This is a genomic window from Luteimonas padinae, from assembly GCF_014652935.1.
Classification (GTDB): domain Bacteria; phylum Pseudomonadota; class Gammaproteobacteria; order Xanthomonadales; family Xanthomonadaceae; genus Luteimonas; species Luteimonas padinae.
This window is the reverse complement of record NZ_BMZT01000002.1, coordinates 1-110,643: the sequence shown is the minus strand read 5'-3', so window position 1 is coordinate 110,643 and position 110,643 is coordinate 1. Positions and strand designations below refer to the sequence as shown.

At 71.5% G+C, this 110,643-nt stretch carries 111 protein-coding genes, 1 tRNA gene and 3 pseudogenes (1 of these 115 only partly in view); 52 read left to right on the top strand and 63 right to left on the bottom strand.

The window, feature by feature from the left end; genetic code table 11:
• The 5 genes and pseudogenes from IE168_RS02375 to prmB all read right to left on the bottom strand — a co-directional run.
• Positions 1-473, bottom strand: the beginning of a protein-coding gene (locus IE168_RS02375) for an aspartate-semialdehyde dehydrogenase (RefSeq protein WP_189494856.1). Its footprint begins 544 nt before the window's first position; only the first 473 of its 1,017 coding nucleotides appear in the window; its start codon is at positions 471-473; the stop codon falls past the left edge of the window.
• Between the two features lie 46 nt (positions 474-519).
• Entirely contained in the window at positions 520-1,263 is a 744-nt protein-coding gene (locus tag IE168_RS02370; protein WP_189494853.1) for a sulfurtransferase, read from the bottom strand.
• A gap of 76 nt (positions 1,264-1,339) precedes the next feature.
• A complete protein-coding gene (locus tag IE168_RS02365) occupies positions 1,340-2,335 on the bottom strand; it encodes a 2-hydroxyacid dehydrogenase (RefSeq protein WP_189495278.1) in 996 nt (331 codons plus the stop codon).
• Positions 2,328-3,437 (bottom strand): chorismate synthase, encoded by a 1,110-nt coding sequence (gene aroC / locus IE168_RS02360; protein ID WP_189494851.1) that lies wholly within the window; start codon positions 3,435-3,437, stop codon positions 2,328-2,330. Before aroC ends, IE168_RS02365 begins: the two co-directional genes overlap by 8 nt.
• A 109-nt stretch (positions 3,438-3,546) precedes the next feature.
• Positions 3,547-4,461, bottom strand: a pseudogene (gene prmB, locus IE168_RS02355) (50S ribosomal protein L3 N(5)-glutamine methyltransferase); the annotation flags it as partial.
• A 108-nt stretch (positions 4,462-4,569) separates the two neighbouring features.
• Between prmB and IE168_RS02350 the strand changes: the two are divergent.
• The 3 genes from IE168_RS02350 to IE168_RS02340 all read left to right on the top strand — a co-directional run bounded on the left by IE168_RS02350 (position 4,570) and on the right by IE168_RS02340 (position 7,944).
• Positions 4,570-5,217, top strand: a complete 648-nt coding sequence (locus IE168_RS02350) for an SCO family protein (RefSeq protein ID WP_189494847.1) — start codon at positions 4,570-4,572, stop codon at positions 5,215-5,217.
• Positions 5,214-6,062, top strand: coding sequence for an archaetidylserine decarboxylase (asd, locus tag IE168_RS02345; protein ID WP_189494845.1), 849 nt, complete (start codon positions 5,214-5,216; stop codon positions 6,060-6,062). Before IE168_RS02350 ends, asd begins: the two co-directional genes overlap by 4 nt.
• A 73-nt stretch (positions 6,063-6,135) precedes the next feature.
• Complete coding sequence (locus IE168_RS02340) at positions 6,136-7,944, top strand: DEAD/DEAH box helicase (RefSeq protein WP_189494843.1); 1,809 nt, start codon at positions 6,136-6,138, stop codon at positions 7,942-7,944.
• A 121-nt stretch (positions 7,945-8,065) separates the two neighbouring features.
• On the opposite strand, the gene IE168_RS02335 is transcribed toward IE168_RS02340, so the two are convergent.
• On the bottom strand, positions 8,066-8,242 hold the full coding sequence (locus tag IE168_RS02335) for a hypothetical protein (protein ID WP_189494841.1): 177 nt from the start codon (positions 8,240-8,242) through the stop codon (positions 8,066-8,068).
• Positions 8,243-9,032: 790 nt separating this feature from the next.
• Here IE168_RS02335 and IE168_RS02330 point away from each other — a divergent pair.
• Positions 9,033-10,214, top strand: a complete 1,182-nt coding sequence (locus IE168_RS02330; protein ID WP_189494839.1) for a BaiN/RdsA family NAD(P)/FAD-dependent oxidoreductase — start codon at positions 9,033-9,035, stop codon at positions 10,212-10,214.
• 1 nt (position 10,215) lies between these two features.
• On the opposite strand, the gene IE168_RS02325 is transcribed toward IE168_RS02330, so the two are convergent.
• From IE168_RS02325 to IE168_RS02300, 6 genes are all read right to left on the bottom strand, one after another.
• Positions 10,216-10,830, bottom strand: coding sequence for a hypothetical protein (locus tag IE168_RS02325; protein WP_189494837.1), 615 nt, complete (start codon positions 10,828-10,830; stop codon positions 10,216-10,218).
• Positions 10,831-10,881: 51 nt separating this feature from the next.
• Positions 10,882-11,778, bottom strand: a complete 897-nt coding sequence (locus IE168_RS02320; RefSeq protein ID WP_189494835.1) for a hypothetical protein — start codon at positions 11,776-11,778, stop codon at positions 10,882-10,884.
• Entirely contained in the window at positions 11,775-12,149 is a 375-nt protein-coding gene (locus IE168_RS02315) for a DUF6164 family protein (protein WP_189494833.1), read from the bottom strand. The genes IE168_RS02320 and IE168_RS02315 overlap by 4 nt, the downstream gene beginning before the upstream one ends.
• A 61-nt stretch (positions 12,150-12,210) precedes the next feature.
• The gene (locus IE168_RS02310; protein WP_189494831.1) at positions 12,211-12,831 is read right to left on the bottom strand and encodes an HD domain-containing protein; all 621 of its coding nucleotides are present in this window, start codon (positions 12,829-12,831) and stop codon (positions 12,211-12,213) included.
• A complete protein-coding gene (locus IE168_RS02305; protein ID WP_189494829.1) occupies positions 12,819-13,655 on the bottom strand; it encodes a spermine/spermidine synthase domain-containing protein in 837 nt (278 codons plus the stop codon). The genes IE168_RS02310 and IE168_RS02305 overlap by 13 nt, the downstream gene beginning before the upstream one ends.
• Positions 13,656-13,699: 44 nt before the next feature.
• Complete coding sequence (locus IE168_RS02300) at positions 13,700-13,966, bottom strand: DksA/TraR family C4-type zinc finger protein (protein ID WP_189494826.1); 267 nt, start codon at positions 13,964-13,966, stop codon at positions 13,700-13,702.
• Positions 13,967-14,103: 137 nt separating this feature from the next.
• Between IE168_RS02300 and IE168_RS02295 the strand changes: the two genes are divergently transcribed.
• Positions 14,104-15,510: a mechanosensitive ion channel family protein gene (locus tag IE168_RS02295; RefSeq protein WP_189494824.1), complete on the top strand. Its 1,407-nt coding sequence runs from the start codon at positions 14,104-14,106 to the stop codon at positions 15,508-15,510.
• A 187-nt stretch (positions 15,511-15,697) separates the two neighbouring features.
• On the top strand, positions 15,698-15,931 hold the full coding sequence (locus IE168_RS02290; RefSeq protein WP_189494822.1) for a hypothetical protein: 234 nt from the start codon (positions 15,698-15,700) through the stop codon (positions 15,929-15,931).
• A gap of 19 nt (positions 15,932-15,950) precedes the next feature.
• On the opposite strand, the gene IE168_RS02285 is transcribed toward IE168_RS02290, so the two are convergent.
• The 6 genes from IE168_RS02285 to IE168_RS02260 form a co-directional block, all read right to left on the bottom strand.
• Complete coding sequence (locus tag IE168_RS02285; protein WP_189494821.1) at positions 15,951-16,394, bottom strand: hypothetical protein; 444 nt, start codon at positions 16,392-16,394, stop codon at positions 15,951-15,953.
• 71 nt (positions 16,395-16,465) lie between these two features.
• The gene (locus tag IE168_RS02280) at positions 16,466-17,731 is read right to left on the bottom strand and encodes a TIGR03862 family flavoprotein (RefSeq protein WP_189494819.1); all 1,266 of its coding nucleotides are present in this window, start codon (positions 17,729-17,731) and stop codon (positions 16,466-16,468) included.
• Positions 17,732-17,738: 7 nt separating this feature from the next.
• A complete protein-coding gene (locus tag IE168_RS02275; RefSeq protein ID WP_189494817.1) occupies positions 17,739-18,083 on the bottom strand; it encodes a zinc ribbon domain-containing protein YjdM in 345 nt (114 codons plus the stop codon).
• Between the two features lie 27 nt (positions 18,084-18,110).
• The gene (gene ubiM, locus IE168_RS02270; protein WP_189494815.1) at positions 18,111-19,370 is read right to left on the bottom strand and encodes a 5-demethoxyubiquinol-8 5-hydroxylase UbiM; all 1,260 of its coding nucleotides are present in this window, start codon (positions 19,368-19,370) and stop codon (positions 18,111-18,113) included.
• 68 nt (positions 19,371-19,438) lie between these two features.
• Positions 19,439-19,720 carry a hypothetical protein gene (locus IE168_RS02265; protein WP_189494813.1) on the bottom strand — a complete coding sequence of 94 codons (282 nt, stop codon included), beginning with the start codon at positions 19,718-19,720 and terminating at the stop codon, positions 19,439-19,441.
• Between the two features lie 197 nt (positions 19,721-19,917).
• Positions 19,918-22,047, bottom strand: a complete 2,130-nt coding sequence (locus IE168_RS02260) for a M13 family metallopeptidase (RefSeq protein ID WP_229823024.1) — start codon at positions 22,045-22,047, stop codon at positions 19,918-19,920.
• Positions 22,048-22,166: 119 nt separating this feature from the next.
• Between IE168_RS02260 and IE168_RS02255 the strand changes: the two genes are divergently transcribed.
• From IE168_RS02255 to IE168_RS02225, 7 genes are all read left to right on the top strand, one after another.
• Complete coding sequence (locus IE168_RS02255) at positions 22,167-22,973, top strand: N-formylglutamate amidohydrolase (protein ID WP_189494811.1); 807 nt, start codon at positions 22,167-22,169, stop codon at positions 22,971-22,973.
• Positions 22,966-24,837, top strand: coding sequence for a peptidase MATCAP family protein (locus IE168_RS02250; protein ID WP_189494809.1), 1,872 nt, complete (start codon positions 22,966-22,968; stop codon positions 24,835-24,837). The genes IE168_RS02255 and IE168_RS02250 overlap by 8 nt, the downstream gene beginning before the upstream one ends.
• Positions 24,831-25,880, top strand: a complete 1,050-nt coding sequence (locus tag IE168_RS02245) for a glutathione synthetase (RefSeq protein ID WP_189494806.1) — start codon at positions 24,831-24,833, stop codon at positions 25,878-25,880. The genes IE168_RS02250 and IE168_RS02245 overlap by 7 nt, the downstream gene beginning before the upstream one ends.
• A gap of 78 nt (positions 25,881-25,958) precedes the next feature.
• Positions 25,959-26,570, top strand: a complete 612-nt coding sequence (locus IE168_RS02240; protein ID WP_189494803.1) for a mechanosensitive ion channel family protein — start codon at positions 25,959-25,961, stop codon at positions 26,568-26,570.
• A gap of 124 nt (positions 26,571-26,694) precedes the next feature.
• Entirely contained in the window at positions 26,695-27,264 is a 570-nt protein-coding gene (locus IE168_RS02235) for a peroxiredoxin (protein ID WP_189494800.1), read from the top strand.
• Between the two features lie 146 nt (positions 27,265-27,410).
• Positions 27,411-29,189 carry an EAL domain-containing protein gene (locus IE168_RS02230; protein ID WP_229823065.1) on the top strand — a complete coding sequence of 593 codons (1,779 nt, stop codon included), beginning with the start codon at positions 27,411-27,413 and terminating at the stop codon, positions 29,187-29,189.
• A 175-nt stretch (positions 29,190-29,364) separates the two neighbouring features.
• Entirely contained in the window at positions 29,365-29,652 is a 288-nt protein-coding gene (locus IE168_RS02225; protein ID WP_189495327.1) for a hypothetical protein, read from the top strand.
• A 39-nt stretch (positions 29,653-29,691) separates the two neighbouring features.
• On the opposite strand, the gene sstT is transcribed toward IE168_RS02225, so the two are convergent.
• Positions 29,692-30,969, bottom strand: coding sequence for a serine/threonine transporter SstT (gene sstT, locus IE168_RS02220; protein ID WP_189494794.1), 1,278 nt, complete (start codon positions 30,967-30,969; stop codon positions 29,692-29,694).
• A gap of 118 nt (positions 30,970-31,087) precedes the next feature.
• On the opposite strand from sstT, the gene IE168_RS02215 reads away from it, so the two are divergent.
• The 5 genes and pseudogenes from IE168_RS02215 to IE168_RS14485 all read left to right on the top strand — a co-directional run bounded on the left by IE168_RS02215 (position 31,088) and on the right by IE168_RS14485 (position 34,216).
• Positions 31,088-31,381 (top strand): DUF6522 family protein, encoded by a 294-nt coding sequence (locus IE168_RS02215; RefSeq protein ID WP_189494791.1) that lies wholly within the window; start codon positions 31,088-31,090, stop codon positions 31,379-31,381.
• A 71-nt stretch (positions 31,382-31,452) separates the two neighbouring features.
• A complete protein-coding gene (gene azu / locus IE168_RS02210; protein ID WP_189494788.1) occupies positions 31,453-32,127 on the top strand; it encodes an azurin in 675 nt (224 codons plus the stop codon).
• A 180-nt stretch (positions 32,128-32,307) separates the two neighbouring features.
• Positions 32,308-33,405, top strand: a complete 1,098-nt coding sequence (locus IE168_RS02205) for an alpha/beta fold hydrolase (protein WP_189494785.1) — start codon at positions 32,308-32,310, stop codon at positions 33,403-33,405.
• 85 nt (positions 33,406-33,490) lie between these two features.
• Positions 33,491-33,844, top strand: a pseudogene (locus tag IE168_RS14490) (DUF1428 domain-containing protein); the annotation flags it as partial.
• A 3-nt stretch (positions 33,845-33,847) separates the two neighbouring features.
• Positions 33,848-34,216: a DUF1428 domain-containing protein gene (locus IE168_RS14485; protein ID WP_225217982.1), complete on the top strand. Its 369-nt coding sequence runs from the start codon at positions 33,848-33,850 to the stop codon at positions 34,214-34,216.
• Between the two features lie 3 nt (positions 34,217-34,219).
• Here IE168_RS14485 and IE168_RS02195 read toward each other — a convergent pair whose 3' ends face one another.
• The 4 genes from IE168_RS02195 to IE168_RS02180 form a co-directional block, all read right to left on the bottom strand.
• Positions 34,220-35,380, bottom strand: a complete 1,161-nt coding sequence (locus IE168_RS02195) for an AI-2E family transporter (RefSeq protein ID WP_189494780.1) — start codon at positions 35,378-35,380, stop codon at positions 34,220-34,222.
• Positions 35,381-35,518: 138 nt separating this feature from the next.
• Positions 35,519-36,469, bottom strand: a complete 951-nt coding sequence (locus tag IE168_RS02190; RefSeq protein WP_229823060.1) for an aldo/keto reductase — start codon at positions 36,467-36,469, stop codon at positions 35,519-35,521.
• A 42-nt stretch (positions 36,470-36,511) separates the two neighbouring features.
• Positions 36,512-37,306: an SDR family NAD(P)-dependent oxidoreductase gene (locus IE168_RS02185; RefSeq protein ID WP_189494774.1), complete on the bottom strand. Its 795-nt coding sequence runs from the start codon at positions 37,304-37,306 to the stop codon at positions 36,512-36,514.
• Positions 37,307-37,338: 32 nt separating this feature from the next.
• A complete protein-coding gene (locus IE168_RS02180; protein WP_229823022.1) occupies positions 37,339-38,199 on the bottom strand; it encodes a DODA-type extradiol aromatic ring-opening family dioxygenase in 861 nt (286 codons plus the stop codon).
• 85 nt (positions 38,200-38,284) lie between these two features.
• Here IE168_RS02180 and IE168_RS02175 point away from each other — a divergent pair, with 85 nt between their 5' ends.
• A complete protein-coding gene (locus tag IE168_RS02175; protein ID WP_189494771.1) occupies positions 38,285-39,202 on the top strand; it encodes a LysR family transcriptional regulator in 918 nt (305 codons plus the stop codon).
• A gap of 40 nt (positions 39,203-39,242) precedes the next feature.
• Here the strand turns inward: IE168_RS02175 and IE168_RS02170 are convergent, their stop codons facing one another.
• Both IE168_RS02170 and IE168_RS02165 read right to left on the bottom strand, forming a co-directional pair.
• Positions 39,243-39,773, bottom strand: a complete 531-nt coding sequence (locus tag IE168_RS02170) for a riboflavin biosynthesis protein RibA (protein WP_189494769.1) — start codon at positions 39,771-39,773, stop codon at positions 39,243-39,245.
• A gap of 90 nt (positions 39,774-39,863) precedes the next feature.
• The gene (locus tag IE168_RS02165) at positions 39,864-40,100 is read right to left on the bottom strand and encodes a hypothetical protein (protein WP_189494766.1); all 237 of its coding nucleotides are present in this window, start codon (positions 40,098-40,100) and stop codon (positions 39,864-39,866) included.
• A 140-nt stretch (positions 40,101-40,240) separates the two neighbouring features.
• On the opposite strand from IE168_RS02165, the gene yghX reads away from it, so the two are divergent.
• Positions 40,241-41,128 carry a YghX family hydrolase gene (yghX, locus tag IE168_RS02160; protein ID WP_189494764.1) on the top strand — a complete coding sequence of 296 codons (888 nt, stop codon included), beginning with the start codon at positions 40,241-40,243 and terminating at the stop codon, positions 41,126-41,128.
• A gap of 164 nt (positions 41,129-41,292) precedes the next feature.
• On the opposite strand, the gene IE168_RS02155 is transcribed toward yghX, so the two are convergent.
• Complete coding sequence (locus IE168_RS02155; RefSeq protein WP_189494761.1) at positions 41,293-41,907, bottom strand: hypothetical protein; 615 nt, start codon at positions 41,905-41,907, stop codon at positions 41,293-41,295.
• Positions 41,900-43,183: an acyltransferase family protein gene (locus IE168_RS02150; protein WP_189494758.1), complete on the bottom strand. Its 1,284-nt coding sequence runs from the start codon at positions 43,181-43,183 to the stop codon at positions 41,900-41,902. The genes IE168_RS02155 and IE168_RS02150 overlap by 8 nt, the downstream gene beginning before the upstream one ends.
• A 200-nt stretch (positions 43,184-43,383) precedes the next feature.
• Here IE168_RS02150 and fdnG point away from each other — a divergent pair, with 200 nt between their 5' ends.
• From fdnG to selD, 8 genes are all read left to right on the top strand, one after another.
• Positions 43,384-46,452, top strand: coding sequence for a formate dehydrogenase-N subunit alpha (fdnG, locus tag IE168_RS02145; protein WP_189494755.1), 3,069 nt, complete (start codon positions 43,384-43,386; stop codon positions 46,450-46,452).
• A 10-nt stretch (positions 46,453-46,462) separates the two neighbouring features.
• Complete coding sequence (fdxH, locus tag IE168_RS02140; protein ID WP_189494752.1) at positions 46,463-47,431, top strand: formate dehydrogenase subunit beta; 969 nt, start codon at positions 46,463-46,465, stop codon at positions 47,429-47,431.
• Entirely contained in the window at positions 47,424-48,083 is a 660-nt protein-coding gene (locus tag IE168_RS02135) for a formate dehydrogenase subunit gamma (protein ID WP_189494750.1), read from the top strand. The genes fdxH and IE168_RS02135 overlap by 8 nt, the downstream gene beginning before the upstream one ends.
• 117 nt (positions 48,084-48,200) lie before the next feature.
• The gene (gene fdhE, locus IE168_RS02130; RefSeq protein ID WP_189494748.1) at positions 48,201-49,130 is read left to right on the top strand and encodes a formate dehydrogenase accessory protein FdhE; all 930 of its coding nucleotides are present in this window, start codon (positions 48,201-48,203) and stop codon (positions 49,128-49,130) included.
• On the top strand, positions 49,109-50,563 hold the full coding sequence (gene selA / locus IE168_RS02125) for an L-seryl-tRNA(Sec) selenium transferase (protein ID WP_229823020.1): 1,455 nt from the start codon (positions 49,109-49,111) through the stop codon (positions 50,561-50,563). The genes fdhE and selA overlap by 22 nt, the downstream gene beginning before the upstream one ends.
• Positions 50,560-52,512, top strand: coding sequence for a selenocysteine-specific translation elongation factor (gene selB, locus IE168_RS02120; RefSeq protein ID WP_189494745.1), 1,953 nt, complete (start codon positions 50,560-50,562; stop codon positions 52,510-52,512). The genes selA and selB overlap by 4 nt, the downstream gene beginning before the upstream one ends.
• Before the next feature lie 92 nt (positions 52,513-52,604).
• Positions 52,605-52,700, top strand: a tRNA-Sec gene (locus IE168_RS02115).
• A gap of 19 nt (positions 52,701-52,719) precedes the next feature.
• Complete coding sequence (gene selD, locus IE168_RS02110) at positions 52,720-53,778, top strand: selenide, water dikinase SelD (RefSeq protein ID WP_189494742.1); 1,059 nt, start codon at positions 52,720-52,722, stop codon at positions 53,776-53,778.
• A gap of 53 nt (positions 53,779-53,831) precedes the next feature.
• Here the strand turns inward: selD and IE168_RS02105 are convergent, their stop codons facing one another.
• From IE168_RS02105 to IE168_RS02085, 5 genes are all read right to left on the bottom strand, one after another.
• Positions 53,832-54,647, bottom strand: a complete 816-nt coding sequence (locus IE168_RS02105) for a DUF2071 domain-containing protein (protein ID WP_189494740.1) — start codon at positions 54,645-54,647, stop codon at positions 53,832-53,834.
• The gene (locus IE168_RS02100) at positions 54,644-55,081 is read right to left on the bottom strand and encodes a hypothetical protein (RefSeq protein WP_189494708.1); all 438 of its coding nucleotides are present in this window, start codon (positions 55,079-55,081) and stop codon (positions 54,644-54,646) included. Before IE168_RS02100 ends, IE168_RS02105 begins: the two co-directional genes overlap by 4 nt.
• Positions 55,082-55,161: 80 nt before the next feature.
• Positions 55,162-56,373 (bottom strand): diiron oxygenase, encoded by a 1,212-nt coding sequence (locus IE168_RS02095; protein WP_189494705.1) that lies wholly within the window; start codon positions 56,371-56,373, stop codon positions 55,162-55,164.
• Positions 56,374-56,390: 17 nt separating this feature from the next.
• Entirely contained in the window at positions 56,391-57,509 is a 1,119-nt protein-coding gene (locus IE168_RS02090; protein WP_189494704.1) for an acyl-CoA dehydrogenase family protein, read from the bottom strand.
• A 10-nt stretch (positions 57,510-57,519) separates the two neighbouring features.
• Entirely contained in the window at positions 57,520-58,380 is an 861-nt protein-coding gene (locus IE168_RS02085) for a phosphate/phosphite/phosphonate ABC transporter substrate-binding protein (RefSeq protein WP_189494701.1), read from the bottom strand.
• Between the two features lie 331 nt (positions 58,381-58,711).
• Here IE168_RS02085 and IE168_RS02080 point away from each other — a divergent pair, with 331 nt between their 5' ends.
• A complete protein-coding gene (locus tag IE168_RS02080) occupies positions 58,712-58,873 on the top strand; it encodes a hypothetical protein (RefSeq protein WP_189494698.1) in 162 nt (53 codons plus the stop codon).
• A gap of 39 nt (positions 58,874-58,912) precedes the next feature.
• Here IE168_RS02080 and IE168_RS02075 read toward each other — a convergent pair whose 3' ends face one another.
• Positions 58,913-59,794, bottom strand: coding sequence for an acyltransferase (locus IE168_RS02075; protein WP_189495270.1), 882 nt, complete (start codon positions 59,792-59,794; stop codon positions 58,913-58,915).
• Between the two features lie 178 nt (positions 59,795-59,972).
• On the opposite strand from IE168_RS02075, the gene IE168_RS02070 reads away from it, so the two are divergent.
• Complete coding sequence (locus IE168_RS02070; RefSeq protein WP_189494695.1) at positions 59,973-61,565, top strand: M20/M25/M40 family metallo-hydrolase; 1,593 nt, start codon at positions 59,973-59,975, stop codon at positions 61,563-61,565.
• 45 nt (positions 61,566-61,610) lie between these two features.
• Here IE168_RS02070 and IE168_RS02065 read toward each other — a convergent pair whose 3' ends face one another.
• The 3 genes from IE168_RS02065 to IE168_RS02055 all read right to left on the bottom strand — a co-directional run bounded on the left by IE168_RS02065 (position 61,611) and on the right by IE168_RS02055 (position 65,610).
• Entirely contained in the window at positions 61,611-64,109 is a 2,499-nt protein-coding gene (locus IE168_RS02065; protein WP_189494693.1) for a diguanylate cyclase, read from the bottom strand.
• Between the two features lie 39 nt (positions 64,110-64,148).
• Positions 64,149-64,436: a hypothetical protein gene (locus IE168_RS02060; protein WP_229823018.1), complete on the bottom strand. Its 288-nt coding sequence runs from the start codon at positions 64,434-64,436 to the stop codon at positions 64,149-64,151.
• Positions 64,437-64,497: 61 nt separating this feature from the next.
• Positions 64,498-65,610 (bottom strand): serine hydrolase domain-containing protein, encoded by a 1,113-nt coding sequence (locus IE168_RS02055; protein ID WP_229823016.1) that lies wholly within the window; start codon positions 65,608-65,610, stop codon positions 64,498-64,500.
• 94 nt (positions 65,611-65,704) lie between these two features.
• Here IE168_RS02055 and IE168_RS02050 point away from each other — a divergent pair, with 94 nt between their 5' ends.
• The 3 genes from IE168_RS02050 to IE168_RS02040 are packed head-to-tail and all read left to right on the top strand — an operon-like array spanning position 65,705 to position 68,840.
• Positions 65,705-66,562 (top strand): N-formylglutamate amidohydrolase, encoded by an 858-nt coding sequence (locus IE168_RS02050; protein ID WP_189494691.1) that lies wholly within the window; start codon positions 65,705-65,707, stop codon positions 66,560-66,562.
• Positions 66,559-67,782 (top strand): peptidase MATCAP family protein, encoded by a 1,224-nt coding sequence (locus tag IE168_RS02045; RefSeq protein WP_189494687.1) that lies wholly within the window; start codon positions 66,559-66,561, stop codon positions 67,780-67,782. The genes IE168_RS02050 and IE168_RS02045 overlap by 4 nt, the downstream gene beginning before the upstream one ends.
• Positions 67,779-68,840: a glutathione synthetase gene (locus tag IE168_RS02040; protein WP_229823014.1), complete on the top strand. Its 1,062-nt coding sequence runs from the start codon at positions 67,779-67,781 to the stop codon at positions 68,838-68,840. The genes IE168_RS02045 and IE168_RS02040 overlap by 4 nt, the downstream gene beginning before the upstream one ends.
• Before the next feature lie 16 nt (positions 68,841-68,856).
• On the opposite strand, the gene IE168_RS02035 is transcribed toward IE168_RS02040, so the two are convergent.
• Complete coding sequence (locus tag IE168_RS02035) at positions 68,857-70,383, bottom strand: N-acyl-D-amino-acid deacylase family protein (RefSeq protein ID WP_189494684.1); 1,527 nt, start codon at positions 70,381-70,383, stop codon at positions 68,857-68,859.
• A 161-nt stretch (positions 70,384-70,544) separates the two neighbouring features.
• Positions 70,545-71,102 (bottom strand): DUF3228 family protein, encoded by a 558-nt coding sequence (locus IE168_RS02030; RefSeq protein ID WP_189494681.1) that lies wholly within the window; start codon positions 71,100-71,102, stop codon positions 70,545-70,547.
• A 41-nt stretch (positions 71,103-71,143) separates the two neighbouring features.
• On the opposite strand from IE168_RS02030, the gene IE168_RS02025 reads away from it, so the two are divergent.
• On the top strand, positions 71,144-72,478 hold the full coding sequence (locus IE168_RS02025; RefSeq protein WP_189494678.1) for a M14 family zinc carboxypeptidase: 1,335 nt from the start codon (positions 71,144-71,146) through the stop codon (positions 72,476-72,478).
• 23 nt (positions 72,479-72,501) lie between these two features.
• Here IE168_RS02025 and IE168_RS02020 read toward each other — a convergent pair whose 3' ends face one another.
• Positions 72,502-73,551 carry a S66 peptidase family protein gene (locus IE168_RS02020; protein ID WP_189494675.1) on the bottom strand — a complete coding sequence of 350 codons (1,050 nt, stop codon included), beginning with the start codon at positions 73,549-73,551 and terminating at the stop codon, positions 72,502-72,504.
• Between the two features lie 143 nt (positions 73,552-73,694).
• Between IE168_RS02020 and IE168_RS02015 the strand changes: the two genes are divergently transcribed.
• Positions 73,695-76,325 carry a hypothetical protein gene (locus IE168_RS02015; protein ID WP_189494672.1) on the top strand — a complete coding sequence of 877 codons (2,631 nt, stop codon included), beginning with the start codon at positions 73,695-73,697 and terminating at the stop codon, positions 76,323-76,325.
• A gap of 193 nt (positions 76,326-76,518) precedes the next feature.
• Positions 76,519-76,647: a hypothetical protein gene (locus IE168_RS14790; protein ID WP_386660146.1), complete on the top strand. Its 129-nt coding sequence runs from the start codon at positions 76,519-76,521 to the stop codon at positions 76,645-76,647.
• 250 nt (positions 76,648-76,897) lie between these two features.
• Here the strand turns inward: IE168_RS14790 and IE168_RS02010 are convergent, their stop codons facing one another.
• Positions 76,898-77,188, bottom strand: coding sequence for a hypothetical protein (locus tag IE168_RS02010; RefSeq protein ID WP_189494670.1), 291 nt, complete (start codon positions 77,186-77,188; stop codon positions 76,898-76,900).
• Positions 77,189-77,229: 41 nt separating this feature from the next.
• Positions 77,230-77,793, bottom strand: coding sequence for a DUF4142 domain-containing protein (locus tag IE168_RS02005; RefSeq protein WP_189494668.1), 564 nt, complete (start codon positions 77,791-77,793; stop codon positions 77,230-77,232).
• 181 nt (positions 77,794-77,974) lie between these two features.
• On the opposite strand from IE168_RS02005, the gene IE168_RS02000 reads away from it, so the two are divergent.
• Entirely contained in the window at positions 77,975-78,718 is a 744-nt protein-coding gene (locus tag IE168_RS02000; RefSeq protein WP_189494666.1) for a DNA-formamidopyrimidine glycosylase family protein, read from the top strand.
• A gap of 42 nt (positions 78,719-78,760) precedes the next feature.
• Here IE168_RS02000 and IE168_RS01995 read toward each other — a convergent pair whose 3' ends face one another.
• The 7 genes from IE168_RS01995 to lplB all read right to left on the bottom strand — a co-directional run bounded on the left by IE168_RS01995 (position 78,761) and on the right by lplB (position 83,581).
• The gene (locus IE168_RS01995; RefSeq protein ID WP_229823012.1) at positions 78,761-79,357 is read right to left on the bottom strand and encodes a DUF1989 domain-containing protein; all 597 of its coding nucleotides are present in this window, start codon (positions 79,355-79,357) and stop codon (positions 78,761-78,763) included.
• A 23-nt stretch (positions 79,358-79,380) separates the two neighbouring features.
• A complete protein-coding gene (gene gntA / locus IE168_RS01990) occupies positions 79,381-80,088 on the bottom strand; it encodes a guanitoxin biosynthesis heme-dependent pre-guanitoxin N-hydroxylase GntA (protein WP_189494663.1) in 708 nt (235 codons plus the stop codon).
• 86 nt (positions 80,089-80,174) lie between these two features.
• The gene (locus IE168_RS01985; protein WP_229823010.1) at positions 80,175-80,555 is read right to left on the bottom strand and encodes a hypothetical protein; all 381 of its coding nucleotides are present in this window, start codon (positions 80,553-80,555) and stop codon (positions 80,175-80,177) included.
• 152 nt (positions 80,556-80,707) lie between these two features.
• Entirely contained in the window at positions 80,708-81,619 is a 912-nt protein-coding gene (locus IE168_RS01980; protein ID WP_189494660.1) for a pseudouridine synthase, read from the bottom strand.
• 22 nt (positions 81,620-81,641) lie between these two features.
• Positions 81,642-82,364 carry a DUF5666 domain-containing protein gene (locus tag IE168_RS01975; protein ID WP_189494655.1) on the bottom strand — a complete coding sequence of 241 codons (723 nt, stop codon included), beginning with the start codon at positions 82,362-82,364 and terminating at the stop codon, positions 81,642-81,644.
• Between the two features lie 99 nt (positions 82,365-82,463).
• Positions 82,464-83,252, bottom strand: coding sequence for a lipoate--protein ligase family protein (locus IE168_RS01970; RefSeq protein WP_189494652.1), 789 nt, complete (start codon positions 83,250-83,252; stop codon positions 82,464-82,466).
• A complete protein-coding gene (lplB, locus tag IE168_RS01965) occupies positions 83,249-83,581 on the bottom strand; it encodes a lipoate-protein ligase small subunit (protein WP_189494648.1) in 333 nt (110 codons plus the stop codon). The genes IE168_RS01970 and lplB overlap by 4 nt, the downstream gene beginning before the upstream one ends.
• A 71-nt stretch (positions 83,582-83,652) precedes the next feature.
• Between lplB and IE168_RS01960 the strand changes: the two genes are divergently transcribed.
• Both IE168_RS01960 and trmY read left to right on the top strand, forming a co-directional pair.
• Positions 83,653-84,375, top strand: coding sequence for an rRNA pseudouridine synthase (locus tag IE168_RS01960; RefSeq protein WP_189494646.1), 723 nt, complete (start codon positions 83,653-83,655; stop codon positions 84,373-84,375).
• An 8-nt stretch (positions 84,376-84,383) separates the two neighbouring features.
• Positions 84,384-84,992, top strand: coding sequence for a tRNA (pseudouridine(54)-N(1))-methyltransferase TrmY (gene trmY, locus IE168_RS01955; RefSeq protein ID WP_189494644.1), 609 nt, complete (start codon positions 84,384-84,386; stop codon positions 84,990-84,992).
• 42 nt (positions 84,993-85,034) lie between these two features.
• Here trmY and IE168_RS01950 read toward each other — a convergent pair whose 3' ends face one another.
• The 8 genes from IE168_RS01950 to IE168_RS01915 form a co-directional block, all read right to left on the bottom strand.
• Complete coding sequence (locus tag IE168_RS01950) at positions 85,035-85,505, bottom strand: YehS family protein (RefSeq protein WP_189494642.1); 471 nt, start codon at positions 85,503-85,505, stop codon at positions 85,035-85,037.
• Positions 85,506-85,554: 49 nt separating this feature from the next.
• Positions 85,555-85,995, bottom strand: a complete 441-nt coding sequence (locus tag IE168_RS01945) for a DNA methylase (protein WP_189494639.1) — start codon at positions 85,993-85,995, stop codon at positions 85,555-85,557.
• A 73-nt stretch (positions 85,996-86,068) separates the two neighbouring features.
• Complete coding sequence (locus IE168_RS01940) at positions 86,069-86,437, bottom strand: YajD family HNH nuclease (RefSeq protein ID WP_189494637.1); 369 nt, start codon at positions 86,435-86,437, stop codon at positions 86,069-86,071.
• Positions 86,438-86,456: 19 nt separating this feature from the next.
• A complete protein-coding gene (locus tag IE168_RS01935; protein ID WP_189494635.1) occupies positions 86,457-86,816 on the bottom strand; it encodes a hypothetical protein in 360 nt (119 codons plus the stop codon).
• 21 nt (positions 86,817-86,837) lie between these two features.
• A complete protein-coding gene (locus IE168_RS01930; RefSeq protein WP_189494632.1) occupies positions 86,838-87,668 on the bottom strand; it encodes a hypothetical protein in 831 nt (276 codons plus the stop codon).
• Between the two features lie 141 nt (positions 87,669-87,809).
• Complete coding sequence (locus tag IE168_RS01925) at positions 87,810-88,763, bottom strand: glutaminase (RefSeq protein ID WP_189494630.1); 954 nt, start codon at positions 88,761-88,763, stop codon at positions 87,810-87,812.
• 31 nt (positions 88,764-88,794) lie between these two features.
• A complete protein-coding gene (locus tag IE168_RS01920) occupies positions 88,795-90,012 on the bottom strand; it encodes a hypothetical protein (RefSeq protein ID WP_189494628.1) in 1,218 nt (405 codons plus the stop codon).
• Positions 90,013-90,109: 97 nt separating this feature from the next.
• Positions 90,110-90,331: a hypothetical protein gene (locus IE168_RS01915; protein ID WP_189494625.1), complete on the bottom strand. Its 222-nt coding sequence runs from the start codon at positions 90,329-90,331 to the stop codon at positions 90,110-90,112.
• A gap of 302 nt (positions 90,332-90,633) precedes the next feature.
• Here IE168_RS01915 and IE168_RS01910 point away from each other — a divergent pair, with 302 nt between their 5' ends.
• Positions 90,634-91,602 carry a TerC family protein gene (locus IE168_RS01910; RefSeq protein WP_189494622.1) on the top strand — a complete coding sequence of 323 codons (969 nt, stop codon included), beginning with the start codon at positions 90,634-90,636 and terminating at the stop codon, positions 91,600-91,602.
• A 16-nt stretch (positions 91,603-91,618) separates the two neighbouring features.
• Here IE168_RS01910 and IE168_RS01905 read toward each other — a convergent pair whose 3' ends face one another.
• Positions 91,619-92,587, bottom strand: a complete 969-nt coding sequence (locus IE168_RS01905; protein WP_229823008.1) for a DUF4344 domain-containing metallopeptidase — start codon at positions 92,585-92,587, stop codon at positions 91,619-91,621.
• Positions 92,588-92,888: 301 nt separating this feature from the next.
• Between IE168_RS01905 and IE168_RS01900 the strand changes: the two genes are divergently transcribed.
• The 4 genes from IE168_RS01900 (at position 92,889) to IE168_RS01885 (ending at position 98,242) form a co-directional block, all read left to right on the top strand.
• Positions 92,889-93,299 (top strand): RcnB family protein, encoded by a 411-nt coding sequence (locus IE168_RS01900; protein WP_189494617.1) that lies wholly within the window; start codon positions 92,889-92,891, stop codon positions 93,297-93,299.
• Positions 93,300-93,483: 184 nt separating this feature from the next.
• Positions 93,484-95,334: a glycerophosphodiester phosphodiesterase family protein gene (locus tag IE168_RS01895; protein WP_189494614.1), complete on the top strand. Its 1,851-nt coding sequence runs from the start codon at positions 93,484-93,486 to the stop codon at positions 95,332-95,334.
• Between the two features lie 329 nt (positions 95,335-95,663).
• Positions 95,664-97,472, top strand: coding sequence for a hypothetical protein (locus IE168_RS01890; protein ID WP_189494611.1), 1,809 nt, complete (start codon positions 95,664-95,666; stop codon positions 97,470-97,472).
• A 110-nt stretch (positions 97,473-97,582) separates the two neighbouring features.
• On the top strand, positions 97,583-98,242 hold the full coding sequence (locus IE168_RS01885; protein ID WP_386660131.1) for a glycerophosphodiester phosphodiesterase: 660 nt from the start codon (positions 97,583-97,585) through the stop codon (positions 98,240-98,242).
• Between the two features lie 112 nt (positions 98,243-98,354).
• Here the strand turns inward: IE168_RS01885 and IE168_RS01880 are convergent, their stop codons facing one another.
• Positions 98,355-98,903, bottom strand: coding sequence for a type 1 glutamine amidotransferase domain-containing protein (locus tag IE168_RS01880; protein WP_189494605.1), 549 nt, complete (start codon positions 98,901-98,903; stop codon positions 98,355-98,357).
• Positions 98,904-99,097: 194 nt separating this feature from the next.
• On the opposite strand from IE168_RS01880, the gene IE168_RS01875 reads away from it, so the two are divergent.
• The 3 genes from IE168_RS01875 to IE168_RS01865 are packed head-to-tail and all read left to right on the top strand — an operon-like array spanning position 99,098 to position 101,504.
• On the top strand, positions 99,098-99,808 hold the full coding sequence (locus IE168_RS01875; RefSeq protein WP_189494602.1) for an SIMPL domain-containing protein: 711 nt from the start codon (positions 99,098-99,100) through the stop codon (positions 99,806-99,808).
• Between the two features lie 56 nt (positions 99,809-99,864).
• A complete protein-coding gene (locus IE168_RS01870; RefSeq protein WP_189494599.1) occupies positions 99,865-100,350 on the top strand; it encodes a YaiI/YqxD family protein in 486 nt (161 codons plus the stop codon).
• Positions 100,350-101,504 carry a threonine aldolase family protein gene (locus IE168_RS01865; protein WP_189494597.1) on the top strand — a complete coding sequence of 385 codons (1,155 nt, stop codon included), beginning with the start codon at positions 100,350-100,352 and terminating at the stop codon, positions 101,502-101,504. The genes IE168_RS01870 and IE168_RS01865 overlap by 1 nt, the downstream gene beginning before the upstream one ends.
• A 226-nt stretch (positions 101,505-101,730) precedes the next feature.
• On the opposite strand, the gene IE168_RS01860 is transcribed toward IE168_RS01865, so the two are convergent.
• A complete protein-coding gene (locus IE168_RS01860) occupies positions 101,731-102,003 on the bottom strand; it encodes a hypothetical protein (protein ID WP_189494594.1) in 273 nt (90 codons plus the stop codon).
• 224 nt (positions 102,004-102,227) lie between these two features.
• Here IE168_RS01860 and IE168_RS01855 point away from each other — a divergent pair, with 224 nt between their 5' ends.
• Both IE168_RS01855 and fabR read left to right on the top strand, forming a co-directional pair.
• Complete coding sequence (locus tag IE168_RS01855) at positions 102,228-103,775, top strand: hypothetical protein (protein WP_189494591.1); 1,548 nt, start codon at positions 102,228-102,230, stop codon at positions 103,773-103,775.
• A gap of 90 nt (positions 103,776-103,865) precedes the next feature.
• Positions 103,866-104,525: an HTH-type transcriptional repressor FabR gene (fabR, locus tag IE168_RS01850; protein WP_189494588.1), complete on the top strand. Its 660-nt coding sequence runs from the start codon at positions 103,866-103,868 to the stop codon at positions 104,523-104,525.
• A gap of 76 nt (positions 104,526-104,601) precedes the next feature.
• Here the strand turns inward: fabR and IE168_RS01845 are convergent, their stop codons facing one another.
• A complete protein-coding gene (locus IE168_RS01845) occupies positions 104,602-106,038 on the bottom strand; it encodes a hypothetical protein (protein ID WP_189494586.1) in 1,437 nt (478 codons plus the stop codon).
• 191 nt (positions 106,039-106,229) lie between these two features.
• Between IE168_RS01845 and IE168_RS01840 the strand changes: the two genes are divergently transcribed.
• Together IE168_RS01840 and IE168_RS01835 are read left to right on the top strand one after the other, a co-directional pair.
• Positions 106,230-106,376 carry a hypothetical protein gene (locus IE168_RS01840; protein WP_189494584.1) on the top strand — a complete coding sequence of 49 codons (147 nt, stop codon included), beginning with the start codon at positions 106,230-106,232 and terminating at the stop codon, positions 106,374-106,376.
• A gap of 11 nt (positions 106,377-106,387) precedes the next feature.
• Positions 106,388-106,864, top strand: a complete 477-nt coding sequence (locus tag IE168_RS01835; RefSeq protein ID WP_189494581.1) for a YaiI/YqxD family protein — start codon at positions 106,388-106,390, stop codon at positions 106,862-106,864.
• Positions 106,865-106,965: 101 nt separating this feature from the next.
• Here IE168_RS01835 and IE168_RS01830 read toward each other — a convergent pair whose 3' ends face one another.
• The 3 genes from IE168_RS01830 to IE168_RS01820 all read right to left on the bottom strand — a co-directional run bounded on the left by IE168_RS01830 (position 106,966) and on the right by IE168_RS01820 (position 109,576).
• The gene (locus IE168_RS01830; RefSeq protein WP_229823006.1) at positions 106,966-107,814 is read right to left on the bottom strand and encodes an alpha/beta fold hydrolase; all 849 of its coding nucleotides are present in this window, start codon (positions 107,812-107,814) and stop codon (positions 106,966-106,968) included.
• 224 nt (positions 107,815-108,038) lie between these two features.
• Entirely contained in the window at positions 108,039-108,533 is a 495-nt protein-coding gene (locus IE168_RS01825; RefSeq protein ID WP_189494574.1) for a nucleotidyltransferase family protein, read from the bottom strand.
• Between the two features lie 137 nt (positions 108,534-108,670).
• The gene (locus IE168_RS01820; protein WP_189494572.1) at positions 108,671-109,576 is read right to left on the bottom strand and encodes a restriction endonuclease; all 906 of its coding nucleotides are present in this window, start codon (positions 109,574-109,576) and stop codon (positions 108,671-108,673) included.
• Between the two features lie 119 nt (positions 109,577-109,695).
• Here IE168_RS01820 and IE168_RS14475 point away from each other — a divergent pair.
• A pseudogene (locus tag IE168_RS14475) lies at positions 109,696-110,409 on the top strand (HNH endonuclease); the annotation flags it as partial.
• Positions 110,410-110,643: the final 234 nt, after the last annotated feature.

The window sequence follows — 110,643 nt, the reverse complement described above, 5'->3', positions numbered from 1 at the left end:
TGGTAGGTGGCGACGTTGATGCGCTCGATGCCGGCCTCGCGATGGATCGGCGCCAGCGCCACCAGCATCTGCATGGTCGAGCAGTTGGGGTTGGCGATGATGCCGCGCGGGCGCTGCTTCGCCGCCTCGGGATTGACCTCGGCGACCACCAGCGGCACATCGGCGTCCATGCGGAAGGCCGAGGAGTTGTCGATCACCACCGCCCCGGCGGCGGCGAACTTCGGCGCGTATTCCCTCGACACCGCGCCGCCGGCGGAGAACAGCGCGATGTCGACGCCCGCCGGATCGAACTCCGCCAGGTCGCGCACCACCACGTCCTCGTCGCCGAACGCGACCGTCGAGCCCGCGGACGACGCGCTGGCCAGCGCCACCAGTTCGCCCACCGGGAAGCCGCGCTCGGCCAGGATCGAAAGCATGGTCTCGCCCACCGCGCCGGTCGCACCGACCACGGCCACCCTGTACTGCCTGCCCATCGTGACTCCGTTGACTGGTCGCGCGGCCTCGCCGCGCAGCGGGCCATTATCGCGCGTCGGCGTCCGCCGCGGCGCACAGGCACGGATCCAGCGCCACGCGCTCGTCGAAAACGAAGCAGCGGCCTTCGTACCCGAAGCCGCCCACGGCCTCGAAATAGCCCAGGATCCCGCCCTCCAGCTGCAGCGCGCGGCCGTAGCCCTCGCTGCGCATCCAGTTCACCGCCTTCTCGCAGCGGATGCCGCCGGTGCAGAAGCCGACCACGGTGGCGTCGGCCAGAGTCTCGCGGTGCGACTCCAGCGCCGCCGGCAGCTCGGTGAACCGGTCGATCGGCAGGGTCAGCGCCCCGGCGAAGGTGCCGTGGCCGATCTCCTCGCGGTTGCGGGTGTCGAGCAGGACCAGGCGGCGGCCGTCGTCGTCATGGCCCTGGCGGATCCAGCGCGCCAGGTCCGCCGGCGCCACCGCCGGCGCGCGGCCGTCGAGCGGCGACGCCCCCTCGCGGCGGAAACTGATGATCTCGGGCTTGACCTTGACCTTCAGGCGCGCAAAGGGCGGCGTGCGGCTGTGGCTGAGCTTGGCCTGGAGGGCCGCGAACCGCGGATCCGCGCGCAGCCCGGCGAGGAAGGCGTCGATGGCGCCGCCCTCCCCGGCCAGGAACAGGTTGATGCCCTCCCCCGCGACCAGGACGGTACCGAGCAGGCCCTGCTGCTCAGCAAGGGCACGCACGTCCGAAGCCACGGCGGCGGGATCGTCGATGGCGACGAAATGGTAGGCGGCGGTGCTGGTGTACATCGCCGCATTCTACGGAATGCCGCCGGCGGGCCACCGCGCCTGCCCGGGGACGAGCGCCCAGGCGCTGCCTTCCGACTCAGGTCGCCATCGGCGCGGTCACCACGCTGGGCGGCCGCCCCGCATCCGGCCCGAACCCCATCGCCGCGATGAGGTTGTCCACCGCCAGCGACACCATCGCCCTGCGCGTCGGCAGGCTGGCGCTGGCGATGTGCGGCGTCAGCACGACGTTGCGACAGTCCAGCAGGCGTGGGTTGACCACGGGCTCGCCCTCGAACACGTCCAGCCCCGCCGCGGCCAGGCGCCCGGCCTGCAGCGCGTCGGCCAGCGCGTCTTCGTCGATGAGGCCGCCGCGGGCGATGCTGGTCAGCGTAGCCGTCGGCTTCATGCGCGCCAGCGCCGCGGCGTCGACGATGTGGTGGTTGGCCGCGGTGTATGGCAGCACCAGCACCAGGTGGTCGGCGTCGGCGAACAGTGCGTCGCGCTCCACCCATGTGGCGGCGCAGTCGCGTTCGATCGCCTCCGGCAGCCGGCTGCGGTTGTGGTACAGCACGCGCATGTCGAAGCCGCGCGCGCGGCGGGCGATGCCCTGGCCGATGCGGCCCATGCCGAGGATGCCCAGCGTGCTGCCGTGGATGTCGGCACCCAGCAGCTGGTGGAAGCCCCAGCCCTGCCAGCGGCCTTCGCGCAGCCAGTGCTCGGCCTCGGTGATCCGCCGCGCGGCGGCCATCATCAGGGCGAAGCCGAAGTCGGCGGTGGTCTCGGTCAGCACGCCCGGCGTGTTGGTGGCGACGATGCCGCGCGCGGCCAGCGCCGCGACGTCGAGGTTGTTGTAGCCGACGCCGACGTTGGCGACGGCGCGCAGCCTCAGTGCGTTCGCCACCTCGGCCGCGCCGATGCGGTCGTTCAGCGTCACCAGTGCGCCGTCGGCCTCAGCCAGCGCGGCGGCGATGGCGTCGGGCGCATGGTCGGTGACCTGCGACGTGCGGGTGACATCGAACCAGGCGTCCAGGCGCGCCTCGATGTCCGGGTACAGCGGCTGCGACACCCAGACGCGCGGACGCGGCTCAGCCATCATCGCGACCGCCGGCCGACGCCGGGATTCGCGGCGCCACGTTGCCGACGTCCCCGCACTGCGCGCGATGCCGCAGCGCCTGGTCCATCAGCTCCAGCGCCAGCATCGCCTCGCAGATCGGGGTGGCGCGGATGCCGACGCAGGGGTCGTGGCGGCCGGTGGTGACGATGTCCACCACGCGGCCGTCGACGTCCAGGCCTTCGACCGGCAGGCGCAGGCTCGAGGTCGGCTTGAAGGCCACCGAGCACACCACCTGCTGGCCGCTGCTGATGCCGCCGAGCACGCCGCCGGCATGATTGGTCAGGAAGCCTTCGGGCGTCATCACGTCGCGGTGCACGCTGCCCTTCTGCGCGACGCTGGCGAAGCCGTCTCCGATCTCCACGCCCTTGACCGCGTTGATCGACATCATCGCCGCGGCGATGCCGGCGTCGAGCTTGCCGTACACCGGCTCGCCCCAGCCCGGCGGCACGCCGTCGGCGACCACGGTGACGCGCGCGCCGACCGAATCGCCGGACTTGCGCAGCGCGTCCATGTACGCCTCGAGTTCCGGCACCTGCGCGGCGTCCGGCCAGAAGAACGGGTTGGCTTCGACGGCATCCCAGTCGTGCGCATGCGGCTGCACGTCGCCGATCTGCGCGAGGTGGCCGCGCACGCGCACGCCGTGGCGGTCCGCCAGCCACTTCTTAGCGATTACACCCGCGGCCACGCGCATCGTGGTCTCGCGCGCCGAGCTGCGGCCGCCGCCGCGCGGGTCGCGGATGCCGTACTTCTGCCAGTAGGCGTAGTCGGCGTGGCCGGGGCGGAACTGCGAGGCGATGGCCGTGTAATCCCTGCTGCGGGCATCGGTGTTGCGGACCAGCAGCGCGATCGGGGTCCCGGTGGTCACGCCTTCGTAGACGCCGGAGAGGATCTCGACCGCATCCTCCTCGCGCCGGGCGGAGGTGTGGCGGCTACGGCCGGTCGCCCGGCGTTCGAGGTCGTGCGCGAAGTCCCCCGGTGCCAGCGCGATGCCCGGCGGGCAGCCGTCGACCACGCAGCCGATCGCCGGCCCGTGGGACTCGCCGAAGGTGGTGACGCGCAGCAGCTGCCCGAAGGTGTTCACGGCCGCGCCCCGCGCGACGCCTGGCCCGCGGGTGCGCGCATCAGAACAGGCTGTCCGGGTCGGCGCCGCGCGGCCGCTGCGACGGCACCGCGGCGGGCGCCCCGCGACCGCGCTCGGCCGCCAGCGCGGCGATGCGCGCGTTGTGCGTGACCAGGTCGTGGCGCTCGACGACGAACACGCCCATCTGGCCGACCTTGAACTCGATCCACATCAGCGGCAGCTCGGGCAGCAGGCGCGACAGCGCGCGCTCGGCCTCGCCGACTTCGCAGATGAGCAGGCCGTCCTCGGAGAGGTGCAGCGGCGCGTCGCGCAGGATCTCCAGCACCAGGTCGAGGCCGTCGTCGCCGGCGCGCAGGCCCATCTCGGGCTCGTACGAGTACTCGCGCGGCAGCGCGTCGGTCTCGTCGTTGGTGACGTAGGGCGGGTTGGTGACGATCAGGTCGTAATGCTCGCCCTGCAGCGCGGTGAACAGGTCCGAGCGCAGGAAGCGGGTGTTGTGCACGTCCAGCCGGCGCTCGTTCTCGCGCGCGAGCGCCAGCGCGTCGTCGCTCAGGTCGACGCCGTCTACGTGCCAGTCCGGGTTCCAGTGCGCCATCGCGATCGCGATGCAGCCCGAGCCGGTGCACAGGTCCAGCGCCCGGCGCACCTCGCGCCCGGCCAGCCAGGGCTCGAAGCCGGACTCGATGAGTTCGGCGATCGGCGAACGCGGCACCAGCGCACGCGGGTCGCTCTTGAAGCTGAGCCCGGCGAACCAGGCCTCGCCGCACAGGTAGGCCGCCGGGATGCGCTCCTCGATGCGGCGGATGAAGAGGCCCAGCACGTCCTCCTTCTCGGCCTCGGTCACCCGCGCCTGGCCGTAGACCGGGCTGAGGTCGTGCGGCAGGTGCAGCGCGTGCAGGGTCAGCTGCGTGGCTTCGTCCAGGGCGTTGTCGTAGCTGTGGCCGAAGGTCAGGCCCGCCGCGTTGAAGCGGCTGGCGCCGTAGCGGATCAGGTCGATGATGGTCTGGAGCTGATGGGTCGTCATGGCGCGTTTCGCGGCGCGTTCCGCCGGGGCCACGCAGTATATAGGGAAGCCATGCCGCGCCCCGCGCGGGCCGCTATGATGGCCCGCCCCCGGACGCCACGAGGCCCCATGTTCAACCGCAGCATCCTGATCGTGCTCGTGATCGCCCTCGCCGCCGGCCTTGGCCTGGTGGCGTCGCAGCGCTGGTTCGGCCGCAACGACGCCCCGCCCCGCCCCGAGCTGCAGACGGTGCGCCTGTTCCCGCAGGCGCGCGAGCTGCCGCCCTTCGCCCTGCAGCAGTCCGACGGCACCCAGCTGGTGCCCGGCGAACTGCACGGCCACTGGACCCTGGTGTTCCTCGGCTTCACCCACTGCCCGGACGTCTGCCCGACCACGCTGGCCGACCTGTCGCGCGCGCAGAAGGAATGGGAAGCCCTGCCCGAGGCCAGGCGGCCGCGGGTGCTGTTCGTCTCGGTCGACCCCGAGCGCGACAGCCCGGACCGCATCGGCGAATACGCCGCCTTCTTCCATCGCGACACGCTGGCCGCCACCGCCGACATTCCGTCGCTGGAGGCGTTCGCGCGCTCGCTGTCGCTGGTGTTCATGAAGGTCCCCGGCCCCGACGGCGCGCCCGAGGATGCGTACACCATCGATCATTCCGCCGCGCTCGCCGTGCTCGACCCGGAGGGCCGCATGGCCGGCGTCGTGCAGGCGCCGCTGGAGCCGGCCGCGATCGCCGCCGACCTCACCGCGCTGACCGGCGAGGTCCTGCAGTGAGCCTCGCCACCGCGCTCACCTACGCCCTGCCGCACCGTCTGCTGTCCTCGGCCGCGCGCCGCCTGGCGTACTCCGACAACCCGCGCCTGCGCGCGTGGCTGATCGACACCGTGGTACGCCGCTTCGGCGTGGACCTGTCGGAGGCGGCCCAGTCCGACCCCGCCGCCTATCCCACGTTCAACGCCTTCTTCACCCGCGCCCTGCGCCCCGGCGCGCGCGCGGCCGATGCCGACCCCGACGCGATCCTGATGCCGGCCGACGGCCGCATCAGCCAGTGCGGGCCGATCGAAGGCGGCCGCATCTTCCAGGCCAAGGGCCGCTCGTTCACAGCCGCCGAGCTGCTCGCCGACGAGGCCGCCGCCGCGCCCTACGACGGCGGCCTGTTCGCCACGGTCTACCTGTCCCCGAAGGACTACCACCGCGTGCACATGCCCTGGAACGGCCGGCTGCTGCGCACGGTCCACGTCCCCGGCCGGCTTTTCAGCGTCGGCCCGGCGGCGGTGGCACACGTGCCGCGCCTGTTCGCGCGCAACGAGCGCCTGGTCTGCCACTTCGCCACCGATTTCGGCCCGATGGCGGTGGTGATGGTCGGCGCGCTGCTGGTGTCGGGCGTGGAAACGGTGTGGAGCGGCGAGGAGATCCCCCCCTACGGCGACCGCGTCACCAGCAAGGACTACGTGGGCGGCGCCACGGTCGAACTCGCGCGCTTCGCCGAGATGGCGCGGTTCAACTACGGCTCCACCGTGATCGTGCTGCTGCCCCCCGGCGTGGCCGAACTGGCCGCGGGCCTCGGCGCGGAAACGCCGGTCCGGCTCGGCCAGCGCCTGGCGACGCGGCTGCGCTGACGACACGCAGGCACCGCGAAGCGTAGAATCCGCAGCCCCGCAAGGCCGTCCCGGCCCCGAATCGAGGCCGCAGATGAGTTCCGAAGCCCCCGCCATCCTGTTCACCGACCTTGGCCTGCCGCAGCCGCTGCTGCAGGCCCTGGCCGCGGTGGGCTACGAAGCCCCCTCGCCGATCCAGGCCGCCACCATCCCGCCGCTGCTGGAAGGCCGCGACGTGCTCGGCCAGGCCCAGACCGGCACCGGCAAGACCGCCGCCTTCGCGCTGCCGGCGATGGCGCGCCTGGACGCGTCCGCGCGCAAGCCGCAGGTGCTGGTGCTGGCGCCGACCCGCGAGCTGGCGATCCAGGTGGCCGAGGCCTTCCAGAAATACGCCGCCTTCATGCCCGGCTTCCAGGTGCTGCCAATCTACGGCGGACAGGGCTACGGCCCGCAGCTGCAGGCGCTGCGCCGCGGCGTGCAGGTGGTCGTGGGCACCCCGGGCCGCGTGATCGACCACATCGAGAAGGGCTCGCTGGACCTGTCCGAGCTGCGCATGCTGGTGCTGGACGAAGCCGACGAGATGCTGCGCATGGGCTTCATCGACGACGTCGAGGCGGTGCTGGCGCGGACGCCGGAAACGCGCCAGGTGGCGCTGTTCTCGGCCACCATGCCGCCGCCGATCCGACGCATCGCGCAGACCTACCTGAAGGACCCGATCGAGGTCGCGATCAAGTCCGCCACCAGCACGGCGCGCAACATCCGCCAGCGCTACTGGATGGTCAGCGGCACCAACAAGCTCGACGCGGTCACGCGCATCCTCGAGGCCGAGCCCTTCGACGGCATGATCGTGTTCACCCGCACCAAGATCGCCACCGAAGAGCTGGCGGAGAAGCTGCAGGCGCGTGGATTCGCCGCGGCCGCCATCAACGGCGACATCGCCCAGGCCCAGCGCGAGCGCACCATCGCCCAGCTCAAGGACGGCAAGGTCGACATCCTGGTGGCGACCGACGTCGCCGCCCGCGGCCTGGACGTCGACCGCATCAGCCACGTGCTGAACTACGACGTGCCCTACGACACCGAGAGCTACGTCCACCGCATCGGCCGCACCGGCCGCGCCGGGCGCAGCGGCGAGGCGATCCTGTTCATCGCCCCGCGCGAGCGCAACCTGCTGCGCGCGATCGAGCGCGCGACGCGCCAGCCGATCGAGCAGATGGACCTGCCGACGGTGGAGAACGTCAACGACGCGCGCATCGGCAAGTTCAAGCAGTCGATCACCGACACCCTGGCCGGCGGCGGGCTGTCGCTGTTCCAGTCGCTGGTCGAGGACTACGAGCAGGAGTTCAACGTCCCGGCGGTGGAGATCGCCGCGGCGCTGGCGAAGATGGCGCGCGGCGACGTGCCGCTGCTGATGGAGGCGCCCAAGCGTGAACCCAGGCCGGCGCCTGCCTTCGGCGAGCGCGGGAACCGCGAGCATCCGGCCCGCCACGAACGCGCTGATCGCGGCGACCGTCCCGCCTTCCCGAAGAAGGAGCGCGTGCCGCGTCCGCCGCAGGCCGGCATGCAGACCTTCCGCGTCGAGGTCGGCTACGACCACGGCGTGAAGCCGGGCAACATCGTCGGCGCCATCGCCAACGAGGCCAATCTCGAGGCGAAGCACATCGGCCGCATCGAGATCTTCGAGGACCACAGCCTGATCGACCTGCCCGAGGGCATGCCGCCGGAGACGATGGCTCACCTGAAGGGTGTCTGGTGCGCGGGCCAGCAGCTGCGCATCACGCGCGACGGCGAGGCCCCCGACACGGCGGGCAAAGTGCCGGGCCGCAAGCCGTTCCCGAAGAAGACCTTCGGCAGGAAGCCCTTCCCGCCGCGCAACCCGCACCGCAAGGGCCCGCACTCCGAGTGAGCCGCAAGGCCTCACGAAACTGCCGAAGCAACCCTGCAGGAGCAACTGAAGCTGCGACCCGGGCCCACCGCACACCCGGTCGCAGCCATAGCTGCTCCTGCAAGATTCCAGGTCCGCCGGCTCAGGGGCCGAGGACGTGGATCACTTCCTCGAGCGGTGGCCAGCCGAACATCGGCGCCAGCCACCAGTAGGCGGCGACCACGATCAGCAGCCACAGGGCGAGCTTCAGCACCACGCCGGCGACCTTGAACGCCAGGTACAGGCCGATGACGATCGCGACCAGGCCCAGCCAGGTCACGGGCGCGCCCCTGCACGCCGCTCTGCGGTCGCGGCGCTGGCCATTCGATGACGGTGATGACGTGCCTGTTCGTGCATCCGGACATTCTACGTGGACCGGCTGCAGCAGCGGCGCACACCGCGCAGCCGGGTGCGCAACGCCGGAGCCGGAGCCGGAGCCGGGTACCGGGTGCGGGGTGCGGGGTGCGGGGTGCGGGTGCGGGGTGCGGGGTGCGGGGTGCGGGGTGCGGGGTGCGGGGTGCGGGGTGCGGGGTGCGGGGTGCCGGGTGCCGGGTGCCGGGTGCCGGGTGCCGGATGCCGGATGCCGTTGGGCATACGGCTTCGTGGGGGAGCGTGTCGCTGCGGGGTGGGGATGGACCGGCGAAGCAGCCATCCATGGCTGATTCGCCTACCGCGCACATCCATGTGCGCTGTCCATCCCCACCCCACAGCGCCCCGCTTCGGTGGCTGGTGGCGCGCGGCTTCGGCGACTCTCCAACATGCGACTTCGAGGTTGACCGGACTCCACGAACTCACGGCAGCCCGACCTCCACGAGGCCGATGCCGGTCGTGCGGGAGGTGGATGGCGGGGGGAGTGCGGAGAGTAGGCCATGGATGGCCCACGCCCCGGCTTCAGACACGGACGTCTGCGGCCGGGCGGAGCACTCCCCCCGCCAGCCGCCTCCCGCCGCGCGCGCCCTCCCGAAGCACGCTCCCTACGAGATACCAAGCCCCCCACATTTGTCCCCAAAACAGCAGGCAGATCCCCCCGAAGGCGGATCGAGCTACGCCCCACCCGCTATCCTGTCGCGATGACGATTTCCTGCGACGTGCTGGTCATCGGGGCCGGCGCCGCGGGCCTGATGTGCGCGATGACGGCCGGCCAGCGTGGCCGGCGCGTGCGCGTGGTCGAGCGCGCGAACAAGCCCGGCAAGAAGATCCTGATGTCCGGCGGCGGCCGCTGCAATTTCACCAACACCGGCACCACGCCCGCCAATTTCATCTCGGCCAATCCCCACTTCTGCAAGTCGGCGCTGGCACGCTACACGCCCGCCGACTTAATCGACCTCGTCGACCGCCACGGCATCGCCTGGCACGAGAAGGAACTCGGCCAGCTGTTCTGCGACGACTCATCGAAGCAGATCGTGCGCATGCTGCTCGACGAATGCGCCGATGCCGGCGTCCACGTCGACACCGGCTGCGACGTCCACGGCGTCGCGCGCGAGGGCGAGGGCTTCGTCGTCGAGACCGCGCGGGGTCGCGTCGCCGCCGCGTCACTGGTGGTGGCCAGCGGCGGCCTGTCGATCCCCAGCCTCGGCGGCAGCGGCCTGGGCTATGCCCTGGCGAAGCAGTTCGGACACCACGTGCTGCCCACGCGCGCCGGACTGGTGCCGCTGGTGCTCACCGGCAGCCACGCCGAGCGGCTGGACGGCCTCAGCGGCGTCGCGCTGGAGGTCGAGGCCACGGCCCGCGGGCCGTCGTTCCGCAACGCCATGCTGGTCACCCATCGCGGGCTCAGCGGGCCGGCGATCCTGCAGGCGTCCTCCTACTGGGAACCCGGGCAGGCGCTGTCGATCGACCTGCTCCCGGGCACCGACGCGCTCGACTGGCTGCGGGCGCAGCGCGCGGCGCGGCCGGCCAGCGAGCTGCGCACGGTCCTGGCCGAGCGCATGCCCAGGCGCTTTGCCCAGCGGCTGTGCGAACACTGGCTCGGCGACCGGCCGCTGCGGCAGTTCGACGAGCCGATGCTGGCGCGCGCCGCGGCGGCGCTGTCGGCGTGGCCGGTCGTGGCCAGCGGCACCGAGGGCTATCGCACCGCGGAAGTCACGCTCGGCGGCGTCGATACCGACGGGCTGTCGTCGACGACGATGATGTCGCGCCTGGTGCCGGGCCTCTTCTTCATCGGCGAGGTCGTGGACGTGACCGGCTGGCTCGGCGGCTACAACTTCCAGTGGGCCTGGGCTTCGGGCCGCGCGGCGGGCCAGGTCGCCTGACTCAGGGCGCGGCTTCGTAGCTGGTGGCGGCGCAGAGCCGGGTATCGGTGGCGGTGGCGGCGGGAATGCCGTCGCCCTGCAGCGCGAGCAGCTTCACCACCTGGAAGCCGGCCTCTTCGTAGCTGGCCAGCGCCAGGAAGCCGGTCTTCATGCTGCCGCAGAAGCCCTGGCCGTCCTGTCCACGGACCTCGTCCAGCACCCGCCGCAACTCCACCGGATGGCCGGCGTCGATGCTCATCATGTCGGCATAGCGCTCGCCGGCGCTGTACTCGTCGCCACCGCGGACGATGGCCACGCGCTCGGTGACGAAGGCCGCGCCGTTGGCGCCGCTGATGCGCGCGTCGGCGATCTCGATCGCACCGGTCATCGCGGTGGCCACGCGGTCGGCGGCCACGAAGTCGCCAAGCGCGACGGGCTGCAGCGTCGGCGGCGCCGCGCGCTCGATCGGCGCCGTGGCGGGGTCGGGCTCAAGCGAGGTGCGCGGCGCGGGCGGCGGCGCGCTGGTGGCCGGCGGCTGGGCGGCGCCGGCCGCCGGAACGTCGTCGCGGGCACAGCCCGTGGATGCGAGGAAGACGAACGCGAGCGCGGCGGCGGCGTAGCGGTGGCACAGGTCCAAAGGCGGGATCCGGATCGTGAAGGATGCGTGGGGATGATAAGCCGCGTGCGTTCAGCGCGCGTCAGGGTCGGCCCGGGGTTGCGGTGCGGCGGGCAGTTCGGGCGTGCTTTCGCTGAGGATGCGCAGGCTTTCCTCCTCGCGCAGGCGACGCGCTTGCGCGGCTTCCGGATCCTCCGGTTCGGCGTCCGCCAGCGCGCCCTGCCCGCCCCGGGCGCGCAGCGGGGTGCCTGGGAAGGGCTGCAGCGGATCGACCGGGCCCGAGGCCTGCAGGCCGGGCCTGCATTCGCCCTGCAGCGCCCCGGCCGCGACCTCGTCGCCCGCGACTTCCTGCACGCGCACCGCGAGGCCGGTCACGTCGCCGTGCCTGGCCAGGCGCCGGCAGGCTTCGGCGATGGTCGAATACCCGCCGCGCGAGGACATCACCAGCAGCACGGTCATCCGGTCGACCCAGCCGGCCGCGCGCACGCCGGCGATGTCGGATACGTCGCGCCGCGCCGCTTCGCGGCGGATCGCGCTGCCGCGATCGGCCAGCAGCACCTCGCGATGGACCCTGGCGCCGAGGTCGGCGAGCCGCGCCGCGGCGCCCTCGCCGTCACCGGCACGCGCGTCGCGGCCGATGGCATCGATGCCGGCGTCGGGATCGCTCTCGGCCGGGTCGGGCCGGGCGTCGCCCCCGGCGGGTGCCGCGACCAGCGGCGGGCCGGGATCACGCGCCTCCGAAGGCTGCGCCCGGGTCACTGGAGGCACGCTGGCCGCATCGGCCACGACCGGCACCGGCGGCGCCCCGGCCTCGGGACGCAGCCAGTCGCGGGCGTGGCGATAGCCGAACCAGGGCAGCACCAGCACCAGCGCGACCGCCACCCAGAATGCGCGCCTGGCGCTGCGCCGGCGGCGCAGCGCGGAGCGGTCAGGCCAGTAGGGAGTCCTGCCCGGCCGGGTCCTGCTCATGTCCCCGCCCGCCACAGCAGGGCCACCGGCAGCGCCACCAGCAGCAGCAGGCCGGCGATGCCCAGCAGCACCGCGAGCACGCGCAGCGGCTCGCGGCGGAAGACCGCGGCGAAGGTGTCGGCGCTGCCGTCGGCCAGCGCGCGGGCGTGTTCGGCGCGCGCGCGCGCCTGGCGGGCGGCCTGGTAGTCGTCCATCAGCTGTCGCGCGCGCGGGTAATCCGCGTCCTCGGACACCCAGATCCCGCCGTAGGAGATCCCCCAGCGGCTGGGCTTCGTCTCGTGGAAGGCGATCCGGTGCTCGCCCAGGAACGCGCGGACATCGTCCGCCTCGTCCTCGGGCACCATCCGCATGTTCAGCAGGAGCTTCGCCATCAGGCAAGGATACCCGCGGCATGTGGCAGGCGTGGGAAGCCGCCCACGGCGCCGGCGCGGGTCAGCGTTCGACGCCGAGCGCGCGCCGCAGGTTGCCCCGCGCCGCCGCGTCCAGGCGCGCATGGAAGAAGTCGCCCAGGTAGATGCGCTCGCGGCGCAGCAGTCCGCGCAGGAAACGGCGCCGGTTGAGGCGGTACAGCCATGCCGGGACCACGCCGCGGTACTCCTCCGCGATCGCGCGGTCGTAGGCGTCGAACACATCCGGGGCCGCGCCGAGGATGGCCATGTCGCAGTCGAGGAAGTTGCGGCGGTCGTCGTCGTCGGGGCCAGGCCCGAGCTCATCGGGTGACAGTGCGCCGTGGCGCGCCGTCAGCTCGATCAGCCCGGCGACATGGGCCACGTCGAGGCCCTCGTGCGGCAGCCAGCGCGTGATCGAGGATGCTGCCAGTGCGGCCGAGCGCGCCTCGTTGTCGCGGCGGCCGGGCTCGTAGACGGCGTCGTGATACAGCATCGCCAACCAGGCCTCGCGCGGCCGCGCCCAGCCAGGCCCGGCCTCGACTTCATCGAACAGCCGCAGCAGCGCTTCGACATGGCCGAAGTGGTGGTAGGCCCGCGGTGGCGTGGCGTAGGCCGCGCGCAGCGCCTCCAGCATGTCCGGCGGCAGCGGGATCAGCTCGCGCATGCTGCCGACCCGCCGCCGCGCCCGCGCAGCGCATGCGCGATCCGCTCCAGCACCACCGCCAGCTCGCGCCGCGCCGGCGCGGGCAGCGCCGCGTGCACGGCGGCGACGCAGGCATCGCGGCCGTCGGGCGCGTCCCCGGTCCAGGCGAAGGCGACCTGGTTGCTCATCTTCTCTTCCTCCACCACCAGCACCTGGTCCGGCCCGAAGGCCTCCCTCAACCGCTCGATGCGCGGTGCCGGGTTGTCACCATGCAGGTTGCTGGCCATCACCCCGCCGGGCGCGAGCGCGTCGCGGCAGGCGGCGTGGAAGGCCGGCGTCGACAGCGCGGCGGGGATGCCGGACGCGTCATAGCCGTCCACCAGCAGCAGGTCGTAGCGCCCGGGCCGCGCGGCGACGAAGCGCGCACCATCGTCCAGCAGCACCTCCAGCCGCGCATCGTCGTCCGGAATGCCGAACTCGCGGCGCAGCGCGATCACCCCGGGATGGTTCTCCACCACCTCCAGCCGGGCCTGCGCGAGGTGGCGGTGCAGGAACTTCACCTGCGAGCCACCGCCCAGGCCGACGATGCCGATGCGCACCGGGCGCGGCTGCCACAGCAGCGCCGCGAGCATGGTGCGGGTGTAGTCGATCAGCAGGCGGTCGGGCTCGGCGCCGCGCATGCGGCTCTGGGTCTGGCCGCGCCGGAACTGCAGCGACACATGGCCGTCGTGGCGGCGCAGGCGCACAGGCGGCAGCGGCAGGCCGGTCGGATCCACGGCCCCTGCCCCGCGCAGGCGCGCGAACCACGAAGACAGCCAGCCCGGCCCGCGTCCCTGTCCTGCCACGGTCTTGATCCCTTGGTGTGAAAGCGCAGCCTAGCGCAGGCGGCTCAGCGCAGCTGGCTGTCCTTGCTGCCGCGGCGGTTGTAGCCGGCATGGCCGGCCTCGTCCTTGTCGAGCGCCGACTGGCAGGCCACGCACAGGCGCACGCCGGGCACGGCCTTCCGCCGCGCCTCGGGGATCGGCGCGTCGCACTCCTCGCAGGTCGCCCGCCCCGGCCCGGTGCCGAGGCGGCTGCGCGCGCGTTCGATGGCGTCCTTCACGGTCGCGTCGATCTGGTCCTGCACGGCGCCGTCGCCGGCCCAGCCGGTGGCCATGGTCTGCTCCTGCACGATGGGGGTCCGAACCCGCGTTATCGGGGCGAAGGGCGCTCCACGCAAGGGCGCGCGACGCTGGCCACCAGCGCATGGACGGCTGCGATCGCCCCTTCACGAGCGCATGCGACCATTCCCGCATGCGTGCAGACCTCGCCAGACCCTTCGCCGCCCTCCTGCTCACCCTGGTCTTCGCCACCGGCACGACCCATGCCCAGGAGCCCGCCACGCCCCCGGCCACCGCCGGCACCGACGTGCCCGTGGATGCCGCTGCGGCCGAAAGCGCGGACACAGCGCCCGCACCCGGAGCCGAGTCCGCCGCTCGCGACCTCGTCGAAAGCCGTCGCCTGGCCCGGCGCCTGCAGGACACCTCCGGCCTGTCCGACGTCTCGGTCACCGTGCACGACGGCGTCGCGGCGCTGCAGGGCGTGGTGCTGGCCCCCGAGGACCGCGAGCGGGCCGAACAGGTGGCCGCCCAGCACCCGGGCATCGAGCGCGTCGACAACGGCGTGACGCTGAGCACGCGCTTCACCGACCGCGTCGCCACCGCGTCCGACCTGGCCGTCGACAAGGTGACCCGGCTGCTCGCCGCGCTGCCGCTGCTGCTGGTGGCGATCGTCGTGGTGGCCCCGGCCTGGGCCTTCGGCAAGTGGCTGGGCCGCCGCCTGGGCAGCCGCATCGCGCGCCGCAACTGGCAGGCGGAGAACCCGTTCTTCGCCAACCTGGTGCAACAGCTGGTGCAGTGGCTGGTGCTGCTCGGCGGGGTGCTGATCGCGCTGGACCTGCTCGGCGCCACCGCGCTGGTAGGCGCGGTGATGGGTTCGGCGGGAGTGCTCGGCCTGGCGCTGGGCTTCGCGTTCAAGGACATCGCCGAGAACTATGTCGCCGGCGTGCTGCTCAGCATCCGCCGCCCTTTCGCGCCCGGCGAGTCGCTGCGCATCGACGACACCCACGAGGGCAAGGTGGCCGCGCTGACCTCGCGCGCGACCGTCCTGGTCACGCACGACGGCAACCGCCTCACCCTGCCGAACGCGCTGGTGTTCAAGTCGGTGGTGCTGAACTTCTCCAGCAACCCCAAGCGGCGGCTGGAGTTCACCATTCCGCTCGACGTCGAGGAGTCGATCCGGCGCGTGCAGGAGCTGGCGCTGGGCGCGATCCGGTCGATCGATGGCGTGGCCACCGATCCGGGACCGTCCTGGACCGTGGACGCCTACGACGCCAGCGGGATCACGCTGCGCTTCTACGCCTGGGTCGACCAGCGCCAGAGCGACATCGGCAAGGTGCGCAGCGAGGCGATCCATGCGGTGCGCACCTGCCTGGCCGGCGCCGGAGTGCGGACGCCCCGCAACATCCAGTACACCACCGAGCTGGTGGAAGGCCCGCCCGCGCCCACGTCGTCGGCCCCAATCGCCGACGCCGGCGGGGACGCCGCGGACACCTCGGTCAACCACGACCTGGACGAGCACCTGGCGGCGGAGCAGCGCGCGCACGCGCACGAGACCCTGCTTCCCGAGGAGGCGACCGGCGCCGCGCCACCGCCGCGCTGATTCGGAGTTTTCCTACCCCGTAATGGAGAAGCGCCCGACAGGACTGCGGACCGCCGCGGCGCAAGCTTGCGGATGCCCCGGCAGCACGGCCCTGCACCGGACACGGATGCCGCTCAGCAACGGAATGGCCGCGACCTTGAGCAAGTCGTGAAGCTGGGCCGGGGCACCCAATCAGCGAGGCGCGCCAATGGTCGAGATCAAGCAGATTGCGGCGGGTTTCCAGGTCTCCGGCGCGACGTACGACGAGGTCTTCCACAGCCGCTTCAAGGCGACCATGGCGGCCCATGCGGTCGCGCTCGGCGACGCCACCGCCAGCGGCCGCCCGGTCGCCATCGTCATGCCCTGCGACTGGGGCGACACCATCCTGGTCGAACCGGGGCCAATGCCGGGCACCGCGCGCAGGTCGAACGCCGCCGGCTGAGCCGCGGCGGAATCCCGGGCTACTCCTCCGACGGCCGCGGAGGCGGCGTGCCCGCCGGACGCGCGCAGCCCGGCGCTGGCCCGACGCCGTCGATGGTCACTTCGCCCGCGTGCGGAAACTCCGCGCCGGACATGCTGTCCTGGCAGGGACCGGGCCTCAGCGTCACCGAGATCGTGCCCGCCCCATCGCGGGCGTGGACAACGCGCACGCCGTCGCCCTCATCCTGGCGGTCGATGCTGAAACGCCGGCCATCCACGTCGGGGCCGTCCAGGACCACCTCGCCACCCTCCACCCGCGCCTGCCAGAAGGGTTCGTTGGTGGACACCACGAATTCGGCCGGCAGCGCCGGTGCGCTTGCAGCGGGCGCCTGCACGGGCGCATCGGCCGTCGCTGCCGGATCGACGGCGGACGGGGCGCGGTCGCAGCCGGCCAGCGGCAGCGCCGCGATCAACAGGGTGGTCATCAGTGCGCGGTCCATCGGAAACCTCTCGCGATCCGGGCGGGACAGCATGCCCGATCGGCGCGGCGCGGTCGTCACGCCGGCGTCGACAGCCAGCGCAGCACGCCCGCCGCGGCCACGTGGGCGCTGGCGTAGCAGGCGGTGAGCAGGTAGCCGCCGGTCGGCGCCTCCCAGTCGAGCATTTCGCCGGCGGCGAAGGTGCCCGGACGCGCGCGCAGCATCAGCTGTGCGTCCAGGGCTTCCAGGCGGATGCCGCCCGCGCTGCTGATCGCCTCGGCGATGGGGCGCGCGCGGACCAGCCGCAGCGGGAGGCGCTTGGCCGCGGCCGCGACGGCGGCCGGATCGTGCATGGCATCGGCGCCCAGCACCTCGCGCAGCAGGCCCGCTTTGGCGCCGTCGATGCCCGCGGCGCGGCGGAGGTGCTCCGACACGCTGCGCTTGCCGCGCGGGCGCGCCAGGTCGTGCTGGAGCCGGGCCAGGTCGCGGCCGGGCACCAGGTCCAGCTCCAGGATCGCGTGGCCCTCGCGGGCGATGGTGTCGCGCAGCGCAGCGGAGATGGCATAGACCAGGCTGCCTTCGATCCCGTGCTCCGACACCACGCACTCGCCCTGCAGCGCATGCACGCTGCCGTCGGCCTCGCGCCAGTGCGCGACCACCGGCTTCAGCGGTGCACCGGCGTGCCTGGCGGCGAAATGCGGCGACCAGCCGGCGTCGAAGCCGCAGTTGGCCGGCTGCAGCGGCGCGAGGTCGATCCCGGCGTCGCGCAGCAGCGCCTGCCAGGCGCCGTCTGAGCCAAGCTGCGGCCAGCTGCCGCCGCCCAGCGCCAGCACCGTGGCGTCGGCGTCGAAGGCGAGCGCACCGTCGGGCGCGTCGAAGCGCAGGCTGCCGTCGTCGGCCCACCCCGCCCAGCGATGGTGGACGTGGAGATGCACGCCCTGCGCGCGCAGGCGTCGCACCCAGCCGCGCAGCAGCGGCGCCGCCTTCAGGTCCTCGGGAAACACGCGGCCCGAGCTGCCGACGAAGGTCGGCACGCCCAAGCCAAGCGCCCAGGCGCGCAGCGCGTCGGCGTCGAAGGCCTCGAGCCAGGACGCGACCTCGCCCGCGCGCTCGCGGTAGCGGCTGGCGAACAGCGCCGGAGGATCGGAGTGCGTGAGGTTGAGCCCGCCCTTGCCGGCCACCAGGAACTTGCGGCCCGCCGAGCCCTTGGCTTCGAAGACATGGACCTCGCAGCCGGACGCGCGCAGCCGCTCGGCCGCGAACAGCCCGGCCGGCCCGCCGCCGACCACCGCGACGCGGCGTCGTCCGGCTGGCACCGTGCCGCTGGCGGCCGCTTCACCCATCGCTTGCTCAGGCCTTGCGCAGGAAGCAGGTCTTCAGCACCAGGTCCCTGATCCGGTCGGAGTGGCCTTCGATGTGCTCGGCGTCGTCCTCGACCAGGCGGATGTTGCGGATCACCGTGCCCTGCTTGAGCGGGATCGACGACCCCTTGACCTTGAGGTCCTTGATGACGACCACGGTGTCGCCCGCCGCGAGCGGGTTGCCGTTGACGTCACGCACCACCGGCGCGTCACCCGCCGCGTCGCCACCCTCGCCCGGCGCCCACTCGTGGCCGCAGTCGGCGCAGACCAGCAGTGCGCCGTCGGCATAGGTGTTCTCGAGGCCGCATTGCGGGCAGGCGGGGATGGCGGGCATGGCGGCTCCGGAGCGATATCGGGCCGTTCATTGTAGCCGCCGGCCGCCGGGCGACCTCGGCCGCAGGACCTCGAAGCCGCGGCGCAGGCGCTGCAGCGGCGTCGGGTCCACCGGGCCATCGTCCAGCAGCGCATCGGCCAGCGCACGCCGCAGCGGCGGCAGCGCACGCCCGGCGCCGATGATCGCGCGCCGCAGCGGTCGCAGCGGCAGGCGGTCGTCGGTGAACACGCGCACCACCAGCGCCGTGCCCAGGAACAGCGTCGCGCAGCCGGCGCGGTGCCGGCGCTGGTAGCGCGCGAGCAGCGCCGGATCGGCAGGATCGCCGTGCCGTGACATCGAATCGGCCACCGCACAGGCCAGCCGCTCGACGCTGGCCAGGCCGAGGTTGAAGCCGTGCGCGGTCACCGGATGCATGCCCACCGCCGCGTCCCCCACCAGCGCGAAGCGCGGGCCGACGAAGCGGTGCGCCCAGGTCGCCACCAGCGGATACGCATGCACCGGCCCCTCGGGCACCATGGCGCCGAAGCGGCCGCGGTAGCGCGCTTCCAGCTCGCGCGCATAGGCGTCGGGCGCGAGCGCCAGCAGCGCGTCGGCCTCGGCGCCGGTCACCGTGAGCACCGCCGAGGCGAGCCCGTCGTTGAGCGGCAGCAGCGCGCGCGTCTGGTCGTGGCCGAACCATTCCCAGGCCACGCCGTCGTGGCCCTGTTCCGGACGCACGCGGCTGACCAGCATGGTCTTGCCGAAATCGTGCATGGCGACCGGGATGCCCAGGGCGCGGCGCGTGGACGAGAAGCGGCTGTCGGCCGCGACCAGCAGCGGCGCCTCGAAGCGCTGGCCGTCCTCGAGCACCACCTCCGCCGTTCGCGAGCCCGCCGCCACCGACGCCACGCGCGCGTCGAAGTGCACGCGGATCCGCGGATCGGCCTCGACCACGGCCCAGGCAGCAGCGCGGATGTCGCTGTTCGCGACCAGGCTCCCCAGCGCCTCGTGCCCGAACGGTCCGGCATCGACCTCGAAGCCCTCGCCGGCGTCGCCGTCGGCGACCCGTGCACGCACCAGCGGTGCCACCTTCGCGGCGTCGATGCGATCGAGGATGCCCAGCTCGCGAAGCAGTCGCATCGAGGACCGGGTCAGCGCGATCTCGCGGCCGTCGGGCGCCGGCTCAGCGATCGCGGCGCGGGGCTGCCGTTCGATGACGTCGACATGCAGGCCGCGCATCGACAGCGCGCGCGCCAGCGACAGGCCGGCCGGGCCGGCTCCGATGACGAGGATGGATGGCTCGGACATGCAGGCGCTCGGGATGAAGGCGAGCGTGCAAGCCTAGGCGGGCCGGCGCGGGCCGGCCCTGACCGCGGTCAAGCCGTGGAGCGCTCCCGTGCGGCGGCGTGCACCGCCGGCTCGGCGAGGAAGCGCCCGACCTGGTACCACACCAGCAGCGCGCCGGTTCCGATGAGCAGGGCGCAGAGGCCGTTCCCGGGCTGCATGGCGTACAGCGCGCCCGCCAGCCCGGCCGTCACCACCAGCCAGGCCCATGCCTGCCAGCGCCGCAGGAGCGCGCGCCGCGTCTCGCGGCCGATGATGTCCCTCGCCTGTGCGGCGGGAATCCCGTACTCCTCGCTGATCACTTCCGGATGCATCGCGTGGCTGGCTCCTGTGGCTGTTCGGACTGCGGACCTCGGGTAGAGCGGACGACGTGGGTTGCCCGATTACGCCACGGAACGGGGGGCGATGGAAAGGGGGCGGCCGCCGCGGTGCCTGTCCTGGAACGACGAAGGGCAGGCCGCTTGGCCTGCCCTTCGCCTCGACCGGCGGGCGGATCACCGCCCTGTCGGCCTCACCAGATGCGCACGCGGTCTTCCGGCGCGACCCACAGCGCGTCGTCCTTGTCCACGCCGAAGGCCTCGTACCAGGCGTCGATGTTGCGCAGCGGCGCGAAGGCGCGGATGTGGCCCGGCGAATGCGTGCCGTTCACCAGCTGCTGGCGCAGCGCATCGTCGCGCCACAGCGTGCGCCACACCTGGGCCCAGCCCATGAAGAAGCGCTGTTCGCCGCTGAAGCCGTCGATCACCGGCGCCTCCTGGCCGCCCAGCGAGCGGCGGTAGGCCTCCAGCGCGATGGTCAGGCCGCCGAGGTCGCCGATGTTCTCGCCCATCGCCACCTTGCCGTTGATGTGCATGCCCGGCAGCTGCGGGAACTCGTAGGCCTCGTACTGGGCACCGAGCTTCGCGGCCTGGGCCTCGAACTTCGCCGCGTCCTCGGCCGTCCACCAGTCGCGCAGCAGGCCCTGTCCGTCGGACTTGCGGCCCTGGTCGTCGAAGCCGTGGATGATCTCGTGGCCGATCACGCCGCCGATGCCGCCGTAGTTGACGGCCGGATCGGCATCGGGATCGAAGAACGGCGGCTGCAGGATGGCGGCCGGGAACACGATCTCGTTCTTCACCGACGAGTAGTAAGCGTTGACCGTCTGCGGCGTCATGCCCCACTCGGCCTTGTCGACCGGCCCGCCGATGCGCCCGCGGTCGTAGTCCCATTCGAAGGCAGCCGAACGCAGCGCATTGCCAAGCACGTCGCCATCGCGGACCTCGAGCGCGGCGTAGTCGCGCCAGGTCTCGGGGTGGCCGATCTTCAGGCCGAAGCCGGCCAGCTTGGCGCGGGCCTCCTTCTTGGTGTCATCGCCCATCCACTCGAGCTGGTCCAGGCGCGCGCCCATGGCGGCCTTCACGTTGGCGACCAGGTCGTCCATCTTCGCCTTGGCGTCCGGCGGGAAGTACAGCGCCACGTAGTCGCGGCCGATCGCCTCGCCCATCGCGCCTTCGGCGTGCGCCACGCCGCGCTTCCAGCGCTCCTTCTGCTCCGGCTGGCCGGAGAGGAACTTCGAGCGGAAATCAAAGTTCGCGTCGACGAAGGCCTTCGACAGCAGCGGCGCGGCCTGGTCGGTCACGTGGAAGGCCTGCCAGGCCTTGAGCGTGTCGAGGTCGGCGTCGGCGAAGAGCTTCGCCAGCTTCGGCATCGCGCTGTCCTGGCGCACGACCGCGCGCGGCGCCTGCCCGACGCCGGCGGCGGCGAAATAGCGCTCCCAGTTGAAGCCCGGCGCGGTGGTCGCGAACGCGGCGCGCTCGACCGGGTTGTAGGTGCGGCTGCGGTCGCGGCTTTCGGCGCGGGTCCAGTGGGCTTCGGCCACCGACTTCTCGAAATCGAACACGCGCTGCGCGTTCGCCTTCGGCTCGTCCCAGCCCGCCAGCTCCAGCAGCTGCGCGATGTAGGCGACGTAGCGCTCGCGCTGCGGCGCGAACTTCTCGTCCAGGTACATCTGGCGGTCGCCGAGGCCGAGGCCGGACTGGCTCATGTACAGCGTGTAGCGGTCCGGATCGCGCTGGTCGTCGGACACGCCCAGGCGGAACAGGGTGGCGCCGACGCTGCCCGAGGACGCGCCCATCAGGTCGGCCATCGCGTCCTTGTCGGCGGCGGCGCGGATGGCGTCGAGGTACGGCGCCAGCGGCTTCGCGCCCAGGGCCTCGATCGCGGCCTCGTCGAGGAAGCTGCGGTACAGCGTGGCGACCTTGGCGGCGTCGCCGGTCGCCGCCGCGCCCTGCTGCACGTAGCCCTCGACCAGGCCGCGGACGCGGGCCTCGGACAGGTCGCGCAGCACCAGGAACGAGCCGTACATCGACTTGTCCGACGGGATGTCCGTGCTGTCGGCCCACGTGCCGCTGACGTAGCGGAAGAAGTCGTCGCCCGGCTCGACCGAGGTGTCCATGCCGGCGGTGTCGATGCCCCAGGTGCCGTAGCGGGTGGCGGCAACGGTGCCGCCGGCATCCGCTGCGGAGTCGCCGGCCTCGAACAGCAGGCTGGCGTCGCAGGCGATGTCGATGCACTCGTCGGCCGCGTGCACGTCATGGGCATGCACGGGGGCGGCGAGCGACAGGGCGAGCGCGGTCGCCGCGCTGAGAAGGCTGGTCTTCAAGCTGGATGTCTCCGGACTGGATGCGATGGGCAGGCGCCGCGAAGGGCGCCAACCGTCCAAGCATACCCAACGGCCGCGTTTTCGCCCCGGTCACGCCCTCCTGCGTAGAACCGGCGGCCATGGACACCACACCCACCCACGCCCCGCCCTGGTGGACCGTGCAGCGCAGCGACGACCGCGTGCTCGCCACCGCCATCCACGACGGCCACGGCCTGCGCCCGGAGATCGCGACGGCCATGGCGCTGGACGAAGCCGGCCGCCTGCGCGAGGAGGATCCCTGGACCGGCCAGGCCGCCGCCGCGGCGCCGACGCACGTGATCGCCGGCCGTTCGCGCTTCGAGGTCGACCTCAACCGCGGCGAGGACGAAGCCTTCTACCGGACGCCCGACCAGTCCTGGGGCCTGCAGGTCTGGGCCGCGTCCCCGGCGGAATCGCTGGTCGAAGGCTCGCTGCGCCTGCATCGCGCCTTCTACGCGATGATGGGACAGCTGCTCGACGACATCCGCGCCTCGCACGGCGCCTATGTGCTGATCGATGTCCACAGCTACAACCACCGCCGCGACGGACCCGCCGCGCCGCCGACGCCGCAGGCCGACGCCCCGGACATCAACATCGGCACCTTCTCGATGCCGAGGGCGCGCTGGGCGCCGGTGCTCGACCCGCTGATGGACGCGATGCGCGACTTCGATTTCCGCGGGCGCCGGCTGGACGTGCGCGAGAACGTGGCCTTCCAGGGCCGCGGCGCCCTCACCCGCTTCGTGCACGAACGCCACCCGGAGCACGGCTGCGCGATCGCGCTGGAGTTCAAGAAGTTCTTCATGGACGAATGGAGCGGCGCGCCCGACCCGGCGGAGCTGGCCGCCATGCGCGGCTTCATCGGGCACGTGGTCGATACCGCGCGCGAGCTGCTGGACCGCCATGGCTGACCGGACGCCCGCGTGGTCCGCGGCGCCGGACCGGTCCGATGACGGCCCGCAGCATCACGTCCTGCCGGACGGCGGTCGCGTCTACGTCGACCGCCCCCTGCCCTTCCTGGTCGCGCACCGCAGCGATGACACCGCGCACAGCCTGGCCCGGCGCGTGGCCGCGATCAGTCCGGCCAGCATCCTCTGGTCCGCCGGCGACGGGGATGCCGGCGTGGCCGACTGCGTGCGCAGCGTGGTGGCGCGGCAGCTCGAGGACTGTCCCCGCCTGCTCGTCGTCGGCCTCCACGACCTCGCCGGCGACGACAGCCTCGAGGAGGACAGCGCGCGCCTGGAGCCGTTCCGCTTCACCATCGGCTGCAGCCGCGACCCGGCGGCGCAGGCGGCCGCGGGCGAGCTCGCGGCGGCGCTGGCAGGCCTGTGCATCGACCTGCGCGAGCCCCGGATCGAGCGCCTCGACGATGCCGATGCCCGTGCCCTTCCCGCCGGGCTGCCGGACGACGCCGCGCGCCTCTCCCGACTGACGCTGGGGCTGCCGCGCATCCACCTGGTGCCCGGGGGCCACGGCGGGATCTATCCGCAGGTCTTCCACGAGCTGGAAACCCGGGTGTTCGATGCGCTTCTGCGCGCCGCTGCCGCCTTCGTCGCCGCCGGCAGCGGCCGCCCGGCGCCGCAGCACCGCTCGCTCGGACGCAGCCGCTACATCGAGGCGGCCGTGGTCGCCGACCGCGAACTGGCCCGCATCAGCCGCTCCTTCGACTTCCTGCTCGGCGTCTCGCCGATCGACACCGTGGAGCAGTTCGAGCGCTGCCGCGGACAGGCCGCGCCCGACCCCCGCTTCCGCTACCGCCCGCTGACCGTCGACCCCGCGCTGGCCAAGCGCGCGCTGCACGCGATCGACCTGCGCGCGGTGGAGGATCCGGTGCTGGAGACGCTGTTCCAGCAGAAGCGGCAGGAACTCGACCTGCAGCTGACCCTGCTCCAGTGCCGCAACACGCCCGCGTTCCGGCACGGTTCGGTGATGCTGTACGGCGCGGTCGAACCCGCCCTGCTGGCCGACGCGCACGGCATCCTCGCCCGCGTCGCCGAGCCGCCGGCGGGCGATCCGGAGATGGTCGGGGCGCACGAGGTCGGCGACGCGGCCCAGCGGATGATCGCGCGCTATCGCCACAAGGTGCCGGTGTTCAAGGCCGACGTCTGCCTGCGCGAGGACCTCGCGCCGGGGCTCATGGTCAGCGGCAACAGCGTGCTGGTGTCCACCGCCACCCGGATGCGCCGCGCGCGCCTGGACGCGCTGCTGCAGCACGAGGTCGGCGTGCACGTGCTCACCTGCATCAACGGCGGCCAGCAGGGACTGGGCATCTTCGGCGCCGGGCTGGCCGGCTACGAAGGCGTGCAGGAAGGCCTGGGCGTGTTCGCCGAGTACCTGGTCGGCGGGCTCACGCCGGCGCGGCTGCGGCTCCTGGCCGCACGCGTGCTGGTGGTGGACGCGATGCTGGCCGGCGCCGCGTTCGGCGACTGCCAGCGGCTGCTGGTCGGCGAACACGGCTTCGCGGCGCGTACCGCCTTCACCATCATCGCCCGCGTGTTCCGCTCCGGCGGCCTGGCCAAGGACGCGATCTACCTGCGCGGGCTGCGCCAGGTGTTCGCCTTCGTCGCCGCCGGCCGCGAGCTGGATCCGTTCTGGCTGGGCAAGATCGCCGAGGCCCACGTGCCGATGGTCGAGGAGCTCCAGGCCCGCGGCATCCTGCGCGCGCCGGCCGCGACCCCCGAGTTCCTCACCCGCCCCGAGGCCCGCGCGCGCATTGCGCGCATCCGCGCCGGGGGTGCCTTCCTCGACCACCTGCAGGATCCCGCGCCATGCTGATCGCCTTCTTCGTCAACGACATCGAGCTCGAATACGAGGGCTATACCACCACCATCCTCGCCCACGAGGCCTCGCGCCGCGGGCACGACGTCGCCTACATCACCCCCGGCGACTTCGTCCTCGGCACCGACGACGACCTGCGCGTCCACGCCCGCATGCTGCCCGCGACCAAGGGCAGCAAGCGGGGGCGGCCGAGGTTCTTCAAGGACCTGCAGGCCGCGGGCCCGCGCGAGCTGATCGAGATCGCCTCGATCGACGTGCTGATGCTGCGCAACGATCCCTCCAACGACGCCGGCGAGCGCCCCTGGGCCGAGTTCGCGGGCATCCAGTTCGGGCGCCTGGCCGCGGCCCGCGGCTGCCTGGTGCTGAACGACCCGGCCTCGCTGTCGGAGGCGATCAACAAGCTGTACTTCCAGTCCTTCCCGCGCGAGGTCCGCGCCGAAACCCTGATCAGCCGCTCCACCGCCGACATCCGCGCCTTCGCCAAGGCGCACGGCGGCAAGGTGGTGCTGAAGCCGCTGCAGGGCTCGGGCGGCCAGGGCGTGTTCCTGCTGGACGGCAAGAGCGGCAAGAACCTCAACCAGATGGTCGAGGCCATCGGGCGCGACGGCTACATCATCGCCCAGGCCTGGGTGCCGGGCGCGGAGAAGGGCGACATCCGCTTCTTCCTCATGAACGGCGAGCCGCTCAGGGTCGGGACGAAGTACGCGGCGATGCGCCGCGTCGGCGCCAAGGGCGACATCCGCAGCAACATCCACGCCGGCGGCAAGGCGCGCGCGGTGCGCATCACCGAACGCGAGCTGCGCGTGGCCGAGATGATCCGGCCCAAGCTGCTGCGCGACGGCATGTTCCTGGTCGGCGTCGACATCATCGGTGACACCGTCCTCGAGGTGAACGTATTCTCGCCCGGCAACCTCGGCTCGTGCAGCACCATGGCCGGCGTCAACTTCGCCGCGGAGATCCTGGCGGCGATCGAACGCAAGCTCGAGATCCGCCGCCAGCACCCCGGGCAGTTCGACAACCGCACGCTGGCGGTGATGTAGCGCGTCGCCGCATTCCGTGCGCCGGATCGATCTGGGACAATCGCGGCCGCGACGGCGCGGTGCCGTCGGGGAGCCGTGATGCGCGGATATCTGCCCGTCTGGATGCAGGAATGGCTGGGGGTGATCATCCCCCTGGGCCAGGTCGCGCTGATCCTGCTGGCGGCGTGGCTGCTGCGCCTGGTGGTGCGCCGCGTCGGCGACCGCGTCTGGGCCCGCTACGACGCGCCGCCGGAGCTGGTGATCGGCTCGCGGCGGGTGGTGACGTTCCTGATCTCGGCGGCGGCGCTTCTGCTGGTGCTGCAGCGGCTCGGGGTCTCGGGCACGGTGCTGTGGACGGCGTTCACCGGCTTCGCGGCGGTGGCCGCGGTGGCCTTCTTCGCCGCGTGGAGCGTGCTGTCGAACATCTTCTGCACGATGCTGATCCTGGCCACGCGCCCGTTCCGGCTGTACGACCACGTCGAGATCCTGGAGAGCGGCGACAAGCCCGGGCTGGGTGGCCGCGTCACCGACATCAACCTCGTCTACACCACGCTGCAGGAAGTCGACGACGCCGGCGATGCCCGTGGCAGCGTGCTGCGCGTGCCCAACAGCCTGTTCTTCCAGCGCAGCGTGCGCCGCTGGGGCAGCGCGGAGGACCGCAGGCGCGCACTGAAGGCGGGCCGGCGCCGCGAATCGGGCCTGGACGTCTGACGCCGCCGGCATCGCGCCCCTCGCCGCCCCTCGCCGCCCCTCGCCGCCTCGCGGCAGCCCCCGCACGCTGCTGCGGCCGGCCGGCCCCGGGCCGCTAGAATCAGCCGACACCAGGAGTCCCGCCATGAACACCATCACGCGCAGCCTTGTCCTCGCCGCCCTCGCGCTCGCCTCCGCCTGCTCGTTCCAGGCCCGTGCGACGCTGCAGCCGGGTGATCCCGCGCCGGACTTCACCGCGCCGGCGTGGCTCGCGGGCGAACCGTTCGACTATTCGCTGTCGAAGGCGCTGCGCGACGGCCCCGTGGTGCTCTACTTCTTCCCGGCCGCGAACACGCCCGGCTGCAACATCGAGGCCTCGCTGTTCTCGCTGGCGGTCGACGACTTCAGGGCCCGCGGCGTGTCGGTGATCGGCGTGACCGCCGGCAACACGGAACAGCTGCGCGCATTCTCCGCCGACAAGGCCACCTGCGCCGGCAAGTTCCCGGTGGCCGCCGATCCCGGCGCGAAGATCGCCGCCGGCTATGCCGCGGTGCTGGAGCGCAAGCCGGAGATGTCCAGCCGCACCTCGTACCTCATCGGCCAGGACGGCCGCGTGCTGGCCGTGCACTCCGACATGAATCCGGCGCAGCACGTGAAGCGGATGCTCGACAGCATCCCGGGCGCGGCTGCGGAGCGCTCCGCCCCCGGCGACTGAACCCCCGCAAGGCACGCCCGGCAGCCCGGCGCGCGTCACGCGCGGAAGGGCCCGCAGGCGGCCATGACCGGACCGGCCGGGCGCCCAAAGCCACCTGAACCGTGTTAATACTCGGTCTGGCGCGGCCTGGGGACGGTGTTGTGACCATGCAAGCCGATGGCAAGGGCCGGGAACGATGGCGACCACGCTGGTGGTGGCCGGTGCTGCTGGTCCTCGCGCTCGGAGTGCACCCCGCGCTGGCGCCTGCGGCGGACGGGGCCTCGCCGGCCACCGGAACGCTGCGCCTAGGCGGCGATGCCGCGTATCCGCCGTACCACTTCCGCAACACCCGGGGTGAAGCGGACGGCTTCGACGTCGACCTGGCGCAGGCCGTCGCCGCCGACCTCGGCCTGGAACTGGTGGTGGAACTCGGCGACTGGGCGACGACGCTGGAACGCCTCGAGCGCGGCGAACTCGACGCCGTGCCGATGTTCTGGTCCGCCGAGCGCGAGCGCCGCTTCCTGTTCACCGAGCCGCTCCTGCTGCGCCACCACGCGCTGTTCGGCCACTACGAGACCCCGACGGTCCACTCGCTGGAGGCGCTCGGTGGCGGCCGCGTCGCGGTCCAGGGCGCCGGCCTGGCCTGGGAAGCGCTGCGCGGCCTCGACCGGCCGGGCATCACCATCATCGGGCTCGACAACGAGGCCGACACCCTGCAGCTCGTCGCCCGCGGCGGTGCCGATTACGCGCTGGTCCCGACCGGCATCGGCTACGACGCGATCCGGCGTTCGGACCTGCACGACCTGGTCGCGCTGAGTCCGCCGCTGCTGGAGCGCAAATACGTGTACGCCGTCCGGCGCGGGCGCCCGGACCTGGTGCCGCGGATCAACGGCGCGCTCGAGCGGCTGGGGCGTGCCGGCGTGCAGAACGACCTCTACGTGCAGTGGATCGGCAGTCCGGTCATGCAGGGCGCCGGCGCCCCCGCAGCCGATGGCGACTCCCGGCCGGATTGGCGCCTGGCCGCCATGACCGCGGCGGCGCTGCTGCTCGCGACCCTCGCGCTGCTGGCATGGCAGCGACACCGGGTGCGGCGGAGTCCCGGCGGAATCGCCCCCGGCACCCGCCTCCCTGCCAACGCCGCGCTGGTCGCCGGACTGCGCGACGCCATCGCCGATGGCAGCCTCGGCTTCGCCCTGCAACCCAGGATCAACCTGCGCAGCGGCCGCTGGATCGGGGCCGAACTCCTGGCCCGCTGGGACCACCCGCAGCTGGGCCCGCTGGAGCCCGACATGTTCGTTCCCGCGGCCGAACAGTCCGGAACCATCGGCGAGATGACCCTCTACCTGGTGCGCCATGGCCTCGCGCACTCCCGTGACTGGCCCGACACCGGGCATCCCCTGCACATCTCGATCAACGTCTCGGCCAACGACCTCGCCGACCCGCGGCTGGTCGACGCCATCATCGAGGCCAGCGCCGGCAGCAGGGTCGGGCTGATGCTGGAAATCACCGAGACCGAGGTGATGCGCGAGCCCGGACTCGTCGCCAGCGCGCTGCCGCGGCTGCGCGCGTGCGGGATCCGGATCTCGGTCGACGACTTCGGTGCCGGGCACTCGTCGCTGGTGAACCTGCGGCGCCTGGCCCCGGACGAGCTCAAGATCGACCGGTCCTTCGTGCAGCCGCTGCTGGCATCACGGTCGGACCAGGCGATCGTGCGCGCCACCATCGACCTGGGGCACGAACTGGGCGCGCGCGTCGCCGCCGAGGGCGTGGAGGACGACGCCACGCGCGCGTGGCTGCTGGCGGCCGGGTGCGACGCGGCGCAGGGTTTCGGGATCGTCCGGCCGATGCCGCCCGGCGAATTCATCGCCCTGCTGCGCGCCTGCCATGGCATGAAGCCGCCGTCAATACCTGGCGAACATTTTGTTAATGCGCGATTGGTACAATAGCCGCAGGACGCGCATGCCCCCACGGCTGCCAGCCGCGTCCTGGTCCGGCAGTCCATTCCCATGGCGCTTCGCGCCGCACTCCCGGGGACCAGGTCCCCACACTGCCCATGGCCGCCCTCCGCAGGCCTGCCCGCCGCCGTCGCGCGCGTCGCAGGCACCCACGACAGGAGTCGAGATGTCCCGCAGCAGTACCAAGAAGACCACCACCAGCACCGCCGCCGCCCCGGCCGCCGCGCGCCCGCGCGCATCCGCCCCGCTGCGCCGCAGCGGCAGCGCGGCCACCACCAGCGCCGCCCACCTGACCAGCCAGCGCATCGCGGCCGATGTCGCCGCGTTCAAGAAGGCCGGCGGTCGCATCGAAGTCCTCGGCAACACGCCGCTGCGCCCATATTCCGCCCGCAGCACCACGCGCAAGGCCACCAAGGTCGAGCCCAAGGCCGCCAAGGCCGGCACCAAGGGCTGACCGCCCGCCGCGGCCCGCCTGCCGGCGCGCCGCTCCGGCTCAGGCCTCCGTCCTGCCGTCGCCCGCACGCTCCGGCAGGACGGATCCGGCTGCTGCGTCCCGCCCTTCCACGTCCCGCCCCGAGGTCACGCCGCAGGCCGCGGCGATGAAGACGACGTCCGTGGACGAGTTGAGTGCGGTCTCCGCCGAGTCCTGCACCACGCCGACGATGAAGCCGATCGCCACCACCTGCATGGCGACTTCATCGCTGATTCCGAACAGGCCGCAGGCCAGCGGGATCAGCAGCAGCGATCCTCCAGGCACGCCCGACGCGCCGCAGGCGCCGATCGCCGCGACCACGCTGAGCAGCAGCGCCGTCGCCAGGTCGACCTGGATGCCCAGCGTGTGCACCGCGGCCAGCGACAGCACCGAGATGGTGATCGCCGCGCCCGCCATGTTGACCGTGGCCCCCAGCGGCACCGCCACCGAACAGGTTTCCCGGTGCAGGCCGAGCTTCGCGCAGAGCTCCATGTTCACCGGGATGTTGGCCGCCGAGGAGCGGGTGAAGAAGGCGGTGATGCCGCTCTCGCGCAGGCAGCGCAGCACCAGCGGCCAGGGATTGCGCCGGGTCACCGCGAACACGAGCAGCGCATTGCCCACCAGCGCGACGAACAGCATCGCGCCCAGCAGCACCGCCAGCAGGTGCGCGTAGTCGAGCAGCGCCGACAGCCCGGTCCCGGCGAGCATCGAGGCCACGATCCCGAATACGCCCACCGGTGCCAGCCGGATCACCAGCCGCACCACGCGCGTGACCGCCTCCGAGAAGTCGGACAGGACCCGGCGGGTGCCATCGCCCGACTGCCGCAGCGCCAGGCCCATGGCGATGCCCCAGGCCAGCAGCCCGATGTAGTTCGCGTCGACCAGCGCGTTGAAGGGGTTGTCGAACACTTTCAGGACCAGGGTCCGGAGCACCTCGCCGATGCCGCCCGGCGCGCTCAGCGCGGCGTCGGCCGGCACGTCCAGGGCCAGCGTGGTCGGAAACAGGAAGCTCGCCGCCACGCCCACCAGCGCCGCCATCACCGTGCCGACGAGGTACAGGCCGAGGATCGGCCGCATGCGCGTGTCCTGGCCCTGCCGGTGGTTGGCGATGGACGCGGCCACCAGCACCAGGACCAGCACCGGGGCCACCGCCTTCAGCGCGGAAATGAATATGGTGCCGAGCAGGCCCACCGCCGCGCCCGCCCGCGGCGAGACCAGGGCGAGGACGACGCCGGCGAGCAGGCCGATGACGATCTGGGTGACCAGGCTCGGCCGGCGCAGGAAGGACGGGAGTGGCATGTGCGGATCCGGGAATGCTGCAGCCGGCCATGATAGGGCGTCGCGGCGGCGGCCACCCGCATGACCCAGGTCAATGCGGGCGGCGCGGCGAACGGCGAGCCTGCCTGCATCGGTACACATGACGGAGGACGCCGTGGGCGACGCCATCCCGCTCGAACTCGCCGACCGCCCGGACATCGAGGTCGACGGTGCCCTGGTGGCCCGGGAGCTGGGCCTGGAGGTGGAGGAATTCCGCGGGCTGATGGCCCGCGGCAAGGTGAGCGTGCTGTGCGAGCGCGGCACCGGCGAGGACGCGGGCCTCTACCGCGCCAGCTTCTACCACCAGGGCCGGCGCGCGCGGCTGTTGGTCGATGCCCGGGGCCGGAGCATCGATCCGCCCCCGCCGCCCCCGCGCGGAACTGCACCGGCCTGACGCCGCCTTCACACGCGGATCAGCCCGCGAAACGGCATCATCCCCCTGTTCTCTCCCACCACGAGGATTCCATGAAACTGCAAGCATCCCTGATCGCCGCCGCCTGTGCCCTGGCCCTGTCCGCCTGCGGCGGCGAGTCCCCGCAGCCCGCCGATCCGGCCTTTGCGACGCCGCCTCCGGCGCCGACCACGCCGGCAGATACCACGACGCCGGCAGGCACCGCTCCGGCCGACGATACCGCCACCCCTGATGTGCCCGTCGACGCCGCGCCCTTGGACGGCACCTCGACCGCCACCGGCGAGACCGGCGCGGTGGACGCCGCCGGCGCCACTCCGGCCGCCGCTGGCGACGCCGCCGTCACCGGCTGCAGCGTCGCGATCGAGGGCAACGACATGATGAAGTTCAACGTGTCGTCGATCACCGTGCCGGCGAGCTGCAGCGAGTTCACCATCAACCTGACCCACGTCGGCCGCCTGCCCGAGGCCGCGATGGGCCACAACGTGGTCATCGCCGCCACCTCCGACATGGCCGGCGTGGCCGCGGACGGCATCAGTGCCGGCGCGTCGGCCGGCTACGTCAAGGCCGGCGACAGCCGCATCATCGCCGCGACCGAGATGATCGGCGGCGGCGAGAGCACCTCGGTCACCTTCGACGTGTCGAAGATCAAGGACGGCGGCCCCTACGAGTTCTTCTGCAGCTTCCCCGGCCATGCGGCCCTCATGAAGGGCAGCATCAGCGTCGGCTGACGCCACCGCAGGACCGCTCGTCGACGCCCGCGCCGGCAGCTCCGGCGCGGGCGTCCGCGTTCACGGGGAGGATGCCGGCCTGAACGCCCCGACAATCGTCATCACACTGTCATGCGGCTGCGGTAGAGCCGGCGCCGGGCGCCCGGCACGCTGGACCGCCTTGTCCAGCGCGCCGCCCGAATGCTCCGCCTTGCCGCCCTCCTCCTCGCCTGCCTGCTGCTCGCCGGCTTCTCTTCGCTGCCGGGCCTGCCGGCCTCCTTGGCCGCCCACCTGGTCGCGCCCGACGGGACCTCGCCGCTGCTGCCGCGCGCGCCGATCGACGCCGCGCTGGCGCGGCTGCGCGACCGCGAAGGCCGCGTCACCACGCGCGCCGGCGTCGACGTCTTCTGGCGCGCGATCGATCCCGCGGACTACGCGCTGCGGATGTCCTGGCCCCGCGACCTGGGCGCGGCCGACACCTTCCCCGACCTCGACTTCCAGGTGCCTGACGCCCCCGCCGGCACGCCGCGCGGCACCGTCGTGCTGCTGCACGGCTGGATGATGCACGGCGATTCGATGCTGCCCTGGGCGCTGCGCCTGGGCGAGGCCGGCTACCGCACGATTTCGATCGACCTGCGCAACCACGGCCGCTCCGGCACCGCACCCTCGGGCTACGGCATGCGCGAGGCCGCCGACGTGGTGGACGTGGTGGCCGCGCTACGCCGCCAGGGCGAAGTGGTGGGCCCGCTGCACGTCCTCGGCGTGTCCTACGGGGCCGCCACGGCGATCTTCGCCGGCGCGGATCCGGCGCTGGGCGCCGAGCGCGTGGTCGCGATGGAATCCTTCGCCATGGCCGACGACGCGATCCGCGACATGGTCCCCTACATGCTCACCGACGCGCCGGCGCCTCCCTCGGCCTGGCTGACCCGCCAATGGCTGCGCTGGCGGCTGAACGATGCGGTGCTCGACGCCGCGATCGAGCGCGCGGGCGACACCCTGGGCCTGCCGCTGGACCGCGTGGACGTGGCGGCCGCGCTGGCCGGGGTGCCCTGCCCGCTGCTGGTGCACGGCGACGCCGACCGCCACGTGCCGGTCGCGCATGGCCGCGCGCTGGCGGCCTCGGCGCCCCACGCCCGCTACATCGAGCTGGCCGGGCAGGACCACCTCAGCCTGCCGATGCAGCTCGACGTGCTGGCGCCCGCCGTCCTGGACTGGTTCGGGCAGCCGGCCTGCGACGCGCCGGGCATCCTGTCCGGTGCGGCCGATCCCGTTCCGCCGACGGACGGCAGCCGCGGATGACGCGCGCGCAACATTCCGGCCGCTAACGTGGCCGCGCCTCCGGCATCCGCCGGGGCCGCCGCCCCGCTCCCCCTGGAGACATCGCATGCCCTACTACACCGGCCTGGTCGCCGCCGTCCCCACGGCCCGCAAGCAGGACTACATCGCCCATGCCGCCGCCTCGTGGAACGTGTTCGCGAAGCACGGTGCGACGCGCATGGTCGAGACCTGGGGCGTCGACGTCCCGCACGGCCACACCACCGACTTCCACCGCGCGGTCGAGGCCGGCGGGGACGAGACGGTCGTCTTCTCCTGGATCGCCTGGCCCGACCGCGCCACCTGCGACGCCGCATGGCAGGCGATGGAGACCGACGAAGCGATGGCCGCGCTGCCACCGATGCCCTTCGACGGCAGCCGCATGATCTACGGCGGCTTCTCGCCGGTGCTGGAGGCGGGCGAGCCGATGGGCTCGGACTACTACCAGGGCTTCGCCCTGGCCGTCCCGGCCGGGAACAAGGCCGCCTACACCGACATGGCCCGCAAGGGCTGGGAGATGTTCGGCGAAGCCGGTGCTGACGGCGTGGTCGAGGCCTGGGGCGAGGACGTGCCCCATGGCAAGCGCACCGATTTCTACCGTGCCACCAAGGCGGTGGACGGCGAAGTCGCGGCGTTCAGCTGGATCGCCTGGCCCGACCGCGCCACCTGCGACCGCGCGGCGAAGGCGATGCAGGAGGACCCGGCCATGCAGGACATGCCGGAGATGCCCTTCGACGGCAAGCGCATGATGTGGGCCGGCTTCGAGCCGGTCTTCGATTCCGCCCGGTCGTCCTGAGCCTCAGGCGGTGCCGTCGGGCGCCGCCTGGTCCATGGCCCTGCCACGGGCTGGCGGGCCGGCATGGAGGTCCGCGCCGGCGTCGAGGTCCGCGCCGGCATCCGAGGCGGCATCCACCGACTCGGCCGGCGCCGAGAACAGGTCCCATGCCGAGATGAACAGCGCGGCGATCAGCGGCCCGATCACGAAGCCGTTGAGCCCGAACAGCGCCATGCCGCCCAGCGTCGACACCAGCACGATGTAGTCGGGCATGCGCGTGTCCTTGCCGACCAGGATCGGGCGCAGGATGTTGTCCACCAGCCCGATCACGAACACGCCGTAGCCGATCAGCACCAGGCCCTGCACCACCGAGCCGGTGGCGAGGAAGTAGATCGCCACCGGCCCCCACACCAGGAACGTGCCCAGCGCCGGCAGCAGCGACAGGAAGGCCATCACCACCGACCACAGCACCACGCCCTGCACGCCCAGGATCCAGAAGATCAGGCCGCCGAGCGCGCCCTGCACCAGGGCCACGACGATGTTGCCCTTGACCGTGGCGCGGATGACGGTGGTGAACTTGCCCAGCAGCGCGCGCTTGTGCGCCTCGTTCAGCGGAATCGCGCGGCGGATGCGTGCGGCCAGCACGGCGCCGTCGCGGAACAGGAAGAACAGCAGGTAGAGCATGATCGCGAAGGACACGAAGAACTGCATCGTGCCCTGCCCCAGGTTCACCGCCTGGGTGGCGACGAACTGGCTGAGCGTGGCGGCACCGTCGGCCAGCTTGTCCTGCAGCTCGGGAATGGTGCCCAGGCCGAGGCGCCCCAGCAGGTCGCTGGCCCAGTCCGGCAGCAGGCGCATGACCTGCTCGAAGTAGTGCGCGAAGCCGATGTCGCCCTCGCGCATGCGCTGGAAGATCGCACTGGCCTCCCGCGCCAGCGACACCGCGATCAGCGCCACCGGCAGGATCGCGATCAGCAGGCAGACCAGCAGCGTGGACAGCGCGGCGAGGTTGCGCCGCCCGCGCATCCGCACCAGCAGGCGGCGGTACAGCGGCGAGAACAGCAGCGCCAGGATCACCGCCCAGAACACCGCGCCGTAGAACGGCAGCAGGATCCAGCCGAAGGCCAGCGTCACCGCCAGCAACAGGAAGAGGAAGACCTTGCGCTGCAGTTCGATGGTGTGCATTGCGTTGGCTGTGGTGGGCGGAAGCCCGAGTCTGACAGGCTTCCGCCGCCGGTACAGCCTCGCCGCTCAGAGCATGCGCCGAAGCACGCCGTCCCGCTTTGCGAGATGGTGCACCAGCGCCATCCCGACGCGGCCGGCTCAGGCCGCGGGACGGCTCGCGGCGTCGAGCACCTGGAGCGCGGACGCGGGCAGGACCAGGTCGGCCGCGCCCATGATGTCCTCGAGCTGCGCGAGGCTGGTGGCGCTGGCGATGGGCGTGACCTGCGGCCGCGTCATCAGCCACGCCAGCGCGACCTGGGCCGGGGTGGCGGAGACGTCGTCGGCAACCTTGCGCAGCGCGTCCAGCAGCGCCAGGCCGCGGGCGTCGAAGTAGCCGCCGAGGAATCCGGCGCGCGCGCTCCCTTCCAGGTCGTCGGCGCTGCGGTACTTGCCGGTCAGGAAGCCGCTGGCCAGCGAGAAATAGCTCACCACGCCGAGCCCGTGCTCCGCGGTCACCGCGGCCAGCTCCGATTCGTAGCCCGCGCGGTCGTACAGGTTGTAGCCCGGCTGCAGCACCTCGTAGCGCGCGAACCCGTGGTCGGCGGAAACCGCCAGCGCCTCGCGCAGGCGCGCGGCGTCGTAGTTGGAGGCGCCGACGGTGCGCACCTTGCCGGCGTCCACCAGCTTCGAGAACGCGCCCAGGGTTTCCTCCAGCGGCACGGCGGCATCGTCCTCGTGGGCGAAGTAGACGTCGAGATGGTCGGTGCGCAGGCGGCGCAGCGAATCCTCGACCGCAGCCTCGATGTTGGCCGCCGACAGGCCCTTGCGCGGCGCCCACTTGGCAACCTTGGTCATCAGCACCACGTCGTCGCGGCGGCCGCGCTTCGCGAGCCAGTTGCCGATGACGGTTTCGGACTCGCCGCCGGACAGGCCGGGACCCCAGGCGGAATAGACGTCGGCGGTGTCGATGGCGTTGAAGCCGCGCTCGACGAAGCGGTCGAGCAGCTTGAAGGAGGTGGCCTCGTCGGCGGTCCAGCCGAAGACGTTGCCGCCGAAGACGAGGGGGGCGACTTCAGGGCCGCTGCGGCCCAGCTTGCGCTTCTGCATGATGTTCAACTCCTCAAGGATGTGCATGCCCTTCCCCGCAGGAAATCAGGCGATGGTCTCGACCGTACCACCGTCCACGCGCAGCGCCGAACCGGTGGTGGCGCTGGCCTGCGGCGATGCCGCGTAGACGCTGAGCGCTGCGACCTCCTCCGGCGTCGCGAAGCGGCCCAGCAGGTTCGACGGCCGGTTCTCGGCCAGGAACAGCGCCTCCATCTCCTGCGGCGTCACGCCACGCTCGGCGGCCAGGCCGGCCATCATGTCCACCGCGCCCTCGGTGCGCGTCGGGCCCGGCAGGATGGTGTTGACGGTGACGCCGCTGCCGGCCAGGGCCTTGGCCAGGCCGCGCGACAGGCCCTGCAGCGCCGACTTGGTGACGCCGTAGTGGACCATCTCGGTGGGGATGTTGAGCGCCGACTCGCTGGACACGAACTGGATGCGGCCCCAGCCGCGATCGCGCATGCCGCGCGCGTAGTGGCGGCCCAGGCGCACGCCGCTCATGACGTTGACCTGCCAGAACTCGTCCCACAGCGCGTCGTCGATGTCGAAGAACTCGCGCGCGCCGTAGATGCCGAGGTTGTTGACGAGGATGTCGGCGTCCGGGCGCGCGGCGGTCAGCGCGGCGGCGCCTTCGGCGGTGCCGAGGTCGGCGACCACGCCGGTGGCGTCGTCGCGGCCGCCGTCCTGGCGCAGCTTCACCAGCGCCTCGTCCACGCGCGCCTGGCTGCGGCCGACGACGGTGACCGCGGCGCCGGCCTTCGACAGACCGGTGGCGATGGCCAGGCCGATGCCACCGGTGGAGCCGGTGACGATGGCGGACTTGCCGGAAAGGTCGATCTTCATTGGGGAACTCCTGTACGTGGGGCGGCTCTGGATCAGCCGAAGCGGAATGCGGAAAGCGTGGTCTTCATGACATCTTCCGAGTAGACCTTGCGGCCCTCGGAGCCGGCGCCCGCGCCGGCGGCGACCAGCAGCGGCAACAGGTGCTCCTCGCCCCCCGGCGGATGGCTGTCGCGCGCGTGCGGAGCACTCGCCCACTCGCGCAGCAGGGCCTCGCGCTGCTCTGTCGGGCTTTCGATCGCCGCGGTCAGCCAGGCATCGAACTTCGCCGAGACCGGCGTGTAGCGCGGATCACCGTAGCCGCGCATGTTGTGGAAGCTCATGCCGCTGCCGACGACCAGCACGCCTTCGTCGCGCAGCGCGGCCAGCGCGCGGCCGGCGGCGATGTGCGCGGCCGGATCCATGTCGCGGCGCAGCGACAGCTGCACCACCGGGATGTCCGCCTTCGGGAACATCAGCTTGAGCGGAATGAAGACGCCATGGTCGTAGCCGCGCTGCGGGTCCACGCGCGCCTGCTCACCGGCCTCGCCCAGCAGCTGCACGATGCGGTCGGCAAGGGCCGGTTCGCCGGGCGCAGGATAGGTGAGTTCGTAGGTGTGCGCAGGGAAGCCGCTGTAGTCGTAGATCAACGCCGGCCGGGCGCTGCCGGTGACGCTGAAACCCGGCTCCAGCCAGTGCCCGGACACCAGCACGATCGCCCGCGGCGCCTCCGGCAGGGTGCCGGCCACGCCCTTGAGGAAGGCGGCCATGCGGTCCCAGGTGTCGGCCGGGTTCCAGTCCATGAAGAAGCAGGGTCCGGCGCCGTGCGGAACGAAGAGCACGGGCATGCGCGCGGCACGGTCGGCGGCCGGCGCATTGCCGTTGCCGCTGGGGGAAGTGGACGGGTTCGTGTTCATGCCCGACAGTATGGTCTCCGCCCCGAAGGAACAGAATCAGGCACTACCGATCAACACTTGATACCCACAGTGTTAGATTGACGCCATGGACCGGATCACCAGCATGCGCGTCTTCGTCCGCGCCGCGACCGACGGCAGCCTCTCGGCGGCGGCCCGCCATCTCGGCATGTCGCCGGCGATGGCGACCAAGCACGTCAACGCGCTCGAGGCCCGGCTGGGCGTGAAGCTGTTCCATCGCACCACCCGGCGCCTGGCGCTGACCGAGGCCGGCAGCGACTACCTCGACGCCTGCCTGCGCATCCTCCCGGAGATCGACGAGGCGGAGGCCGCCGTCGCCTCCCAGCGGGTCAAGGCCACCGGCACCCTGCGCATGAACGTGCCGCTGTCCTTCGGGCGCTGCTTCGTGGCGCCGCTGGTCCCGGAATTCTGCCGCCGCCATCCGGAGGTCACGGTGGAGCTGGGCCTGAGCGACGCCGAACTCGACCTCGTCGCCGGCAGCTGGGACCTGGCCGTGCGCATCGGCCGGCTGGCAGACAGCCCGCTGCATGCGCGGCGCCTGGGCGACAGCCCGATGCTGGTCTGCGCGTCCCCGTCCTACCTCGACGTGCGGGGCGTGCCGCGGCGGGTGGCCGAACTGGTTCAGCACAACTGCCTGGGCTACACGCTCTCGGGCACGCAGGGACGCGGGCACTGGGCCTTCGGCGCCGACGGCGAGGTCCGCGTGCCGGTCACCGGCAACCTGCTGGCCAACAACGGCGATGCGCTGCTGGCGGCGGCGGTGCGCGGCCAGGGGATCATCTACCAGCCGGAGTTCATCGTCGAAGCGGCGCTGGCGCGCGGCGAGCTGGTGGTGCTGGAGCTCGACCGGCCGTGCGTGCGGCTGGGCGGCATCCACGTGCTCTACCCGCCCGACCGGCGCCCGCCGGCCAAGGTGCGGGTGATGATCGACTACCTGGCCGAGGCGTTCGCCAACGGCCGCCCGGAGATCCCGCCGCCGCGCTGAAGCGGATTGCCCACGGCCGAAGCCGGACCGCAGCGCCGCGTCAAAGCGTGGCGGTCACGTCAGCGCCGCGCGCGGACAGAAGTTCGCTGGCCCGCTGCTGTTCGTCCTTCGACAGCGCGTGCACCACGACCGTCGTGCGCCGCGCCTCCATCGCGTCGCGCGTGGCGTGGACGTAGCGGTCGTGGTCGGGGCGGATCGATACCAGCCCACCCAGCAGCAGGCCGCCGACGGTCGCGAAGAAGATCGTCACCAGCCCGGCGGCCACCGGCGAGCGCGTCACGAACGGCAGCCCCGCCCACATCATGATCCCGAACGCGATCGCGCCCAGGATGGCTCCGACGATGCCGAGCCTCACGTGCGCCACCAGGATGGTGCGCCAGATGCCCTTGCCTTCCGGCTCCAGCTTGATGTTGGCGTCGGGCTCGTCGGGAGTGATCACCTTGACCTGCTGCGGCTGCAGGCCGGCCTCCGACAGCAGCGCGGCCGCGGCGTCGCGCGCGGCGGCGGTGCTGTCGAACACGGCGGCGAGCTTGCTGTTGGAGACCTCGCCGGTGAGCGGGTTGTCGGACACGGGTCAACTCCTGGTGGACTGGCCCGATCATGGCAACGCATGCGTCCGCCCGGCGTGAGCGCAGGCCCCGCCTGCGGCGCAGGCGAATCCTCAGCTGCAGCCGCCGCAGCAGGTGCTGCCGCCGCTGACGTGCAGCTCCTGCACGACCGGCGACACGCCGTAGCCGGCCTGGCGCAGCGCGGTGGCCACCTGCTCGCGGCTGGCGCTGGTGACCACGTCGAGGCGGCCGTTGCCGGCATCGAGCGCGACCTGCGCATCAGGATCGAGCGGGCGGAGCGCGGCGGCGAGCGTGGCGGCGTCGGGCCGGCCGTCGAGTTCGAACTGCATGTGGATCTCCAGTCATGGCGCCGGCATTCCCGGCGACGGCCATGGTCGGCGGGCGCCTGCCGGCCGTCCTTGACCCGGGTCAAGCGCGTGGCGTACCTGCGCTATCTTGGGCGCGCACGCCCGCATGAGAGGTGCCCCAGATGGCCCGCCTGACCGCGAAGGACTTTCCGCCCGAGCTGCTCGAGCTCTACGACGGTTACGTGCATGGCCGGCTCAGCCGCCGGCAGTTCCTGGACCGCGCCGGCGCGCTGGCGATCGGGGGGATGAGCGCCGTCGCCCTGCTGGCCGCGCTGAGCCCGGACTATGCGCTGGCGCAGCAGGTCGCGTTCACCGACCCGGGCATCCGCGCGGAGTACATCACCTACCCCTCGCCGAAGGGCCATGGCGAGGTGCGCGGCTACCTGGTGATGCCGGCCGGCGCCGAAGACCCGGTGCCCGGCGTGGTGGTGGTGCACGAGAACCGCGGCCTCAACCCTTACATCGAGGACGTCGCCCGGCGCGTGGCCAAGGCCGGCTTCGCGGCGCTGGCGCCCGACGGCCTGAACTCCGTCGGCGGCTACCCCGGCAACGACGAGCGCGGCCGCGAGCTGCAGGCGAAGGTCGATCCGGAAATGCTCATGAACGACTTCTTCGCCGCCATCGAGTTCCTGCTGGCCGATGCGCGCACCACGGACAAGGTCGGCATCACCGGCTTCTGCTACGGCGGCGGCGTGTCGCACGCGGCGGCGGTGGCCTATCCCGAACTGGCCGCCGCGGTGCCGTTCTACGGCCGCCAAGCGAAGCCGGAAGACGTGCCGCGCATCAGGGCGCCGCTGCTGATCCACTTCGCCGAGACCGACGAGCACGTCAACGCGACGTGGCCGGCCTACGAGGCGGCGCTGAAGGCGGCGGGCACGGAGTACGAGGCCCACGTGTATCCCGGCACGCAGCACGGCTTCCACAACGACTCGACGCCGCGCTACGACGAGGCGGCGGCACGCCTGGCCTGGGAGCGCACGACCGCGTGGTTCAAGCGCCACCTGGCCTGAGGCCACGCGACGCGCGCCGCAGAACGCGCCGAGCACGCCGGCCACGTTGGTGTCGATCATCGGGAAGTGCGCTTCGCCCAGGCGGAAGGCGCTGATCGGATCGCCCTCGAAGGTGTCCACGCCCAGCGCAGGTGCAGTGGCGAGTGGACGATCTTCATTCGGCCTCAGGGCGTCGGAGCAGGCGCCGGAATCCAGCCCTGCACGATGGCGTGCAGCGCGGCACCGGCCGCGGCGCCGAGCAGCGATCCGGACAGGAGCTCGGCCGGGACGTGCCGGCGCAGGACAAGCCGCGACCAGGCGACCGCGACCGTCGCCGCCAGCAGCACGCCCGCGGCGGCCACATGCGGCCAGGCGATGCCCGTCGCGAAGGCGGCGAACGCGACGTGCAGCGAACTCTTCAGCCAGCGCCGCAGCAGATGGCCGGCGAGCACGATTCCACCCGACAGCGCGATCGCGGCCACGACGCCGGCATGCGCGCCCGCCATCGCGAGGCCGACCGCCAGCACGAGCAGCCACCACGACGCGAAGCGATTGAGCTGCGCGCGCTCGTGCCGCTGCGACGCGTCGACGTGCACCCAGCGCCCCGAGCGCGTCTTCGACATGCTGTAGACCATCACTCCGGTCGCGGCCACCACGACCACCGCGAGCGCCTGCCAGCGCAGCGCAGGCGACGGGCCGTCGCCTGCGGCCACCACCGCTGCCGCGGCCATGACCACCACCGGATGCACCAGGATCGACACCAGCCTGGCCACGCGAAGCATCGCGCCGGGCTCAGCCATCGCCGCGTTTCCGCAGCAGCCGCGAGGCCAGCGCCACACCCGCCAGTCCGACCACAGCGCCCGGCCACACGCCCCAGACCAGCGCCGACGCCAGGCCCAGGTACAGGGCCAGCCCGCCCAGGAGTACCGGCGCCAGCGCATCCACGGCGGGAACTTCGCGCGTGCGCCGCAGTTCGTAGCGCACCACCAGCGCCACCAGCGGCGCCACCACCAGCAGGCAGAGCGCGATCCAGCCCGCGCGCCCCACCCAGAACCCGGGCTCGCCGGGGACACCGGCGTCGATCGGCAGCCCGAGCTTCTCGCCCAGCCATGCGGCCGGGAGCTCGGCCAGCTTGTGCCAGAGATACAGCGGCATGCCGAGCGCGCCCAGCACCGCGATCGCGCGCCCGAGCGCGCGGCCCGCCAGCAGGCGCCGCGCCACCGGCTCGAACGCGAGCACGGCGCCCACCTGCAGCCACATCACGCCAACCAGGGCCAGCGTCGGCGGCAGCATGTTGTTGCCGGCCAGCGCCACGCCGACCATCGCCACCGGATACCCGCTCGCCATCGCCCAGGCCAGCCAGGCACACCCCAGCAGGAGCAGGCCCACGCCCGCGCCCACGCCGCGGAAGCGCCCGCGCTTCCACGCGATGCCAAGCTGCTGCGGCAGCAGCCAGACCACCAGCATGTTGAGCCAGGCGATGCCGGGTGGACTTTCGGCCACGCCGCGGCCCAGCCAGCGCAGCGCCTCCGGCGTCCACGCGCCGGCACGCGCCACGTCGAGGGCGGCGGCCACCGCCACCAGCCCCAGCACCGCGCGCAGCCCGAAGCGCGCGTCCAGCCGCAGGCACCACGGCAGCAGCGCCTGCACGGTGAGCAGCATCAGCAGGAACCAGAGGTGGATCGTCAGCGACTGGTTGAACACGCCCAGCAGGCGTCCGCCGGTGAACAGCGACACCGCCGCCAGCGCCACCAGCACCGCCAGGTAGGTGACCGTCGGCCGCGCCAGGCCCAGTGCGCGCCCGGCCCACCACTGCGCCTGCCGGTGCTGCCGCAGCCGCCGCGCCACGCCGTCGGCGCTGACCGCGGCGGACACGAACACGAACAGCGGCACCACCTGCACCAGCCAGGTCAGGACGCCGGCCATATCCCAGATGCCGAGCAGGTGGTCGGTGTCGACCAGCTGCCCGTCGGCCAGCCGAGGCAGGGTCGCGACCCAGTGCCCGAGCACCACCACCAGCAGCGCGCAGGCACGCAGGGCGTCGGGATACGGGTCGCGATCGGATGCCTGTGCCATGGGGTTGCCGCGTGACGGGGTCGCCGCATCTTACGGGGCCGCGATAGAGCCCACCTATTGCCCGCCAACGGCTTCCGCCGCCGCGTTTACCTTGCAACCTGCCCGGACTATGCTGGGGCGTGCCTGCGCGGAACGCGCGCACAAGCCAAGGTGGCCCGGCACGCCGGGCCTTCCAGCCACCACGACTCGAGGATCGCTTCATGGTCAACATGAATCGACGGCAGTTCCTCAAGGTCTCGGGCACCGGCCTCGCCGGTTCCAGCCTGGCCCTGCTCGGCGCCAGTCCGGCGCCGGCCATGGCCGAAGTCCGCCAGTTCAAGCTGGCGCGCATGACCGAGACCCGGAACACCTGTCCCTATTGTTCGGTTGCCTGCGGCCTGCTGATGTACGGCCTTGGCGACGGCGCGAAGAACTCCGCCTCCGCCATCGTCCACATCGAGGGCGATCCGGACCACCCGGTCAACCGCGGCACGCTGTGCCCCAAGGGCGCCGGCCTGATCGACTTCATCCACAGCCCGAACCGGCTCAAGCAGCCCGAGTACCGGGCGCCCGGCTCCGACACCTGGGAGCCGATCGGCTGGGACGACGCGTTCGAGCGCATCGCGCGCCTGATGAAGGACGACCGCGACGCCAACTTCGTGGCGCAGACGCCCGAGGGCCGCACGGTCAACCGCTGGATCACCACCGGCATGCTCGCGGCCTCGGCCACCAGCAACGAGACCGCCTACATCACCCACAAGGTCGCGCGCTCGCTCGGCCTGCTCGCATTCGACAACCAGGCCCGCGTTTGACACGGCCCGACGGTGGCAGGTCTTGCCCCGACGTTTGGCCGTGGAGCGATGACGAACCATTGGGTCGACATCAAGAACGCGGACGTGGTCCTGATCATGGGCGGCAACGCAGCCGAGGCCCATCCCTGCGGGTTCAAGTGGGTTACCGAGGCCAAGGCGCATAACAACGCCAGGCTGGTCGTGGTCGACCCGCGGTTCAACCGCTCGGCGTCGGTCGCGGACTACTACGCGCCGATCCGCACCGGCACGGACATCGTGTTCCTGGGCGCGGCGATCAGCAACCTGATCGAGACCGACCGCATCCAGCACGAGTACGTCCGCAACTACACGGACATGACCTTCATCGTGCGCGAGGACTTTGCGTTCGACGGCGGCCTCTATTCCGGCTACGACGCGGACCGGCGGCGCTACGACAAGGCCACCTGGGACTACGAGCGCGGCGCCGACGGCTTCGTGGTCACCGACCCGACGATGCAGCACCCGCGCTGCGTCTACCAGCTGCTGCGCAAGCACTACGCGCGCTACACGCCGGAGATGGTCGAGCGCGTCTGCGGCACCACCCAGGAGCAGTTCCACACCGTGGTCGACATGCTGGCGTCCACCGCCCGCCCCGACCGCGCCGGCACCATCCTGTACGCGCTGGGCTGGACGCAGCACTCCATCGGCTCGCAGATCATCCGCACCGGCGCGATGCTGCAGCTGCTGCTGGGAAACATCGGCATCGCCGGCGGCGGCATGAACGCGCTGCGCGGGCACTCCAACATCCAGGGCCTCACCGACCTGGGGCTGATGTCGAACCTGCTGCCGGGCTACCTGACGCTGCCCAACGAGCACGAGCAGGACTACGGCACCTACATCGCCTCGCGCACGCTCAAGCCTTTGCGTGAAAACCAGCTCAGCTACTGGCAGCACTACCCGAAGTTCCACGTCAGCCTGATGAAGGCGTGGTATGGCGATGCCGCCACCGCGGACAACGACTGGGCCTTCGACTACCTGCCCAAGCTCGACAAGCCCTACGACATGCTCCAGACCTACGAGCTGATGGACCAGGGCAAGGTCAACGGCTACATCTGCCAGGGCTTCAACCCGCTGGCGGCTGCGCCGAACAAGGCCAAGATGATCTCGGCGCTGTCGAAGCTGAAGTTCCTGGTGGTCATGGATCCGCTGGCCACCGACACCTCCGAGTTCTGGAAGAACTTCGGCGATGCCAACGACGTCGACCCGGCGGCCATCCAGACCGAGGTCTTCCGCCTGCCCACCAGCTGCTTCGCCGAGGAGGAAGGCGCGCTGGTGAACTCCGGCCGCTGGCTGCAGTGGCACTGGAAAGGCGCCGAGCCGCCCGGCCTGGCGAAGACCGACATCGAGATCATGGCCCGCCTGTTCATGCGGATGCGGGAGATGTACAGCACCGAGGGCGGTGCGTTCCCCGATCCGGTGCTGAACCTGACCTGGAACCACGCCCAGCCGCTGCATCCCTCCGCCGCGGAGCTTGCGATGGAGTACAACGGCCGGGCGCTGGAGGACCTCCCGGACCCGCGCGACCCGAGCCGCATCACCCGCCGCCGCGGCGAGCAGGTCTCGGGCTTCGGCGAGCTGCGCGACGACGGCAGCACGTCCAGCGGCTGCTGGATCTACGCCGGTGCCTGGACCCAGGACGGCAACATGATGGCGCGGCGCGACAACAGCGACCCGACCGGCATCGGCCAGACCCTGAAGTGGGCCTGGGCGTGGCCGGCCAACCGCCGCATCCTCTACAACCGCGCCTCCGCGGATCCGTCCGGCAAGCCCTTCGACCCGAAGCGGCCGCTGGTGTGGTGGAACGGCACCGCCTGGACCGGCGCCGACGTGCCGGACTTCAAGGCCGACGAGGACCCCGCCGGCGGAATGAGCCCCTTCATCATGAACCCCGAGGGCGTCGCACGGTTCTTCGCCCGCGACGGCATGGCCGAAGGCCCGTTCCCCGAGCACTACGAGCCGTTCGAGACCCCGCTGGGCTACAACCCGCTGAACCCGGACACGCCCGCCGCCACCAGCAACCCGGCCGCACGCGTGTTCGAGGCCGACCTGGCGACGATGGGCAAGGTCGACGAGTTCCCGTACGTCGGCACCACCTACCGCCTGACCGAGCACTTCCACTACTGGACCAAGCACGTCCGCCTCAACGCGATCCTGCAGCCGGAGCAGTTCGTCGAGATCGGCGAGGGACTTGCGAAGGAGATCGGCGTGTCCCACGGCGACCGCGTGCGCGTCACGTCCAAGCGTGGGCACATCGTGGCGGTGGCGGTGGTGACCAAGCGCATCCGCGCGCTCCAGGTCGACGGCAAGACCCTGCACCACGTCGGCATCCCGCTGCACTGGGGTCTGACCGGCCTCACCAAGCCGGGCTACCTGACCAATACCCTGACGCCATCGGTGGGCGACGGCAACTCGCAGACACCCGAGTTCAAGTCGTTCCTGGTGAACGTGGAAAAGGCATAGGAGCCCCGGCATGGCATTGCAATCACTCGACATCAAGCGGCGCTCCGCAACCACCTACGCACCACCCGGCGCCCGCGAGCCGCACGCCGGCGGCTCGGTGGCCAAGCTGATCGACACCACCAAGTGCATCGGCTGCAAGGCCTGCCAGGTGGCGTGCATGGAGTGGAACGACCTGCGCGACGACATCGGCGAGAACGTCGGCGTGTACGACAACCCCGCCGACCTCAGCGCGCAGTCGTGGACGCTGATGCGCTTCGCCGAGCACGAGACCGAGGACGGCGGCCTGGAGTGGCTGATCCGCAAGGACGGCTGCATGCACTGCGAGGACCCGGGCTGCCTGAAGGCCTGCCCCTCTCCGGGCGCGATCATCCAGTACGCCAACGGCATCGTGGACTTCCACGAGGAGAACTGCATCGGCTGCGGCTACTGCATCACCGGCTGCCCGTTCGACGTGCCGCGGATCTCGAAGAAGGACAACAAGGCCTACAAGTGCACGCTGTGCTCGGACCGCGTGGCCGTGGGCCAGTCGCCGGCCTGCGCCAAGGTCTGCCCGACCGGAGCGATCGTGTTCGGCACCAAGGAGGCGATGACCGACCACGCCGCCAGCCGCATCGTCGACCTGAAGTCGCGCGGCTTCGAGAACGCCGGCCTGTACGACCCGCAGGGCGTCGGCGGCACGCACGTGATGTACGTGCTGCACCACGCCGACCGCCCGGCGCTGTACAGCGGCCTGCCCGAGAACCCGACCATCAGCCCGATGGTGGCGCTGTGGAAGGGCGTGGCCAAGCCGGTCGGCCTGGCGGCGATGGCGGTGACCGCGGTGATCGGCTTCTTCCACTTCATCCGCACCGGCCGCCAGGTGGTCACCGACGTGGACGAAGCGGACGCCGAGGCCTCGCTGGCCGATGGTCGGCCCGCGGGCGACTATCCGCCGGGGACCCTGCAGCGCGCACGCGACGAGGAGCACCGCCATGACTGAGCGCACCCCGGCCGACCGCGGGCATCCGCGCGAAATCGTCCGCTACACCGCCAACGAGCGCACCAACCACTGGCTGATCGCGATCGGCTTCCTGCTGGCGGGCCTGTCGGGACTGGCCCTGTACCACCCGGCGATGAGCTGGCTCTATGCCCTGTTCGGCGGCGGGCCGTGGACGCGCGTGCTGCACCCGTTCTTCGGCGTCTTCATGTTCGTGGTGTTCGTGCTGTTCGCCTGGCATATGGGCGGCTCCAACCGGCTCGATGCGCGCGACCGCCAGTGGCTGAAGCAGATCGACGACGTCGCCGCCGGGCGCGAGGAGAAGCTGCCGGAGGTCGGGCGCTACAACGGCGGGCAGAAGGTCCTGTTCTGGCTGCTGGTGCTGTGCATGCTCGGCCTGCTCGCGACCGGCATCGTGATGTGGCAGCCCTGGTTCGCGCCGGCCTTCCCGGTTTCCATCGTCCGCCTCGGCTCGGTGCTGCACGCGATCCTGGCCACGGTGCTCATCTGCCTGATCATCTTCCACGCCTACTCGGCGTTCTGGGTCAAGGGCTCGATGGGCGCGATGGTGCGCGGGCGGGTGACGCGCGGCTGGGCCTGGAAGCACCACCGCGAGTGGCTGCGCGAGGTGGACCGCGACGCCAGCGCCAAGTGATGGCACGCCGGTCGCGGCCTTTGCCGCGGCCGGCACCGATGGCCTAACCTGCCCCACGGGGCACATCGGCGCGCCCCCGCGGCGCGCCGTCCTTTTTCCACTCCCGACGGAGGCACCGTGCCGCGCATCCTGCCGCGAGGCGAGATCGAAAACCTCGACCACACCCGCATCCCGCGCCTGCGCATCCCCGAGCGCGCCGGCGTGTTCTCCGACCGCGCCGCGCGCCTGCGCAGCCTGGCGGACGCCAGCACGATCGAGGGCTACCTGCGGCTGATGGCGCGCCTGGCCGAGGCGCAGCAGCGCGCGCTCAAATCGTTCGAGGCGCCGGCGATCGACGACGACGTGCTCGCGCAGGCGCGCCGGCACGAGATGCCGCCGCTGCCGGCCACCGGGCTGGCGCGCGATCCGGCCTGGCGCGCCCTGCTCGCCCGACTGCTGGACGAGGTCGCCGGCGACGCCGGCACGCCCGCGCAGGCGGTGGCGGCCTGCAACGCACTTGCGCACACCCTGGACACCGCTCCGGAGCGTGTCGAGCAGATGGCCGACGCCCTGCTCGCCGGGCGCGTCGAAGGCGCCGACGTGGCGCCCGCGCCGTTCGTCATGGCCGCGCTGCAGGTCTACTGGACCGCGATGGCCTCCGGCCTGCGCGAATCGCAGCTGCCGGTCGGTGCCTTCGGCCTCTGCCCCACCTGCGGCACGCCGCCGGTGGCCAGCGTGGTGCGCATCGGCGGCGCCCATGACGGCTACCGCTACCTGTGCTGTCCGCTGTGCAGCTGCGAATGGCACCTGGAACGGGTGAAGTGCTCGCACTGCGCCACCACCAAGGGCATCGCCTACCACTACATCGAAGGCGGCCGCGACGGGGTCAAGGCCGAGGCCTGCGACGGCTGCCGCAGCTACCGCAAGATCTTCTACCAGGACAAGGATCCGTTCATGGAGCCGGTGGCCGACGACCTCGGCAGCCTCGCCCTCGACATGCTGATGGGCGAGGAAGGCTATGCGCGCCGCAGCGGCAGCCCGCTGCTGTGGCAGGACACCGGGGACTGAGCCTGGACGCGGTCGACGACGGCGGCGCGGCGGCGGTCGCGAGCGACATCCCCTCGCTCGACCGCCTGCTGAAGGACCCGGCGCTGGCGGCGCTGGCCGCCGAGCACGGGCCATCGCGCGTGACCTCGGCCCTGCGCGCGCGGCTAGCGGCACTGCGCGACGAAGCGCGCGCGGGCACGCTGCGCCATGGCGCGCTGGCGCCCGCCGCGCTCGCCGCCGGCCTCGGCGTGGCGCTGGAGCACGCGTCGCGGCCGCGCCTGCGCACGGTCCACAACCTTACCGGCACCGTGCTGCACACCAACCTCGGCCGCGCCGTGCTGCCCGACGCCGCGGTGCAGGCGGTGGTGCAGGCGCTGTCTGCGCCGATGGCGCTGGAGTACGACCTCGAACGTGGTGCCCGAGGCGACCGCGACGACCTGGTCGAAGGCCTGCTGTGTGAACTCACCGGCGCCGAGGCCGCCACCGTCGTCAACAACAACGCCGCCGCGGTGCTGCTGATGCTCAATTCGCTCGCCAACCGGCGCGAAGTGATCGTGTCCCGCGGCGAGCTGGTCGAGATCGGCGGCGCCTTCCGCATTCCCGACATCATGTCGCGCGCCGGTGCGAAGCTGGTCGAGGTCGGCACCACCAACCGCACCCATCCGGCCGACTATGCCGGCGCGATCGGCCCGCGTACCGCGATGCTGATGAAGGTCCACTGCAGCAACTATGCGATCACCGGTTTCACCGCGAGCGTGGACACGCCGGCGCTGGCGGAGATCGCGCGCGCGCACGGCCTGCCGGTGGGCGTGGACCTGGGCAGCGGCTCGCTGGTGGATCCCGCGCGCTGGGGCCTGCCGCACGAACCCACCGTGCGCGAGACCCTCGCCGCCGGCGCGGACCTGGTCACCTTCAGCGGCGACAAGCTGCTCGGCGGGCCGCAGGCCGGGCTGATCGTCGGTCGCGCCGACCTCATCCGGAAGATCCGCAGGAATCCGCTCAAGCGCGCCCTGCGCGTGGGCAAGCTCACCCTGGCGGCGCTGGAGCCGGTGCTCGCGCTGTACCGCGCGCCCGAGCACCTGCCCGAGCGCCTGACCACGCTGCGCCTGCTGCTGCGCCCGCAGGCCGCGATGCAGGCGCAGGCGCAGCGGCTGCTGGCCCCGCTGCAGGCCGCGCTTGGCGACGACTGGCGCGTTGCCGCCGCGCCGATGTCCAGCCAGATTGGCAGCGGCGCGATGCCGGTGGAGGCGCTGCCGAGCTGGGGCCTGTCGCTGCGCTACGCCGGCAAGGGCAGCCGCGGCCGCGCCCTCGAGCGCCTGGCGAAGGCCCTGCGCGCGCTGCCGCGCCCGGTGATCGGCCGCATCGCCGACGACGCGCTGTGGCTGGACCTGCGCTGCCTGGAGGAACCCGACGAGCCCGGCTTCGCCGCCCAGCTGGAAAACCTGCGCACATGATCGTCGGCACCGCCGGCCACATCGACCACGGCAAGACCAGCCTGGTGCGCGCCCTCACCGGCGTCGAGACCGACCGCCTGAAGGAGGAAAAGGCGCGCGGCATCTCGATCGAACTCGGCTACGCCTATGCGCCGCTCGCCGACGGCGGCGTGCTGGGCTACGTCGACGTGCCCGGCCACGAGAAGCTGGTGCACACCATGGCCGCCGGCGCCTGCGGCATCGACTTCGGCCTGCTGGTGGTGGCCGCCGACGACGGCGTGATGCCGCAGACGCGCGAGCACCTGGCGATCCTCGGTCTGCTGGGCGTGGACCAGGGCGCGGTCGCCATCACCAAGGCCGATCGCGTGGACGCGGCGCGGCTGGACGCGGTGCGCGCCGACGTCACCACGCTACTGCAGGGCGGCCCGCTGGCCGGCGCGCCGATGTTCGCCACCGACGCCACCCGCGACGGCGATCCGGGCGTGGAGGCCCTTCGGCGGCAGCTGGAAGACCGCGCGCACGCGGCGGCCGCGCGCAATGCCGATGGCCTGTTCCGCCTCGCCGTGGACCGCGTCTTCACCCTGCCCGGCCACGGCACGATGGTGACCGGCACGGTCTTCTCCGGGCGCACCGCCGCTGGCGACGAGCGCGCCCGGCTTGTGCTGGCGCCCGCGGGCACGCCGGTGCGCGTGCGCTCCATCCATGCCCAGAACCGTCCCAGCGACGAAGCGCGCGCGGGGCAGCGCTGCGCGCTCAATCTCGCCGGTACCGGCCGCGACGCGATCGCACGCGGCGACTGGATCGCCGACGCGCGCGCCTTCCGGCCGACACGCAACCTCGACGTCGAGCTCGAACTGCTGCCCGACGCCGCGGCCACGCTCGGCAACTGGGCGCCGCTGCATCTGCACCTGGGCACGGCGCGGCGCCTGGCGCACGCGGTGCCCCTGTCGGACGACGGCATCGCCCCCGGAGCGCGCGGCCGCGTGCAGCTGGTGGTCGACGAAGCGCTGTGCGCCGCCCCCGGCGACCGCTTCATCGTCCGCGACGCCCAGGCCAGCCGCACCATCGGCGGCGGCCGCGTGCTCGACCCCGACGCACCCGCGCGGCGCCGGCGCTCGCCGCAGCGCCTGGCCTGGCTGGACGGCGTCGCCGCCATGCTCGACGGCGGCGGCCTCGAGGCCCTGCTGCGCGAAGCCGCGCAAGGCATCGACGAGGCCGCCCTGGTGCGCCTGCTTGGCCGGCCTCCCGACCAGCTGGTGCTTCCGGAGGGCGCGCGCTGGCTGGCACCGCGCGGCGGCGCGCGCATCGCGATCGCCGATGCCCAGCGCCATGCGCTGCACGCGCAGATCGAACGGGCGCTGGCGGAGTTCCACCTCCAGGCGCCCGACGAGCCCGGCCCCGAAGCCACCCGCCTGCGCCGCATCGCCGTGCCCACGGTGTCGGCCGCGCTCTGGCAGGTGCTGCTCGACGGACTCGCCGACGCAGGCCGCATCCAGCGCAAGGGCCCGTGGCTGCATCTGCCCGGGCACACGGTGGCGATGGACGCCGACGATGCCGCTCTGTCGCAGCGCCTGCTCGCGCGGCTGGACGAAGGCGGCTTCGAGCCGCCCTGGGTGCGCGACCTCGCGCGCATCGAAGCCGAGCCCGAGGAACGCGTGCGCCGCCTGCTGCGCATGCTCGCCCTGCAGGGCGATGCGCACCAGGTGGTCCGCGACCTGTTCTACCACCGCGAACGGATGCAGGCGCTGGCGGCGCTGGCGACCACCATCGCCGACGCCACCGGCGCCATCGCCGCCGCTGGTTTTCGCGACGCCACCGGCCTTGGGCGCAAGCGCGCGATCCAGATCCTCGAACACTTCGACCGCACCGGCCTCACCCGCCGCGTCCGCGACAGCCACGTGCTGCGCGAGGACAGCGCGTGGCTGCAGGCCCTGCGCGCGACGTCGGCCGCAGACGCGCCCGGCCACTGAAACGCTGCGATCCAGACCGCATCCGTCGCCATTCGTTCCGTGTGATAGCTTGGCTTCCGCCCGCGGCGCACCCCGCCGACGCGGCCACGAATGGAAGGCAAGCGCGCCCGGTGGCGCGGCCGGGCTTCAAACCCGGTTGGGGGCGTCAGCCGCTCCCAGGCAGGTTCGACTCCTGTTGCCTTCCGCCATTCCGCACGTGTGCCCGACATGACCGACTCTCCCGATACCACGACGCCCCGCCTCACCTCGCTCTCCCACGGCGGCGGCTGCGGCTGCAAGATCGCGCCGGGCGTGCTGACCGACCTGCTCAAGCGCGCCGCGCCGGCGCCGGTCTGGCCGCAGCTGATGGTCGGCAACGACACCGCCGACGACGCCGCGGTGTACCGGCTCAACGACCAGCAGGCGCTGATCGCCACCACCGACTTTTTCATGCCGATCGTGGACGATCCCTACGACTTCGGCCGCATCGCCGCCACCAACGCGCTGTCCGACGTCTACGCCATGGGCGGCACGCCGATCATGGCCCTGGCCCTGGTCGGCATGCCGATCAACGTGCTGCCGCATGACGTCATCGCCGAGATCCTGCGCGGCGGCGAGGACGCCTGCGCCGAAGCCGGGATTCCCGTCGCCGGCGGCCACAGCATCGACTCGGTCGAGCCGATCTACGGCCTGGCCGCGATGGGCATCGCCCACCCCGACCGCATCCGCCGCAACGCCGACGCGCGCCCCGGCGACCTGCTGGTGCTGGGCAAGCCGCTGGGCGTGGGCGTGCTGTCGGCGGCGCTCAAGCGCGGCGTGCTCGACGACGCCGGCTACCGCGCGATGATCGACGCCACCACCCGCCTCAACCGCCCCGGGCCCGCGCTGGCGGCGCTGCCCGGCGTGCACGCGATGACCGACGTCACCGGCTTCGGCCTGCTCGGCCACGCGCTGGAGCTGGCGCGCGGCGCGAAGCTCACGGTGCGCCTGCGCCATGACGACCTGCCCTGGCTGCCGGGCGTGGAGGCGCTGGCCGCCGAGGGCGTGGTCACCGGCGCCTCGGGGCGCAACTGGGCCGCCTACGGCGATGGCGTCGAGCTCGGCGCCGGCATCGACCAGCCTGCCCGCGACCTGCTCACCGATCCCCAGACCTCCGGCGGCCTGCTGGTGTCCTGCGCACCGCAGGCCCTGGGCGAAGTGCTGGAGGCCTTCCACGCCGGCGGCTTCGCCGAGGCGGCGGTGATCGGCGAGACCCGCGCCGGCGAGGCGCGCGTCGAAGTCGCCTGAGCCCGGAGCGGGCCTTCCGGCCGGACCTGCAAGACCGCCGGCCGCGCCGCAGCTCAGGCCAGGACTTTCGGGGGCAGGTAGATGGTGAACTCGTTGACCGGCTCGACGAGCACGCTGTGCGGATGCTGCTGCTCTTCCGGCGTCACCAGGCCCAGCCGATCGAGCAGCCCGAAGCGCGCCTGCTCCAACCGCGCCGGCGCGACCTGCAAGCGCCCGTGCCAGACGTGGTAGGTGCCCAGGCGCCCGTCGCGGCGATGGTAGAAGCCGCGCAGCGGATGGGTCAGGTAGACGAGTCCGGTCTCGACGTCCGCGAAGCCGGGCAGCCGCTCCACCGGTCCGGCCTCGCCCACCAGCGACAGCGACGCTGGCGCCCATTGCGCAACCGTATCCATGCGATAGCGCAGGTAGCGCCCGTCCACCGCCTGTGCGCAGTCGAAGCGCACCCGTCCCCCGTACCACGGCAGGTTCCACAGCCGGTGCGGGACGATCCGGGTCCACGAATCCAGGGTCGTGCCCAGGAACCACACGCAGCGCTCGCCGGTTTCGTTGTCGACGATGTAGATGCGGTAGTTCGTCTGTCCCATGCGGAACTTGGGGAACGGGAACACCGCCGAAGTGAAGTCGACATCGATGAAGGGCACGACCGAGACCAGCGCGCGCTCCTGCCCGTCGATGGACACCGCGTCCAGGCGGAAGCGTCCGGGCATGACCCCTGCGAAGCGCGCCGGGTCGAACGCGTAGCTGACGATGGCGAAGTGCTGCAGTTTGCACAGCACGTCGATACCCGACGGAGCCGGGCGCGGATGCAGGCAGTCCTGGAAGCGCAGGCGCAGCGTCGATGCGCCTCCCTCGGCGCCGTCCGCCTTCATGCGTCCGCCCGCGCCCCGCTCGCCGACAACCGCCGCCCCACCAGGATCGCCAGCCACGCCATCGGCAGGTAGGCCAGCAGCAGGTCCAGCGCGATGAACCACGCCGGCGCCGGGATCATCACCGCCGCGGCGATGCCGCCGGCCAGGAACAGCACGCCGATGGTCCAGGCGAACGCCGCCTTGCGGCTGCCGGCGACCAGGAAGGCGACGAAGGCGCCGGCCAGCGTGCCCAGCGCATGCGCCAGGAACGGCGACAGGAAATGCTTCGGCTGGAACAGGTGGATGCCCGCGGCCAGGCCCTCGGCCGTGGTGGTGTCCACACCCGCCGGCGGCGGCACCAGTGCCGGGCCCGCGGCCACGATCGCCATGTTGACCACGCTGCCCACCACGAGCCCCGCGACCACGGCCGCGACGTTGCGCACCCAGTGCTTCATCCCCGCTTCCCCCGTCGTGCCCCGTGCGGAGCGTCCGCCGGATTCTAGCGCCGCCGAGGCCACCCCAGGCGTCGGGCCGCCTACATGAAGTTGCGGGTATGCAGGCTCGACAGGTGGTGCGCGCGCTCCGGGTCGAAGCCCAGCCGCACCAGCTTGGCGTAGCGGCTGTCGGCCATGTCCTTCATCAGCGCCTGCACCTTGCGCGAGCCCTCCGCGATGGCCTCGGGCGTCAGCGCGCCGGCGGCCATCACCACCAGCGCGTCGAACACCTCCTCGTTGAGCCCGCCGGTGTGGCGCAGCGCCTCGTGCCGCTCCTCCACCGCGCGCGCAAGGCGGTTGCGGAAGTCGGGCTCGCGCTGCAGCCGGTACAGCAGGTGCGACATGCCCAGCGCCACGTGGCGGGCCTCGTCGACCGCCGCGTAGCGCGCGATCTGCCGGGTCAGCGGGTCCGGCGCCTCGGCCTGGATGAACTTCAGCAGCGAGACGAAGGTGCCCTCGCCCAGCACCGACAGCAGGAAGCTGGCCACCGAATAGTCGGTCTCGTCGAGCAGGCTCTTCAGCGACTCCTGCCCGCCGGCGGTCGACAGCGCCGGCTCGCGGCCGTGGCGGCGGATGCGGCGGGTGAAGACGTCGATGTGGCGGGCCTCGTCCGCGATCTGGATCGCCAGCGCGGCCTGCAGCTCGCGGTAATGCGGATGCAGCTGGCCGAGGAAGCGCGCGGGGATCACCAGCGCGGCGTTCTCGTTCTCGACCATGAAGGTCATCACTTGGACAACGGCGTCCTCGATCTCGTCGGGCAGCACGGGTGCGTCGTCCCAGTCGATGGCCTCCGGATCCCACTGTGCGGCGACGGCCTGCCGGTAGAGGCTGGCGGCCGATTCGTTCCAGAGCTCGTCGCGGTCGGACAGGCGGAAATGGATCTCGGGCGCGCCCGCCTCCACCACCGCGCCGCGCGCGGCCAGGCCCCAGCGCGGATGCGCACGCGACGCGATCGCGTCCTCGGCGCGCGGATCGCTGTGGCCGGTGGGCATGGCGTCGCGCCAGCGGCCGGCCTGCGCCGAGCCCCGGCGCACGCGGACGACGCCCGCACCGGCCTCCATCACGTGCCCCTGGCTGCGGCACCACGCGGACAGCTGGGCCTGCCAGCCTGGCGCGGTGCCGCGCACGGTGACCGCTTCGCCCACGCCGACCTGGTTCAGCACGTGCTTGACCAGGAGGTGTGCGCCGGCGTCGAAGCCGAGGCCGGCCAGGTCCACCATGCCGGCCGCATCACCGGCCTTGCGGGGTTCCATCGTGTCCACGTCCGGCCTCACTCCATCAGCGGCATGCCGCACATCATCCGCGCCAGCAGATCGTTGATGACATCCGTGGTCGGCGCCATCACCGCCGCAGCGCGGGAATCGCGGAACAGCCGCTCGATGCCCACGTCCTTGCGGAACGCGGCGCCGCCGCACACCCGCATCGCGGTATCGGTGACCAGCAGCGCGGCCTCGGCGGCCACCGCCTTGGTCTGCAGCACGCGCATGAAGGTGTCATCGCCGCCGTTGGCGATGCGGTCGAGCGCCACCGCGCGCACGCCGCGCGCGCCGTCGAGCGCGTTGCGGGCCTGCGCCAGCTGCGCGCGCAGGGTCGGCAGCTCGGCCAGCGTGCCGCCGGCGGCGAAACCGGTCTTCGTCACGTGCGCCACCGCGCGCTGCAGCGCGCCCTCCATCAGCCCGATCGACACCGAGGCGATCAGGTTGACGAAGGTCGGCAGCTCGTCGTTGAACATCACGCCCTGGCCTTCGCCGTCACCGCCCAGGCGGTGCGCCAGCGGCACGCGCACGCCCTTCGCCGCCACCGGCGCGGAGGCATTGGCGCGCAGTCCGAGGCCATCGAAGGGCCTGGGCGACGACAGCCCGTCACTCCTGGCGTCCACCAGCCAGATGGTGCTGGCGCCCCCGGCGGCGAGCGGCTGCGAGGACCAGACATAGGAATCGGCCTCGCCGGCCGAGGTCACCATGCTCTTGCTGGCGTCGAGCAGCACATGATCGTCACCATCGGCGGTGGCGGTGCTGACCGGCGCCCAGAAGTGGCTGCGCGAGCCGGTCTCGGACCAGGCCAACGTGGTCAGGTGGCGCCCGGCGGCGATCTCGCGGCGGATATCCGCGGGGCCGTGCATCTCGATCAGGGTGGCGCCGGCGTAGTGCATCGTCACCACCATCGCCGTGGCCGGGCAGTCGCGGGCGATGCGCTCGACCACTTCGGTCGCCTCGGCCAGGCCCAGGCCCATGCCGCCGACTTCCTTCGCGCTGATCAGGCCGAGCAGGCCGGCCTCCCCCAGTGCGGCAATCGCCTCGCGCGGGAAGCGCGCCTCGCGGTCGAGTTCGGCGGCGCGCGGCAGGATGATCGTCTCGACGATCGGCTCAAGCTTCTCCAGATGGCTCATCGCGGCGCCCTCAGTAGTCGTACTTCGATTCGGTGATCCGGCCCTGGGCGTCGTAGAACTTCTCGTCGTCCACGGCGCGTTCGAGCAGGGCGTAGCCGCTGCTGCGGCCCCGGTGCCAGACCTTCAGGCCTTCCAGCTCCAGCAGCGGCCGCACCTCCGGGTCGTCCCAGGACATGCCCAGCAGCAGGTCGGCGAAGCGCTGCGCCAGCGCCGGATCCAGGCCGGGCGCGGTGGTCATGTTGCAGTGGTCGAATTCGCCGGTGGTGGCGACGATGCGGGTCGACCCGGCGGCCAGCGTGCCCTCCTGCGCGAAGGCCTGGTAGTTGCCGGCGATCATCCACGCGGCGTCGATGTCGCCCTTGACCATGGCCTCGGCCGCATCGCGCTCGCCGCCGATGTGGTCGCCGTGCTTGCCGCCCAGCACGTCGAACAGCCGCGCGCTGTAGTCGCGCCCCCGGACCAGGCCGTGCTGGCGCAGGTGATCGAGCGGGATCAGCGTGGCCTGCGGCGAATCGATGGCGCCGAAGCCCAGCGTCCTGCCACGCAGGTCCTCCACGCCCCGGACGTCGCTGCCGGCGGGCACCACCAGCACCGACTGCAGGTCCATGTCGGTATCGCGCATGACGATGGGCTCGACCTCCTGCCCGAGCGCACGCGCCATGCGCTGCGCGCGCACGAAGGCCAGCGGCGAGTTCCAGGCGAAATGCAGCTGGCCGGCCATCAGCGCCTCGACCAGCGCTTCGTAGTTGGAATACAGCACGTAGTCGAAGGCGAAACCGCGCGCCTTCAGCCAGGGCTTGAAGCCCTCCCAGATGGTGACGACCTTCGGGGCGTAGGACACGGCCCCCATGCGGATGACGGATTCGGACATGAGCTCCTGCCAATGGTGTTGATCGACGCACGCAGCCGGACACATCCGGCGGCGGACGCGGTTGAAGGAATCGGGATGGAGTCGCACCGCGCGCGGAAGGGCACGGCGGCCGGGTTTCCCGGGCCATGCGCGTGCTGGCTCGGCGGGACCGACGGCGGGATGCGGCGGCATCGCCGGCGCCGGGAAACGGACAGGACCTGTCACGTCGGCGTTCCCGGAGTCTATCGGATTCCTGCGACGGCCACGCCTCCTCGAGGACGGCATGGACGGCCGCCGCGGCCCCCGCGGAACCGGCGGTTACACTGGACGCCCTATTTCCCCACGGTGATCCATGGCAAAGCCGAACTATTCGTTCGAAAAGCGCCAGCGCGAGCTGGCCAAGAAGAAGAAGCAGGACGAGAAGGAAGCGAAGAAGCGCGCCGAACGCGAGGCCCGGGCCGCGGCGGCCGGGCCGGCTCCCGAACCGGAGCCCGATTCCGACCCGGCGGGCTGAAGCTCCGCCACGGTCGCACGCCAGGGCGCGCGGCGGGACTCAGTCGCCCAGCAGGCGCGCCAGCGCCTCGTCCTTGTCCCGCCACATCCCGTTGAGCCACTGCTGGAAGCGTGCGCGCGCCGCGCGGTCGTCCTGGTAGCGCCCCCCCATCGCCTCGCTGTCGGGGATCGGGCGCTGGCGCACCAGCACGTGCACGTCCGGGATCCGCCCGCCCATCAGGTCCATCATCGTCGGACGCCCGCCCGGATAGGCGATGGTGACGTCCAGCACCGCGTGCAGCGCATCGCCCATGGCGTCGACCACGAAGGCCACGCCGCCGGCCTTGGGCTTGAGCAGGTGGCGGTAGGGCGAGGCCTGGCGCGCGTGCTTCTCCGGCGTGAACCGCGTGCCTTCGACGAAGTTCATCACCGCCACCGGCATCTCGCGGAACTTCGCGCAGGCCCGGCGCGTGGCCTCGATGTCGCGCTGGCCCAGCTCCGGGTTCTTCGCGATCTCCGCGCGGCTGTAGCGGCCCATGAAGGGGAAGTCGAGCGCCCACCAGGCCAGGCCCAGCACCGGCACCCAGAACAGCTGCTGCTTGAGGAAGAAGCGAAGCAGCGGGATGCGGCGGTTGAACACCTTCTGCAGCACGACGATGTCGACCCAGCTCTGGTGGTTGGCCAGCACGAGGTAGTGGCCGTCGGCCAGCAGCCCGTCGTCGCCGGCGACGTGGAAGCGGGTCCCGGTGAGGTGGTCCACCATCCAGGTGTTGGCCGCGATCCAGCTTTCGGCGATGGCCGCCAGCACGCCGCCCAGCGCACGGCGCAGGCCGGGGAACGGCAGCAGCGCCTTCACCAGCGCCAGCAGCAGCAGCGGCAGCGCGTGCACCAGCGTGTGCAGGATGATCAGGAGCAGGACCAAGGCGGCGCGCAGCGAGGACATCAGGGGCACGGCGGACGATCCGGTGGCGGGGGCGCGAAGCGTAGCAAACAGCGGCGGCGGACCAGTGCGCGGCCCGCGCGGTCCGCGCACCGGCGTGACTAAAGACGGGTGAAGCGCGGCGCCACGGCCGCTAGAGTCGAAGGCTTGCAGCGCCCCGTCCCGGCGCGAAGGAATCAGGATGTCGAAGCGTTACGTGATGGCGGTGCTCCTCGCCGCCAGCGGCCTGGCCATGGCCAACGAACCGGTGGACCTGGACATGGTCAGCCGGATCCGCCAGGAGGCCTTCCACAACTCCCAGGTCATGGCGACCTTCAGCCACCTCACCGAGACCATCGGCCCGCGCCTGAGCAACTCGCCGCAGATGGCGGAAGCCAACGCCTGGACCCGCGGCAAGTTCAGCGAGTGGGGCCTGTCCAACGTCCACGACGACGCCTTCGAGGACTTCGGCCGCGGCTGGGAGTTCAGCGCCGCCAGCGTCGAGATGCTCGGCGGGCGCGTGCAGCCGCTGCACGCCCTGCCCAAGGCCTGGACGCCGGGCACCGACGGCCCTGTCGAGGGCGAACTGGTGAAGGTCGACATCAAGACCCTGGCCGACATCGAGAAGTACCGCGGCAAGCTCGGCGGCAAGGTCCTGCTGCTGGGCGAGGCGCGCGAGTACAAGCGCGGCACCGAGCCGGATTCGCACCGCCACGACGCCACCTCGCTGGAAGGGCTGCAGGAATTCACCGTGCCGAAGACCGCCGCCGCCGACCGCGCGAAGCGGGTCAAGGAGTACGGCGAGCGCCAGGAGCTCACCCGTGCGGTCAACGCCTTCTTCGCCGAGGAAGGCGCGCTGGCGGCGATCAGCATCAGCAGCTGGGACAACGGCATCATCCGCGTCGCCGGCGGCGGCTCGCGCAAGGCCGGCGAGCCGGTCGGGATCCCCGAACTGGCCATGATCGCCGAGCACTTCAATCCGCTGGTGCGCGCGCTCGACGATGGCCAGACGGTGCGCCTGCGCGTCAACGTCGCCGCCCGCTTCACCGACGAGACCAACCAGCCCGGCCACAACACCATCGCCGAGATCCCCGGCCGCGGCGGCAAGGCCGGCGAGATCGTGATGATCGGCGCGCACCTCGACTCCTGGCACACCGGCACCGGCGCCGCCGACAACGCCGCCGGCGTGGCGGTGATGATGGAGGCCATGCGCATCCTCAAGGCCGTGGGCGCGCGGCCCGAGCGCACCATCCGCGTGGCGCTGTGGAGCGGCGAGGAGCAGGGCCTGGTCGGCTCGCAGGACTACGTGGCGCGCCACTTCGCCCACTACCCCGAGCCCACCGACCCGGCGCAGAAGGCGCTGCCGGCCTCGCTGCGCGAGCCCACCGGCCCGCTGCGGAAGATGCGCGACTACGAGCGCTTCTCGGTCTACTTCAACATGGACAACGGTTCGGGTCGCTTCCGCGGCATCTACGCGCAGGAGAACCTCGCCGCGATGCCGATCTTCGAGGCCTGGCTCAAGCCTTTCCACGACGTCGGCGCCACCACCGTCGCCACGCGCAACACCGGCAGCACCGACCACATCGCCTTCGACCGCGTCGGGCTGCCCGGCTTCCAGTTCATCCAGGACCGGCTGGACTACTTCACCAACGTCCACCACACCCACCTGGACACCTGGGACCACGCCGAGCCGGAGGACCTCAAACAGGCCGCGGCCATCGTGGCCTCGTTCGCCTGGCACGCGGCGATGCGCGATGAGCGGATGCCGCGCAAGCCGCTGCTCGATCCGAAGTGAGCCTGCGCCGCCGCGGACCCGGGGTCCGCGGCGGCCACCACGCCCTCAGGCGCCGGCCTGCACCCTGCGCGGCACGCGCAGCGCCGGGATCACCAGCGTGGTGTATTCCTCGTAATGCGCCGCTGGCAGGTCCGCAAGCGCGAGGCGATCGATCCGCGGTGCGTCGATCGGCAGCTGCGCCGCCTCGTACAGCACCACCTCGTGGTCGGCGGGATACCAGCGCAGCAGCTTGTCGACCAGCGCCTGCAGTCCTTCCGGCTCGGCGTGCAACCGGGTGCAGGAGAGGTCGCCGGCCAGCGTCACCTGCCACAGCAGCACCAGCGCGGCGGTGTCCGGTTCGCGGTCGTGGATCATGAAGTGCGTGGCCTCCAGCGACTGCACGCCGCGCAGTCCCGGATCCAGGCCGAGGTCGGCGTACAGGCAGGCCTCCGCCGAGATGCCGGGCTCCATGCGCGCCGGCAGGCCCAGCGCGCGCGTCCTGCGCACCACCGCATGCGGCACGTCGGCGAAGACGCCGGGATGGCCGTAGAACACCGCGCAGACCTGCCGGCCGGCCTCGACCTCGGCCATGATCGCGGCCTCGATCTCGCGATAGGTTTCCCGGCGGTCCTTGCCCGGCGCGTAGTGGACGCCGAGGTTGACGGCGTCGGGCCGGAAGCCGTGGATCATTCCCAGCGCGAACGGATCGACCAGGCAGAGCACCCGCTCGGCCTCGCGGATCTCCGACAGCGTGCGCTCGCTGGTGTGGCGCCCGAACTGGATGCCGCTGCCCACCACCACCAGCGATCCACTGGGCCCCGCCTCCGGCTGCCCCGCCCCGCGCGCGCAGACCACCCGGTCGCGCCCGCCGTGCTTGGCGCGGTACAGCGCCTGGTCGGCGTTGTGGATGAGCTGTTCGAGCGTGGTCGTGCTGCCGTCGTACTGGCACACGCCGGCGCTGAAGTTGAAGCTGAAGGTCTGGCCGAACACGGTGATCGGCTCCATCCGCTCGCGCAGGCGCTGCAGCAGCGCTTCGGCGTCGGCGGCCGTTCCCTGCAGCAGGATCGTGAACTCGTCGCCGCCGCTGCGGCCGGCGATCGCGCCGGCCCCGACGATCCCGCTGATCCAGCCGCCGAGGGAGCGCAGCGCCTCGTCGCCCGCGGCGTGGCCGTGGCGGTCGTTGACCTGCTTGAAGAGGTCGATGTCGGCGATGACGGCGGTGAACGGGCGGCCGTCCTGGCGCGCGCGCCGGAAGGCATCGCCGCCGCGCTTGCGCACCTGCTGGTAGTTGAACAGGCCGGTCAGCCCGTCGCGCTCCGACTGATGGCGGTAGCGGCCGCGCTCGCGCGAGCTGTGCCGCAGCAGGAGCAGCAGCAGCAGCGCGGTGACCAGCAGGCCGAACATGCCCATGCCGAGCAGCCACTGCCGGCGCTGGGTGGCCGTGACCTGAAGCGCGGCCAGCTCCTTTTCGGCTTCGAGCAGCGCGATCTGCTGCTCCTTCAGCTGCGTGTCGAATTCCACCTGGAGATAGGCCAAGCGACGCTCGCGGGATTCACGCTCGGCGATTTCCTGCGCGTCCATCGCCCGCCGCAGGTGGGTCAGCGCCCCGACGTCGTCGTCGCGCTGCTCCGCGAGCCGCGCGAGCAGGCGCTCGGTCTCGGCTACCGCGAGCTCGGTGTTCTGGCCGCGGTAATACTCCAGCGTCTCGAGCAGCATGGACTCCGCGCGGTCGAGCTCGCGGTCCAGCGCGATGAGGTTGCCGGCCAGCTCCAGCCGCGCGCTCCAGCTGCCCGCGGCGAAGCCGGCCGCCTCGAATTCGGCCAGCGCCTGGCGCGACCAGTCCAGCGCCTCCGCCGGCCGTCCCTGGGCCGCGACCATCTTGCCGATGCCGTATTTGGCGTTGGCCACGAAGACGCGGTCGCCGGCAGCCTGGCAGGCGTCGATCTGGCGGCGCCTCCAGCCTTCGGCTTCGCTGTAGTTGCCCGCGTGGTCCTCGGCCATCGCGAGGTCGGCAAGCGCAAGGCAGCGCCCACGCGCGTCGCCCGTCGCCTCCACCGCATCCAGGGCCTGGCGGGCGAGGTCGCGCGCCTTGCCGATCTCGCCCACCAGCGTGTGCAGGTAGCTGGCGGCCCCGAGCAGCGCGGGAGCGCTTTCCGGCGCGTCGGGCAGGTATTCCAGGCCTTCGCTCAGCCAGCCGAAGGCCCGCGGCCAGTCCTCGACGTTGGCGGCGATGCTGATCGCGGTGGTGTAGGCGCGCACCCGCAGCGCGGCTGGCATCTCCGCCTGCTGCAGCAGCCGGGAGAAGCCCTGCAGCGCCGCGGGCTCCCTGCCGGCCAGCCCGAGGTTGCGCAGGCGCACAAACTCGACCCGGGCGCGCTGCTCCGGCGTGAGTTCATCCAGGCGCGGTGCCAGGTCGTCGAGCTTGCGGTCGGATTCGCGCCAGTGCGCGGAGATCCCCAGCTGCTCGATCTCCGCGACCCGTGCTTCCAGCGCATCGTCGGCAAGCACCGGCGCACCCGCCAGCACCAGCACGAGGACGGCGGCAATGCGGGCCAGCCGGCACATGGGGCGTGCGGTCGCGGCGGACGGCGGCGAGGACGGCGGTCAGTACGCCTTGACGATGTGGTTGGTCGCGAACTGGCCGTCGCTCAGCCCGGTCAGCTCCTTGATGGACGCGTAGTCCTTGGCCAGCATCGCCTTCTGCTCTTCGTCGGTCAGGCCGGCGCGGCTCACCACGGCGGCGGGGTCCCTCTCGTATTCCGCGGCCAGCGCGGCATCACTCGCGAGCTTCCTCATCAGGTCCAGCAGCGTCAGCATCTTCTTGTCCCCGTCGATGTGCGAACGTCCACGGCCCGCGCCGGGACTCCCCAGCCCCTTCCCGACCCGCAGCATCGGCGGACATTAGCACATGAAGGCGGACTTCCGGCACTCGCGGCGGCGGGCGGCGGCGGGCTCAGGAGGCGCAGCGCGCCGCGCGGATGACCTCCGCGGCAAGCCCGTGAAGCGCATCGCGGTGGCCGCTGCGGGCAGACGCCTGGCCGTCATCGGAAGTCATGGCCACCACCAGCTCCAGCGAAGGCACGACGTAGAGCATCTGCCCGCCGTAGCCCCAAGCGAAGCGCACAGGCTCGCCGGCGATGTCGCGCAGGAACCAGCCGTAGCCGTAGCCGTCGCCGGTGAAGCGCGACTGCGTCCGCGGCTGCCACGACGCGTCGATCCACGCCCGGGACAGCAGCCGGCGTCCGTCGCGTGACACGCCGCCGCTGCGGTAGATCTCGCCGAAGGCCAGCAGCGAGCGCGTGTCCATCGCCATGTTGTTGCCGCCGAAGTGGATACCCTGCGGGTCGCGGTCCCACGCGGAGATGACGAAGCCGGCCTGCGGGCCGAGCCATTCGCGCGCAAGCTCCAGCACCGGCCGCCCGCTGGCGCGCGCAAGGATTGCTGACAGCAGGTGCGTGGAGCCGGTGGAATACAGCATCGCCCCGCCCGGCTCGTCGACGAAGGGCCGCGCCAGCGCATCGCGCACCCAGTTGTCGCTGGCCACCCAGCGCCCGTAGTACGGGCCCGAGGTGCGCTCCAGGCCCGCCTGCATCGACAGCAGGTGGCCGATGGTGACGCGCGCCAGCCGTGGATCGGGATCGGGCGGCAGCTCCGTGTCCAGCAGCGGCGCGATCGGCTGGTCGACGCCCTCGAGCAGGCCCTTGTCGATCGCGACGCCGACCAGGGCCGACACCACGGTCTTCGAGGCCGACTTGATGTTGGCCGGCGTGTCGGGACGCGCACCGCCATAACCGCGCTCTGCCAGCACGACGCCATCGCGCGCGACCACCACCGCGCGCAGCGGCGCGATCGCGTCGGCCTCGGCCAGCAGCGCCGCGACCGTCGCGGCCAGGCCTTGCCGGTCCGGCCGCGCGACGCAGCCCCCGGACTGCGCCGCCAACCCGGCTGGAGGCGCGGCGGACGGCGGCGGCGGATCGACGCCAGGTGTCTTCCCGCAGGCCAGCGGCACGAGCATCGCCACCGCCAGCATCGCGACCACGGGCAGTGCGTGCATGCGTGCGGACATGGCGGCATGCTCGCAGGCGCTGCGTGTCCTGCGCGTGGGCAACGCAGCGCGGTGGTCACGGCATGATCATTGCGGCGCTGCCAGCATCGGCACCATGGCTTTGCGAGACATCACCGCCGCGCGCGGCCGCTACTTCGCCGGCGACGACCTGCCGATCCCCAGCCCCGCGACGCGCGAATGGAACATCGCGGTGTCCGACGGCCCCGTGGTCGCCACCGCGATCCACGACGGCCACCGCATCCGGTCCGCGCTGCGGCCGCTGCTGGCGCTTCCCGACGCCGCACGCTTCCGCGAGGAGGATCCGCTCACCGGCCTGCTCACCGCCGTCGGCGACGTGCGCATCCAGGTTCCGACCTCGCGCTTCGAGCTCGACCACAACCGGCCGCGCAAGGGCGCGGTGTACACCGGCCCGGACGACTGCTGGGGCCTGGAGGTATGGCGGCGGCCGCTGCCCGAGTCCGAGATCGCACGGTCGCTCGCCGGCTGGGACCGCTTCCGCTCGATGGTCGCGGAGCTGCTCGACCGCCTGCTCGAACGCTGGGACGCGGTGCTGCTGGTCGACATCCACAGCTACAACCACCGCCGCGACGGTCCCGATGCCGACGCCGCGCCGCAGGACGACAACCCGGACATCGAGCTGGGGCTGACCACGGCCGACCCCGCGCGCTGGAGCGCGGTGACCGCGCGCTTCGCCGACGCGCTGCGCGCCACGCCGATCGCCGGCCGCATGCCGGATGTGCGTGCAAACGTGCGCTTCCCCACCGGTGGCGACTTCCCGGAATGGGTATACGCGCGCTGGGGCAGCCGCGTGTGCACGATCTCGCCCGAATACAAGAAGATCTTCATGGACGAGCACAGCGGCCAGGCGGACATCGCCGCGCTGTATGCCATGCGCGACGGGCTCCAGGCCGCGGTCGACGCGGTGCGGGACGACTTCAGGGCCGCCGGGTGAGCGCGGACCACGGCGCCGTGTCGCCGCGCCCGTTGCCGCCGGTCGCCGCCGAGGTGGACGCGGCGCTGATCGAGATCGACGCCGGACTGGACTGGCTGATCGCGCTTACGCCGCTCGGCACCGACGCGCTCTGGGAGGACTTCGAGGCCTCCGGCCGCCGGCGGGTGGCACCACTGCGCTACGCCGAGCCGCCGGCGGGCCTCGACGCGATGCGCGAGCGCCTGCTGGCGCTGCCGGTGGAGCGGATCGAGTCACCGCTGCTGGCCGGCGTACTGGGCGAGAAGCAGCGCGAACTCGCGCGCATGATCGAACTGGTGCGCCTGCGCGGCACCGACGGTTTCGTGGGCGCCAGCATCGACCTGTTCGGCGGCGTCGAGGCCGGACTGCTCGCGCTGGCCAGCGACGTCCTCGCCAGCGTCGCCGACAGCGAGCCGCTGGAAGCCGACACCGGCGTCGACGCGGTGGTAGCCGCGGTCGAGGACGAAGTGGACTGGTACCGCGGGCGCGCGCCCGGCTTCAGTCTCGACGTGGTGGTCGACGCCGACATCGGCTCGCTGATGATGGTGTCCCACGGCCGGCTGTACCTCGATGCACGCCTGCGCCTGCCGCGCGCGCGTCTGCAGCCGCTGGTGCAGCACGAGATCGGCACCCACGTGCTCACGCGCCACAACGGCCTGCAGCAACCGCTGCGCCAGCTTTCGGTGGGGCTTGCGCACTACGACCCGCTGCAGGAAGGCCTGGGCGTGCTGGCCGAATACCTGTCCGGCTACCTGCCCGGCGAGCGGCTGCGGGTGCTGGCCGCGCGCGTGGTGGCCGCCGACATGGCGATCCATGGCGAAGACATCCCCGCCGTCTTCGCCTGCCTGCACGACGCCCACGGCTTTTCCACCGCCGACGCCTTCGACATCGCGGTGCGCGCGCTCCGCGGCGGCGGCCTCACCAAGGATGCGGTCTACCTGCGCGGCCTGCGCGACCTGCTCGGGCACCTTGGCTCCGGCGGCAGCTTCGAGTGGCTGTTCGCCGGCAAGTTCGCGCTCGACCACCTGGTGGTGCTGGAGCAGCTCGCGGCCGCCGGCTGGGTGCTGCCGCCCGCGCTGCTGCCCCGCTACGCGCTGGCCGACGGCTTCGACGACGTGCTGGCGCGTTGCAGGCAGGCCGGCGTCGCCGGCCTGCACCACGTCCATCCCCCTTCCCCCGCCTCCCAGGAATCCGTGCCATGAGCGACCGCACCCTGCGGCTCGGCTTCGTCGTCAACGACGTCGCCACCGAACAGGACAACTACACCACCATCCGCCTGGCGCGCACCGCGGCCAACCAGGGTCACCAGGTAGCGCTGATCGGCCTGGCCGACTTCATCTACGACGCCAACGGCACCGTCTGCGCGATGGCGCACCTCCCCGCCGGCAGCGCCTACGCCGACGACCAGGCGCTGCTCGACGAGATCCAGGGCGAGGAGGCCGCCACCCAGCGCATCAACGTCGAGGAGCTGGACGTGCTGATGCTGCGCAGCGACCCGGCCGAAGAACTGGTTGAGCGACCATGGGCCTCGAACAGCGCCCTGCTGTTCGCGCAGCTGGTGACGCGGCGCGGCGTGATCGTGCTCAACGATCCCTTCCACCTCACCAACGCCTCCAACAAGACCTATTTCCAGCACTTCCCCGAGGAGGTGCGCCCGGTCACCTGCATCAGCCGCGACGCCGACGAGCTGCGCGCCTTCATCGCCACCCACGGCGGCCGCGGCGTGATCAAGCCGCTGCAGGGATCCGGCGGGCACGGCGTGTTCGTGGTCAAGGACGGCGACGCGGCCAACCTCAACCAGATGATCGAGGCGGTGATCCGCGACGGCTACGCGATCGCGCAGGAGTACCTACCAGGCGCCGCCGAGGGCGACCTGCGGCTGCTGACCCTCAACGGCCGGCCGTTGCGCGTCGACGGACGCTACGCCTGCTTCCGCCGCTACAACGACAGCGGCGACGCGCGCAGCAACATCAGCGCCGGCGGCAAGATCGAGCTGGCCGAGCCCGACGCCGACGCGCTGCGGCTGGCCGAAGCGGTGGCGCCGAAGCTGATCCGCGACGGCATGTACCTGGCCGGCCTCGACATCGTCGGCGACAAGCTGATGGAGGTGAACGTGGACACGCCCGGCGGCATCAACATGGCCGAGGCGCTGACCGGCGTCGACTTCAGCAGCGCCATCATCGCGGACATGGCGCGCAAGGTGCGGCTGCGCGAGCAGTACCGCGGGATCCTGTCGAATGCGGAGCTTGCGGTGATGTGACGTGCCGGGCGCCGGCTCAGGCGCCCGCGGGCGTGGCACCGCGCCGCAGCAGGCGGCCGGCATTCGCACCGGCGGCGGCGTCCTCGAAGGCGGACTGTCCGTTCACCAGCACCAGGTCGAAGCCCTCGGCCATCGCCGTGGGATCCACGTAGTCGGCGCGGGCGCGCACGCGCTCGGGATCGAACAGCAGCAGGTCCGCCTTCGCGCCTTCGCGCACCAGGCCGCGGTCGCGCAGGCCGAGGATCGACGCCGGCAGCGAGGTCGCCTTGCGCACCGCCTCTTCCAGCGGCACGCGCGCGTCGCCGGTGGCGAAGGCCTCGATCCACTTCGCGAAGGTGCCCGCGCCGCGCGGATGGCTGCCGCCGGGCGAGCCGTCGCTGGCGATCGCGACGAAGGGCTCCAGCAGCAGACGGTCCTGCAGCGCGCGGTCCATGACGAAATGCGCGGCCTGGCCGCCGCCCGGCCCCAGCGCCACCAGCACCTCGACGAAGGGCCGGCCCTCGGCCTCCGCCACCTGCGCCAGCCTGCGGCCGGCGTGCGGCCCGGTGCCGAACAGCAGGGCGCCAGGGCCGTTGCGCTGCTCCATCCGCGCCGCCAGGTGCGCGCGCAGCTCGTCGCCGCGCGCGGCCACCACCGCCGGATAGTCGTTTGGCGGCAGTGCCCACTCCGGGAACAGGATGCCGATGCCGGTGTAGCTGGCCTCGTAGGGATAGGCGTCGGCGGTCGGGCTGTTGCCGGCGCCGCGCAGCCCGCGCAGGAAGGCCAGCAGCTCCTCCGCGGCGGCTTCGCCCTGGCCGTACACCACTTTCAGGTGGGAGACGTGTGCGCGCGCCGGCCCCGCGGCCTGCATGAGTTCGTCGATCGAGGCGCGCACGTCGCCGGCATCCTCCGAACGCATGTGGCTCATCACCACGCCATCGGCGCGCGCGACCACCGGCCCGAGCGAGGCCAGTTCGCGCATCTCCGCGTAGCGGCCGGGCACGTATTCCAGTCCGGTCGACAGGCCGAAGGCGCCGGCGCGCAGGTCGGCGTCGAGCACCGCCTGCAGCCGCTCCAGCTGCGTGTCCGAAGGCCGGCGCGTGCCGTCGTCGATGCCGGCGCGGCGGCGCAGCGCGCCGTGGCCGGACAGCGTCGCGACGTTGAGGCCCGGCGCCGCGGCCTCGACCGCGTCCATCCAGGCCGGGAGGCTGCCCGAGTCGCGCGCAGTGCCCGGCAGCGCGGGGCTGCCGCCGTCCTGACCCAGCACCACCGTGGTCACCCCCATCGCGAGGAACGGCGTGAACGCCACCTCCAGCGGGTCGCCGTGGGTGTGCAGGTCGATGAAGCCCGGCGCCAGCACGCGACCACCACCCTCGACCACGCGCAGTCCGTGCGCGTCGCGGGCGCGCACCCGACCGACGCGCGCGATGGTGTCGCCGTGCACCAGCACGTCGGTGCTTCGCGCGGGCGCGCCGCTGCCGTCGACCAGGCGCACGTCACGCAGCAGCACGCCCGCGCCAGCCGCCGGCGTCCCCCGCGCGCCGGCCATTCCCGGCAGCGCCATGCAGGCGGCCCCTGCCGCCATCGACGCCAGAACCTCGCGCCTGGACCACGTCCGCTGCCACATCGTGCCGCCTCCCCGGTTGACCGGAGCCCACCTTAGCCGAGGCGCAGCCGGATCACATCGGCTGCCGGCCGCTGCGGGCCCTGCCGGCGCGCGGACCGTCAGCCGCGCCAGTTGGCGTGCGCGTCCCAGAACTCCACGGCGCGGCGGTAGGCCTCGCGGTCGATCGGCACCCCCGACCCGCCCTCCTCCACGCCCAGCGCATTGCGCATCATCGTGATCGGCGCCATCGGCGTTTCCTCGGGTTCGGCGGTGTACATGCAGCCGACCACGCCCCAGTCGGCGTCGATCGGCGTGCCCTCCTTCGCCATCTGCTCGCGGCTGTAGAGGATGACGACAAGGTACTCGGCCACCGGCGGCTCCAGGCCTTCGAACCAGCGCACCAGCACCGGCAGTTCATCGCGGCTGCGCGCCTCGTAGGCCGAGCGCAGCAGGTGGCGGTTGGCGTCGGTGATGGGCACTGAGAGGCAGCGGGTCGAGGTCCAGTTGCGGTGCACGTGCAGCTTGCAGAACGGCGCATAGCCGTCGAGGACCTTCAGCGGCGGCACTTCGTTGAGATGGCGCTCGAACTGCTCCGGCGTGCAGTCCTGGATGGTGTTGCGACGCGGCTCGCGGGGGAACAGACGGGCGCGGGCGAAATCGGTGAGGATGATCGACATGGGGGCCATGCTACAGCCCCGCCCGCACCTGGAGCCTTGCGATGCGCCTTGCCCTGATCCTCCTGCTTTCGCTGTCGATGCTGCCGGCCACCGCCGCGACCGCGACGCCCCCGCCGCCGGACTGGCTGGACGGGCTCGAGGCACTGTATGACGCCGGCCTCCGCGTCGACGGCCTGGATGACCGCCGGTTCCAGCCGGAGGCGTGGTGGGACATCGCCCTGCCTCTGGCATCCCGCAAGCGCGGCTTCACGGTGGAAACCATCGGCAGCAGCGCCGAAGGCCGCCCGCTGCGCCACGTGGCCTGGGGCGAAGGCGACACGCGCGTGCTGCTGTGGTCGCAGATGCACGGCGACGAGAGCACGGCATCGATGGCGCTGGCCGACCTGCTGCGCTTCCTGGGCGAACACCCCGACGACCCGCTGGTCCGGCGCCTGCGCAGCGGCACCACCCTGCACTTCATGCCGATCGTGAACCCCGACGGCGCGGCGCGCTTCCAGCGCCGCAACGCCCAGGGCGTCGACGTCAACCGCGACGCCCGCGCCCTGGCCACGCCGGAAGGCCGCGCCCTGCACGGACTGCGCGAGCGCGTGCGGCCGGCCTTCGGCTTCAACCTGCACGACCAGCACGTCGGCTACCGCGCCGGCGATTCCGACCGCGGCACCGCCATCGCCCTGCTCGCCCCCGCCTTCAACGAGGCGCGCGAGGTGGACGCCAGCCGCGCACGCGCCATCGAAGTGGCGGTGGCGATCCGCGCCGCGCTCGAGCCCCGGATCGCCGGCCACATCGCGAAGTGGGACGACACCTTCAATCCGCGCGCCTTCGGCGACCTCACCGCGAAGGCCGGCGTGTCCACGATCCTGATCGAATCCGGCGGCATCGAGGGCGACGTGCAGAAGCAGCGACTGCGCAAGCTCAACTTCCTGGCGCTGGCCGCCGCGCTGGACGCCATCGCCACGGGCGCGCACGCGGGCCTGCCGCACGCGGCCTACGAGGAGCTTCCGGAAAACGGCGAGACCTGGCCCGATCTGCTGGTCACCGGAGGCACCCTGGTGCTGCCGGGACGGCCGCAGGCACGGGTCGACCTGCTGCTGCGATTCGACCAGCCGCTGCTGGGACGCGGCGGCCGCATCGCCGATGTCGGCGACCTGGGCGGCGCGAAGGCACGCCGCGTGATCGACGCCAGCGGCCTTTACATCATTCCCTTCGCTCCGCCCGGCGGCGATGCGACGGAGGAGCGCGGCGGCTTCGGGCCCGGCATGTCCGCACATTTCCACCTTGCGCGTGACGCCGGAGGCCGCGATGTCGCCTGGACGCTGGACTGCGACATCGACGCGGCCCTGCCTATGCCTGCGGCTGCCACGAAGGACAGCGAGTAACCGCCCTGTAGCGCAGTAGCGCGCTACCCCGCCTGGAACACCGGCTCCAGCAGACGGAAGCTCCCGGCATCGGCATCCATCTCCACCCGGCCGCCCACCGGCACGATGAATTGCTGGCGGATGTGCCCGATCATCGCGCCGCGGTACGCGGGCACGCCCAGCGGCCGGATGTGGTCGTCGAAGATCTGGTCGAGGGTGAGCGAGCCGTAGCCGCCGCCCGGATCGCAGTCGGTGCATTCGCCGAAGATGAAGCCGGCGATGCCGTCCAGCGCGCCCATCAGCTTGAGCGTGGTGAGCATGCGGTCGACGCGGTACGGCGCCTCGGACACGTCCTCCAGGAACAGGATCCTGCCGCGGAAGTCCGGAAGGTAGGGCGAGCCCGCCAGCGCGCTGAGCACCGCCAGGTTGCCGCCCACCAGTTCGCCCCGTGCGCGGCCACCGGTGATGGTGAGCGTGCGGTTGCGACGCGCCACCAGTTCGTCGCCGGCTTCCACCAGATTGCGGTATTCCACCAGTTCGCGCTCGAAGAAGACGCGGCGGAACTGGTCGGCGTTGAAGCGGTTCCAGCTGCCGGTGCCGTTGGGGCCGTGGAAGGTGACCAGGCCGGTCTGCGCGTGGATCGCGCAATGCAGCGCGGTGATGTCGGAGTAGCCGAGCAGGGCCTTGGGGTTGGCGCGGATGGCCTCGTAGTCGAGCAGCGGCAGCAGCCGCGCCGCGCCGGAACCGCCACGCAGGGCGATCACGGCCCGGACCTCCGGGTCGGCAAAGGCGGTGTTGATGTCCCCCGCACGCTCGGCGTCGGTGCCGGCGAGGTGGCCGTAGCGCGATCCGTAGTGCGCGCCGGTCTTCACTTTGAAGCCGAGCGCCTCCATGACTTCCCGTGGGAGCTGCAGATTGATGCGTTCGTCGGTGGCGGACGAGGGGCTGACCAGGGCCACGGTATCGCCCTTGCGGAGCGGCACCGGCAGCAGGCGGCTGCGCGATGCCGCGAACGCGTGGCCACCTAAGCCGCCTGCAAGTGGCAGCAACAAACCTGCAGCTGCGGCGTTCGTGATGAATTCCCGCCTGTTCATGTCGCTCGTCCGCATTCCGGTGGCGGCCCAGCCTAGCAACCGCTCCCCCGCCATGGATAGCGTCGCCGGTGGGGCGAACCCTAGATTGGCACACCGCCCGCGCGCCACGACCATGGTCGCAGACACGTTTCCGGGACCACCGCATGAACCGTCCGGTCGACATCCTTCCCAGGATCCCGCCTCCCCCACCGCCGCCGCCACCGCCGCCACCGCCGCCCCCCGCGGCCGAGAAAGCCAAGGTTCCCGAAGGCGTCAACAAGGACGTGGAGGCGGCAGTCAACAAGGTGGTCGACCCCGATATCGGCCAGAAGGAACTCACCCAGGCCTACCAGGAAGTCCAGGCGTACTACGACGCCGTCGCCAGCGGCGGCGACTTCACCGGCATCGACGCCGCCACCCTGGAAGGCAACGCGATAGGAACCCTGGAACGGGCCGGGATTCCCACGCGCTTCGATTCCGAAGTCGTGGCGGCCGTTGACCAGGCGCTCCACGCAAACACCACCGTCACCCGCGGCGTCACGCTGGAAGGCGCCACCCCGGCGGAGCGGTTGGAGGCCTACCAGACGGTGCAGGACTACGTCGACGGCGTGGGCGGCATCGGCGATGCCGGCATCACTCCGGAATCCCTGCCCGGACGCAGCGACCAGCTGCTGCGCGAAGCCGGCATCCCGACCCGCTCCAGCGCCGCCACGGACTACGTGGAAAATGCGCTGGAGGGCTTCGACGACCTCAGCGACCGCGAGCAGTTCGACGCGATCAAGGAAGCGACCGCGCGACTGGAGCAGATGACCGCGGACCTCGACCCCGAAGCCGCAGCGGCCATCGTCGACCAGGCGCTGGAGCCGATCGCCGGACGCATGGACGACATCGGCTTCTTCCCCGGCACCGTCCACAGCGCCGAGGGCGAAGCGGCACTGGCCTCGCTGGCCACCGTGGCCGACCGCGTGGCCGGCACGCGCCAGGGCGACAGCCTGCTGACCCGCATCGCCGACGTGATGTTCGACGCCACCGGCCCGGCGAACGAATCTCTGATGGCGCCGCTGCGCGACGAAGGCATCGGCCTGCCCCTGTACCTGCACATGGCCGACATGGTCGAAACGCGCTTCGGCGAGCACGAGCTCGACATGTTCACCGGCAACATCGACAAGGCGCTCGATGACTACGTGGAGAAGAAGGTGGAGCCCGCCATCGAGGCGTACTCCGAACACACTTCCGAACTCAACTGGATGCTGCAGAACCTGGGTGCCGGCGCGTCTCCGGAGATGCTGCAGAAGGCAATCGAGGACTACGCCAAGGCCAATCCCGGCTGGCAGGAGGAGCACGACCGGCTGCAGGGCGAGGTCGCGGAGCACGGCGGGGCGCTGCTGCAGCAGATCGATGCGCTGCGCGACCTTCCTCCGGGCATCAAGGATGCGTACGGCGACGACGCCAGCGCGCGCATCAAGTCGCTGCTCGAGGACCCGGAGACGGGCTACGCCATCGCCACCGCCGCCAGCACCGATCCCGAAGCCATCCAGGGCCTCGACCTGCCGGAAATGGTGGGCTTCGCCGACGCCCTGAAGCTGGGCAACAGCGGCCAGAAGGTGGTCAAGGCGCTCGCCTCCGCCCATGTACAGAACAACGTGCTGGGCACGCTGGCCAATATCGATCCCGCCGATCCCGAGGCCCTGGCCAACGCGCGTTCGCAGATATCCACCCTGCGCAATCCCGCGATCGCCACCGCACTGGGCCTGGATCCATCGCAGCTCGGCGACCTCGACGCGGCGGTGAACGAACTGCAGCGCATCCTGCCGCAGAACGGGGAAACCCTGTCGCAGGCCGATGTCGACACCCGGCTGCGCCAGCTCAACGACAGCCTCGACAAACTCGATGCCTTCGATCGCGCGCAGCCGCTGGGCCAGGTGTTCCGCGGCATCGGCGTGGCGGCGGGCGTGGCGTCGCTGTGGGGATCCACGACCGGCCTCATCGACGATCCCTCGCTGGAGTCCGGTGTCAGGGTGCTGGCCGATTCCGCAGGCCTGGCGGTCGCCACTGGCGACCTCGCCACCGGCTTGGGCGCGATTCCCGAGTCCAGCCCGTGGAGCCGCTTCTCGGCCAGCAGCACGCTGGGTAAGGTGCTTGGCGGCGTCGGCATCGGGCTTGGCCTGGTGGGCGTGGCCGACAGCCTGTCCGAGGGCGACCTGGCGCAGGCCGGCATCGGCCTTGCCGGCGTGGGCGGCGGCGCGCTCGCGCTGCTCGGCACCAGCTCCTGGGCCGGCCCGGTGGGCGTGGGCATCGGCCTGATCGCCGCCGCGGCCAGCTTCGGACTCAACGTCCACCGCGCGAAGGCCGCGGAGGGCGAAGTGGAGGATGCAAGCCGCGGCTTCCTGGCATCGATGGGCTTCGATGCCGACGCCGCCGAGGTGCTCTCCGACTTCAGCGGCGATGGCTACAGTTCGATGCTGGTGCTGCAGGAGTACGCGACGCACAAGGGCTACGACCTCGACAAGCCGGAAGATGGCGAGGCCTTCGTGGATTGGATCAACGGCCTCCCCCGGGGCACGCTGGAAGACCTGAACAACAACCTCCACAAGGTCATCGACGGCTACGAAGGTGATCCCGGCAAGCTGGGCAGCGACACCACCCGGCCGCCCACGGAGTACTACGTGAACCCGAGCACCGGCGCGGCCACTCCGGTCAAGACCGTCTACGAGCCAAACACGGTGGGCGAGATCGATGCCTTCCTGTACCAGCGTGGCCACTACGCCGGCGGCAGCATCCTGGCCGAGAGATAGCGAAGACAGGGCCCGCTGCAGGCAGCGCGCACTGGTGCCCGAGCCCGGCCGCCCGTAACCTTGGCGGCCGCGAACCGGGGAACCATCCAGCGTGAGCAGACAGCCGTCGATACCGGCGCCCACGACTCACCCGCCCACTGCGAGAACTGCTCCCCCCCTGCATGCCGAGTTCTGCCACGCCTGCGGGCAATCCGTGCACAACCCGATCCGGCCCCTCGGCCACGCGGTCGAGGAGTTCTGCGAGGCCTTCTGGCATCTCGACGGGCGCGTGTTCCGCACTCTGCGCGACCTGTGGTCGCCGGGCGAGGTGGCGATCAACTAGCTCGCCGGCCACCGCGCGCGGCACATCGCGCCGCTGCGCATGTTCGTGGTCCTCAGCGTGCTCACCTTCTTCATCGGCGCGGTGGGCCTGCACGTGGACGACGGCGGTCGACACCAGCAGCGTCGAGGGCATCGCCTCGGCGGCGCTGGTGGCGACGATGCTGGTGTTCCTGGCCCGGTTGACCGCGGCCTGATCGAGGCGGGCGCGGCCCCGCCGCGCGGCGGGCCCGTCACCAGGCCCGCCGCCCCCCTCAGAACCGGACTTCGGCGCCGAACATCAGGGTGTCGGCACGGTTGACCTCGTAGTACCCATCGCCCCAGTAGTAGCTGTCGAAGTACACGTAGTTCGTGTAGGTCAGGCCGAGGTTGACGTGGCGGTTGATGTCGACGCCCAGGCCGAGCCCGAAGTAGCCGCCGTCGACGTCCATGCCGTAGTCGCCCTTCTCCTCGGCGCTCCAGTATCCGGCGCGCACCAGGGCGTAGACCGGGCTGCTGCGTCCGAAGTTGAAGCGGGCGTTGACGCCGATGCTGCCGTAGTCCACCTCCGCGACCTCGAAGCCGTCCTCCGATGCCGCCGCAGCCGTTACATCACCGCGCGCGGCCCGTCGTGGCCGGCCGCTTCCGTCGGCTCAGCAGACGCGACGACCGCATCGGCGTCGTCCCCCGCCGCCGGCGCCTGCAGCTGGCCAATACGCTCGGCGTGGGCCCGAAGCCTGGGCAGCACTTCCTCGGCCAGTGGTCCGCCCGCGCCACCCTGTTCGACCTCGCGCTCGTACAGGCGGATGGTCCTGCGATGGCACTTCGACATGTACTTCAGCCAGGCGCGGTCATAGGCCTCGCCCTGCAGCAGGTCGATCGCGTGCAGGTCAGCAAGCTGGCGGTCGTCCGGTTCGGGCAGGCCCAGGCCCGACGCGTCGGCAAGGTCGCGGTTATGCCCGCCGTGGTCGTGCTCCAGCTGCTGCGCGAACGCGCGCACGTCCGCCGAGGCCGCGCGCAGCTGGGCCGACTGCGCCGCGGCGACGTCGGCGATGCCCGACTGCAGCGCCTGCTGGAAGAAGGACTGCTTCGGCGGCTGTTTCGAAAGCGCCTTCCAGGCGGCGTAACCGGCACCGGCGACGACGCCGAGCTTGATGAGTCGTCCGAGCATGGAGGTCTCCTGGGACTTGTTGCGGTGGGGACAACCAGAACACCAGCCGGTGGATTCGTGAGGCGTGAAGCCGCCGTTATCCGCGCCGCGACGACGATGAACAGTCCCCGCAAGGACGCTCGCGCACCTTCACACGGCTCGCGTTGACGCATGCCTCATCGGCCACGCCGATACTGCGGACATGCCCGAAGGCCCTTCCATCGTCATCCTCCGCGAGGCCGCGGCGAAGTTCGCAGGTCGCAAGGTCCTGCGGGTCTCGGGCAACAGTACGCAGGACATCGCGCGCATGCAGGGGCGCAAGGTCCTGGCCGTGTGCAGCTGGGGAAAGCATTTCCTGCTGCAGTTCGACGGCTTCGGCCTGCGCATCCACTTCCTGCTGTTCGGCAGCTGGCGCATCGATGAAGAACGCGAGCGTCCGCCACGGCTGTCGCTCGGCTTCAGCAAGGGCGAGACGCTGAACTTCTATGCCTGTTCGGTGCGCTTCCTCGAGGGCGACCTCGACGCCCACTACGACTGGAGCGCCGACGTCATGGCCGACGCATGGGACGCCGCCGCCGCGCGTCGCAAGCTGCGCGCCGAGCCCGGGGTGATCGCCGCCGACACGCTGCTCGACCAGGACGTGTTCGCCGGCGTCGGCAACATCATCAAGAACGAGGTACTGCATCGCATCCGCGTGCACCCGGAAAGCCCGGTGGGCGCGCTGCCGCCCCGCAAGCTGGGTGAGCTGGTCACCCAGGCGCGCGAATACAGCTTCGACTTCTACCGCTGGAAGCAGGCGTTCGAGCTGAAAAAGCACTGCCAGGTTCATGCGAAGACGACCTGCCCGCGCGACGGCACCCGCCTGTCGTATCGCAAGCACCTCGGCCAGGCCAGGCGCCGCGCGTTCTGGTGCGACACCTGCCAGCGGCTGTACGACGGGAGCTGAAGCCACGCAGTGCGCGACCGCGACGGAGGCCGCGGTCGCCGGTCAGGCGCGCGCGACGGCGCGCTCCACCCGGAAGTCGATCGGCTTGTAGCTGAAATTGTTCGACTGGCCCGCCGAACAGGCCGTCATCGCCACCACCAGCGGCATTTCCGCGCGCAGGCGGACATGGTCGCCGGCGCGGCTGAGCGGTGGAAGCACGGCAACGGCGCCGGTGGCGGGGTCCATGGCGACGTGCATGAAGATGTTGAAGGCCACTGGCACCCGGTCGCGTCCGATACCCCATGGCGCCAGTGCCGTCGCGAGGTTGCCCTCGCAGCCCGGACGGCCAGGCCGTTCGTCGTAGAGCTTTTCGAACATCTCCTTCGAGCACGGCGTCAGGGTGAAGTCGTGGCGTCCGCAGGTGTCTTCGGCGATGGTGAACATCGGCCGACTGCGATTGGAGTACAGCACGTCGCCGGTGCTCAGCCACAGCTTGGCGGCGTAATCGATCGAGCGCCCCGACGAGAGGTACTCGTCGAGGTCGTCACGCGCGAAGGCCGTCAGGTCGCTGACCTGCTGGCCCATCGGATCGATCACGACCAGCTCATCGCCGGCGTCGAGTTCGATCGCGCGGCCGGAACAGGGCGGGATACGCTCCACGGGCACCGCGTCCGCCGCGCGGGTCAACGCCGCGCCCTCGGCCGGAACGGGCAGATCCAGTCGGCGTCGACGGCGCGCCCGCTGTACTGCCGGGCCTCCGAGGCTTCGCCATGGTCGGCCAGGTTGGGATTGATCGACCCCTGCAGGGCGATGTCACGCTCGCGCGTGGCCGCCTGCATCTTCGCGTAGCGGCCGTCGGCGCGAAGGCGGTCGAACTGGCGATGGGAGTTGAAGACCAGCGCCGGCGACGGCAGGCGGCGCGCCGTGCGCGACGCTCCCGCATGCAGCCCGATCACGAAGAATGGATGCCCGGCGAGGCTCAGGCTGAAGCGCGGGTCGGCCGGATCGGCACTGACGTCCGGCGCCCAGCGGCTCCCCCGGCCTGCGTCCAGCTCGTGCAGCCGCTGCAGCTGCGACCAGAGCAGCGCTTCGAAGCGCTGTTCACCGGTGTCGACGGGGCCGTCGAACAGCGCGACGAACGAGCGCACCGTGGAGTCGTCGCCATCGCCGGCGTCGAGCCCGGCGCCGAACGCAGCCAGCGCATCGAGCAGTCCGGCGTCGTTGCGGCGATCGCCGAGACGACCGAGTTCGAGGGTCTCGATGGCATCACGCGCGAGGGCCGCCTTCGACCCCACGCAGGGGAAGTCCGGGGCGTCGACGTGGGCGAGGAAGGTGCGGGTCAGGGCGCCGCTGCGCGGGTGCGCCCGGCGCGGATCGGAAACGGTCTTCATGGCCACGCACGCTAGCGGGCGACGCGCGACTGGCGCGTGAGTACCTTCGCCGCACAGCGGCGGCACTGCGCGGCATCAGCGCCGGTTCACCGCTTGGATCCCACGCCTGCTGCAGGCGTCAGCCGGTGCGCTGGATCAGTGCAGACCACCACTTCGCCCTCCCCGGACGCCTCGCCCACGACGTCCACGCGCATGCCCACGGCAAGCGCCTCGACTTCCACGGCCGCGGCCCTGCAAAGATTCCAGCGCGCGGGCAGCGCGACCGGCACGCGACCACCGCCATCGGCATCGACTTCGACCACGGCATGGCCGTCGTAGGTCCAGGGCTGCAGGTCGATGGAGGCGATCGTGCCTTGGATGCGGGTCGGCCCGGCCGCCGGAGCCGGCGCGGTGATGGCACATGATGCGACCAGCAGCGTGGCGGCGAGGGCAAACGGGAGCCGGCACGGCAGCGGGGTGCGGAACATGGGGAATCCAGTCGTGGCGTGACGCCGGAGCTTAGCGTGGCCGGGGATGGCCCGGCGTGGACGCGGCAATTGCCCGATCATGTGCGCACTTCGCTGGACCGCTGCCGTCCCAGACTCCGATTTCCCCAAGCGCCTCGGCCGCAGGCCCTCGATCAAGCCGCCGACGCTGCACGTCGCAGCGCGCACGGCCCCGGCGCCGCCACGAAGCTGCGCGGGACGCCGGTCAGCGGATCCTCGAAGTCCAGCGCGTGCGCCAGCAGCTGCAGCGGATGGGCGTAGTCGTCGGCGGCGCGTTCCCGCAGCGCGGGATAGGTGCGGTCGCCGAGGATCGGCGCACCCAGCGCTGCCATGTGCACGCGCAGCTGGTGCTTGCGGCCGGTCACCGGTTCCAGGCGGTAGCGCCAGGCCCCGTCGCCGCGCTCGAGCACCTCGACCACGCTCTCGCTGTCGGCCTCGCCGGGCACCTCGCGCATCCTGAAGAACGGCTCGCCGCGTTCCAGCCGGCTGCGGCGCACGTGCGGAAATTCCAGGCCGGGCAGCGGCGGCGCCAGCGCGAGGTAGCGCTTGCGGATCCGGCGCTCGCGGAACAGCGCCTGGTAGCGCCCGCGGCTGGCCGGATCGGCGGAAAACATGACCAGCCCGGCCGTTTCGCGGTCGATGCGGTGCAGCGGCACCAGCGCCGGGTTGCCCAGCCGGTGCACCAGCCTGGTCAGGAGCGTCTCCCGCACCCAGGCACCGGTGGGCGCGACCGGGAGGAAGTGCGGCTTGTCGACGACCACCAGGTGCGTATCGGCATGCACGATGGTTTCGACGAAGGGGATGGGAGCCTCGTCGGCGACCTCGCGGAAGTAGTGCACCTCCGCGCCCGGCCTGCAGGCGGCCGAGGCGGACAGCTCGCGGCCTTCGGCATCCAGCACTCGGCCACGCTCGAAGCGGTCGCGCCAAGCGTCCGGCGACACCTGCGGGAAGTGCGCGCACAGCGCTTCGAACACGGTGGCCCACGGCCCCTGCGGAAGCTGCAGGCGGCTGGCGGGAATGCCCTCGCGGGTGGGGCGCGTGCTCATCCGCGCAGCCTGGCCGCGATGCCTAGTACCCGACCGAACGCTCGACGAGGATGCGCTCCGCCAGCCACTGGTCGCGGCCGAGTCGACGCGCCTGCACGCGCACCAGGTCGCCGCGCTCGAGGTCCTCCGGCCGGTAGCGCCGGCCCTGGTACTCGACCGTGGTCCGGTCGTCGTAGGCCAGGTGCACGCGGCCGCCATGGCCCGCACCGTCCAGCCGGATCAGCCGCGCGCGCGCGTCCACATGCGAGACCGAGCCGCGCAGGGTGTCGCCGGTGCCGTAGCCCGGGTCGTAGCCGCCGCCGTAGCCTCCGTCGCGCACGTTGCGCACCACGTCGATCGAACGCGCCCACCACTCGCGTCCCGACTCGACCATGTCGATGCTCACCACGTCGCCGCGCTCCAGCCCTTCCACCGCGCTCTCGCGGCCCTGGTAGAAGAGGCGCGTGCGCTGGTCGTATCGCACTTCGCGCTGCAGCCCGCGGCCGCTGCGCGGGTCGTCGACCATGAGCAGGATGCGGTCGCGGCCGGTGTCGATGCGGTCGACCGTGCCCTGCACGCGGCTGGCATATGGCGACGGACCGCCCGGCACGGGGTAGCCCTGGTCCGGGTAGCCGCGATCGGGATAGCGCTGGTCCGGGTAGCCGTAGCCACCCGGTGCGCCATAGCCACCGGTGCTGGCGCAGCCGGCCAGCAGCAGCGTGCCGGCGGCCAGCGTGATGGCGGTGCTGCGAAGGGTGCGGGTCATGGGCATGCTCCAGGTCGGTCGTCATGCCCATATGCGGCCGCCGCCGTGAACTCCCGGTTAGCGGCCGTCGCCAGCCTGCCCGCACGGCACGCGCGCGCATTACGGCAGCAGCGCGGTCCACCCGGGCGTGGAGAAGCGTTCGCGCGCCAGCGCCTGCGCGCGCCCCAGCTCGTCCGCGTGCAGGCGCCCATGCACCAGCCCGCCGTGACGGCGCCGGAACGTCTCGACCATGCGCTCGATCACCTCCGCGCGTGGCAGCCCGGTCTGGCTGCGCAGCGGATCGACGCGCTTCGCGGCGCTGGTGGTGCCCTTGTCGGACAGCTTCTCGCGGCCGATGCGCAGCACGTCCAGCATCTTCGCCGCATCGATGTCGTAGGCCATGGTGACGTGGTGCAGCACCGCGCCGCGACGCCGGGTCTGCGCGGCGCCGGCGATCTTGCCGGCCGGCGAGGCGATGTCGTTGAGCGGCTGGTACCAGGCCTCGATGCCCAGGCCGGCCAGCGCCTCGATCACCCACGCGTCCATGTGGGCATAGGCCTCTTCGAAGGACATGCCCGCCACCAGCGATTCCGGGGCCACGATCGAATAGGTGATGGTGTTGCCCGGCTCGATGAACATCGCGCCGCCGCCGCTGATCCGGCGCACCACTTCGATGCCGTGGCGCGCCGCGGCCGCGGCGTCGACCTCGTTGCGCAGCGACTGGAAGCGGCCCATCACCACCGCCGGGCCGGCCCATTCCCACACCCGCAGCGTCGGCGGCCGCAGGCCCGCGGCCACGTCGTCGAGCATCACGTCGTCCAGCGCCATGTGCAGCGCGGGCGCCTGCGGCCCGGCATGCACCAGCTGCCAGGCGTGGTCGCGCCAGTCGCTGCGCACGGGAGTGTTCATGCACCGCCCTCGCCGTCCGCGACGTCGCCGGGCGCGGCCAGCGCGCGACGCACCGCGACCGCGACGCCTTCGGGCGTGATGCCGTACAGCTGCGCGTCCGGATCCAGCGCCGCGGCGACCGCGGCCGCCAGCGCGGCCTCGCCGGCATCGACCGGCTGGCCGACGAGGGCCGCATTGATCGAATCCAGCGCGGAGGCAGGTTCGAGGAAGAAGTCCCCGCTGACCTGCACGGCCGCGATCCGGCCGCCGGCCACCGCCAGGTCGACCACCACCAGCTTGCCGCCGGGAATCTTGTACTCGCCGTGCGCGGCGTCGCGGGAGATGTCCATGCGCGCAGTCTATCCAAAGCCCGCACCCCGCCGGCGGATACACTGCCCGTCCCTCCCGACACCGCTGGCCCATGACCGATCCGGTACGACTGGCGAAACGCCTCATCGCCCTCACCGGCTGCTCGCGCACCGAGGCCGAGCAGTACATCAAGGGTGGCTGGGTCTCGGTCGACGGACGAGTGGTCGAGAACCCGGCGCACCCGGTCACCGGCGAAACCATCGTGCTGGATCCGGCCGCCCGTCAGCAGGCGATCGAGCCCGCCACCATCCTGCTGCACAAGCCCGCGGGCCATGACGCGATCAGCGGGCCGCGCCCGGCGCTCGACCTGGTGGATCGCGACAGCCGCTGGGACGACGACCCCTCGGGCGTGCGCCTGCTGCAGCGCCACTTCCAGCGCCTGACGCCGCTGATGCCGCTCGACGCCGAAGCCAGCGGCCTGATCGTGCTGACCCAGGACGGCCGGGTGTGGCGGCGGCTGACCGAGGACCGCGACGACATCGAACAGGAATTCGTGGTCGAGGTCGCCGGCGAGATCGCGCCCTACGGGCTGGCCCGGCTGCAGCACGGCCTGTCCTACGGCGGCCGCGCCCTGCCCCCCTGCAAGGTCAGCTGGCAGAACGAGGTGCGCCTGCGCTTCGCGATCAAGGGCGTGCAGGGCGGCCAGCTGCGCCACATGTGCGCGCAGGTGGGCCTGGACGTGGTGGCGATCCGGCGCCTGCGCATCGGCAAGGTGGCGCTGGCCAAGATGCCGGCCGGCCAGTGGCGCTACCTGCCCGTCGGCGAACGCTTCTGAGGCCCGCCGTGCGTACCTTCGTCCTCCGCGCGCGCGCCGCCCCGACCGACAGCCAGGCGCTGCTGGCCTCCGTCGGCGAGGCCGCGCACACCGAGATCCTCGCGCACACGCTGATGAACGCCATCTTCGTGGCGCAGTCGCACCGCGCGGACGTGGTGGTCTACCTGGTGCTGGAAAGCACCCGCGACTACTCGCGGACGATCCGTTTCGAGTCCAACGCGATGCGCGACATCGGCGGCTTCGACGAGCGCAGGCTGCTCGCCCGCGTCGCGCACGCGCTGGACGCCTCCCGCGGCATGGGCAAGGAGGAGACGCGCGCGGTGGAGGCCGGCGTCACCGTGCAGACCCTGAGCTTCGAGCGCCTGGTGCAGCAGCTGTCGGCGGACCACCAGCTGTTCCTGATGGACCGCAAGGGCGCGCCGATCCACGCGCAGGCCTTCGGCGCCAATCCCTGCTTCCTGCTGACCGACCACATCCCGATGCCGAAGAAGGCGATCCCGGGCCTCGAGCGCATGGGCGCGAAGAAGATCAGCCTCGGCCCGACCATGCTGTTCGCGTCCCAGTGCGTGGTCCTGATCCACCACGCCCTCGACCAGCCGGGCCAGGCCGCCCTGTAGGAGCGGCTAAAGCCGCGACCGCCGCGCGCGCACGGCCTCCCCTCAGCCGCCGCGAACCCGCAACGTCAGCCCCTTCAGGAAGTTGCGCAGCAGCTGGTCGCCGCAGGCCCGGTAGTTCTTGTGCCCCGGCTGCCGGAACAGCGCCGACAGCTCGGGCTTCGACACCGGGAAGCCGGCGTCCGCGAACACCTGGTGCATGTCCACGTCCCTGAGTTCGAACGCCACGCGCAGCTTCTTCAGCACCACGTTGTTGCTGATGCGCTTCTCCACCGGCCTCGGCGCCACGCTGTCGTCGCGGCCGCGCAGGTGCACGATCAGCCCGTCCAGCACGTGCGCCAGCACGGCGTCGCTGCAGGGCTGGTAGCCGGGCTCGTCCTCCTTCAGCAGGAAGGCGCGCACCTCCTCCTTCTCCAGCGCGAAGGACGGGTCGGCCAGGCGGGCGAGCTCGACCACGTGCTGGTCGCCCAGGTCGAGCATGTAGCGGATGCTGCGCAGGACGTCGTTGTTGATCATGGAACCGGCACGCGGCGGGGAGGAGTGCAGTCTACCGCCGCCCGTCCGGTCACGCCGGGCCGAACACCGCCGGACCGGCCTCGCGCATGAAGATGGCCAGCGTCACCGGGCCCACGCCCCGGAACTCCAGCAGGCGGCGTTCGAATTCCTCCCGGGTGCCCGCCACCTCGGCGATGCCCAGGATGCGCCCCTCGTAGTCATCGAGCAGGGTCCGGCACAGCCGCTGCAGCCGGGTGGCGGTGGACTCGTCGTAGCGCCGATAGCCGCCCTCGCCGAGGATCCGCACCAGCTGGGCATGGGTGCATTCGCAGAGCCTGGCCGGCGTGTCGCGCCCGTGGACCTCGACCAGGACCCGCCACGTTCCGGCGGCGATCTCCTGCGAGATCCGGTTGCCGAACAGGAAGCTGGCGAGGAACCACTTGAACAGGGACGGTTCGTCCCGGGGCAGGACGTCGAAACCGAGGTCGCGGGGAAGCAGCTGGCGGCGCATGCACGATCTCCTGGGCGACGGCATCCAAGCACGCCCGCGGTGCACTCCGGGTGTTCACGGCGCCGCGGGCGCCTCACGCCCCCCGCTTGAGCAGCGATCCCAGGCCCGCGAACGGCGTCGACGTGGCCGCGGCCGGCGCGTCCTCCGCGTCCAGCGCGCTGACGCCGGTGTGGTCCAGCTGGCGCGAGTGCTCGTTGTCGTGGCAGTACAGGCACAGCAGCTCCCAGTTGCTGCCGTCGGCCGGATTGTCGTCGTGGTTGTGGTTGCGGTGGTGCACGGTCAGCTTGTGCAGGTTGGCGCGGGTGAACTCGCGCGCGCAGCGGCCGCAGATCCACGGGTACATCTTCAGCGCCCGCTCGCGATAGCCGTGGCCGCGCCGTTCGGCGGCGCGCCGGGCCTCGGCGACGATGCGGTCCAGGCGGGCGTTGTCGGGCGTGGGCATGGAAGGAGGCCGCAACGGCCTATTCGCGGAACAGCGGCTGCAGGCTTGCCGATGACAGCGGCACGAACACGTGGCTGCGCGTGCCGTAGCGCAGGGTGACTTCGTACTGCGAAGGATCCTGCCAGAGCGCATCGTCGATCGCGGCCCTGGCTCCGGTGTCGCGGCGATGCACCGATACCTGCAGCGCCGGCGCGCCAGCCTCCTCGTTGCGGCGCAGGAAGGCCGCCACCGCGTCGCCCTGCTCTTGTGCATCCGTCGCGCCGCGCACGCGCTCCCATGCACCGTCGAACTCACTGTCCGTGGCCATGCCACCTCCGGTCACCTGGCTGCCGCAGGCTACCAGCAGCGCCAGGGCGCAGACCACTGCGATGGGCTTCATGCGATGCGTCCAGGGGGGGGATCAGCTGTTGTTCTCCACCCAATCCTCCACCAGGTCAAGGTGGCGCTCTCGCACCTCCATGCCGGAATTCATGATGCTGTCGGTGTCGGACTCGTGGGCGTGGCCGGGATGGTATTCGTCCGGCAGGCCGATCATGTGGCCGAACTCGTGGGCCGTGCCGACCTGCGACATGCTGGCGCCCTTGGGCACGGCGCGGTTGTCTTCGCTGTCCAGGTGGGAGACGTTGCCCGGACCCACCGAGCTGCGGTGGAAGTCGCCCTCCGGGATCCGCAGCACGTTGATGTTGTAGTTCTCGCTCGGATCCATGAAGTCGCGGACGCGCCCCATGAAGCCGCTTTCCTGCTCGCTCACCTCGAGCTGGATGTCCAGCGTGACCTCGCGGCCGTCGTCGGTGGTGAACGAGTGGCCGTCCCACGCGCTCTCGACCTCGCGCACGTAGTCCTCCATGAACGCCTGCTTCTCCTCCGGCGTCCAGTCCAGGCCGTTGGCGCCGTCCTCGAAGTTGAACTCGATCTTCATGTGCAGCTCGAGCGTGTAGGTGCCGTCCGCCTCGCGGTAGAGCCGCAGCTCGTACGCGTCGCGATGGCCGCCGACGTCCACGCTGTCCTCGGTGGCCACCAGTTCGCGCCCGCCGGCCTTGTCGGGCTTGCCGGCCGCGTCCACTGCCTTGCCGGCCGCAGCGTCGGCGCGCTGGATCGCGTCGAACATGCGCCCGACGCCGTCGGCAACCGGGGCACGCTGCAGCGACGTCGACGCCACGTCGTCGCGCCAGCTGGCGGCCGCATCAAGCGCGGCGTTGGACATGCGTGCAGCGGTGTCGATGAAGGTCATGATGGCCGTCCGCGTCGGGGGAATGATCCGACGCTAGGCGGCGCGTCCCGCCCGATCAATCCGGGGATGACCCGAGGGGCGCCCATTCAGGAGACGGCGTGCGCCGGGGCGTGCCGCTCCCTTCATCCCGCCAGCGGTTCCTCAGAACACCGACAGGCCCGTCATCCGCGTGAAGCGGTGCAGCGCGTAGCGGCCGAGCAGCGAATTGCCCTTTTCGTCCAGCCCGGGGGACCAGACGCACAGGCCCATCACCCGCGGCACCACGGCGACGATGCCGCCGCCCACACCGCTCTTCGCGGGCAGGCCGACGTGATAGGCGAAGTCACCGGCCGCGTCGTAGGTGCCGGCGATCATCATCACCGAGTTGATGCGGGTGGCACCCTCCGCGGTCGTCACCGCCTCGCCCGTGGCCCGGCAGCGGCCGCCATCGGCCAGGTACTGCACGCTGCGCGCCAGGTCCACGCAGTCCATGCGCAGCGCGCACTGCTGGTAGTAGAAGTCCAGCACGTCCTGGACATCGTTGTGCAGGTTGTCGTAGCTGCGGATGAAGTTGGCCATCGCCACGTTGCGGTAGCCGCTCTCGCGCTCGGACTTCGCCACCACGTCGTCGGTGCCGACCTCAGGATTGCCGGAGCGCGCCCGCATGAAGTCCAGCAACATGCGTTCGGCATCGTCGTAGTTCGACAGCACCACGTCCGCCGTCACCAGCGCGCCGGCGTTCATGAACGGATTGCGCGGGATGCCCTTCTCCAGCTCGAGCTGGATCAGCGAGTTGTACGGATCGCCCGAAGGCTCGCGATCAACGCGCGTCCACAGCGCGTCGCCCGCCGCCTCCAGCGCCAGGGTCAGCGTGTACACCTTGGAGATGCTCTGGATCGAGAAGCGCTCGCGCGCATCGCCAACCTCGTGCACCCTGCCGTCGAGCATCGCCAGGGCCATGCCGAAGCGGTCCTTCGGCACCTCGGCCAGCTTCGGGATGTAGTCGGCGACTTCGCCTTCTCCGAAGCGCCGCCGCACCTCCTCGTTGATGGTGCCGAGGATGTCGTCGAGATCGAGGCGGCCGAGGTCGTCGGGGTTCGGGGCAAGCTTGCGCATGGCGGAGATTGTGCCGCACCCGGCCCCGGAATCAGGAGCCCCGGCCGTCGTCGACGGCCTGCAGCGCGGCGCGGCGGACGCCTTCGAGATCCGCCACACGCTCGATGTAGTGCGCGTAGCTGGCGCCGGCCGCCACTTGGTCATAAAGCTCGCCCACGGTGTTGTATGCCCGCAGGCGGGGCGTCGCCTCCTGCGGGCGGGCCATGGCCTCGAGCGCGCGACCGAGTTCCGCATGCGGGAGCTCCGAGACCTCGCCCGCATGCACCATGCGCGCGGCGGACAGGTTGAGCGTGGCCTGCGGCTGGTACAGCGGACGCTGCAGCTGGTGATCAAGCCGCCACCACGGCGCCGCGGCCTCCACCTCATGCTCCAGCGCGAGCCGCATGCCGGCGCGCATGTAGTGCCACTCCCCGGCCAGCGCGCGCGCCAGCGAGCGTTCGTCCACCGACAGCGGCCGTCGCCACGACGGCGGCACGGCCGCATCGACGCCGGCGGCGGGCAGCGCGCGCAGCGCCACACTGCCGATCTCGAAGTTCCGCGTCACCGCGGCCGCGGCGACCATCTTGGAGAGCAACAGGTCCGACGACGCCAGCACCTGGCGCCAGAACGCGAGGTCCTGCTCCAGCAGCCCGCGCACCGCCATGGCATCGCCGGCCAGTGCCTGCCGGCGCGCGTCGAGCAGGTGCAGCTTCTGCGCATCCAAGGCGTGCTGCAGGCCCGCCATCGGCGCGGCCGGATCGGACGGGATGGCTTCGTGCCAGGCGCCGGTGGCCAGCATCCCGCGGTAGCGCTCCAGCAGCCACCGCTCCGAGTCCAGCCACTGCGCCAGCGCATCCGGGTGGGCCTGCAGCGCGTCGAGGCAGGCCTGTGCCTTGGTGCAGGCGTCCACCAGCGCGGTGACGTCCGCGCCGCGTGCCGCCCGGTAATCGACGTCCCGCCCCGGCCACGCGTGTGCGCCACCGTCCGCCATCGGCGCGACGTAGTTCTCTATGTACGAAGCACGCGCGCGGCCGACCGCGACCACATCCGCATCCGGCGCCGCCGCCAGGCCCAGCGCGTGGATGTAGCCGTTGTCCGCATCGACCAGCGGCGCACGGTCGCGCACCCGTGCTTCCAGCCGCAGCGCATCCGCCGATGGCGCCTCGTCGCTGCGGTTGACCACCACCAGCACAAGCCAGGCCAGCGCCACGCAGCCCACCAGCGCCGCGATCGCCCATGCCAGCCCGTGCATCATGCGTCCTGCGTTCATCGTGTCCTCCCGGAGGTGTCGCGGCCCGGCCTTCGCAGCCCGGCCTTCCATCATCCCCGGACGCATCCTGGTGGCGAACCGTGACACGCCACCGCCATCACCCGTGCCCACCCGGCGGCCGCCCAGGGTCTGCGGGCGCAGACGGCTGCTCCCCAGCGCCATCGAAGAAGAAGTGACAGAGCGTCACCGTTTCGCCTTCGTCGAGGCCCGGGTAATGGACCGCCAGCTCGCGGAACAGGCCCGGCAGCGTGCGGCGCGCCGGATCGTGTTCGAAGCGCAGGTCGGCCTCGTCCTGGTGCGGGTGGTCGTCTGGGGACATGGCCGCGAGTCTAGCGCGCACCGGCGAGACGCCCCGCGCCGCACGCAAACCGTACAACCGGCCGCGCCAGACCTTCCCCCGGTTGACCGGCCCCGCCGCCACCCGCACACTCCTCGCCCGAAGGGGAGTAGCTCCCGACGTGCAGGCCGTCAGTTCGAGCAGCGATGCTCCGGTCCCACGGCAGCCCACCGGGCTGTGAGCAAGACCTTCGCCGCGATGGCGAAGGTGCGTCCCCGGATCTCCGAGCAAGGGTTCCGTGCCGCCTGCGTCCGCGGCCGCCCCTCCCCTTGCACGGAATCACGATGGAAAGGATAGGCAACGTCTGGTTGTGGGCCGGCTTCTCCGGCCTGGTATTGGTTGCGCTGATGGTCGACCTGGTGCTGATGCGCCACGGCGGCGCGCACAAGGTCACGTTCAAGGAAGCGGCATGGTGGAGCCTGGGCTGGGTGGCCCTGGCGCTGGCCTTCAATGCCGCGCTCTGGTGGTACCTGGGCCAGACCGCCGGCCCGGACGAAGCCCGGCGCGTGGGCCTGGAGTTCCTGACCGGCTACCTGGTCGAGAAGGCGCTCGCGGTCGACAACATCTTCGTCTTCCTGATGCTGATGACCTACTTCGCGGTGCCCGAGGTGCAGCGCCAGCGCGTGCTGGTGATCGGCATCCTGCTGGCCATCGTGCTGCGCGCGGTACTGATCTTCGCCGGCGCCGCGCTGCTGGCGCAGTTCCACTGGATGCTCTACGTGTTCGGCGCGTTCCTGCTGCTGACCGGCGTGAAGATGTGGTTCGCCGCCGGCCAGGAGCCCGACCTCGAAAAGAATCCGGTGCTGCGCTGGCTCACCGCGCACGTCCCCTTCGTGCGCCGCTACCACGGCGGCGCCCTGTGGCTGGGCAGTGGCTGCCGGCGCAAGTTCACCCCGCTGTTCATCGTGCTGGTGATGATCGGCATCACCGACGTGATCTTCGCGGTGGACTCGATCCCCGCGATCTTCGCCATCACCACAGACCCCTTCATCGTGCTGACCTCGAACGTGTTCGCGGTGCTGGGCCTGCGCGCGATGTTCTTCCTGCTGGCGGGCATGGCCGAACGCTTCCACCTGCTGCCCTACGGGCTGGCGGTGGTGCTGGTGTTCATCGGCACGAAGATGCTGCTGATCGACATGTACAAGATCCCGGTGCTGTGGTCGCTGGCGGCGGTCGCGGTGATCCTGGCCAGCACCGTCGCGCTGAGCCTGGCGCGCCCGGTGAAGCCGCATCCGGCCGGCCCGGGGTGCTAGCAGGCTCCGGGGGCGCTCACCCCTGAAGCTCGAGGTAGCGCGCCGCTTCCTGCTCGTATGGTTCCAGGCCCGGTGCCAGATGTGGCAGCAGCAGGCGCAGCCAAGCCCGGGTGGCCATCCGCGTCTCGCGCGCGCAGCCGCGGGCACGCGACGGCGTCAGGTCACCGGCGTCCACCATGCTGGTAAACGCCGCCGGGTCGGTGCCGTAGATCAGGCACTGCAGGTTGAAGTAGCGCTGCTCGCCCAGCGCATGCTCGTCAGCGTAGGCGTCGAGGTTGTAGGCGCCGGTGCTGCGCGACAGCAGCCAGTCCGCCGCCATGCGCAGGCTGCCGATCACCTGGTCGGAAGTTTCGTCCAGGCCGGCGAAGCGCAGCATCAGGATCGCCGCCAGCTGGTCCACGGCGTCCTCCTGGCGGCCGGTCACCGGCAGGTCGAGCAGGTGCACCAGCGCGTGGCCGGTTTCGTGCAGCACGATGAAGCGGATGTTGGCGCGGACGTAAGCGAACGCGTATCCGTCATCCAGGCCGCCCTGCTGCTGTTGCGCCCGGCCGCGCTCGTACAGCGTGCGCAGGGTTTCGTAGCACAGCACCACCTCGGCCTCGGCCGGGCGGTAGAAGGAGCCGAACTCGCCGCACTCGGCGGTGACGTAGCGCAGGCGTCGCGGCAGCACGAACATCCCGTCCAGGGCCTGCAGTTCCGGCAGGCGACGCAGCAGGTCGGCGTCGCGCACGCGGTCGTGGATCTGCTGCAGGGCGGACGAGGCCGGCGGCGCGTAGGCGTAGTCGAACGTCGCGACCGCGGGTTCCGGCGCGGCGCCGGGCGGGCGTTGCTTCGCACGGACCACCGTCCGCGGCCAGGCCACCCCGGGCCGAAGCGTCGCAGGCCGGTGCTGCAGCGGCGCGCGCGAGGCCGGATCGTCGGGCGACGCGCCAGGCACGCCCGCGCAGCCGGTGGCCACCAGCACCGCCGCCAGCAAGGCGATCATTCCCATCCGTCCGACCAGGGCAACTCCTCCGCGATCCACGACCAGTATGCCGGACCAGCGCCATGCGCAAAGGCCGTGGGCCTGCCTACGGAACAACGGCGCGATCGCCTGGACCACGCCATCGTGGGCGCTCGCGCTGGCCTACGACGCGTGCGCGGCGGCAAGCCCACCGCCGTCACGGCGGCCTGAATGTCCCTGACCGCGACCTGCATGCGGATCGGGATCCGCCTCCGCGTCCGCCGTGCATTCACCCGGCGTCCGACAGGATGGGGTCCAGATCCGGATTGATGAGGTCTCCGCCATGAAACACCTCCTGCTCGCCGCCGCGCTCGCCACCGTTGCCGTCTCCGCCAACGGGGCGGCCGAAGCGCGGGACAACCATCGCCATGGCCACCACGCCAGCAAGGCCGAACGCGACTACTGGAAGCATCGCGAGAAGGCCGAACGCCGTGCCCACAAGGAGTACGAAAAGGCGGAGCGCGACTACAGGAAGGCCGTCCGCGAGGAAGAAAAGGCGTATCGCCGATGGGCCCGCGGCCAGTACATCCCGGTCGAGTACCGCCAGCCTCGCTACTACGTGCACGATTACCGCAGGCACGGCTGGGACGCACCGCCGGCCGGCTACACCTACGTGCGCCCTGATCCCGGGGACGACACGTACTACATGATCGAACTCGCATCCGGCCTCGTGGCCCGCATCCTCGGCGACTGACGGGCGTCAGTCCGGCCAGGAGAAGTGGCAGAGCGCCCCCACCTCATCCTGGCTGAAGCCCGGATAGTGGATCGAGCCGCGCGAACAGGCCCGCGGGGGTACGGCAGTCGGGGTGGTGTTCGAAACGCAGCGCCGCCTCGTCGAGGTACCGTCGCTTGGCAACACCGCGTGCAACACTTGGCGCATGCCGGCCCGCCCACCTGCGTCCGCCTCCGCGACCGATGACCGCGCGCTTTTGCGCGGCATCCTGGCGCACGACATCCGCCGCGACCTGCGCCGCCACCTGCGCCCGATGCTGGCCTGGTATCTGCTGTTCACCGCCTTCGCGACGGTGGCGGCGGCGCCGCTGACCACCTGGTCGCTGGCGGCGCTGCTGCACTGGATCGAACGGCCCTTCGCCGGCGACCTCGATGGCGTGCGCGACAACCTGCTCGCGCTCACCTGGCTGATGCTGGCCGGCGCGCTGTCCTGGTACGTGGTCATGCTGCAGCAGGCCGGCATGCTGCTGGTCTCCGCCAGCCACGGCTGCCGCTACCGCACGGCCGCGGCGGCCCTGCTGGGCATGCTGCGCCGGGCCGTTCCGCTGGCGGCGCTGGCCGCGCTGCAGGTCACCGCGCACGCCGTGCTGGCGATGCCGTGGCTCGCGATCGGCGCCGCGCTCTACTGGCTGTTGCTGCGCGGCTACGACCCCTACTTCGTGCTGGTGGCCCGGCCCGCGGCACTCTGGTGGTTCCTGGGCGGCTTCCTGCCGGTGCTCGCGATCGGTCTCTTGCTGCACGCCACGCTGTACTTCCGCTGGCTGCTCGCCACGCCGGCGCTGGTGCTGGAGGGGCACTCGCCCCTCGGCGCGCTGCGCCGCAGCCGCACGCTGACCCGCGGCCGGCACCTGCGCATCTCCACGCTGGTGGCCGGCGTCGCGCTCACCGTCGCGGCCCTGCCGCTGGCCGTGACCTGGCTGTACCAGCAGGCCGCGACGCCGCTGCTGGACTGGCTTCCCCAACACCGTCTGCTGCTGAGCCTCGGGATGGTGGCCTATCTCACGCTCAACGCGGCGACGCTGCTGGGCGCGCTGCTGCTGGGCACCACCGCGAACAAGCTGCTGGTGCGCGCCCTGTTCCACCGCCTCGGCGGCGCGCGGGGGGCGCGGGCCGTGGACGCCACGCCGCACCATCCGGGGCGCTTCGTCTGGGGTGCGGAGGCCGCGTTCCTGGCGCTCGCGCTGGTGCAGGCCAGCATCGCGGTCGGCAGCATGAACCTGCGCCGCGAGGTGACGGTGACCGCACACCGCGGCGCCGCGTTGATGGCACCGGAGAACACCCTCGCGGCGTTCCAGGCGGCGATCGACGCCGGTGCGGATGCGATCGAATTCGACGTCCGGCTGAGCGCCGACGGGGCCGTCGTCGTGTTCCACGACAGCGATTTCCGCCGGGTCGCCAACGACCCGCGCCCGGTGGTGGAGACGGCGCTGGCCGACATGCACGATATCGACATCGGCAGCTGGTTCGATCCGCGCTTTTCTGGCGAGCGCATCAAGACGCTGGCCGAAGCCCTCGCCTTCATCGACCGACGCGCGGCTGCGCTGGTCGAGCTCAAGCCCGACGTGGACAACGCCGATGCCCTCCTCGCCGCAACGCTTCGCGAGATCCGGCGCAGCGGCTACCAGGACGCCGTCGTGCTGGCCTCGCTGTCCCCCGGACTCGTTCGCGCCGCGCGCGCCGCTGCCCCCGGGGCACGACTGGCCCTGTTCGCGAACGCCGCCCTGCCCGGCACCGCACGTCGCACCGACTTCGACATGCTCGGCCTCAACCACCTGCAGGTGGATGCCGGCGCCGTCGCCGATGCGCGCCGCCGCGGCTATCGGCTGCAGGCCTGGACGGTCAACGATCCGGTGCGCATGGCGCGCTACATGGACCTGGGCGTGGACGACATCAGCACCGACGTGCCGGAACTCGCGGTGCGGCTGCGCGACGAACGCGCCGCGTTGACCGATGTCGAGCTGCTGCTGGTGCGCCTGCACAGCTGGTTCCGGCAGTGAAGACATCGATTCGAAGCCGCGCTGCGGTGGGGCCGGGACCAGGCCCGAGGTCCGGCGTTGGCGCGGCGCGGTGTATCATTCGGCCGCGGCGCAGGGCGCGCCGGATCAGGGGATGACCAATGAGGCGTGCAATCGTCTGGGGAGCGGTGGCCGGCGCCACGCTCATGGCTTCGGCATGGATGGTAGGAACCTCAACGCCGCGCCCACCGGACCCGGCACCGTCTGCGGTTGCGTCTGCGGCGGACAGCCGCCTGCGACTGCCTTCCAGGCCCGGCGCCCTCCGCATCGAAGGCGAAGTCATCGGCGTCGCCCCCGGTGAGACGGGCACGTTGACGCTGCGCGTGGGCGGTGCCGTGCAGCAACAGGTGGGGACCACGGCCGGCGCCTTCACCATCGTGTTGCCGGAAGGCCCCGGTTCGGCCATGGTCTCGCTCGAGTACACGCAGGCTGGAGTGCACTTCACTTCGCTGCTCGGGTCACGAGCGCGCCTGCTCCGCATCGCCGGCACCGACAACAGGCTGACGCTCGAGGATTGCGAGTGCACCCGTGTGTCTGCCTTCAGCACCGGCCTGCAGCACATGGCCACCACGCTGCTGGGGCATGCACCCCGCAGTGACATGGAACTGCGCAACGTCGTTCGCCGGATGGGCAGCGACCTCACCTCCGCCACCGTGGCACTGGCGCGCCTGGCGGATTCGCCGGACCTCTTGCCCCCCGGCCATGACACGGGACTCGCCCTGCTGCAGGACCCGTCCGCGTTCTGGACTTACCTCGAGCAGACGCACCACGCGCTGCTGCTGGAGGACCCCGCGGCCGCCCTGGCACCGATTCCGGCCGCGGACATCACCGATGCAGATGTCCCGGCACGCATCGCCTTCCTCGGACCCATGCTCGATGTCCGCAGCCCACTGGCTGTTTATGCGAGCGTACTGGAGCGGGAAGGCGACGCATTCACCCTGCATGGCGGGTTTTCGGACCTAGGCAATACGTACACCGGAGCGGTCCAGGACGGTCGCCTGGTGCTGACGCCTTCGGTCGAGATCGCCTATACCAACCTCGCCCAGGTCTGGTGCCCATCGACCCTCGAGATGACCGGCGAGCGATGGAAGCTGCTGCGCCAGGAGATGCGCAGGCGCTGGACGGGCGACCGGCTCCAGATCTGGGAAACGACGACCGAAAGCGAAATCAGCTATCCGGAGTGCCCGGAACTTCCGGGCAGCATTCAGAGGACCACCGGGATCTCCGCCGCGGCCGACCTGGCCGACACCGGCTTGCTGACCAGCGCTCGCCGTTTCCAGGGGCGCACCGCGCTGCCGGTCTTCTGCGATACCTCCGACCAGCACAACGGCAGCAGCATCGTCGGCTGCAGCTACGACGTGCACGAATTCGCCAGCGACGGCACCGGGACCATCTTAGACCTGGGCGACAAGGTGGGCAGCGGCCTGGCACCCATCCAGTCCTCCGGACGCAGGCCGTTCTCCTGGGCCATGGGCGACGACGGGGCCATGCACGTGCAGGCCGGCGAAGAACGCGTCCGTTACTGGGTGCTCGACGGTGGCGACGGCGCCGCACTCGGCGTGGTCCACATCGCCGACGCCGATCGCGGGGCCGGCCGCGTCAGCATCGCCGGCTATACCGCGATGATCCGCGCCGGGGTCCCGGACACCTACACGGCCTCCTCCGCGGTGGGCGCATGGGGCTATGGCACGCGCGATTTCAGCAGCAGGTGGTACCTGGTGAGACCGTTCTCGTCGCGCGTGCGCATCGTGAGGGATGCCTCCGGTCAGTCGGTGGAGTGGGTCAACGACGCTCCCGCTCCCGTGGATCCAGAGCGCTGGACCACCGCATGGGGCCGCCTCTACTCCACGAGGTGGTCCGGTGCCGACTGTACCCAGCCTTCGGCGCAATGCTGGCGGAGCTCGGTGCGCTACTTCCGGCCGCTCGCGCGCGTCGGCAACCGCATCCACGGCATCGAGGAGTACTACGTGAAGGCCGGCGGAGAGGGCCCTGGTCATGAAGCGGCACTGGCACAGTCGCGCCCGCAATTTCACGAGGCCCGCCCCCTTCCGACCGCCGGCCACGCTGCGGTGCGCAGCCCGGCAAGCGCAGGAAAGGCGGAATCACGGATGCGTCGCTGAAGCACGGTCCGCGGTGCTGGTGGCGCGGCCTGCGGCACTCTGGTGGTTCCTGGCGGATTCCTGCCGGTGCTCGCAATCGGCCTTTTGCTGCACGCCATGCTGTACTTCCGATGGCTGCTCGCCACGCCGGCGCTGGTGCTGGAGGGTCACTCGCCGCTCGGCGCGCTGCGCCGCAGCCGCACGCTGACCCGCGGCCGGCACCTGCGCATCGCCACGCTGGTGGCCGGCGTCGCGCTCACGGTCGCGGCACTGCCGCTGGCCGTGACCTGGCTCTACCAGCAGGCCGCCACGCCGCTGCTGGACTGGCTTCCCCAACACCGCCTGATGCTGAGCCTTGGGATGGTGGCCTATCTCACGCTCAACGCGGCGACGCTGCTGGGCGCGCTGCTGCTGGGCACCACCCTGAACACGCTGCTGGTGCGCGCCCTGTTCCACCGCCTCGGCGGCGCGCGCGGGGCGCGGGTCCTGGACGCCATGCCGCACCATCCGGGGCGCTTCGTCTGGGGTGCGGAGGCCGCGGGCTCGGCCTCAACCATCTGCAGGTGGATGCCGGTGCCGTCGCGGATGCGCGCCGCCGCGGCTACAGGCTGCAGGCCTGGACGGTCAACGATCCGGTGCGCATGGCGCGCTACATCGACCTGGGCGTGGACGACATCAGCACCGACGTGCCGGAACTCGCGGTGCGGCTGCGGGACGAACGGGCGGCATTGACCGAGGTCGAGCTGCTGCTGGCGCGCCTGCACAGCTGGTTCCGGCATGACCCGAAATGACACGTTGTGTCATCGAACGGGCCTCGCCTGCCCTGCGCCTTTGCCGCTACCGGCTGCAGGCCTGAACGGCCAACGATCCGGTGTGCCTGGAGCGCGACATGGACCTGGCAGCTCAGTGGCGCCCCTCGGCGAACTCTTCCACCAGCTTGCGGCAGAAGGCCGGCAGGTCCTCGGGCTTGCGGCTGGAGACCAGGCCCTGGTCCACCACCACTTCCTCGTCCACCACGTCCGCGCCGGCGTTGCGCAGGTCGGTGCGCACGCTTGGCCACGACGTCATGCGACGGCCGCGGACCACGTCGGCTTCGATCATCACCCACGGACCGTGGCAGATCACGCCGACCGGCTTGCCGCTTTCCACGAAGTCGCGCACGAAGCCGACCGCCTTCGCGTCCATGCGCAGGGTGTCGGGGTTCTGCACGCCGCCGGGCAGGATCAGCCCGTCGTAGTCATCCACGCGCGCGTCCGCCACGACGCCGTCCACGGGCAGCCTGTCGCCCTTCCTGTCGTGGTGCATGCCCTGGATCTCGCCGGGTTTCAGCGACAGCAGGCGCACGGTGGCACCCGCGGCCTCGACCGCCTTGCGCGGCTCGGTCAGTTCCACCTGCTCCACGCCGTCGGTGGCGAGGATGGCGACGGTCTTGCCTTCGAGGGACTTGCCCATGGAGTGTTCCCGGTTTGACGTTGGGGGCGCATCAGGATGGGCCCGGGGCCATTGGCGCAGCGTGATCGGCGGCAGGACATGGTCGGTCGCATGCGCAGAGGGTTCCCGGCGGCCGACCGCCGGCCCGTGTCCAGCACAGTCCGGCTGAGCGCGGGTAGGCTGCACACTCCAGCCGCCAAGAACGAGCCCACGCCATGCGCACATGGATGATCGCCGCAGCCCTCGCCCTGTCCCCTGCCGCAGTCGTCGCAGGCACCCCGCTGCCCGACGCCCCGCACGTGGTCGTGCAGGGCGAAGGCCTGGTCAGCGTTGCACCCGACTCGGCGACCGTGTCCATGGTCGCGCGGCACCGCTCCGCGGATGCCGGCGAGGCCAAACGCGTCGTCGACCGCGCGGTCGCCGCGTTGCTGAAGGTGGCGCCCGACTTCGACGTGGACCCGGACGACATCACCGCCTCCGACCTCGCCCTGCGGGAAGAGCAGGAGTACGACGACAACGACCGTCGGCTGCCCTCGGCCCACGTCGCCAGCCGCGAAGTGAAGGTGCGCCTGGACGACCTGGAACGGCTGGGCGCGTGGATGGACGCCGCGCTGGCGGCGGGCTTCACCGACGTGTCCGACGTCAGCTTCAAGTCCAGCCAGGAGGCTCGCCTGCGCGAGGACGCGCGGGCGCGTGCCGTGGCCGATGCGCGGGAGAAGGCAGGCGGGCTTGCCGTGGCGTTTGGCGGCCGGCTCGGGCCCGTGTACAGCATCAACAGCCTCAACTCGATGCAGGCGCACGGGTATGGGAACACCACGCTGGATCGCATCCAGGTCACCGGATCGCGCATCGACAGCGGCCGCTACCTGCAGCCGAAAATCGACTTCACCGAGCGGGTGTCGGCGGTGTTCGAGATTGCGCGGTGATCAGGCAGGTGCGGGATGAGCCCGGCCTCGGCCCGGCCAGCGGCTAACATCCCCGCATGACCGATACCGACACCTCGCCCCGGCCTCCCCGGATCTGGGTCGACGCCGACGCCTGCCCCGGCCCCGTCAAGGAGATCCTCTTTCGCGCCGCCGAGCGCACGCAGGTGCAGGTGACCCTGGTCGCCAACCAGTGGCTGCGCACGCCCGGTTCGCGCTTCGTGCGCGCGATCCAGGTGCAGGGTGGCTTCGATGCCGCCGACGACGCCATCGCCGAGCGCGCCGGCCCGGGCGACCTGGTCGTCACCCAGGACATCCCGCTGGCCTCGCGCGTGCTGGCCAAGGGCGCCGAGGCGGTCAATCCGCGCGGCGAGCGCTTCACCACGGACAACATCGCCGAGCGCCTGTCGGTGCGCGATTTCATGGAAGAGCTGCGCGGCGCCGGCGTGCAGACCGGCGGCCCCACCGCCTTCGGCGCCCGCGACCGCCAGGCCTTCGCGAACCAGCTGGACGGCTGGGTAGCGCGGCGGAAGCAGGCGCCCTGATGGATCGCCGCCGCTTCCTGGGCGTCGGCGGCCTTGCCGCCGCGACGCCGCTGCTGCCCGCCATCGCCGCGCCCGTGGCGACCCGTCCCGGCCGCCCCGCCCCCACGACCGTGGACTTCGCGTCAGATGGCCTCGGGCTCGGCGCGCCGGAATACGCGGCCATCCTGGCCGAGGTCGCGGCAGAAGACGGATTCGCGGCCGACAACTACTCGCGGGGCGGCGTCATCCGCGAGCTGGAGCTCAGCTTCGCCCGGCTGCTCGGCAAGCAGGACGCCATCTACCTCCCCACCGGAACGCTGGCCAACCACCTCGCGGTGCGCAAGCTCGCCGGCCACGACCGCCGCGTGCTCGTGCAGGCGGAAAGCCACCTCTACAACGACAGCGGCGACTGCGCCCAGACCCTGAGCGGGCTGAACCTGGTGCCGCTGGCCGAGGGCAGCAGCACGCTGACCTTCGACGAGGTCGAGCGCTGGCTGGCGCGCTCCGGCAGCGGCCGGGTCGAAACCCGCGTCGGCGTGATCGCCATCGAGTCGCCAGTGCGGCGGCGCCACCACGAGATGGTCGACTTCGACCAGCTCGCGCGCGTCTGCGGCCTGGCCCGCGAGCGCGGCATCCGCCTGCACCTGGATGGCGCGCGCATGTTCAACCTGCCGCTCCATTCCGGCAGGTCCCTGCACGAGTACGGCGCGCTGTTCGACACCGTGTACGTCTCGCTGTGGAAGCACTTCAACGCCGCCTCGGGCGCGATCCTCGCCGGAGATGCCGGCTTCATCGAAGGCCTGTACCACCAGCGGCGCATGTTCGGCGGCGCCCTGCCCAATGCCTGGCCCGCGGCCGCCGTGGCGCTGCGCTTCGTCGACGGCTACCTGGACGACTACGCGAACGCGTGGCAGGTGGCCGACCGGCTGATCGCGCTGATGCAGGACGACCGCAGGTTCTCGTTCGAGAAGCTTCCCAACGGCACCAGCCGCTTCTTCATGAGCGCGACCGGTGTAGCCCCGGAGCTGCTGCGCGAACGGCTTGCCGGGCGCGGCGTGGTGCTGTCGCACGGGCATCCGGAGACGGGCAGGTTCGCGATGCAGGTGAACCCGACGCTCATGCGGACATCCGCGGAGGCCGTTGCCGGGGTTTTCGTGGACGCGATCGGAGGGTGATCGACCGCCGGAACGCTGCTGGCTGAACGCGAAGGGTGTGGCGCTGGAGGAATACCCGAGCTGGGCATGGCCATCGACCGCGGCGTGCACCGGGCCGACGGTTTCGCCGGCATCTGGTTCAAGGATCCCGACGGCAACATCCTGCACGTCCACAGCCTGTAACCAGGAAGCCCGGGCGCTGCACGGAGCGCGGCTGCACGGAGCGCGAAGGCATCGCGCCTGCCCGTCACTCTCCGTATCTGGCGCGCATCGCGGCGCCGTCGCGGCGGCCCATCTCGGCGGCCGCCTCGCGCAGCCAGCGGTCGGCGCTCGGCTTGCCGTCCTCGCGCACGCGGCGCTCGTACTCCGGTCGCAGCTCCCGCTTGCGCTGCTCGACCGTGCGCCTGAGCTCGGCCTTGACCGCGGCCTCATCGGCAGCCTGCGAAGGGTTCGCAGTGCCCGCCTGCGGGGCCGCCTGCGCATGCGCTGCCGATATGGGCAAGGCGCAACAGACGGTCATCAGCAGGAGGATCCCCCACCTGCGCGACACAGCGACGTTCGAACGATCCATGGTGTCCTCCGCGACGGCTTGGCCACGGACGCTAGCAAGCGAAGCGTTAAGCAGCCGGAAACCCGTCTGCGGGATGCAGCCTCCCGAAGCCAGGCCAGGGGTTGGCCCCAGCTTCCGGCCCTGCCCTCCTCTTGCCAGCATGGGGCGAGCCCAGGTTTACGGAAGGTCCGCGCATGATCAACACCATCCACGCCATCCCCGACGCCGGCGGCCCGGTGGGCACCAACACGTCCTGCGGCACGGTAGACGTCGACCAGGCCGTGGACAACGTCCTCGATGCGCGCGGCAACGGCGACCCCACCCAGGTGCTGCTGGATGAACTGTCCAGGTGCTGCACGCCCGAGGAGGCCAAGGCGATCCTCGATGAGCTGCAGCGGCGGGAGCCGGACCGGTGGACCGACTTCGTCAATGCCACCGAGCTCGGTCGGCTGGAGGGCAGCGGCTATCCGGCCAGCGGCCTGACCGCGCTCGCCGACGCGATCGCCGCCAAGCACGCGGAAGGCTCGCTCGACCAGGACGAACTGTTCAGCCTGTTCGGGTTCGGCATCGCCGGCTTCGGCCCCCAGCAGGAACGCGGTGCGCAGATGCTGTTCGGTGCCTCCAACAGCCAGGCCATGCAGGATTTCGAAGCGGCGATGGCCACCATGGCGATGGACATCCTCGCCGGAGCCGACCGCCACAGGGCATCGCATGGCACCGACGTGCAGATCACCGGCTGGGCGAACAACGTGATTGCCGGCCTTGGCGTCGACGCACTGAGCCGCCAGGCACTGTTCGACGCCTATGCATCTCCCGATCGCGATGCCGCCGAGCGCCAGCACATCCGCGAACTGCTGGCCGACAAGGACTCTGTCGGCTACGACACGCATTCGCCCGATGCGCTGGCCGGGCTGATCGTCGCGCTGGCGGAGTCCGGCGGCCGCGGCACCGACTTGGCCGTGGAAATGGCCAACTGGGCGGGTGACAACCAGGAATACTTCGTCGAGAACGACATCTTCTCACAGCGGACCTCGGATTCCCGGACCGAAGCACTCTCGCGCCTGCTGATCAGCCATTCCGACGCCATTTTCGACGACCTCACCGATGGCTACGACAATCCCGGCCAGTACGCGGCCGACGACGCCCGCCGCCTCGGCTTCCTGCTGGGCGTGACCGCGTTCAACCCGGACAACCTTTTCGGCGAGGCCGTGGCGTCGAAGCTCGACGACTACACCCGCGACCAGGCCGACATCGTCGCCGTAGACCCGCAATCCGCCGAGGCACAGAGCGCGCTCGGACGACTGGAGATCCTGTCGCCCGCCCTGCTGATCGCACAGTCGCTGCCCTTCCTGGGCAACCTCGAATCGAACGAGGCCAGGGTCAACGGCATCCTGCGGATCATCGACACGGTGGTCACCATCGGCAGCCTCGTGCCCACCGGCAAGTTCGCAGACTTCCTCTTCGACTTGTACGGCACCGTCGAAGGCCTGACCGACGCCCAGATCGAGGCCGGCCTGGAGCAGTACCTCACCGGGCTGATGTCCGGCTCGCCCGAAGAGATCGAGGCCGGGCTGCAGGAGCTGGCGGACATGGTCGACGCCGGCATCCAGGCGGAGTACGGCGACAACCCGGTGGTGGCGGGCGCGATGTCGCGCCGCCTGGAGGACACGCTGTACGACATGCTGCTGGCGATCGCCAATAACGACGTGTCGGATTACCTGGAAACGCACCACGACGGGTGAGGGACCGCGTCGGGCACCAGTGGCAACGCGGGCGGCACTCCGCCCCGGTTTGCGGGATGATGACGACAGACCTTCCGATCACCCCATCCCGTGCCCGATTCCAAACCGCTCCCCCGCCGCGGCCTCGGCCGCAGGCCTTCGATCACGCGCGAGGACCTGATCGCGGCGGCGATGGCCCTGCTCGGCCCCAACCGCAGCGTCTCCACCCTGGGCCTGCGCGAAGTCACGCGCGAGGCCGGGATCGCGCCCAACAGCTTCTATCGCCACTTCCGCGACATCGACGAACTGGCCGTCACCCTCATCGAGCGCGCCGGCACTTCGCTGCGCACGGTCATCGGCCAGGCCCGCCATCGCGCGACTTCCGGGCGCAGCGTGGTGCGCAGTTCGGTGGAAGCGTTCTTCGACCGGCTGCGCGCCGACGACAAGTTCCTGCACCTTCTCCTGCGCGAGGGCCTGGCCGGGTCGGACGCGTACAAGCACGCGGTGGACGCACAGCTGCGCTTCTTCGAGGAAGAACTGCGCGAAGACCTGGTCCGGCTCGCCGAGACCACAGGCACCCCTTTGCATGCACCGGACCTGGTGGCCCGTGCCATCACGCGACTGGTCTTCGCGGTCGGCGCCAGCGCGATGGACCTGCCGCCCGAACGCGATGCCGGACAGATCGACGAACTGACCACGATGGTCAAGATGATCGTCATCGGTGCACGCGGCATCAGCGCGAAAGCCGCCGCCACGCCCCGGCCCGCCTGACCCGGGATACGACGACGCCGGATACGACGACGCCGGACCAGCGTCCGGCGTCGCCGTGCCACATCGCTACCGGCGCTTACTGCGCGCCGCAGGTCGGCGCGTACGCCGAGAACCAGGAGTCGCCACAGCGGCCACCCGTGACGGAGTAGGACTGCCCCCGCACCGCCCTGACCTGGACCGAAGAATCGTCATGGCAGTTGTGGTGTCCGCCGCGCGCGATCGCCCAGTACGGCGTGCTGCAGGTATGGCCACCGGCATCCGTGCGCCGCGACGGCAGCCGGTACCAGGTCAACCGCGGGCCGGTGAACGTGCACTTGTGGGTCATTTTCGAGCCCGCCGCGCAGGTGCCGTGGTTGCAGTAGCTCACCCAGCCCTGGTGGACCTTGGTGCTCGACGTCGAGGTGCTTTTGAACTTCCACTTGCCCACGCGCGTGCCGGAGTGCTCCGCGATCACGACGAAGGGCTTGCGCCACACCTGGATGTAGGTCTGGTACAGGCCGGCGGCGCGTGTGAGCCGATCGTCCCCGCCGTCGGTCTTGTCGTCGCGCACCGGCAGCAGGTGGGTGGCCAGGGTCTGCGCCAGCCGCTGCAGCGAGGCCTGCTCATTGTCCGGACTGAGGGCCGCGCCCGCGCTCCGGACCCCATAGGCGAGCGAGTTCAGGGCCGTGGCCGCGCGGCCGAAATCCGCCGCCAGCGCGTGGTGCTCCCGCTCGTTCACCCGATCCATCGCCTCGTTCCAGCCTTCGGGAAGCTCGTCGCCGCCCAGCTCGGTCGCCAGGACATAGCCGTCGGCCGCCCTCACCATCGAGTAGGTATCGAAGCGGCCCATGCGACCGTTCTCGTCAGGCTCGTCCGCGATGAAGCGCTGCGAGGCCTCCAGCACGATTCCGCCACCGAGATCGGCGACCAGCGTGCCGTCGGGCTTGCGCTCGAGCTTCAGGTCGCGGGCCGACTGCAGGTAGAAGTCGGACACCTGGGCCGCGGCCGGCGCCGCGTACGTGGTGGCGTCCGCGCCCGTGCGCAGCGGGAATCCCGCGGACGTGCCCGCGGCCCGCCTGGCCAGCGCCGCCAGCGCCGACTTCTCGGCCGACAGCGACGGATGCAGCCTGGCGGCTCCCAGCGCCTCGCCCAGACTGGCGAGCAGCTGGACCTGTTCCACCCCCTCCCCCTTCCCGAACTCGCCGGGCTGCGGCACCCAGTGCTTCGCGTAGGGCTCGCCGCCCAGCGCGAGCGTGCGCGCTTCGGCATCGATGACGCGGACGCTGAGCGCACCGGGCGCGCCAGTGGCCGGATCCAGCGCCCGGCGGGCTTCGAAGTAGAGGTCGGTGCCATTGGCGCTGTAGACGCCAGCCAGGCCCAGTTCCGGGTCCGCGACGAAGAAGGTGACGTTCCCCTCCGCAACGGCGTTGACGTCGATGCCGGCGGTGCCCCCCGTACCGCCGGAGCGGGCGGCGACTGGACCGGCCAACGCCAGCCCCGTGGCCAACGCAATGCAGACTGCGATCTTCCCCATGCGAATCATGTGTGTATCCCCAAGAGTGTGTGGTTGGACTACTGGACTGCGGAACAGCAAGCAGCAACGCGACTCGAGAGCGCCTTCGACATGTCCCCGGTCTGGCGTCCCCAAAGGGACCTGCGGCGGGCTCGAGGACGACTGTACACAAACTGAACAAGTGTGCATTTTGCATCGCAACAGTGAACCAGGTGGCCAAGGCACACGGCATCTCGTTCGTGGCCGCCGGCCGTGCGGTCAACCAGCTGGTGGAGCGGAAGATCCTGACCGAGCCGAAGCGACGCAGGAACCGCGTGTTCCACGCCGCGGAGGTGCTTGTGCGGCTCGAGCGCGGGTAGGCTGTACCGCCATGACCGATCCCACGCCCCCGCCCGCCCCGCCGCAGATCTGGGTCGATGCCGACGCCTGCCCCGGCCCGGTGAAGGACATGCTGTTCCGCGCCGCCGAGCGCGCGCAGGTGCCGGTGACCCTGGTCGCCAACCAGTGGCTGCGCACGCCGGGCTCGCGCTTCGTGCGCGCGCTGCAGGTGCAGGGCGGCTTCGACGCGGCGGACGACCTGATCGCCGAACGCGCCGGGCCGGGTGACCTGGTCGTCACCCAGGACATCCCGCTCGCATCGCGCGTGCTGGCCAAGGGTGCGGAAGCCGTGAATCCACGCGGCGAACGGTTCACGAAGGACAACATCGCCGAGCGCCTGTCGGTGCGGAATTTCATGGAGGAACTGCGCGGCGCAGGCGTGCAGACGGGCGGCCCGGCGGCGTTCGGTGCGCGGGACAGGCAGGCGTTCGCCAAGACACTGGACACCTGGGTGGCGCGGCGGAAGTAGCCGCCGGGGCCGCGTCAGCGGATATCCTCGACCTTCACCACCCGCATGGAGCACCGCCGTGGCCCTGAAGCATCCTGGGCCGCCCAGAGTTTCATAGACACTCAACGGCCGCTTTGCGCGTAGCGCCTTTCGAACTCTACCGGTGAGACGTCGTTGTCGTGGCAGTTGCCGCACCGCATCCGGTCGACCAGTGATTCGATCGCCAAGACCGTTTCGACGGGACGTTCCATCGGGAACAGGTGGCTGCCATCGATCCAGTCGAGCCGGTCGCCGACCACGCGGCGCGTGTGCCGCAGGCCGATGTGCCGCACCTCGCGCGAGTATCGGCCCGCGACGAATCCCATCGGCAGTGGAAGCCCTCGCGCGAGTTCGACGATGCTGCGCGTGGGCAGGGTCCGGTAGATCCGGTACTCGACCTCGCGATCGAAGCGCAGCGCGCGCTCCCCGTCGCGGGCCTCGGTGCCGTGCTTCGCATAGTCGTGCAGCACTCGGGGATCCCAGCGCCTGAAACCCGGCTTGTCGGCAAAGTGTGCACGGACCGAGTCGACATCCGGCCAGCGCGTACGCCGCTGGCGGGTCTGCTCCAGCGGCATCAGGTGCTGGTCCAGCCCGGTGAGCCGACCCAGCTTGACGACACGTGCGCCCAGTCCGCCGATCAACGGCGAATCGAGCAATACCACGCCCGCGATACGACTGCCGAGCGTTGCCGCGGCCTGCACGCTCAGGTAACCGCCCATCGAATGCCCGACCAGCCACGTGCGCCGACCGGGCGCGACTGCGGACTCGATGTGGTGGCGCAGCTGGGCGACCAGGCCCGGCCAGCCGCGACCCACCGGGTATCGCTGGTCGTGGCCGAACCGATCCACCGCGGACACATCGAACCGCTCGCCGAGCGCATTGAACAACACGCGGTAGACCGGCGCCGGGAATCCGTTGGCATGGGAGAACACGAGTGCATCTTTCATCGAGGACGGCCGGGCGGGGCGGGGTCTGGTCTGGTCAACCGGACGGGGAATCTGTCACGGTCCGGAGGCGCGTGGCTACAGGAGGGCGACTCCGACACAGGTTTCATGGTCTACCAGGTGCGCGCTCCGGTGCCATAGCGCCGAAGCAGGCCGGTCGTGGCCCTGTCCTGCCGTAGTCCTTCGCGCAGTCGTTCAAGCGCCGCCGTGGATCAAAGCAGGAACCGGCCGCCGGCCTGCCTGGTCGGCCGCGCATCGCGAGGAGGACGCAGCATCCGCACGACCTCCATGAGATCGATCCACGCCTGGATCGGATCGGCCGGCGCCGGCAGGCGCTGCACACCGCCCTCATCCACCAGGACAACGCTGCGGATCACCCTGAGCCGCCCCATCGGCGTGTCCCGTTCATCGGCAGTCTCCAGCAACTTCCTGGCGATGGGACGGTGCGTGTACAGAAGGTCGAGACCTTCCTCGCCGCGCAGATAATTGGCCGCGTCCGCGCTGCGATGGACACAGTGGTATCCCAGCTCCAGCAGGAGTCCGTGCAGGCGGTCGGCGTCGTCGGCATCCACGAGGAAGTCGACATCCCGCGTGGCACGGACCACGTTGTGCGCGGCAAGCGCGAGCCCGCCGATCAGCGCCGGAGGCGTCTGCAGGCGGGTGAAGGCGACCAGGGCTTCCCTGATCTGGTCAAGCAGGCTGGGCATGGGGCAATCGTAGCGCAGGGACTGGCGAAGCCATGCACCGAGCCCGGCTCCGCCGGGCCGCGTTGCCGTGCCGGACCTACTCCTTCTCCGCGCTGGTCAGATCCAGCCGCTCCAACGGGGGACCTCCGCCAGCGACGCTACTGCAACACATTCCGGCTCCGCGGGTCGACCGGTAGCTCCGGCGTCGACTCCTGCAGGATCTCCATCGATTCCGCATTGCGGCGGCGGTGCTGCTCGATTTCCTGCGCTGTCGGCACGTGAATTACTGGCGGTGATGGCGAGACAACCCGCGTCGGCGACTGACGCACCGGAAACGAGCGCGTCGACGCCGACTGCGGCACGGGTTCGGCCCGAGCGGGCGACGGCTTGACCGGCGTCATGTTCAGGACGATCCGCTGCAGCGCCGCGCTCATGAACCAGAAGAGCGCGATGGCCAGGACGAACTTGAGCAGGATGGCGACAAGCCCGGACCACGCGCCAGCGGCCATGATCGACGTTGCGCGTCGCTTTCCGCCACCCCGGATCCGATCCTCGGCTGCGGATACCAACCGCTCGGCAGCCCACGCGCCGAATCCACCCACCGGGGCCCCTCCGCGACGGTTGCCCTGCCCACCCGTGGTTCTGCCCGCACCCAGCTGATCAAACCGCGGACCCAGCATCCTGCGCAGATCGTCGCCATCCACCAGCTGGACATGACCGTGTCGCGTGGCGGCCTCGATGGCGGCGCGCGTGAATTCACCACTGGTCACCAGGATCGCGCCGGATGCGCGCTCGTTGACCATGATGCCGAGCAGCTGGTGCACGTCGTTGTGCGGGACCTGGTAGGCGTTCCAATGCTTGCACTGGACGAGGGTGGTTTCGCCGTCCCGCCGGAGCCGCAGATCGACTCCGCCGTCGAACCTGGCGGCACGGCCGCCCGTCCCGCAATGCTCCACGACATAGCCTTGGCCGCGGTAGTAATCCGCCAGCAACTGTTCGACCCGGGCCCAGTCCTCCCCGGCCAGTGCATCGCTTCGACGTTCCCTGACGCGCTTCAGTCGCATCGCAGACATCCCATGTTTGCTATCCGGATGCGTAGCAGGTGCCGTGCCACCCGTTGCATTCCGGCGAGTGCGATCCCGGAGATTACCCTGTTACCCTGGCGCCGCGCTTAGGGGACGCCATGACGAACGCTGTATTCATCGCTTCGGACAGCTCGGTATACGACGACCTGGTCGAGGAGCGTTACCACTTTCCACGCCGGTACCTGCCGCAAGTAGAAGCAGCGATTGGCGACTGGATCGTGTACTACGAACCGCGGCGGACGACGGGCCCCAGCAGCGCGACCGGACGACAGGCTTATTTCGCCCTTGCCCAGGTCGCGGGCGTCATCCCGGACACTAGGCTCGCCGATCACTTTTACGCACTGATGCGGGGCTACATCGCCTTTGACACGGCGGTCCCCTTCCGGGATGCCGAAGGCTACCGCGAGAGCAAGCTTGTCCGGGAAGACGGCAAGACCAACAAGGGCGCGTTTGGACGCTCGGTTCGTGAACTACCGCGGCACGAGTTTGATGACATCGTGCGGCGCGGCATCAGCCTCCAGGGCGAACCTTGGGAGCACATCAGCGCCGTCGCCGAGGAGGTTCCCGAGTACGTCACCCGACCCATCATCGAACTGGTCACTGCACGCAAGGTCCGCGACATCGCGTTTCGTCGACAGGTGCGTGCGGCATACGTGAACACGTGCGCGGCCACCGGCCTTTGCTTGATCAATGGTGGCGGGAGACCTGAAGTCCAGGCGGCCCACATTCGCTCAGTCGAAGCCGACGGCCCCGACGCCGTGCGGAACGGGATCGCACTGACGGGCACCGCTCACTGGTTGTTCGATCGCGGACTAATGACGTTCAGTGACGACTACCAGATCATCCTGTCGCCGCATGGCGTTCCGGGAGACGTGGATAAGCTGATTCGAGCTGACCGGAAGCTGGTGGTGCCTGACACGCCGGAACTTCGCCCTCACCCAACGTACTTGCGGTGGCATCGGGAGGGTTCTACCCCGAAATCACGGACGGTTGTAAAAGAGCTGACAGCTTCTGGTCTTGCCTGGCGACCCTGCGCCGCATCCTCG

What these genes read in the sequence shown, in the direction of transcription:
- IE168_RS01900 (WP_189494617.1), top strand. Translation starts at nt 92,889, where the DNA reads ATGAAACACCTCCTGCTCGCCGCCGCGCTCGCCACCGTTGCCGTCTCC.
- azu (WP_189494788.1), top strand. Translation starts at nt 31,453, where the DNA reads ATGAAACTGCAAGCATCCCTGATCGCCGCCGCCTGTGCCCTGGCCCTG.
- IE168_RS01885 (WP_386660131.1), top strand. Translation starts at nt 97,583, where the DNA reads ATGGCTGCTCGCCACGCCGGCGCTGGTGCTGGAGGGTCACTCGCCGCT.
- IE168_RS02135 (WP_189494750.1), top strand. Translation starts at nt 47,424, where the DNA reads ATGACTGAGCGCACCCCGGCCGACCGCGGGCATCCGCGCGAAATCGTC.
- IE168_RS01825 (WP_189494574.1), bottom strand. Translation starts at nt 108,533, where the DNA reads ATGCCCAGCCTGCTTGACCAGATCAGGGAAGCCCTGGTCGCCTTCACC.
- IE168_RS02040 (WP_229823014.1), top strand. Translation starts at nt 67,779, where the DNA reads ATGAGCGACCGCACCCTGCGGCTCGGCTTCGTCGTCAACGACGTCGCC.
- IE168_RS02100 (WP_189494708.1), bottom strand. Translation starts at nt 55,081, where the DNA reads ATGAAGCACTGGGTGCGCAACGTCGCGGCCGTGGTCGCGGGGCTCGTG.
- IE168_RS02310 (WP_189494831.1), bottom strand. Translation starts at nt 12,831, where the DNA reads ATGCGCGAGCTGATCCCGCTGCCGCCGGACATGCTGGAGGCGCTGCGC.
- IE168_RS02250 (WP_189494809.1), top strand. Translation starts at nt 22,966, where the DNA reads ATGGCTGACCGGACGCCCGCGTGGTCCGCGGCGCCGGACCGGTCCGAT.
- IE168_RS02240 (WP_189494803.1), top strand. Translation starts at nt 25,959, where the DNA reads ATGCGCGGATATCTGCCCGTCTGGATGCAGGAATGGCTGGGGGTGATC.
- ubiM (WP_189494815.1), bottom strand. Translation starts at nt 19,370, where the DNA reads ATGTCCGAGCCATCCATCCTCGTCATCGGAGCCGGCCCGGCCGGCCTG.
- IE168_RS02165 (WP_189494766.1), bottom strand. Translation starts at nt 40,100, where the DNA reads ATGCAGTTCGAACTCGACGGCCGGCCCGACGCCGCCACGCTCGCCGCC.
- yghX (WP_189494764.1), top strand. Translation starts at nt 40,241, where the DNA reads ATGGCCCGCCTGACCGCGAAGGACTTTCCGCCCGAGCTGCTCGAGCTC.
- IE168_RS02090 (WP_189494704.1), bottom strand. Translation starts at nt 57,509, where the DNA reads ATGAGCCATCTGGAGAAGCTTGAGCCGATCGTCGAGACGATCATCCTG.
- IE168_RS01985 (WP_229823010.1), bottom strand. Translation starts at nt 80,555, where the DNA reads ATGTTCCGCACCCCGCTGCCGTGCCGGCTCCCGTTTGCCCTCGCCGCC.
- IE168_RS02350 (WP_189494847.1), top strand. Translation starts at nt 4,570, where the DNA reads ATGTTCAACCGCAGCATCCTGATCGTGCTCGTGATCGCCCTCGCCGCC.
- IE168_RS01855 (WP_189494591.1), top strand. Translation starts at nt 102,228, where the DNA reads ATGATCAACACCATCCACGCCATCCCCGACGCCGGCGGCCCGGTGGGC.
- IE168_RS02295 (WP_189494824.1), top strand. Translation starts at nt 14,104, where the DNA reads ATGCGTGCAGACCTCGCCAGACCCTTCGCCGCCCTCCTGCTCACCCTG.
- IE168_RS02225 (WP_189495327.1), top strand. Translation starts at nt 29,365, where the DNA reads ATGTCCCGCAGCAGTACCAAGAAGACCACCACCAGCACCGCCGCCGCC.
- IE168_RS01925 (WP_189494630.1), bottom strand. Translation starts at nt 88,763, where the DNA reads ATGCGCAAGCTTGCCCCGAACCCCGACGACCTCGGCCGCCTCGATCTC.
- IE168_RS02275 (WP_189494817.1), bottom strand. Translation starts at nt 18,083, where the DNA reads ATGCCCGCCATCCCCGCCTGCCCGCAATGCGGCCTCGAGAACACCTAT.
- IE168_RS01905 (WP_229823008.1), bottom strand. Translation starts at nt 92,587, where the DNA reads ATGATCGCCTTGCTGGCGGCGGTGCTGGTGGCCACCGGCTGCGCGGGC.
- IE168_RS02215 (WP_189494791.1), top strand. Translation starts at nt 31,088, where the DNA reads ATGACGGAGGACGCCGTGGGCGACGCCATCCCGCTCGAACTCGCCGAC.
- selB (WP_189494745.1), top strand. Translation starts at nt 50,560, where the DNA reads ATGATCGTCGGCACCGCCGGCCACATCGACCACGGCAAGACCAGCCTG.
- IE168_RS02055 (WP_229823016.1), bottom strand. Translation starts at nt 65,610, where the DNA reads ATGTCCGCACGCATGCACGCACTGCCCGTGGTCGCGATGCTGGCGGTG.
- IE168_RS02330 (WP_189494839.1), top strand. Translation starts at nt 9,033, where the DNA reads ATGACGATTTCCTGCGACGTGCTGGTCATCGGGGCCGGCGCCGCGGGC.
- IE168_RS14485 (WP_225217982.1), top strand. Translation starts at nt 33,848, where the DNA reads ATGGGCTCGGACTACTACCAGGGCTTCGCCCTGGCCGTCCCGGCCGGG.
- IE168_RS02085 (WP_189494701.1), bottom strand. Translation starts at nt 58,380, where the DNA reads ATGTCCGAATCCGTCATCCGCATGGGGGCCGTGTCCTACGCCCCGAAG.
- IE168_RS02340 (WP_189494843.1), top strand. Translation starts at nt 6,136, where the DNA reads ATGAGTTCCGAAGCCCCCGCCATCCTGTTCACCGACCTTGGCCTGCCG.
- IE168_RS01975 (WP_189494655.1), bottom strand. Translation starts at nt 82,364, where the DNA reads ATGACCCGCACCCTTCGCAGCACCGCCATCACGCTGGCCGCCGGCACG.
- IE168_RS02205 (WP_189494785.1), top strand. Translation starts at nt 32,308, where the DNA reads ATGCTCCGCCTTGCCGCCCTCCTCCTCGCCTGCCTGCTGCTCGCCGGC.
- IE168_RS02280 (WP_189494819.1), bottom strand. Translation starts at nt 17,731, where the DNA reads ATGGGTGAAGCGGCCGCCAGCGGCACGGTGCCAGCCGGACGACGCCGC.
- IE168_RS01970 (WP_189494652.1), bottom strand. Translation starts at nt 83,252, where the DNA reads ATGAACACTCCCGTGCGCAGCGACTGGCGCGACCACGCCTGGCAGCTG.
- IE168_RS02035 (WP_189494684.1), bottom strand. Translation starts at nt 70,383, where the DNA reads ATGGCGCTGCCGGGAATGGCCGGCGCGCGGGGGACGCCGGCGGCTGGC.
- IE168_RS01875 (WP_189494602.1), top strand. Translation starts at nt 99,098, where the DNA reads ATGCGCACATGGATGATCGCCGCAGCCCTCGCCCTGTCCCCTGCCGCA.
- IE168_RS02265 (WP_189494813.1), bottom strand. Translation starts at nt 19,720, where the DNA reads ATGCATCCGGAAGTGATCAGCGAGGAGTACGGGATTCCCGCCGCACAG.
- IE168_RS01980 (WP_189494660.1), bottom strand. Translation starts at nt 81,619, where the DNA reads ATGAGCACGCGCCCCACCCGCGAGGGCATTCCCGCCAGCCGCCTGCAG.
- IE168_RS02320 (WP_189494835.1), bottom strand. Translation starts at nt 11,778, where the DNA reads ATGAGCAGGACCCGGCCGGGCAGGACTCCCTACTGGCCTGACCGCTCC.
- IE168_RS01820 (WP_189494572.1), bottom strand. Translation starts at nt 109,576, where the DNA reads ATGCGACTGAAGCGCGTCAGGGAACGTCGAAGCGATGCACTGGCCGGG.
- IE168_RS02065 (WP_189494693.1), bottom strand. Translation starts at nt 64,109, where the DNA reads ATGTGCCGGCTGGCCCGCATTGCCGCCGTCCTCGTGCTGGTGCTGGCG.
- IE168_RS02050 (WP_189494691.1), top strand. Translation starts at nt 65,705, where the DNA reads ATGGCTTTGCGAGACATCACCGCCGCGCGCGGCCGCTACTTCGCCGGC.
- IE168_RS01915 (WP_189494625.1), bottom strand. Translation starts at nt 90,331, where the DNA reads ATGTCCCCAGACGACCACCCGCACCAGGACGAGGCCGACCTGCGCTTC.
- lplB (WP_189494648.1), bottom strand. Translation starts at nt 83,581, where the DNA reads ATGGACATCTCCCGCGACGCCGCGCACGGCGAGTACAAGATTCCCGGC.
- IE168_RS02015 (WP_189494672.1), top strand. Translation starts at nt 73,695, where the DNA reads ATGAACCGTCCGGTCGACATCCTTCCCAGGATCCCGCCTCCCCCACCG.
- sstT (WP_189494794.1), bottom strand. Translation starts at nt 30,969, where the DNA reads ATGCCACTCCCGTCCTTCCTGCGCCGGCCGAGCCTGGTCACCCAGATC.
- IE168_RS02060 (WP_229823018.1), bottom strand. Translation starts at nt 64,436, where the DNA reads ATGCTGCGGGTCGGGAAGGGGCTGGGGAGTCCCGGCGCGGGCCGTGGA.
- IE168_RS02290 (WP_189494822.1), top strand. Translation starts at nt 15,698, where the DNA reads ATGGTCGAGATCAAGCAGATTGCGGCGGGTTTCCAGGTCTCCGGCGCG.
- IE168_RS02095 (WP_189494705.1), bottom strand. Translation starts at nt 56,373, where the DNA reads ATGGAACCCCGCAAGGCCGGTGATGCGGCCGGCATGGTGGACCTGGCC.
- IE168_RS02300 (WP_189494826.1), bottom strand. Translation starts at nt 13,966, where the DNA reads ATGGCCACCGGCTGGGCCGGCGACGGCGCCGTGCAGGACCAGATCGAC.
- IE168_RS01920 (WP_189494628.1), bottom strand. Translation starts at nt 90,012, where the DNA reads ATGAACGCAGGACGCATGATGCACGGGCTGGCATGGGCGATCGCGGCG.
- IE168_RS01860 (WP_189494594.1), bottom strand. Translation starts at nt 102,003, where the DNA reads ATGACCGTCTGTTGCGCCTTGCCCATATCGGCAGCGCATGCGCAGGCG.
- IE168_RS01945 (WP_189494639.1), bottom strand. Translation starts at nt 85,995, where the DNA reads ATGCGCCGCCAGCTGCTTCCCCGCGACCTCGGTTTCGACGTCCTGCCC.
- IE168_RS02245 (WP_189494806.1), top strand. Translation starts at nt 24,831, where the DNA reads ATGCTGATCGCCTTCTTCGTCAACGACATCGAGCTCGAATACGAGGGC.
- IE168_RS01870 (WP_189494599.1), top strand. Translation starts at nt 99,865, where the DNA reads ATGACCGATACCGACACCTCGCCCCGGCCTCCCCGGATCTGGGTCGAC.
- IE168_RS02155 (WP_189494761.1), bottom strand. Translation starts at nt 41,907, where the DNA reads ATGGCTGAGCCCGGCGCGATGCTTCGCGTGGCCAGGCTGGTGTCGATC.
- fdxH (WP_189494752.1), top strand. Translation starts at nt 46,463, where the DNA reads ATGGCATTGCAATCACTCGACATCAAGCGGCGCTCCGCAACCACCTAC.
- IE168_RS01950 (WP_189494642.1), bottom strand. Translation starts at nt 85,505, where the DNA reads ATGATCAACAACGACGTCCTGCGCAGCATCCGCTACATGCTCGACCTG.
- IE168_RS02315 (WP_189494833.1), bottom strand. Translation starts at nt 12,149, where the DNA reads ATGGCGAAGCTCCTGCTGAACATGCGGATGGTGCCCGAGGACGAGGCG.
- IE168_RS02025 (WP_189494678.1), top strand. Translation starts at nt 71,144, where the DNA reads ATGCGCCTTGCCCTGATCCTCCTGCTTTCGCTGTCGATGCTGCCGGCC.
- IE168_RS02070 (WP_189494695.1), top strand. Translation starts at nt 59,973, where the DNA reads ATGTCGAAGCGTTACGTGATGGCGGTGCTCCTCGCCGCCAGCGGCCTG.
- IE168_RS02175 (WP_189494771.1), top strand. Translation starts at nt 38,285, where the DNA reads ATGGACCGGATCACCAGCATGCGCGTCTTCGTCCGCGCCGCGACCGAC.
- IE168_RS02230 (WP_229823065.1), top strand. Translation starts at nt 27,411, where the DNA reads ATGCAAGCCGATGGCAAGGGCCGGGAACGATGGCGACCACGCTGGTGG.
- IE168_RS01960 (WP_189494646.1), top strand. Translation starts at nt 83,653, where the DNA reads ATGACCGATCCGGTACGACTGGCGAAACGCCTCATCGCCCTCACCGGC.
- IE168_RS02195 (WP_189494780.1), bottom strand. Translation starts at nt 35,380, where the DNA reads ATGCACACCATCGAACTGCAGCGCAAGGTCTTCCTCTTCCTGTTGCTG.
- IE168_RS02080 (WP_189494698.1), top strand. Translation starts at nt 58,712, where the DNA reads ATGGCAAAGCCGAACTATTCGTTCGAAAAGCGCCAGCGCGAGCTGGCC.
- IE168_RS02185 (WP_189494774.1), bottom strand. Translation starts at nt 37,306, where the DNA reads ATGAAGATCGACCTTTCCGGCAAGTCCGCCATCGTCACCGGCTCCACC.
- IE168_RS01940 (WP_189494637.1), bottom strand. Translation starts at nt 86,437, where the DNA reads ATGCCCACGCCCGACAACGCCCGCCTGGACCGCATCGTCGCCGAGGCC.
- selD (WP_189494742.1), top strand. Translation starts at nt 52,720, where the DNA reads ATGACCGACTCTCCCGATACCACGACGCCCCGCCTCACCTCGCTCTCC.
- IE168_RS02235 (WP_189494800.1), top strand. Translation starts at nt 26,695, where the DNA reads ATGAACACCATCACGCGCAGCCTTGTCCTCGCCGCCCTCGCGCTCGCC.
- IE168_RS02030 (WP_189494681.1), bottom strand. Translation starts at nt 71,102, where the DNA reads ATGTCGATCATCCTCACCGATTTCGCCCGCGCCCGTCTGTTCCCCCGC.
- IE168_RS02180 (WP_229823022.1), bottom strand. Translation starts at nt 38,199, where the DNA reads ATGAACACGAACCCGTCCACTTCCCCCAGCGGCAACGGCAATGCGCCG.
- IE168_RS02000 (WP_189494666.1), top strand. Translation starts at nt 77,975, where the DNA reads ATGCCCGAAGGCCCTTCCATCGTCATCCTCCGCGAGGCCGCGGCGAAG.
- IE168_RS01910 (WP_189494622.1), top strand. Translation starts at nt 90,634, where the DNA reads ATGGAAAGGATAGGCAACGTCTGGTTGTGGGCCGGCTTCTCCGGCCTG.
- IE168_RS02150 (WP_189494758.1), bottom strand. Translation starts at nt 43,183, where the DNA reads ATGGCACAGGCATCCGATCGCGACCCGTATCCCGACGCCCTGCGTGCC.
- IE168_RS02370 (WP_189494853.1), bottom strand. Translation starts at nt 1,263, where the DNA reads ATGTACACCAGCACCGCCGCCTACCATTTCGTCGCCATCGACGATCCC.
- IE168_RS02020 (WP_189494675.1), bottom strand. Translation starts at nt 73,551, where the DNA reads ATGAACAGGCGGGAATTCATCACGAACGCCGCAGCTGCAGGTTTGTTG.
- IE168_RS01935 (WP_189494635.1), bottom strand. Translation starts at nt 86,816, where the DNA reads ATGAAGCCCATCGCAGTGGTCTGCGCCCTGGCGCTGCTGGTAGCCTGC.
- IE168_RS02005 (WP_189494668.1), bottom strand. Translation starts at nt 77,793, where the DNA reads ATGCTCGGACGACTCATCAAGCTCGGCGTCGTCGCCGGTGCCGGTTAC.
- IE168_RS01880 (WP_189494605.1), bottom strand. Translation starts at nt 98,903, where the DNA reads ATGGGCAAGTCCCTCGAAGGCAAGACCGTCGCCATCCTCGCCACCGAC.
- IE168_RS01930 (WP_189494632.1), bottom strand. Translation starts at nt 87,668, where the DNA reads ATGACCTTCATCGACACCGCTGCACGCATGTCCAACGCCGCGCTTGAT.
- IE168_RS02105 (WP_189494740.1), bottom strand. Translation starts at nt 54,647, where the DNA reads ATGAAGGCGGACGGCGCCGAGGGAGGCGCATCGACGCTGCGCCTGCGC.
- IE168_RS02285 (WP_189494821.1), bottom strand. Translation starts at nt 16,394, where the DNA reads ATGACCACCCTGTTGATCGCGGCGCTGCCGCTGGCCGGCTGCGACCGC.
- IE168_RS02255 (WP_189494811.1), top strand. Translation starts at nt 22,167, where the DNA reads ATGGACACCACACCCACCCACGCCCCGCCCTGGTGGACCGTGCAGCGC.
- IE168_RS02365 (WP_189495278.1), bottom strand. Translation starts at nt 2,335, where the DNA reads ATGGCTGAGCCGCGTCCGCGCGTCTGGGTGTCGCAGCCGCTGTACCCG.
- IE168_RS01865 (WP_189494597.1), top strand. Translation starts at nt 100,350, where the DNA reads ATGGATCGCCGCCGCTTCCTGGGCGTCGGCGGCCTTGCCGCCGCGACG.
- IE168_RS01835 (WP_189494581.1), top strand. Translation starts at nt 106,388, where the DNA reads ATGACCGATCCCACGCCCCCGCCCGCCCCGCCGCAGATCTGGGTCGAT.
- IE168_RS01845 (WP_189494586.1), bottom strand. Translation starts at nt 106,038, where the DNA reads ATGGGGAAGATCGCAGTCTGCATTGCGTTGGCCACGGGGCTGGCGTTG.
- IE168_RS01895 (WP_189494614.1), top strand. Translation starts at nt 93,484, where the DNA reads ATGCCGGCCCGCCCACCTGCGTCCGCCTCCGCGACCGATGACCGCGCG.
- IE168_RS02075 (WP_189495270.1), bottom strand. Translation starts at nt 59,794, where the DNA reads ATGTCCTCGCTGCGCGCCGCCTTGGTCCTGCTCCTGATCATCCTGCAC.
- gntA (WP_189494663.1), bottom strand. Translation starts at nt 80,088, where the DNA reads ATGAAGACCGTTTCCGATCCGCGCCGGGCGCACCCGCGCAGCGGCGCC.